101 protein-coding genes, 3 tRNA genes, 1 pseudogene and 1 riboswitch are annotated in these 103,019 nt (G+C 70.5%); of the genes and pseudogenes, 59 read left to right on the top strand and 46 right to left on the bottom strand.

The genetic code is table 11. The annotated features are described in order from the left end of the window. Positions 1–184 precede the first annotated feature (184 nt). The 5 genes from RL72_RS10070 to RL72_RS10055 all read left to right on the top strand — a co-directional run bounded on the left by RL72_RS10070 (position 185) and on the right by RL72_RS10055 (position 10,286). Positions 185–745 carry a hypothetical protein gene (locus tag RL72_RS10070; protein ID WP_045250692.1) on the top strand — a complete coding sequence of 187 codons (561 nt, stop codon included), beginning with the start codon at positions 185–187 and terminating at the stop codon, positions 743–745. Positions 746–941: 196 nt separating this feature from the next. After that, positions 942–1,466 carry a hypothetical protein gene (locus tag RL72_RS10065; RefSeq protein ID WP_045250691.1) on the top strand — a complete coding sequence of 175 codons (525 nt, stop codon included), beginning with the start codon at positions 942–944 and terminating at the stop codon, positions 1,464–1,466. A gap of 146 nt (positions 1,467–1,612) precedes the next feature. After that, a complete protein-coding gene (locus RL72_RS10060; RefSeq protein ID WP_248700441.1) occupies positions 1,613–6,478 on the top strand; it encodes a helicase-related protein in 4,866 nt (1,621 codons plus the stop codon). Positions 6,479–6,486: 8 nt separating this feature from the next. Then, positions 6,487–6,732 carry a hypothetical protein gene (locus RL72_RS19845; protein ID WP_156156767.1) on the top strand — a complete coding sequence of 82 codons (246 nt, stop codon included), beginning with the start codon at positions 6,487–6,489 and terminating at the stop codon, positions 6,730–6,732. Further along, positions 6,729–10,286: a choice-of-anchor M domain-containing protein gene (locus RL72_RS10055; protein WP_156156766.1), complete on the top strand. Its 3,558-nt coding sequence runs from the start codon at positions 6,729–6,731 to the stop codon at positions 10,284–10,286. Before RL72_RS19845 ends, RL72_RS10055 begins: the two co-directional genes overlap by 4 nt. Before the next feature lie 321 nt (positions 10,287–10,607). Here RL72_RS10055 and RL72_RS10050 read toward each other — a convergent pair whose 3' ends face one another. Together RL72_RS10050 and RL72_RS10045 are read right to left on the bottom strand one after the other, a co-directional pair. Continuing rightward, entirely contained in the window at positions 10,608–12,044 is a 1,437-nt protein-coding gene (locus tag RL72_RS10050) for a recombinase family protein (RefSeq protein WP_211256047.1), read from the bottom strand. Between the two features lie 43 nt (positions 12,045–12,087). Next, positions 12,088–12,348: a recombinase family protein gene (locus RL72_RS10045; RefSeq protein WP_045250688.1), complete on the bottom strand. Its 261-nt coding sequence runs from the start codon at positions 12,346–12,348 to the stop codon at positions 12,088–12,090. A gap of 46 nt (positions 12,349–12,394) precedes the next feature. Here RL72_RS10045 and RL72_RS10040 point away from each other — a divergent pair. The 12 genes and pseudogenes from RL72_RS10040 to RL72_RS09985 form a co-directional block, all read left to right on the top strand. Beyond that, positions 12,395–12,895: pseudogene (locus RL72_RS10040) on the top strand (ATPase, T2SS/T4P/T4SS family); the annotation flags it as partial. Then, positions 12,892–13,857 (top strand): type II secretion system F family protein, encoded by a 966-nt coding sequence (locus RL72_RS10035; RefSeq protein ID WP_052674313.1) that lies wholly within the window; start codon positions 12,892–12,894, stop codon positions 13,855–13,857. The pseudogene RL72_RS10040 and the gene RL72_RS10035, both read left to right, overlap by 4 nt. A gap of 52 nt (positions 13,858–13,909) precedes the next feature. Then, positions 13,910–14,149, top strand: a complete 240-nt coding sequence (locus RL72_RS10030; RefSeq protein ID WP_045250687.1) for a DUF4244 domain-containing protein — start codon at positions 13,910–13,912, stop codon at positions 14,147–14,149. Continuing rightward, positions 14,146–14,544 (top strand): TadE family protein, encoded by a 399-nt coding sequence (locus RL72_RS10025; RefSeq protein WP_248700440.1) that lies wholly within the window; start codon positions 14,146–14,148, stop codon positions 14,542–14,544. The genes RL72_RS10030 and RL72_RS10025 overlap by 4 nt, the downstream gene beginning before the upstream one ends. Next, positions 14,544–14,882 carry an Rv3654c family TadE-like protein gene (locus RL72_RS10020; protein WP_045250686.1) on the top strand — a complete coding sequence of 113 codons (339 nt, stop codon included), beginning with the start codon at positions 14,544–14,546 and terminating at the stop codon, positions 14,880–14,882. The genes RL72_RS10025 and RL72_RS10020 overlap by 1 nt, the downstream gene beginning before the upstream one ends. Before the next feature lie 227 nt (positions 14,883–15,109). Continuing rightward, a complete protein-coding gene (gene topA / locus RL72_RS10015) occupies positions 15,110–17,968 on the top strand; it encodes a type I DNA topoisomerase (protein WP_045250685.1) in 2,859 nt (952 codons plus the stop codon). After that, positions 17,965–18,588 (top strand): dTMP kinase, encoded by a 624-nt coding sequence (tmk, locus tag RL72_RS10010; protein WP_045250684.1) that lies wholly within the window; start codon positions 17,965–17,967, stop codon positions 18,586–18,588. The genes topA and tmk overlap by 4 nt, the downstream gene beginning before the upstream one ends. Before the next feature lie 110 nt (positions 18,589–18,698). Continuing rightward, entirely contained in the window at positions 18,699–19,856 is a 1,158-nt protein-coding gene (locus tag RL72_RS10005) for a DNA polymerase III subunit delta' (RefSeq protein WP_045250683.1), read from the top strand. After that, entirely contained in the window at positions 19,853–21,436 is a 1,584-nt protein-coding gene (locus tag RL72_RS10000; RefSeq protein WP_082072311.1) for an alpha/beta hydrolase, read from the top strand. The genes RL72_RS10005 and RL72_RS10000 overlap by 4 nt, the downstream gene beginning before the upstream one ends. A 123-nt stretch (positions 21,437–21,559) precedes the next feature. Further along, a tRNA-Thr gene (locus RL72_RS09995) sits at positions 21,560–21,635 on the top strand. A gap of 278 nt (positions 21,636–21,913) precedes the next feature. After that, a complete protein-coding gene (locus RL72_RS09990) occupies positions 21,914–22,672 on the top strand; it encodes a TerC family protein (RefSeq protein ID WP_045250682.1) in 759 nt (252 codons plus the stop codon). Then, a complete protein-coding gene (locus RL72_RS09985; RefSeq protein ID WP_045250681.1) occupies positions 22,669–23,361 on the top strand; it encodes a potassium channel family protein in 693 nt (230 codons plus the stop codon). The genes RL72_RS09990 and RL72_RS09985 overlap by 4 nt, the downstream gene beginning before the upstream one ends. 230 nt (positions 23,362–23,591) lie before the next feature. Here the strand turns inward: RL72_RS09985 and RL72_RS09980 are convergent, their stop codons facing one another. The 4 genes from RL72_RS09980 to RL72_RS09965 form a co-directional block, all read right to left on the bottom strand. Next, positions 23,592–23,921, bottom strand: coding sequence for a DUF7882 family protein (locus tag RL72_RS09980; RefSeq protein WP_045250680.1), 330 nt, complete (start codon positions 23,919–23,921; stop codon positions 23,592–23,594). A gap of 69 nt (positions 23,922–23,990) precedes the next feature. After that, positions 23,991–24,290 (bottom strand): DUF7882 family protein, encoded by a 300-nt coding sequence (locus tag RL72_RS09975; RefSeq protein WP_052674311.1) that lies wholly within the window; start codon positions 24,288–24,290, stop codon positions 23,991–23,993. Positions 24,291–24,706: 416 nt separating this feature from the next. After that, complete coding sequence (locus RL72_RS09970) at positions 24,707–25,798, bottom strand: fatty acid desaturase family protein (protein ID WP_045250705.1); 1,092 nt, start codon at positions 25,796–25,798, stop codon at positions 24,707–24,709. Positions 25,799–25,823: 25 nt separating this feature from the next. Then, positions 25,824–26,342, bottom strand: coding sequence for a hypothetical protein (locus RL72_RS09965; RefSeq protein WP_045250679.1), 519 nt, complete (start codon positions 26,340–26,342; stop codon positions 25,824–25,826). 123 nt (positions 26,343–26,465) lie between these two features. Here RL72_RS09965 and RL72_RS09960 point away from each other — a divergent pair, with 123 nt between their 5' ends. Both RL72_RS09960 and RL72_RS09955 read left to right on the top strand, forming a co-directional pair. Continuing rightward, positions 26,466–27,089 carry an isochorismatase family protein gene (locus tag RL72_RS09960; RefSeq protein ID WP_045250678.1) on the top strand — a complete coding sequence of 208 codons (624 nt, stop codon included), beginning with the start codon at positions 26,466–26,468 and terminating at the stop codon, positions 27,087–27,089. Continuing rightward, positions 27,086–27,631 carry a DUF1697 domain-containing protein gene (locus RL72_RS09955; protein WP_045250677.1) on the top strand — a complete coding sequence of 182 codons (546 nt, stop codon included), beginning with the start codon at positions 27,086–27,088 and terminating at the stop codon, positions 27,629–27,631. The genes RL72_RS09960 and RL72_RS09955 overlap by 4 nt, the downstream gene beginning before the upstream one ends. Before the next feature lie 31 nt (positions 27,632–27,662). Here RL72_RS09955 and RL72_RS09950 read toward each other — a convergent pair whose 3' ends face one another. Continuing rightward, complete coding sequence (locus tag RL72_RS09950; protein WP_045250676.1) at positions 27,663–27,884, bottom strand: hypothetical protein; 222 nt, start codon at positions 27,882–27,884, stop codon at positions 27,663–27,665. 25 nt (positions 27,885–27,909) lie between these two features. Here RL72_RS09950 and RL72_RS09945 point away from each other — a divergent pair, with 25 nt between their 5' ends. Further along, positions 27,910–28,428, top strand: coding sequence for a CGNR zinc finger domain-containing protein (locus RL72_RS09945; RefSeq protein WP_045250675.1), 519 nt, complete (start codon positions 27,910–27,912; stop codon positions 28,426–28,428). A gap of 19 nt (positions 28,429–28,447) precedes the next feature. On the opposite strand, the gene RL72_RS09940 is transcribed toward RL72_RS09945, so the two are convergent. Next, the gene (locus RL72_RS09940) at positions 28,448–29,860 is read right to left on the bottom strand and encodes an APC family permease (protein WP_045250674.1); all 1,413 of its coding nucleotides are present in this window, start codon (positions 29,858–29,860) and stop codon (positions 28,448–28,450) included. A 16-nt stretch (positions 29,861–29,876) separates the two neighbouring features. Then, positions 29,877–31,598 (bottom strand): amidohydrolase, encoded by a 1,722-nt coding sequence (locus RL72_RS09935; RefSeq protein WP_045250673.1) that lies wholly within the window; start codon positions 31,596–31,598, stop codon positions 29,877–29,879. 144 nt (positions 31,599–31,742) lie between these two features. Here RL72_RS09935 and RL72_RS09930 point away from each other — a divergent pair, with 144 nt between their 5' ends. The 5 genes from RL72_RS09930 (at position 31,743) to RL72_RS09910 (ending at position 35,744) form a co-directional block, all read left to right on the top strand. Next, entirely contained in the window at positions 31,743–32,363 is a 621-nt protein-coding gene (locus RL72_RS09930) for a TetR/AcrR family transcriptional regulator (RefSeq protein ID WP_045250672.1), read from the top strand. Then, positions 32,360–32,761, top strand: a complete 402-nt coding sequence (locus RL72_RS09925; RefSeq protein ID WP_045250671.1) for an arsenate reductase ArsC — start codon at positions 32,360–32,362, stop codon at positions 32,759–32,761. The genes RL72_RS09930 and RL72_RS09925 overlap by 4 nt, the downstream gene beginning before the upstream one ends. 405 nt (positions 32,762–33,166) lie before the next feature. Further along, positions 33,167–33,796, top strand: coding sequence for a hypothetical protein (locus RL72_RS09920; protein WP_045250704.1), 630 nt, complete (start codon positions 33,167–33,169; stop codon positions 33,794–33,796). Positions 33,797–34,071: 275 nt separating this feature from the next. Beyond that, the gene (locus RL72_RS09915) at positions 34,072–34,962 is read left to right on the top strand and encodes an aminodeoxychorismate lyase (RefSeq protein ID WP_045250670.1); all 891 of its coding nucleotides are present in this window, start codon (positions 34,072–34,074) and stop codon (positions 34,960–34,962) included. A gap of 50 nt (positions 34,963–35,012) precedes the next feature. Next, on the top strand, positions 35,013–35,744 hold the full coding sequence (locus tag RL72_RS09910) for a flavodoxin family protein (RefSeq protein ID WP_045250669.1): 732 nt from the start codon (positions 35,013–35,015) through the stop codon (positions 35,742–35,744). 24 nt (positions 35,745–35,768) lie between these two features. Here RL72_RS09910 and pstS read toward each other — a convergent pair whose 3' ends face one another. The 8 genes from pstS to RL72_RS09870 all read right to left on the bottom strand — a co-directional run bounded on the left by pstS (position 35,769) and on the right by RL72_RS09870 (position 45,215). Next, positions 35,769–36,878 carry a phosphate ABC transporter substrate-binding protein PstS gene (gene pstS, locus RL72_RS09905; protein ID WP_045250668.1) on the bottom strand — a complete coding sequence of 370 codons (1,110 nt, stop codon included), beginning with the start codon at positions 36,876–36,878 and terminating at the stop codon, positions 35,769–35,771. 94 nt (positions 36,879–36,972) lie between these two features. Beyond that, a complete protein-coding gene (gene pstB, locus RL72_RS09900; protein WP_045250667.1) occupies positions 36,973–37,752 on the bottom strand; it encodes a phosphate ABC transporter ATP-binding protein PstB in 780 nt (259 codons plus the stop codon). An 18-nt stretch (positions 37,753–37,770) separates the two neighbouring features. Then, a complete protein-coding gene (gene pstA, locus RL72_RS09895) occupies positions 37,771–38,868 on the bottom strand; it encodes a phosphate ABC transporter permease PstA (protein WP_045250666.1) in 1,098 nt (365 codons plus the stop codon). Then, complete coding sequence (gene pstC / locus RL72_RS09890) at positions 38,865–39,875, bottom strand: phosphate ABC transporter permease subunit PstC (protein WP_045250665.1); 1,011 nt, start codon at positions 39,873–39,875, stop codon at positions 38,865–38,867. Before pstC ends, pstA begins: the two co-directional genes overlap by 4 nt. Positions 39,876–40,042: 167 nt before the next feature. Continuing rightward, a complete protein-coding gene (locus tag RL72_RS09885) occupies positions 40,043–41,170 on the bottom strand; it encodes a phosphate ABC transporter substrate-binding protein PstS (RefSeq protein ID WP_045250664.1) in 1,128 nt (375 codons plus the stop codon). Between the two features lie 128 nt (positions 41,171–41,298). Beyond that, the gene (locus tag RL72_RS09880; RefSeq protein WP_082072310.1) at positions 41,299–42,306 is read right to left on the bottom strand and encodes an NUDIX hydrolase; all 1,008 of its coding nucleotides are present in this window, start codon (positions 42,304–42,306) and stop codon (positions 41,299–41,301) included. Then, complete coding sequence (locus RL72_RS09875) at positions 42,303–44,468, bottom strand: RNA degradosome polyphosphate kinase (RefSeq protein WP_045250663.1); 2,166 nt, start codon at positions 44,466–44,468, stop codon at positions 42,303–42,305. The genes RL72_RS09880 and RL72_RS09875 overlap by 4 nt, the downstream gene beginning before the upstream one ends. A 54-nt stretch (positions 44,469–44,522) precedes the next feature. Then, on the bottom strand, positions 44,523–45,215 hold the full coding sequence (locus RL72_RS09870; RefSeq protein ID WP_045250662.1) for a winged helix-turn-helix transcriptional regulator: 693 nt from the start codon (positions 45,213–45,215) through the stop codon (positions 44,523–44,525). A gap of 68 nt (positions 45,216–45,283) precedes the next feature. On the opposite strand from RL72_RS09870, the gene RL72_RS09865 reads away from it, so the two are divergent. The 4 genes from RL72_RS09865 (at position 45,284) to pabB (ending at position 49,665) form a co-directional block, all read left to right on the top strand. Then, positions 45,284–45,574: a hypothetical protein gene (locus tag RL72_RS09865; RefSeq protein ID WP_045250661.1), complete on the top strand. Its 291-nt coding sequence runs from the start codon at positions 45,284–45,286 to the stop codon at positions 45,572–45,574. A 206-nt stretch (positions 45,575–45,780) separates the two neighbouring features. Then, positions 45,781–46,401 (top strand): nitrobindin family protein, encoded by a 621-nt coding sequence (locus tag RL72_RS09855; protein ID WP_045250659.1) that lies wholly within the window; start codon positions 45,781–45,783, stop codon positions 46,399–46,401. 2 nt (positions 46,402–46,403) lie between these two features. Further along, the gene (gene ygfZ, locus RL72_RS09850) at positions 46,404–47,537 is read left to right on the top strand and encodes a CAF17-like 4Fe-4S cluster assembly/insertion protein YgfZ (protein WP_045250658.1); all 1,134 of its coding nucleotides are present in this window, start codon (positions 46,404–46,406) and stop codon (positions 47,535–47,537) included. Positions 47,538–47,541: 4 nt separating this feature from the next. Next, complete coding sequence (gene pabB, locus RL72_RS09845) at positions 47,542–49,665, top strand: aminodeoxychorismate synthase component I (RefSeq protein WP_082072309.1); 2,124 nt, start codon at positions 47,542–47,544, stop codon at positions 49,663–49,665. A gap of 5 nt (positions 49,666–49,670) precedes the next feature. On the opposite strand, the gene RL72_RS09840 is transcribed toward pabB, so the two are convergent. Next, the gene (locus RL72_RS09840; protein WP_045250657.1) at positions 49,671–50,492 is read right to left on the bottom strand and encodes a class I SAM-dependent methyltransferase; all 822 of its coding nucleotides are present in this window, start codon (positions 50,490–50,492) and stop codon (positions 49,671–49,673) included. A gap of 62 nt (positions 50,493–50,554) precedes the next feature. Beyond that, positions 50,555–51,514, bottom strand: coding sequence for an intradiol ring-cleavage dioxygenase (locus tag RL72_RS09835; protein ID WP_045250656.1), 960 nt, complete (start codon positions 51,512–51,514; stop codon positions 50,555–50,557). 148 nt (positions 51,515–51,662) lie between these two features. Here RL72_RS09835 and RL72_RS09830 point away from each other — a divergent pair, with 148 nt between their 5' ends. Continuing rightward, positions 51,663–52,406: a phosphoglyceromutase gene (locus RL72_RS09830; RefSeq protein WP_045250655.1), complete on the top strand. Its 744-nt coding sequence runs from the start codon at positions 51,663–51,665 to the stop codon at positions 52,404–52,406. Positions 52,407–52,537: 131 nt separating this feature from the next. Here RL72_RS09830 and phoU read toward each other — a convergent pair whose 3' ends face one another. Then, a complete protein-coding gene (gene phoU, locus RL72_RS09825) occupies positions 52,538–53,248 on the bottom strand; it encodes a phosphate signaling complex protein PhoU (protein ID WP_045250654.1) in 711 nt (236 codons plus the stop codon). A gap of 230 nt (positions 53,249–53,478) precedes the next feature. Between phoU and RL72_RS09820 the strand changes: the two genes are divergently transcribed. Together RL72_RS09820 and RL72_RS09815 are read left to right on the top strand one after the other, a co-directional pair. Further along, positions 53,479–54,747, top strand: a complete 1,269-nt coding sequence (locus RL72_RS09820) for a sensor histidine kinase (protein ID WP_082072308.1) — start codon at positions 53,479–53,481, stop codon at positions 54,745–54,747. Then, positions 54,744–55,427: a response regulator transcription factor gene (locus RL72_RS09815; RefSeq protein WP_045250653.1), complete on the top strand. Its 684-nt coding sequence runs from the start codon at positions 54,744–54,746 to the stop codon at positions 55,425–55,427. The genes RL72_RS09820 and RL72_RS09815 overlap by 4 nt, the downstream gene beginning before the upstream one ends. Before the next feature lie 57 nt (positions 55,428–55,484). Here RL72_RS09815 and RL72_RS09810 read toward each other — a convergent pair whose 3' ends face one another. Next, positions 55,485–56,033: a hypothetical protein gene (locus tag RL72_RS09810; protein WP_045250652.1), complete on the bottom strand. Its 549-nt coding sequence runs from the start codon at positions 56,031–56,033 to the stop codon at positions 55,485–55,487. Between the two features lie 167 nt (positions 56,034–56,200). Here RL72_RS09810 and RL72_RS09805 point away from each other — a divergent pair, with 167 nt between their 5' ends. Next, entirely contained in the window at positions 56,201–56,683 is a 483-nt protein-coding gene (locus RL72_RS09805; RefSeq protein ID WP_045250651.1) for a CarD family transcriptional regulator, read from the top strand. Between the two features lie 61 nt (positions 56,684–56,744). Here RL72_RS09805 and RL72_RS09800 read toward each other — a convergent pair whose 3' ends face one another. From RL72_RS09800 to RL72_RS09785, 4 genes are all read right to left on the bottom strand, one after another. Beyond that, entirely contained in the window at positions 56,745–57,563 is an 819-nt protein-coding gene (locus RL72_RS09800) for an ABC transporter permease (RefSeq protein WP_052674310.1), read from the bottom strand. After that, positions 57,560–58,576, bottom strand: a complete 1,017-nt coding sequence (locus RL72_RS09795; RefSeq protein WP_045250699.1) for an ABC transporter ATP-binding protein — start codon at positions 58,574–58,576, stop codon at positions 57,560–57,562. Before RL72_RS09795 ends, RL72_RS09800 begins: the two co-directional genes overlap by 4 nt. 88 nt (positions 58,577–58,664) lie before the next feature. Further along, entirely contained in the window at positions 58,665–59,546 is an 882-nt protein-coding gene (locus RL72_RS09790; protein ID WP_045250650.1) for a permease prefix domain 1-containing protein, read from the bottom strand. A gap of 4 nt (positions 59,547–59,550) precedes the next feature. Further along, positions 59,551–59,892, bottom strand: coding sequence for a PadR family transcriptional regulator (locus RL72_RS09785; protein WP_045250649.1), 342 nt, complete (start codon positions 59,890–59,892; stop codon positions 59,551–59,553). Positions 59,893–60,104: 212 nt separating this feature from the next. On the opposite strand from RL72_RS09785, the gene ispD reads away from it, so the two are divergent. The 5 genes from ispD (at position 60,105) to RL72_RS09760 (ending at position 65,757) form a co-directional block, all read left to right on the top strand. Beyond that, complete coding sequence (ispD, locus tag RL72_RS09780; protein ID WP_045250648.1) at positions 60,105–61,304, top strand: 2-C-methyl-D-erythritol 4-phosphate cytidylyltransferase; 1,200 nt, start codon at positions 60,105–60,107, stop codon at positions 61,302–61,304. 99 nt (positions 61,305–61,403) lie between these two features. After that, positions 61,404–62,381 carry a zinc-binding dehydrogenase gene (locus RL72_RS09775; protein ID WP_045250698.1) on the top strand — a complete coding sequence of 326 codons (978 nt, stop codon included), beginning with the start codon at positions 61,404–61,406 and terminating at the stop codon, positions 62,379–62,381. Between the two features lie 154 nt (positions 62,382–62,535). Beyond that, positions 62,536–63,948: a cysteine--tRNA ligase gene (cysS, locus tag RL72_RS09770; RefSeq protein WP_045250647.1), complete on the top strand. Its 1,413-nt coding sequence runs from the start codon at positions 62,536–62,538 to the stop codon at positions 63,946–63,948. Next, complete coding sequence (gene rlmB, locus RL72_RS09765) at positions 63,941–64,948, top strand: 23S rRNA (guanosine(2251)-2'-O)-methyltransferase RlmB (RefSeq protein ID WP_045250646.1); 1,008 nt, start codon at positions 63,941–63,943, stop codon at positions 64,946–64,948. The genes cysS and rlmB overlap by 8 nt, the downstream gene beginning before the upstream one ends. A 167-nt stretch (positions 64,949–65,115) precedes the next feature. After that, a complete protein-coding gene (locus RL72_RS09760) occupies positions 65,116–65,757 on the top strand; it encodes an NAD(P)-dependent oxidoreductase (protein WP_045250645.1) in 642 nt (213 codons plus the stop codon). Positions 65,758–65,773: 16 nt separating this feature from the next. Here RL72_RS09760 and RL72_RS09755 read toward each other — a convergent pair whose 3' ends face one another. Both RL72_RS09755 and RL72_RS09750 read right to left on the bottom strand, forming a co-directional pair. Then, complete coding sequence (locus RL72_RS09755; RefSeq protein ID WP_045250644.1) at positions 65,774–67,078, bottom strand: DUF4032 domain-containing protein; 1,305 nt, start codon at positions 67,076–67,078, stop codon at positions 65,774–65,776. Between the two features lie 97 nt (positions 67,079–67,175). Beyond that, entirely contained in the window at positions 67,176–68,279 is a 1,104-nt protein-coding gene (locus RL72_RS09750) for an ABC transporter ATP-binding protein (protein WP_045250643.1), read from the bottom strand. 281 nt (positions 68,280–68,560) lie between these two features. On the opposite strand from RL72_RS09750, the gene RL72_RS09745 reads away from it, so the two are divergent. After that, the gene (locus tag RL72_RS09745; protein ID WP_045250642.1) at positions 68,561–69,523 is read left to right on the top strand and encodes a DsbA family protein; all 963 of its coding nucleotides are present in this window, start codon (positions 68,561–68,563) and stop codon (positions 69,521–69,523) included. 82 nt (positions 69,524–69,605) lie between these two features. Further along, positions 69,606–69,678 (top strand) — tRNA-Thr (locus tag RL72_RS09740). A 22-nt stretch (positions 69,679–69,700) separates the two neighbouring features. Here the strand turns inward: RL72_RS09740 and RL72_RS09735 are convergent. After that, positions 69,701–70,333 carry an SOS response-associated peptidase family protein gene (locus RL72_RS09735; RefSeq protein WP_045250641.1) on the bottom strand — a complete coding sequence of 211 codons (633 nt, stop codon included), beginning with the start codon at positions 70,331–70,333 and terminating at the stop codon, positions 69,701–69,703. A gap of 114 nt (positions 70,334–70,447) precedes the next feature. Between RL72_RS09735 and RL72_RS09730 the strand changes: the two genes are divergently transcribed. Then, positions 70,448–71,407 (top strand): DMT family transporter, encoded by a 960-nt coding sequence (locus tag RL72_RS09730; RefSeq protein WP_045250697.1) that lies wholly within the window; start codon positions 70,448–70,450, stop codon positions 71,405–71,407. Here the strand turns inward: RL72_RS09730 and RL72_RS09725 are convergent. Continuing rightward, complete coding sequence (locus RL72_RS09725; protein ID WP_045250640.1) at positions 71,404–71,937, bottom strand: nitroreductase family protein; 534 nt, start codon at positions 71,935–71,937, stop codon at positions 71,404–71,406. The two genes, RL72_RS09730 and RL72_RS09725, sit on opposite strands and share 4 nt — an antisense overlap. After that, positions 71,934–72,350: a peptide-methionine (R)-S-oxide reductase MsrB gene (msrB, locus tag RL72_RS09720; protein WP_045250639.1), complete on the bottom strand. Its 417-nt coding sequence runs from the start codon at positions 72,348–72,350 to the stop codon at positions 71,934–71,936. The genes RL72_RS09725 and msrB overlap by 4 nt, the downstream gene beginning before the upstream one ends. Positions 72,351–72,457: 107 nt before the next feature. On the opposite strand from msrB, the gene RL72_RS09715 reads away from it, so the two are divergent. The 3 genes from RL72_RS09715 (at position 72,458) to groL (ending at position 75,121) form a co-directional block, all read left to right on the top strand. Continuing rightward, positions 72,458–72,715: a DUF3263 domain-containing protein gene (locus RL72_RS09715; RefSeq protein ID WP_045250638.1), complete on the top strand. Its 258-nt coding sequence runs from the start codon at positions 72,458–72,460 to the stop codon at positions 72,713–72,715. A gap of 62 nt (positions 72,716–72,777) precedes the next feature. After that, positions 72,778–73,383 carry a LytR C-terminal domain-containing protein gene (locus tag RL72_RS09710; RefSeq protein ID WP_045250637.1) on the top strand — a complete coding sequence of 202 codons (606 nt, stop codon included), beginning with the start codon at positions 72,778–72,780 and terminating at the stop codon, positions 73,381–73,383. A 118-nt stretch (positions 73,384–73,501) separates the two neighbouring features. Beyond that, positions 73,502–75,121 carry a chaperonin GroEL gene (groL, locus tag RL72_RS09705; RefSeq protein ID WP_045250636.1) on the top strand — a complete coding sequence of 540 codons (1,620 nt, stop codon included), beginning with the start codon at positions 73,502–73,504 and terminating at the stop codon, positions 75,119–75,121. A 91-nt stretch (positions 75,122–75,212) separates the two neighbouring features. Here groL and RL72_RS09700 read toward each other — a convergent pair whose 3' ends face one another. From RL72_RS09700 to RL72_RS09690, 3 genes are all read right to left on the bottom strand, one after another. Next, positions 75,213–75,500 carry a WXG100 family type VII secretion target gene (locus tag RL72_RS09700; RefSeq protein WP_045250635.1) on the bottom strand — a complete coding sequence of 96 codons (288 nt, stop codon included), beginning with the start codon at positions 75,498–75,500 and terminating at the stop codon, positions 75,213–75,215. Between the two features lie 136 nt (positions 75,501–75,636). Beyond that, entirely contained in the window at positions 75,637–77,343 is a 1,707-nt protein-coding gene (locus tag RL72_RS09695) for a sensor histidine kinase (protein WP_045250634.1), read from the bottom strand. Positions 77,344–77,346: 3 nt separating this feature from the next. Then, positions 77,347–78,039: a response regulator transcription factor gene (locus RL72_RS09690; RefSeq protein ID WP_045250633.1), complete on the bottom strand. Its 693-nt coding sequence runs from the start codon at positions 78,037–78,039 to the stop codon at positions 77,347–77,349. Positions 78,040–78,127: 88 nt separating this feature from the next. Here RL72_RS09690 and RL72_RS09685 point away from each other — a divergent pair, with 88 nt between their 5' ends. Then, positions 78,128–78,721, top strand: coding sequence for an NADPH-dependent FMN reductase (locus RL72_RS09685; protein WP_045250632.1), 594 nt, complete (start codon positions 78,128–78,130; stop codon positions 78,719–78,721). A gap of 15 nt (positions 78,722–78,736) precedes the next feature. Here the strand turns inward: RL72_RS09685 and RL72_RS09680 are convergent, their stop codons facing one another. Next, positions 78,737–79,273: a TetR/AcrR family transcriptional regulator gene (locus tag RL72_RS09680; protein WP_045250696.1), complete on the bottom strand. Its 537-nt coding sequence runs from the start codon at positions 79,271–79,273 to the stop codon at positions 78,737–78,739. Positions 79,274–79,383: 110 nt separating this feature from the next. Between RL72_RS09680 and RL72_RS09675 the strand changes: the two genes are divergently transcribed. Further along, positions 79,384–80,274 carry an alpha/beta fold hydrolase gene (locus RL72_RS09675; protein WP_045250631.1) on the top strand — a complete coding sequence of 297 codons (891 nt, stop codon included), beginning with the start codon at positions 79,384–79,386 and terminating at the stop codon, positions 80,272–80,274. A gap of 14 nt (positions 80,275–80,288) precedes the next feature. Here the strand turns inward: RL72_RS09675 and RL72_RS09670 are convergent, their stop codons facing one another. The 3 genes from RL72_RS09670 to RL72_RS09660 all read right to left on the bottom strand — a co-directional run bounded on the left by RL72_RS09670 (position 80,289) and on the right by RL72_RS09660 (position 84,065). Further along, positions 80,289–81,932, bottom strand: coding sequence for a DNA repair helicase XPB (locus RL72_RS09670; RefSeq protein ID WP_045250630.1), 1,644 nt, complete (start codon positions 81,930–81,932; stop codon positions 80,289–80,291). Positions 81,933–82,001: 69 nt separating this feature from the next. Continuing rightward, a complete protein-coding gene (locus tag RL72_RS09665) occupies positions 82,002–83,768 on the bottom strand; it encodes a helicase-associated domain-containing protein (RefSeq protein ID WP_045250629.1) in 1,767 nt (588 codons plus the stop codon). Positions 83,769–83,789: 21 nt separating this feature from the next. Then, positions 83,790–84,065, bottom strand: a complete 276-nt coding sequence (locus RL72_RS09660) for a hypothetical protein (RefSeq protein ID WP_045250628.1) — start codon at positions 84,063–84,065, stop codon at positions 83,790–83,792. Positions 84,066–84,182: 117 nt separating this feature from the next. On the opposite strand from RL72_RS09660, the gene RL72_RS09655 reads away from it, so the two are divergent. Continuing rightward, positions 84,183–84,563 (top strand): cold-shock protein, encoded by a 381-nt coding sequence (locus tag RL72_RS09655; RefSeq protein WP_045250627.1) that lies wholly within the window; start codon positions 84,183–84,185, stop codon positions 84,561–84,563. Further along, positions 84,556–85,299, top strand: a complete 744-nt coding sequence (locus RL72_RS09650; RefSeq protein WP_082072307.1) for a DUF3027 domain-containing protein — start codon at positions 84,556–84,558, stop codon at positions 85,297–85,299. Before RL72_RS09655 ends, RL72_RS09650 begins: the two co-directional genes overlap by 8 nt. A 72-nt stretch (positions 85,300–85,371) precedes the next feature. On the opposite strand, the gene serC is transcribed toward RL72_RS09650, so the two are convergent. Continuing rightward, positions 85,372–86,484, bottom strand: a complete 1,113-nt coding sequence (gene serC, locus RL72_RS09645) for a phosphoserine transaminase (RefSeq protein WP_045250626.1) — start codon at positions 86,482–86,484, stop codon at positions 85,372–85,374. Positions 86,485–86,659: 175 nt separating this feature from the next. Between serC and RL72_RS09640 the strand changes: the two genes are divergently transcribed. The 5 genes from RL72_RS09640 to RL72_RS09620 all read left to right on the top strand — a co-directional run bounded on the left by RL72_RS09640 (position 86,660) and on the right by RL72_RS09620 (position 90,455). Next, a complete protein-coding gene (locus tag RL72_RS09640; RefSeq protein WP_045250625.1) occupies positions 86,660–87,352 on the top strand; it encodes an iron-dependent transcriptional repressor DtxR in 693 nt (230 codons plus the stop codon). Positions 87,353–87,634: 282 nt separating this feature from the next. Beyond that, positions 87,635–88,450 carry a M23 family metallopeptidase gene (locus tag RL72_RS09635; protein ID WP_248700438.1) on the top strand — a complete coding sequence of 272 codons (816 nt, stop codon included), beginning with the start codon at positions 87,635–87,637 and terminating at the stop codon, positions 88,448–88,450. Between the two features lie 252 nt (positions 88,451–88,702). Beyond that, positions 88,703–89,545 (top strand): M23 family metallopeptidase, encoded by an 843-nt coding sequence (locus RL72_RS09630; RefSeq protein ID WP_052674309.1) that lies wholly within the window; start codon positions 88,703–88,705, stop codon positions 89,543–89,545. A gap of 306 nt (positions 89,546–89,851) precedes the next feature. Then, positions 89,852–90,349 (top strand): HNH endonuclease, encoded by a 498-nt coding sequence (locus RL72_RS09625; RefSeq protein WP_045250623.1) that lies wholly within the window; start codon positions 89,852–89,854, stop codon positions 90,347–90,349. Between the two features lie 32 nt (positions 90,350–90,381). Continuing rightward, positions 90,382–90,455 (top strand) — tRNA-Arg (locus RL72_RS09620). Between the two features lie 59 nt (positions 90,456–90,514). On the opposite strand, the gene RL72_RS09615 is transcribed toward RL72_RS09620, so the two are convergent. From RL72_RS09615 to RL72_RS09605, 3 genes are all read right to left on the bottom strand, one after another. After that, positions 90,515–90,859: a histone-like nucleoid-structuring protein Lsr2 gene (locus RL72_RS09615; protein ID WP_045250622.1), complete on the bottom strand. Its 345-nt coding sequence runs from the start codon at positions 90,857–90,859 to the stop codon at positions 90,515–90,517. A gap of 54 nt (positions 90,860–90,913) precedes the next feature. Further along, positions 90,914–91,240, bottom strand: a complete 327-nt coding sequence (locus RL72_RS09610) for a DMT family transporter (protein WP_045250621.1) — start codon at positions 91,238–91,240, stop codon at positions 90,914–90,916. An 11-nt stretch (positions 91,241–91,251) separates the two neighbouring features. Continuing rightward, a riboswitch (guanidine-III (ykkC-III) riboswitch) is annotated at positions 91,252–91,317 on the bottom strand. A 64-nt stretch (positions 91,318–91,381) separates the two neighbouring features. Then, a complete protein-coding gene (locus RL72_RS09605; protein WP_045250620.1) occupies positions 91,382–92,236 on the bottom strand; it encodes a LuxR C-terminal-related transcriptional regulator in 855 nt (284 codons plus the stop codon). A 98-nt stretch (positions 92,237–92,334) separates the two neighbouring features. Between RL72_RS09605 and RL72_RS09600 the strand changes: the two genes are divergently transcribed. Together RL72_RS09600 and RL72_RS09595 are read left to right on the top strand one after the other, a co-directional pair. After that, entirely contained in the window at positions 92,335–92,700 is a 366-nt protein-coding gene (locus tag RL72_RS09600) for a DUF485 domain-containing protein (protein ID WP_045250619.1), read from the top strand. Continuing rightward, a complete protein-coding gene (locus RL72_RS09595) occupies positions 92,697–94,328 on the top strand; it encodes a solute symporter family protein (protein ID WP_045250618.1) in 1,632 nt (543 codons plus the stop codon). Before RL72_RS09600 ends, RL72_RS09595 begins: the two co-directional genes overlap by 4 nt. 20 nt (positions 94,329–94,348) lie before the next feature. Here the strand turns inward: RL72_RS09595 and RL72_RS09590 are convergent, their stop codons facing one another. Continuing rightward, positions 94,349–94,906, bottom strand: a complete 558-nt coding sequence (locus RL72_RS09590; protein WP_045250617.1) for a methylated-DNA--[protein]-cysteine S-methyltransferase — start codon at positions 94,904–94,906, stop codon at positions 94,349–94,351. A 200-nt stretch (positions 94,907–95,106) separates the two neighbouring features. Here RL72_RS09590 and RL72_RS09585 point away from each other — a divergent pair, with 200 nt between their 5' ends. Continuing rightward, the gene (locus RL72_RS09585; protein WP_175491276.1) at positions 95,107–98,766 is read left to right on the top strand and encodes an ATP-binding protein; all 3,660 of its coding nucleotides are present in this window, start codon (positions 95,107–95,109) and stop codon (positions 98,764–98,766) included. Further along, a complete protein-coding gene (locus tag RL72_RS09580) occupies positions 98,759–98,974 on the top strand; it encodes a hypothetical protein (protein ID WP_045250615.1) in 216 nt (71 codons plus the stop codon). Before RL72_RS09585 ends, RL72_RS09580 begins: the two co-directional genes overlap by 8 nt. Positions 98,975–99,037: 63 nt before the next feature. On the opposite strand, the gene mscL is transcribed toward RL72_RS09580, so the two are convergent. The 3 genes from mscL to RL72_RS09565 are packed head-to-tail and all read right to left on the bottom strand — an operon-like array spanning position 99,038 to position 100,373. Further along, a complete protein-coding gene (gene mscL, locus RL72_RS09575; protein ID WP_045250614.1) occupies positions 99,038–99,448 on the bottom strand; it encodes a large conductance mechanosensitive channel protein MscL in 411 nt (136 codons plus the stop codon). Positions 99,449–99,476: 28 nt separating this feature from the next. Beyond that, on the bottom strand, positions 99,477–99,752 hold the full coding sequence (locus tag RL72_RS09570) for an FmdB family zinc ribbon protein (RefSeq protein ID WP_045250613.1): 276 nt from the start codon (positions 99,750–99,752) through the stop codon (positions 99,477–99,479). A 30-nt stretch (positions 99,753–99,782) separates the two neighbouring features. Beyond that, positions 99,783–100,373, bottom strand: a complete 591-nt coding sequence (locus RL72_RS09565) for a 5-formyltetrahydrofolate cyclo-ligase (protein WP_045250612.1) — start codon at positions 100,371–100,373, stop codon at positions 99,783–99,785. Between the two features lie 104 nt (positions 100,374–100,477). On the opposite strand from RL72_RS09565, the gene galU reads away from it, so the two are divergent. Continuing rightward, entirely contained in the window at positions 100,478–101,374 is an 897-nt protein-coding gene (gene galU / locus RL72_RS09560; RefSeq protein ID WP_045250611.1) for a UTP--glucose-1-phosphate uridylyltransferase GalU, read from the top strand. Positions 101,375–101,399: 25 nt separating this feature from the next. Further along, a complete protein-coding gene (locus tag RL72_RS09555; protein WP_045250693.1) occupies positions 101,400–102,023 on the top strand; it encodes a GNAT family N-acetyltransferase in 624 nt (207 codons plus the stop codon). A gap of 34 nt (positions 102,024–102,057) precedes the next feature. Here the strand turns inward: RL72_RS09555 and RL72_RS09550 are convergent. Beyond that, on the bottom strand, positions 102,058–103,019 hold a 962-nt coding region (locus RL72_RS09550), incomplete at its 5' end, for an MFS transporter (protein WP_045250610.1).

Below are 103,019 nucleotides of genomic sequence, written 5' to 3'. Positions count from 1 at the left end.
GCGCCGGCTTGCGACGCGGGCGCGGCGCGGGGCGCTCGGCGGCGTCCGCCTCCGCGGCCTGCTCGGCGCGGTGGCTGCGGTCGACGCTGTACCGGGTGCGCAAGCTGTCGTGGCCGATCGCGGACGCGCCGAGGCGGCAGGCCGCCGAGTCCGCTGCGGTCGCCCTCTGAGCGGCGGACCTGCCATGAGCAACCAGGACGAGACCCCGCGCGAGCCCGCGCCCGACGCCGGCCGCGAGCCGGAGTTGCTGCCGGAGCCGCCGCACCCGGTGAACTGGAACATCCTGACCGCCGACGAGGCCGAGACCGAGTGGCTGGAGCTCAATGCCTGGGTGAACTGGCTGCGCCGCACCTACGGTCTGCCGGCGGCGGTGATCCCGCCGCTGTGGCATCGGCATCCCGAGCTCGTGTGGGAACTGAGCGCGCTGCACCTGCATTGGCTGGGCGCCTACGACCCGGAGCAGAACGGGTCGGCACCGCTGGGCTGGCACCGCGACTTCGCCGATGCCCGGCACCGGCTGCGCGATTGGGTCGCCGCGTCCGGCACCCGACTGGACCGCGACCGCCCGACCCGGCAGACGGTGTGGCCGGGCGAGGAACCGGCCGAGCCGGTCGAGGAGACGCCGATCACCGATCGGGACGCGGACTTCGTGCAGCACGTCCTCGATGACGTCGCCCGCCGCCGGGCGGCGGAGGACGAGTTCTACCGCAACCTCGACCCGGACACGGGCGAGATCCGCCCCTGAGCCTCGGCGACCGATCACGGGAGAACCCATGCGTGACGCGGAGGTGGCGTGATGGCTGCGCGCCGGAATCATGACCCGCATCCCGGTCAGCTCGCGTTCGACCTGTGGGGGCTGGACGAGCAGACCGCCGACGAGTCGTTGGCCGCCGCGCTCGCATCCGACACGCCGGACGAAGCGACCGGGGAGGAGCACGTCGATGAACAAGTACGCGGCAGCAGCCAGAGCGCATTGGGAGAGGACGGCCCCGAGCCGGCTGAACGCGCTGGAGAACCCGGAGGAGTTCTTCACGAACCTGGGCCTGGAAGTGCAGGCGCAAGTGTCGGATCTGACGGCAATGCTGGCTGGGACGCGATCTTCGGAGCAGAATTACTTGCAGGAGGTCGCCCGACTAGTGACGGCCCGGCGGATAGCGGAGGAGGTCGTGATGGCACAGCTGGTGTGGATCGGCGACCCGGAGCTGCCGCTGGAGCAGGCCCGCGAGGAATGGGAGCAGACCCGGCCCTCGGACGAGAACCTCGTGATCTGGGCCGAACGGATGCAAGACTCCCCGGACTTGATGCCCTCGACGGTGGAGCTGGAGCAGATGGCGAGCGATTGGGCGGTGCCGGTGGCCTTCCTCGAGGGCCTGGTGGCGACCGAGCCGCCGCGGGACTACCTGCGGGAGAACCAGGCCGTCCTTCAGGAGGCGGCGACGATCCGCTTCCTGCGCGAACTGAGCTAGCCGCCCCACCTCGGTTCGTCCCGGCATCGCAGGACGACCTGGCCCCCTCGGGGCCGAAGGCCCGGTTCCAGGCGAACACCGCTGCGATTCGGCTGGCGCGCTCGCTAGCGGCTGAGAACCGGGGCGCGACTGCTGAGGAGCAGCAGGTGCTTGCCCGCTGGTCGAGCTGGGGGGCGCTGCCCGATGTGTTCGATGCGGCCAAGGACGGCTGGGATGTCGAACGCGCCGAGCTGCGCGGTCTGCTCGACGAGGCGGAGTGGGACGCCGCGGCGCGCACGACGATCAACGCCCACTACACCGACCCGTTGATCGTCAGACAGATGTGGCGAGCGATGAGCGCGCTCGGCTTCACCGGCGGGGCCGTGCTGGAACCCGGTTCAGGGGCGGGGACGTTCATCGGTCTCGCACCGGCGACGGCGCAGATGACCGGCGTCGAGCTGGACCCGGTGACCGCAGGGATCAGCCAGGGCATCTACCCGCACGCGACGATCCGCGCCGAGTCGTTCGCCGACACCCGCTTGCCCGAAGCGCACTTCGATGCGGCGATCGGCAACGTACCGTTCGCCGGCGTCGTCCTGCACGATCCGGTCCACAACGGCACCAAGCAGACGATGCACAACCACTTCATCCTGAAGTCGCTGCGGCTGACCCGGCCCGGTGGGCTCGTCGCGGTGTTGACCTCGCATTACACGATGGACGCGCAGAACCCCGGCGCACGCCGGGAGATGAACGCCCTGGCGGATCTCGTCGGGGCGATCCGCCTGCCCACCGGCGCACACCGCCGCGCGGCCGGCACTGAGGTGCTCACCGATCTACTCATCTTCCGCCGCCGCGAGGACGGCCGGCCCCCGGCCGACGACCTGTGGGAGACCGTCACGCCGGTCAGCATCGACGGGCGGCTGGTGAAGATCAACGCCTACTTCGACCATCGGCCCGAGCGGATGCTCGGCGCCGTCGGCGTGCAGCAGGGCATGTACGGGGCGGACACGCTCACCGTCACCGGCGACCTCGCCGAGCTGGAGAGCACCCTGGCGCTCGCCGTGGACGAGATCGTGTTCGCCGGGCGGCGGCTCGGGCTGACGATGAGCGAGCGGACTGCGGCGCAGCAGTCCCGCCGTGCCGCGTTCACCCCGTCGGCGCCGGCCGTGTGGGACGGCAGCATCGTGCCGGTCGACGCCGGCGAGTTCGCGACCGTCGCCTCCGGGGCGCTGGAACCGTTCGCCGTACCCAAGTCGGCGGCGACCGAGCTCCGCGCCCTGCTCGGGCTGCGCGACCGGGCCACGACCCTGCTAACCCTGGAGTCGGCGACGGTGGACGACACGGCCGAGGTCACCGAGGCGCGGGCCGCGCTGCGCCGCGACTACCAGAAGTACCTCGGCAAATACGGCCCCCTCAACCGCTACACGCTACGGCCGACCGGGCGGCAGAACCCCGCCGGTGAGAACACCTACGCGCGGATCGTGCCGACCCCGATCCGGCTGCTGCGCTCCGACCCGTTCGGGCCACTGGTGATCGCGTTGGAGCAGTTCGACGACACCGAGCAGACGGCCACGCCGGCGGCGATCATGACCCGCCGTGTCGTCGCTCCGCGCCCGGAGGTGCAGGGCGTGGAGACCCCCGCTGACGCGATCGCGGTGAGCCTGGACCGCACCGGCGGCATCGACCTGACCCTGATCGCCGACCTTCTGGGCATGCCCGAGCACGAGGCACGCCCGGCGCTGGCCGGGATGGTGTTCACCGATCCCGTCGGCGGCGAGCTCGTCCACGCCCCCGCCTACCTGTCCGGTGACGTGCGGGGGAAGTTGGAGGCCGCCAAGGCGCGCGCCGCCGACGAGCCCGCGTTCCAGGCGAACGCCGACGCGCTGGCCGCCGTGCTGCCGCCCGCGCTCGGCGTCGAGGACATCACCGCCCGCCTGGGCGCGGTGTGGATCAGCGAACGCATCCACGAGGACTTCCTCAACGCGATCCTGAAGACCTCCGACGTGCGGGTGGAGAACGCGCTGCCGGGCATGTGGGAGGTTCGCGGCGGGCGGGCGGGCGTGCTGTCCACGAGCGAATGGGGCACCGAGCGGCGCCCCGCACCCGACATCGCCCAAGCCGTCATGGAGCAGAAGACCTTGCTCGTCTACGACGAGGTGGAAGACGTCGGCGGGAAGATCCGCCGCGTCCTGAACCCGATCGAGACGACGGCCGCGCAGGAGAAGGCCGACCTAATCCAAGAGCGGTTCGGCGAGTGGGTGTGGGAAGACCCGGCCCGCGCCGCGGCGCTGGTCGAGGAGTACAACCGGCGCTTCAACTCGATCGTCCTGCGTGACTACAGCGATGCGGGCGACTACCTCTCGCTGCCCGGCATGGCAGCGAGCTTCGAGCCGCGCCCGCATCAGCGGGCCGCGGTCGCCCGCATGATCGCCGAGCCCTCGGCCGGGTTGTTCCATGAGGTCGGTGCCGGGAAGACGGCCGAGATGGTGATGGGTGCGATGGAGATGCGCCGCATGGGCCTGATCGCCAAGCCCGTCGTCGTCGTACCGAATCACATGCTCGAGCAGGTCGGTCGGGAGTGGTTGCAGATCTACCCGCAGGCCCGCATCCTCGCCGTCTCCAGCGGTGACCTGACTGCGGACAAGCGCCGCACCTTCGTCGCTCGCGCCGCGGCGAACGAGTGGGATGCCGTGATCTTGACGCAGGGCGCGTTCGCGAAGATCCCGCTGCGCACGGAGACCCAGCAGGCGTACATCCGCTCACAGCTCGATGACGTCAAGCAGGTGCTCGACCAGGCCGAGGGCGAGGACCGGATGAGCGTCAAGCGCATCCAGCGCAAACTCCTGGCCCTGGAGAACAAGCTCAAGGACCGCACAGACACCTCCCGCGACGTCGGGGTCTGCTTCGAGGACACCGGGATCGACTACGTGATCGTCGACGAGATGCACATGTACAAGAACCTCGCCACGGAGTCCAACATTCGCGACGCCTCGATCGAGGGCTCCGACCGGGCGACCGACCTGCACATGAAGCTCGAGTACCTCCGCTCGCAGGGTCGTGAGCGGGTCGTCACAGGGGCGACCGCGACCCCGATCTCCAACTCGGTCACCGAGGCATACGTGATGCAGCGCTACCTGCGTCCCGACCTGCTCGACGCGGCCGGCATCGGGGCGTTCGACGCCTGGGCGGCGACGTTCGGGCAGACCGTCACGCAGATGGAGATGGCACCGACCGGAAACAACACGTTCCGCATGAAGACCCGCTTCGCGAAGTTCTCCAACGTGCCGGAGATGCTCAAGATGTGGTCGATCTTCGCCGACGTGAAGACCGCCGAAGACCTGCAACTGCCCACACCTGACCTCGTTGCCCGCGACGACGGACAGCGCGTCCCGGCGACCGTGCCGGTGCAGCCGACTGTGGAGCTCGAACGGTTCATCGAGCACCTGGGCGCGCGGGCGGAGAAGATCGCCGCGAAGGCGGTTCCGCCCAATGAGGACAACATGCTCAACGTGTCCACCGACGGCCGCAAGGCCGCACTGGACATTCGCATGATCGTCCCGAACCGGCCCTCCGGCCCGACAAAGATCGACGCCGCCGCGGACGCGATCCACCGGGTCTGGGAACGCACGCGCGACAACGAGTACCTCGACGCCATCACCGGGCATCCCTCGCCGGTGCGCGGGGCGTTGCAGCTGGTGTTCTCCGATATCGGGACGCCGAACCCCGACCGCTGGAACGCCTATGACGAGTTGCACGCCCAGCTCGTGATGCGCGGGATGCCGGGCGAGGCGATCCGGTTCATGCACGAGGCCAAGACCGACACGGACAAGGCGCGTCTGTTCGCCGCCGCGCGTGCCGGGCACATCGCCGTGCTGCTCGGCTCGACGGAGAAGATGGGCGTCGGCACGAACGTCCAGGCCCGCGCCGTCGCGCTCTACCATCTGGACTGTCCGTGGCGCCCGTCGGACATCGCCCAACGCGAGGGCCGGATCATGCGGCAGGGCAATCAGAACGCGGAGGTCGCGATCGTCCGATTCGTGACGGAGCGCTCCTTCGACTCCTACATGTGGCAGGGCGTCGAGCGGAAGGCGACGTTCATCGCCCAACTCATGCGCGGCCGGCTCGACACCCGCGAGATCGAGGAGATCGACTCCTCGGCCCTGTCCGCCGCGGAAGCCAAGGCGATCAGCTCCGGCAACCCTCTGTTGCTGGAGCACTCCACGATCCAGAACGAGGTGACCAGGCTGCGTCGGCTGGAACGCGCCTATCACCGCAACGAGTCCATGCTGATCCACACCCGCGACCGCGCCCGCGGCGACGCCCGCCGTGCGGGGAACGATATCGAGCATCTGGAGGCGGCGCTGCCGCGCATCCGCGATACCTCCGGCGAGAACTTCCGTATCGAACTGCGCGGCACGCACTACGACTCGCGGGTCGACGCCGCGCATGCGCTCGCCCGGTGGGCGCACGACTCGGACCTGAAGTGGGCGCCGAAGTACGCGACCCGCGACTACGGCGTCATCGGACGCATCAGCGGATTCGACGTCCACCTGGGCACCCGCCCGATGCTCGGCGACCTGCTCATGGAGGTCACTCTCGACGACGTGCCCCGCAGCGGCTTCACGATCTCGCGCGAGCTGTTCCTCGAGGGAGGCGTCGGCGTGATCCAGCGCATTGAGAACCGCGTCTCGGGCATCCCCACCCTGCTCGGCCACGCCCGCGACGACCTCACCGTGGCCGAGCAAACAATCGCCGAGACGGAGGAACGCATCGGCCAACCGTTCCGGTACGCGGGCGCCCTGGCCGAGTCAGAGACCGACCTGGCCCGTGTCGAGGCGCAGCTCGCCGCGATGCAGGACGGCGGAGACCTGCCGCCCGCCGTCGAGGAGGCCCGGATCACCGTGGAGGCCGTCCGCGCGCGTCGGCCGACGCTCGGTGTGCGGGCCGACCCCGACCGCACTGTGGCCGACCTCGCCGTCGTCGAGCGTTCGACGGCTACGCCGCAGCGTGAAGGACCGCAGTTCGGCCTCTGAAATCGTACGTGAAAACAGGATCGAGGCGGCAGATCTGGCATCGCGTTGGAAGCTCGCGTTCGACGGGGGAGCAGCAAGGCGCGTTGGGTGGGCGTCAGCTCTTCTACGGTCTCCCCGAAGGCGTGATCCTGAATCTGGATTCGCTGTTCATCGCCGGAACCCATATCCTCGCTATTGAGAACGATTATCGCTCTCACATCTTTGTCGCGTCGGTAGATGCGACCGCGGACGACACGGGAAGGACTGACGCGTGACGAGACTGTTGGATGAACGGGGGACAGCGAGGCCACCGTGGAGGCGTCTGCTGAGCGCCGGGGTAGCGACCGCCGCTGTCGCGCTGGCCGCGGTGGTTGTACCGACGACCGCCGCGGAGGCTGCAGAGGGGCCGGCGCCGGAGCCGAAAGAGTACCGGGTTCTTGCTGGTGTGCATGCGGACGCGGTGTCGACATTCCTCGACGATGGTCAGCTTGCCTTGGCGTCAAAAGCGGATGTCGCGGAGGGTTCCGGTACGCGATTCGCGGCGGAGGATGTCTGGTTCCATCTCGAGGACACGGCGCAGCGCACGGTCCCCGCGGGGTACGAGTTCATTGCTCCGGTGGGCTCGACGATCTGGCTGGCACCGGAATCCAACCCCGGCACGGGGAAGCTGTGGCCCGGTTTCAACACCGAGTCCGTTTCTCTCGGCGCGATCGATGAGGACCGGTCGACGTTCACCTTGACCAGCGTGGAGGGACCAGGCGACGTGGAGGTCTACACCGGGGGAGGGTTCAGCGCTCCGAACCGGCTGTGGTCCTCTCGTGATGAGGGCGTGCGCACGTTTGACATCGGCCGCACGCACATGCATGCGAACTGGGCGTTCACCGCGGCGGGCACCTACCGGCTGGGGGTGCAAGGGGCGGTGACGGTCGACGGTGTCGTGCAGACGGCTTCTGCGACCTACACGTTCGTGGTTGGTGAGCTGCCGGAGCCGGCGTCGACGACCACACGCCTGTCCGCATCCGCGACCACGCTGGTCGGCGGTGACCCGCTGACTCTGACGGCGGCCGTGACCCCGACTGATGCCGGCGGGTTCGTCGAGTTCCGCAACGGAACCACGGTCCTCGGGCACGAGCCTGTGGAGGAGGGGACTGCGACGTTCACCACGACCGCACCCGCGGTGGGCACCCACGAGTTGACCGCCGTCTACGTGCCCGCTGTGGCGAACCTGGCCGCCGCCTCCACTTCGGACGCTGTTTCTGTCACCGTTGGCGACGGCTCCGGTGTTGAGTTCGGGGTCACGGGGGTTCAGGACTCTTACGCTCCGGGTGACACGCTGTCGGTAGCGCTTGCTGGTTACCAGCTGGCCGATGGCGAGCAGGTGCGGTGGCGGATTCGCCCGGTCGGGTCGGAGAGCGCGAACGGGTCTACGTTGACGACGGCACCGAGCCTGACCTATGCGACGGTGCTTCACATTGCTGATGACGGGTACGAGATCAGCGCGCAGGTCCGGCAGGGCTCCACGGTGGTCGCCACCACCGGCTGGATTCCCCTCACCGTGACTTCAGACGCTCCCGCGTTGTCGGCGCCGACGATCGGTGCCACCACACCGTCGCCGACCTACAACGGTGATCTGATGGTCTTGGACTACCCGCCGGTTCAGCTCGCCGACGGCGAGTCTGCGCAGCTGGTGTTTCGCACGTCCAGCTCCCGTTGGGCTCCCGTTGCCGGCAACACGCGGTTCGGGAACGTGACGGAAGGCGCAGAGCAGGCGAGCTTCCACGTGCGGAGCACAGGAACCTTCAGCTTCGCGGTCCGGGTGGTCAAAGACGGGATCGGTGTACGCCAGTCGAGCGCCGTGACCGCGAGCGTCGGATTCTACGAAGCCCACGTCGACAACGTGCAGAGCCTCTACCGTGCGGGTCAGACGCTCAACGCGACGGGCCGCTACTTCCCGGTGCGGGACGGCGTGGACGACGTGTCCTACGAATGGCGTTGGTACGCCCCGGACGGGTCGTCCACCGTGCTCAGTGCGGGGCTCGGCACTCCGCCGCCGGTGGTCCGCGAGCTGACGGCGGCCGACAACGGCAGCACGCTCTACCTCACGATCAACAGACCGAACTTCGGCGGCTACGCGAGCTCGAGCGCGAAGATCAACGTCACCGACGCCGCCGGGCAGATCTTCCAGTTCCCCCCGGCGTCGGAGCACTATCACCAGAACGACAACGTCGACCTGCGTGTCTCCATTGATCCCGCGCTCAGCGAGGAAGACACGGTCGAGTGGGAGTGGAAGTGGCCAGGCGGTGACTGGGAGCCGTTCCCGGGAATGCCCCGACTCGGACAGCAGATCAAGGCCGAGCAGGCGATGGACGGTGTCGAGGTCCGTGCCACATTGCACTTCGCCAGTGATGCCCTTGAATCGATGGTCGCGGGTCCACTGACGATCCACATTGACGATCACGGCGCGGCAGCGAACCAGAAGCCGACGATCGGCGGAGCAACCACCGCGCCGTCGGGTGATGCGGTCACGCTGACGCGGGAACTGCCCGATAACGGCCAGACGCTCCTTACCGACCATCGGTGGGAGCGGAAGGCCGCTGGCGCTGAGGACTGGTCTGTCGTTGCTGGCCAGGCAGGAGCGGAACTCACGTTCCTCGCCGGTGCCGCTGACGACGGCGCGCAGTACAGGGTATCGATCCTCAAGCCTGACGGCACGATCGCATACGGTCCCTCACCGGCAGTGACCATATCGGTGACGGCGCCCGCTGCGACGGTGCCGGTGGCTCCCGCAAAGCCGGGCGTGTCGGTGGACGGGTCCACGGTCGTTGCGTCGTGGGTGATGCCTGCTGATGGCGGGTCGCCGATCACCGGGTACACGGTGACGTTGGCCGGTGGTGCGGAGCCGATCGTGCACGCAGCCGCGGGTGACGCGACCTCGGTGGCGTTCACCAGCCTCGCCGCCGGGGTTTACACGGCCACTGTTGTTGCGACTAACGAGGTCGGGGACTCGGGCGCCTCCGCGCCGTCCGAACAGGTCACCGTGAGCGCACCCGGACCAGAGGAACCGAACCCCGGAGAGAGCACGGTACCGGTGGCTCCGGCGAAGCCGGGGGTGACCGTGAGTGGATCAACAGTGGTCGCGTCGTGGGTGATACCTGCTGATGGCGGGTCGCCGATCACCGGGTACACGGTCACGTTGGCCGGTGGTGCGGTGCCGATCGTGCGCGCAGCCGCGGGTGATGCGACCTCGGTGGCGTTCACCAGCCTCGCCGCCGGGGTTTACACGGCCACCGTTGTTGCGACTAACGAGGTCGGGGACTCGGACGCCTCCGCGCCGTCCGAACAGGTCACCGTGAGCGCACCCGGACCAGAGGAACCCAACCCCGGTGAATCGACCGGCCCGGTTCCCGACAGCGAACTGACCGGTGACACCCGCAACGGTGTTCACGCACCCGAGGCAGCAACCCCAGGTGGTCAGATCACTATCGCGGCGCCCGGGCATGCGGGCGAGCGGGTGAGAGTGTGGTTGCACTCCAATCCGACTCTGCTCGGCACGGTGACGCTCGACGCCTCAGCTACTGCCGTTGTCACGATCCCCGCTGACGCGCCACTGGGCGAACACCGTGTCGTGGTGCAAGCAATCGATGGATCGTTGATCGGGTGGACGCCGATCACGCTGACCAAGGCCGCCGACATCGGCCCAGACGGACAACTGCTGGCCAGCACCGGAGGCGAGATCACGCCGCTGCTCGGGACGGCCGCGCTGCTGCTGATTGTCGGGGCCGCCGTGCTCGTGGCGGCGCGCAGACGCCGCGCACCTGCAGCGGACTGATCCCCAGCTGGTGGGTTCCCTCGCGCCGCACAGACAGGACGAGGGAACCCACCAACTCATCAAGGCTGCAATGGCAGTTGTACAGGTCACCTGCCATTGGTTCTGTTGTCCGGGGACAATCGCGCACCTTTCGGCATGACCACCATGCACCCCGAACCCGCACATGTCGCGGGTTGCGACCTACCCCGTGATTTCGACGCTCGTGCCTGGACGGAGGAGGCGTGTGAAGCGTCGGGGGTGCCGTTCGCTGTCGAGGACCCGGTGGTGCTTGGCCGGCTCCGCGCGCTCATGGAGCATCCGGCATAGCCCAGCACCGCCCGTTCACGCCTTGAAGGTGAGTTGGACCCGCTCGGGCCGGAAACGGGAACCACCGTTCGCGTATGGCTGCACGACGAGGCTGTCGATCAGCGCGGTCAGGATTGCTCGCTTCTGCGGGACATTCCACTCGTGATCCCAGGCGCGCCGGAGAGCCGCCACGTCGCCGATTGGGAGCCCTTTGAGGGTCGAGCCGCGGTTCACCCTGCCAACAGCAAGTTCCGCGTCGTGTACGGCGCTCTGCGCCGCGACACGCCCCGCGTGATACTCGCCGCGAGTGAGCATTCCTGCTCCGTAGTCTCGGGCGAGATCCTCCATCCGCTCGCGCGCGGCCATGATCCGTCCCATCGCCTCCGCGACCGCACCGCCTGTCTCTGGAGTGTCGGCCGGGAGCGTGGTGACGGCGAGGCGGGAGATTACCGCTTCCCTGACAACAGCCTCCAGGCCAGAAGCGCTGACCGACAGACCGCCTCGTTCGGGGTGGCCCGGCACAGGCATGCAGCGGTAATAGTGGCGCTTGGCGTCCGAAGGGCCATGCGTGTTCTTGCCCGACACCAGTCCTGACCCGCACTTCCCGCAGGTCGCGATAGCCGAGAGCAGGTTGATCGATGATGCACCAACGCGCCGGTCGGGATTGGAGAGCATGGCCCGGATGCGAGTTGTTTCCTCCGGGGTGATGATCGCGCGCCAGTTTCCTGGCCCGAGGATCTCTCGTCCGTTGGGGGCGTCGCCGCGCTTACGGCCGGGCTCATATGCCCGCTGCCCGCTGATCCGCGCGGAGACGAGGATCGACTTCACGGTGGTCGCGTGCCACACCCCGAGCGTCTTCCCCGTCCCCGCTTGCGGTGCAGGGAACCCGGACTCCTCGTTCAGCCACGCGGTGATCGACCGCAGCGACTGACCAGCCAGGAACCTGTCGGCCATCTCTCGGACCACCGCGGCCTGTTCTGGGATCAGCGCGCCGCCGGTGCCGTATCCGAACTTCGCTGCGCCGTGCCAGTCGCCGCGTTCGGCCTTCTGTCGGTTCGCGCGGCGGATGCGGTCGGCCTTGTGCCCGGACTCGTAGGCGGCCATCGCAACGAGCTGGCGGGCCATCAGCCGGCCCTCGTGGGTGTTGAGGTCGAATGCGCCGCCCATGACGGCCTCGATGCGGATCGGGTGCGTCTCCACGAGGTCGATCAAGTCCTCGAGCTCGCGGGGTCGCCGGTAGAGGCGGTCGACGTGCCACACCACGACCCGCGAGGGGCCGAGCTTGATCCGGGCGAGCATCCTTGCGAAGTCCGGCCGCTTCTTGTCCAGGTAGGCCGAGGTGTCGTTGTCCATGAACACGTCGCCCTTGGCGACGTCCAAGCCCAGCCGGGCGCACAACGCGAGGCAGTCGTCTCGCTGCCGTTCGACGCCGGCTTCTTCCCCGGTGCGGTCCTCGCTGATCCGCAGATACACCAGCACCTGCTCCGTGATCGTCCCGGTGCTGCTCGTCGTTGCCCTAGAGAGCATCACGACCGCCTCGATCGGAGCCCTGCCCCATCGACGCATCGAACGCGAGCTGCGCCAGCGCCCGGAGCATCTCCCTAGAGGAGCGATCGACAGCCTGGCGGGTTGTCCGCAGCGTCGCCGCCACGACTAGGTTGTTCTCGCGGCAGTACCGCTCAATGTCTCGTCGCTGCGCCTCCGTGTCTCTGCGAATGTCTCGCGCGCGGGCCACCCGCACGTACACCGCGACGTTCCTCTTGCGTTCGACATCCATGCCGATCACCTCCACTGACTAGGTGCGTCAGATGCACCAAGTGGAGAAGACGACGCTGCTCGCCGCGCTCCTCGCCCACGTCCCGCCGCGCGAGCGGATCGTCACGATCGAGGACGTCGCCGAGCTGCATCCGAGGCATCCCCACCACGTCTCGCTCGAGGCGCGGCAGCCGAATCTGGAGGGCGTCGGGGCCATCACGGTGGCGAGGCTCGTGCGCGAGTCCCTGCGCATGCGGCCCGACCGCCTGATCGTCGGCGAATGCCGCGGCGAGGAGATCCGCGAACTGCTCACGGCGCTGAACACGGGACACGACGGAGGCGCCGGCACGCTGCACGCGAGCGGGCTCGCCGACGTGCCCGCTCGGCTGGAGGCGCTGGGCGCGCTGGCGGGCATGGATCCGCCGGCCCTCGCGCGGCAGGCGGTGAGCGCGTTCGCCTACGTGCTGCACCTGGTGCGCGCCCCGGGTGGCGCACGCCGGCTCGCCCAGGTGGGGGTGCTGCGCCTCGACGGGGAGCACCTGGCCATCGAGGAGGTGCAGCCGTGGTGAGCACGGCGACGGCGAAGCGGCGTCGGACGCGGCAGCCGTCACTCGCCGCGCGGCACCGGCGGAGACGGGGCGCGGCCGATACGGGCGAGACCAGGGCTGTCGAGGTCGTCCGCACTCTGGCGGTGCTGCTGCAGGCGGGGGCGGCGCCGCTCGCCGCCTGGCGGCATCTCGCGGAGAGCGGCTCGGTCGTCGCGGTCGGGGTGGTGGCGGAGGTGACGGAGCAGGGAAGGCCCCTGGTCGAGGCGATCCGCGACGGGGGCGGGGCCTGGCGCATGGTGGCGGCCGCGTGGGGGGTCGCCGGCACGGTCGGCGCGCCGCTCGGGGAGGTGCTGCGCGCCATCGCCGACGCGCTGCAGGGCGCCGACGACATCCGCGCCGAGGTTTCGGTCGCTCTCGCCGAGCCCGCCGGCACCGCGCGGCTCATGCTGTGGCTCCCCCTGGTCGGACTGCTTCTCGGCAGCGCCCTCGGCTTCGACACGCTGACGGTGCTGTTCACCCAGCCGGCGGGAGGAGGATGCCTGGCCGCGGGTCTCGGCCTGCTGCTCATCGCGCGCGGATGGACCCGTGCGATGGTCCGCCGCGCCGCCCCTCCGCCCGGGGTGCCGGGGATCCGTGCCGAACTGCTCGCGGTGGCGCTCGCCGGCGGGACCGCGATCCCGCGGGCGCGTGCGCTCGTGGCGCAGGAGACGGCGGACGAGGACGACCCGTCGGCCGACGAGGAGACGATCGAGCGGATCCTGCGGCTCTCCGCTGCGGCAGGCGTGCCCGCCGTGGAGCTGCTTCGTGCGGAGGCGGACCGTGCGCGCCGGGACGCCCGCACCGCGGGCAGGCAGGGAGCCGCTCTGCTGAGCTCCCGCCTGCTGCTCCCGCTCGGCGCATGCACGCTACCCGCGTTCATGCTGCTCGGCGTGGCGCCCCTGATCCTCAGCGTGCTGTCCACGACGCCGCTTCCGCTCGCTTGACCCCGACGATGCCGACCGGCGCCGTCGTCCACAGAAGAAAGAAGGAACACCCATGAACAAGGTGCCGCAGACGGACAGGGTGTCGCAGATCCCCGAGCTCCCGCTCCCCGCCCTGACCCGGCGACGGGCCGCCCGGCTGTTCGGCGACGACACCGGGGCCGCGACCGCGGAGTACGCGATCGCGACGATGGCCGCCGTCGCGTTCGCCGGGCTCCTCGTGGTCATCATGCGCAGCGACGAGGTGCGCGGGATCCTCACCGACCTCGTGCGCCGCGCGCTGACGGTCGCATGACGCCCCGAGATCCGCTCCACCGTCCACCCGCACGCGCCGGCGACGTGCCGCCGCCCGAGGGACAGGGGCGGGAGCGCGGCTCGGCGACCGCCGAGCTGGCCATCGCGCTTCCGGTCGTCGTGCTGACCCTGATGCTCGGAGTGGGCGCGGTCGGCGCAGGCATGCGCTCGGTCGCGCTGCAGGACGCGGTGGCCGACGCCTCGCGCATCCTCGGACGCGGCGACGACGCCGGGGGCGCGGAGGCGGCCGTGGCGCGGGCGGACCCGACCGCGGAGTTCGCTGCGGGGCGATCCAGCGGCCTGGTGTGCGTGACGGCGTCGACCGACGCTCGCGTGCTGGGGTCGATCGGGATCCCCGTCCGCGTCACGGGGTGCGCCCTGGACGGAGGACGCTGATGGCCGGCTCCGTGCTCGCGATCGGGGGGATCGCCGTGACCGCCGTGCTCGGGCTCGGCGCTGCGATGGTGGGCGGAGCCGGCGCGACGTCGCAGCGGGCGGCGGCCGCCGCCGATGCGGCGGCGCTCGCCGCGGCCGACGCCGTCTCGGGTGCCGTGGCCGTCGATGCGGACCCCTGCGCTCTGGCCGCCCGGGTGGCCGCCGCACACGGCGCGCACCTGCAGGACTGCCGCATCGAGGGCCTCGTCGCCGTGGTCCACGTCACCGCCGGATACGCGGGATTCCCCGGCTCGGCAGGATCCCGTGCCGGACCGCCCGCCGCCGTCGCCGGGAGGTGACGGACGGCGGACCCGTGCCGGATCGGGCGGGCTCCCGGCGGGCGTCTTGTGGTCGGTGAGGCCCCGGAGGCGGCGTACGCTGGGTTCCCGGCCGTCGCCGGATCCTTTGCGGGAGAACCCGAAACTCCTGCGGACGACGGCTCATCGTGCTGAGTACCCTCCTCCGGCGCGGTGTGTATGGTGTGCTTCGACCCCCGTCGAAGCTCAGGACCGAAAGGACGCACCCCGTGGCGCAAGGCAAGAAGCTTGTCATCGTCGAGTCCCCGACGAAGATGAGGTCCATCCAGGGCTATCTCGGCGACGGCTTCGAAGTGCTCAGCTCGGTGGGGCACATCCGCGACCTCGCCGACAAGAAGGACATCCCCGCCGCCGACAAGCAGGCGTACGGGAAGTATTCCATCGACGTCGACCACGACTTCGACCCCTACTACGTCGTCTCGGACCGCAAGACCAAGACGGTGGCCGAGCTCAAGCGGGCTCTGAAGAACGCCGACGAGCTCCTGCTCGCCACCGATGAGGACCGCGAAGGCGAGGCCATCGCGTGGCACCTCCTGGAGACGCTGAAGCCCAAGGTTCCCTACCGCCGCATGGTGTTCCACGAGATCACCAAGGACGCGATCCAGGCCGCCGTCGAGAACACCCGTGAGCTCGACCTCGCCCTCGTCGACGCACAGGAGACCCGCCGGATCCTGGACCGCCTGTACGGCTGGGACGTGTCGCCCGTGCTCTGGTACAAGGTGAAGTCCGGACTCTCCGCGGGCCGGGTGCAGTCGGCGGCCACCCGGATGATCGTGGACCGTGAGCGCGAGCGCATGGCGTTCGTGTCCGCCGAGTACTGGGACGTCGACGCGCAGGCGTCGGCCTCGGGCACTCCCTTCACCGTGCGTCTGGTGCGGCTCGACGGCGGCGCGATCGCCCGCGGCACCGACTTCGACGACAACGGCGCGCTGAAGAAGGCCGTCGTCGTTCTCGACGAGACGGCGGCCGCCGCGCTCGCCGCCGCGGTCGACGCGGTCGGATCCGGCACCGTGACCAAGGTCGAGGCGAAACCCGGAACCCGCAGCCCGTATGCGCCGTTCACCACCTCGACGCTGCAGCAGGAGGCAGGACGCAAGCTCTCGATGAGCGCCAAGCAGGCGATGAGCGTCGCCCAGCGGCTCTACGAGAAGGGCTACATCACCTATATGCGCACGGACTCGACCGCGCTCAGCACCCAGGCGGTGCAGGCGGCCCGGTCGCAGGCGGTCGCTCTCTACGGCGACGCGGCCGTGCCGCTCAAGCCCCGCGTCTACAAGTCCAAGAGCAAGAACGCGCAGGAGGCGCACGAGGCGATCCGCCCCTCGGGCGAGCAGTTCCGCACGCCGGCCTCGGTGTCCTCGCAGCTCGACCGCGAGGAGCAGCGGCTCTACGACCTCATCTGGAAGCGCACCGTCGCAAGCCAGATGTCCGACGCGAAGTACGAGACCACCACCGTCACGATCGCCGTGGACACGTCGACGGCGCCCGGTGCAAGCGCGGGCAAGGTCGCGGAGTTCACCGCCTCGGGCACCGTCTACACCTTCAAGGGCTTCCTCGAGGCGTACGAAGAGGGCAGGGACGAGCGGCGCAACGCCGCCGACGCCGCCGAGAACCAGTCGCTCCCCGCCGTCGCCGTGGGCGATGTGCTCGGCGTGTCCGAGGCCGACGCGAAGCCGCACCGCACGACGCCCAAGCCGCGATACACCGAGGCCTCCCTGGTCAAGGCGCTCGAGGAGCACGGCATCGGCCGCCCCTCGACGTTCGCGAGCATCATCGGCACCGTGATCGACCGCGGATACGCGACCAAGCGCGGGCAGGCCCTCGTTCCGACGTGGATGGCGTTCAGCGTGGTGCGGCTGCTCGAGCAGCACTTCGCCGACCTCATCGACTACGACTTCACGGCCGCGCTCGAGGACGACCTCGACGCGATCGCCCGGGGAGAGCAGAAGCGCATCGAGTGGCTGCACTCCTTCTACTTCGGATCCGACTCGCAGGTGGGTCTGCGCCAGGTCGTCGACAACCTCGGCGAGATCGACGCGCGGGCGCTGAACGCGACCCGGATCACCGATAACGCCACGCTGCGGTTCGGCAAGTACGGCCCCTACCTCGAGGTGGCGGATCCGGCGAACCCCGACGCGAAGCCCCGCATCGTCAACGTGCCGGAGGATCTGGCTCCCGACGAGCTGACCGCGGAGAAGGCGCAGGAGCTCATCGACGCCCCCGTCGCCGGCGACCGCGTGCTCGGCGAGAACCCGGCCAACGGCAAGATCCTCGTCGTCAAGGACGGCCGCTTCGGCCCGTACATCCAGGAGAACGACCCGGTCTCCGAAGACGATCAGGTCGACGAGAGCACCGGCGAGGTCGTCGAGGCGCCCAAGCCCAAGCGCGGCGCGAAGAAGGAGGCGGCGCCCAAGCCGCGCACCGCCTCGCTGTTCCGCTCCATGTCCGTCGACACGATCGATCTCGACACGGCGCTCAAGCTGCTCGAGCTCCCGCGCGTGGTCGGTGTGGATCCGGCGACCGACGAGGAGATCACAGCTCAGAACGGACGCTTCGGGCCCTACCTGAAGAAGGGCGCGGACTCGCGCTCGCTGGAGAGCGAGCAGCAGATCTTCGACATCACCCTCGAGCAGGCCCTCGAGATCTACGCGCAGCCGAAATACGGCGCCCGCCGTGCGTCCAGCGCGCTCGCCGAGTTCGACGCCGACCCCACCAGCGGCAAGCCGATCCGGATCCGTGACGGCCGCTTCGGCGCGTACGTCACCGACGGCGAGACGAACGTGACCATCCCGCGCGGCCAGCAGGTGCAGGACATCACGTTCGAGATCGCGGTGCAGATGCTCGCGGACAAGCGCGCCAAGGGCCCCGCACCGAAGCGCGGCGCGCGCACCGCTGCGAAGAAGTCGGCTCCGGCGAAGAAGGCACCGGCCAAGGCGGCGGCCAAGAAGGCCCCCGCCAAGACGGCGGCGAAGAGCGACGCGGACAAGGCGGCGGCCCGCTCCGCCGCGGCGAAGAAGGCGGCTGCGACGCGCGCCGCCAACGCCGCGAAGAAGCAGGCAGGCGCGTGAGCGCCCGCGGCCTCTGGATCACCCTCGAAGGCGGCGACGGCTCGGGCAAGACCACCCAGGCGGCGCTTCTGGAGAAATGGCTGCGCGCGCAGGGCCGCGAGGTGCTGCGCACGCGCGAACCCGGCGGATCCGAGGTCGGCGTGCTCATCCGCGACATCGTGCTGCACCACCGCGGCGACATCGCACCGCGGGCGGAGGCGCTGCTGTACGCCGCCGACCGCGCCCACCATGTCGCCACCGTCGTGCGCCCTGCGCTGGAGCGCGGCGCGGTCGTCGTCCAGGACCGCTATCTCGACTCGTCCGTCGCCTATCAGGGGGCGGGTCGCGTCCTGGACGCGGACCAGGTGCGCGAGCTGTCGCTGTGGGCGGCCGAGGGCGCACTGCCGGATCTGACGGTGCTGCTCGACCTGGATCCTGCGGACGCGCGCCGCCGGCTGGACTCCGCGGACAAGCCGTTCGACCGGCTCGAAGCGGAGCGCGAGGAGTTCCACCAGCGGGTGCGGGAGGCCTACCTCGGCCTCGCAGCCGCGGAGCCCGGGCGCTTCCTCGTCGTCGACGCCGCGCAGGATCCGGAGCGGATCGCCGAAGCGGTGCGCGCACGCATCGCCGCGATGCTCTGACCTCGATCCGTCGGTGCGGCCCGCGGTGCGGGGTGATCGCCGAGGAGGTGAGAGCCCGGATCGACGTGGACGCGCTGTCCTTGTCGCTGCTCCCGGTTAGGCTTGAGCGCATGCCCGCCACCGCTCTCGCGCCGTTCCCGTGGACCGACGTGTGGGGGCAGGACGCCGCCGTCGAGACGCTGCGCACCGCGGTCGAGAATCCCGCGGCGATGTCGCACGCCTGGCTGATCACCGGTCCTCCCGGATCCGGCAGGTCGACGCTGGCGACGGCGTTCGCGGCGTCGCTGATCGCCTCCGGCCCCGACGACGAGCAGACCATGCATCAGGTGCTCGCCGGCACTCATCCCGACGTGACGGTGCTGCGCACCGAGAAGGTGATCATCTCGATCGCCGAGGCCAGGGCCCTCGTCGAGCGCTCCTACTTCGGCCCCTCCAGCGGTCGCTACCGCGTGATCGTCGTCGAGGACGCCGATCGGATGACCGAGCGCACCTCGAACGTGCTGCTGAAGGCACTCGAGGAGCCGCCGGAGCAGACGGTCTGGATCCTGTGCGCCCCGAGCGAGGCCGATCTGCTGCCGACGATCCGCTCCCGGGTGCGATCGCTGCGGCTGCGCGAACCCGATGTCGCGTCGGTCGCGGAGCTCATCGTGCGCCGCACCGGTGCCGATCCCGCGGTCGCCGAGCAGGCGGCGCGGCACGCGCAGCGCCACATCGGCATGGCGCAGCGGCTCGCGACCGACGAGGCCGCGCGTTCGCGCCGGGAGCAGACCCTGCGCGCCGTGCTCGCCGCTCGCGGGGTCAGCGATGCCGTCGAGGTGGCGGGACAGATCGTGCTGGCCGCCACCGACGATGCGAAGGCCCTCACGGCCGAGCGCGACGAGGCCGAGCGGCGCTCCCTGCTGCACACCGTGGGCATCGCGGAAGGGCAGGCTGTGCCCCCGGCCGTGCGCTCGCAGATCAACGCGCTCGAGGAGGAGCAGAAGCAGCGGGCCAAGCGCAGCGTGCGCGACGGCCTCGACCGCGTGCTCACCGATCTGCAGTCGCTGTTCCGCGATGTGGTCATGCTGCAGTTCGGTCGTGACGACGGCCTCATCAACCGTGAGCTCGCCGCGGAGCTCGCGGCGATCGCGGCCGCCTGGGAGCCTGCGCGCACCCTCGTCGTGCTCGACCACCTCGCCGAGACCCGGGAGTCGCTGGAGCGCAACGTCGCCCCCGCGCTCGCCCTCGAGAGCTTGCTCGTGACCGTCACGAGCGGGAGGAGACCATGAACACGCCTGCCCCCTCGCCGCTGCGTCGCCACCATGCCGGGGCGCGTCTGCGTCGCCTGGGTGCCGTGACGGCGGGCCTCGTGGTCGCCGCGCTGGCGCTCAGCGGCTGTCTGTACTCGATGATCCCCGCCGGATCCTCGTCGGCGGGTCCGACGGCGACGCCCGACACCTCCGGGATCGCCGCCGACCTGCAGCCGTTCTACGGACAGAAGCTCACCTGGTCGGGCTGCGGCGGCGGCATGGACTGCACGACCGTGAAGGCGCCGCTCGACTGGGAGAACCCGGGCGCCGGCTCGCTCGATCTCGCGGTCGTGCGCCACCGCGCCACCGGCACGTCCAAGGGCTCGCTGCTGACCAACCCCGGCGGACCGGGGGCGAGCGGCCTCCAGCTGATCAAGTCGAGCCTGAGCTTCGCGGTGAGCCCCACCCTCGTCAAGAACTACGACGTCATCGGCTTCGACCCGCGCGGCGTCGGATCCTCGACGGCCGTGAAGTGCCTCGACGCGACCCAGATGGACGACTACCTGTACTCGATCCGTCCGGGTGCGCGCGGCAGCGACGAGTGGACCGCGGCCCAGAAGTCGGCCAACAAGGACTTCGCCGACGCCTGCGCGAAGAACAGCAAGGGGATCCTGCCGTACATCACGACCGTGAACTCGGCGCGCGACATGGATCTGCTGCGCGGGGTTCTGGGCGACAAGAAGCTGAACTACCTCGGCTACTCGTACGGCACCTTCCTCGGCGCCACCTACGCGCAGCTCTATCCCGATCGTGTGGGCCACCTCGTGCTCGACGGCGCGCTCGACCCCGCCGTCTCGAACCTCGACGTCAGCACGACGCAGGCGATCGGGTTCGAGTCCGCGCTGCGGGCCTACATGGCCTCCTGCCTCAAAGACAAGAAGTGCCCCTTCCAGGGCACCGTGGACGAGGCGATGGGCGACCTCGGCGCGCTGCTCGCGAGCGTCGATCGATCGCCGCAGAAGAACGCCGACGGGCGCATGCTGGGCGCGGACACGCTGATGACGTCGATCGTCTCCGCCCTGTACTCGCAGGACAGCTGGTCGTACCTGACCCAGTCGCTCACCGCCGTGCTCAAGGGCGATCCCTCCGTCGCCTTCCAGCTCGCGGACTTCTACAACAGCCGCGAGAACGGCAAGTACACCGACAACTCCACGGAGGCGTTCCGCGCCTACAACTGCATGGACTACCCGCTCGAGAACGATCCCGCGGCCAAGGCGGCGTCCGACGCGAAGATCAAGGCGGAGGCCCCCACGATCGCGCCCTACTGGGACGGTCCCGATCCCTGCGAGCAGTGGCCGTTCCCGCCGACCGGCACCCGGGGCGAGATCACCGCGGCGGGATCCGGCCCGATCCTCGTGATCGGCACCACCAACGATCCCGCCACGCCGTACGCATGGGCCGAGTCGCTCGCGAAGCAGCTCGAGGGCGGGGTGCTGATCACGCGCGTCGGCGAGGGCCACACCGGCTACAACAAGGGCAACAGCTGCGTGGACGACGCCGTGGACGCCTACTTCGTCGACGGGACCGTGCCGGCCAAGGCGGGCATCCGCTGCGAATAGGGCACGCTGCGGCACGGACGACGGGCCGTGCCGCGCCCGGGGTGCGCGTGGTTCGCAGCACCCTCGCGGACAGGGTAAGATCGTTGATCGTGCGGTTCACCGCATGCGCACCTCCGGGTGTGCGCCGCCCTAGCTCAGTCGGCAGAGCATTTCACTCGTAATGAAAAGGTCAAGGGTTCGATTCCCTTGGGCGGCTCCATCGGAACCCTCGGTTTCCCGCGAATCAAGCGGAAAACCGAGGGTTTCACCGTTAGAGGAAGGCAGCAACGGCAAACACGCTCCTGCAGTCACATGTGTGCAACTATGCGTGCACCCTGAGTGGAGGGAGCGGTTGCGATGCCAAAGAAGCGGAATCACGGCGACGGAGGGCTGTACGAGCTCATTCGCGGGGCCTCTGGCGTAGCGTGGTCGTTCGCCCCCGGTCTCTTTGGATGGCGGGGGCGAGTTTGCTTTGTTGAGCTCGTCTAGCATGAACGCGTGGAATTCGCTCTCCCGTTCACCCCCGATATCGTCGCGGTGTTCCTGTCACTCTTCGTGCTCGAGGTCGTTCTCGGCGTCGACAACGTGATCTTCATCTCGATCCTGGCCTCCAAGCTCCCCCAGGAGCAGCAGGCGAGGGCGCGCAGCCTTGGCCTCACGCTGGCGATGGTCATCCGCGTCGTGCTCGTGTTCTTCGCGGGATGGATCATCACGCTGAAGGAAGACGTCGTCGTGCTGTTCGGGATGGGATTCTCCGTCAAGGACTTCATCCTGATCGCCGGTGGCCTCTTCCTCGTCTACAAGGCCGTCACTGAGATCCACCACAAGCTCGAAGGAGCGGATGAGGAGCACGATGTGTCGATGAAGCGGATCACGTTCCGCTCCGTGCTCGTGCAGATCCTCGCTCTCGACATCGTCTTCTCCCTCGACTCGGTCATCACCGCGGTCGGCATGACCGAGAACGTCATCGTCATCGTCACGGTGGTGGTGCTCTCGTTCCTGGTCATGCTGTTCGCATCCCGGTTCGTCTTCACGTTCGTCAACCGGCATCCGACCGTGAAGATGCTCGCGCTGTCCTTCCTCCTGCTCATCGGTGTCTTCCTCATCGCCGAAGGATTCGGCGCCCACATCGACAAGGCCCTGATCTACGCGCCCATGGCCTTCGCGATCCTCGTGGAAGCGCTGAACCTGATCGCCTCCTCCCGCAAGGCGAAGCGCGAAAACCTACGCACGCGGGAGGAGGCGTCCGTGCGATGAAGCGCTTGACGACGGCTCTTCGGCACGCCGGATATTGGCTGGTCTTCGCCCTGATCGCCCTCTCCTATGTACTCTGCGCCGCGCAGGAGGGGGCGGACCCCAGCGCCATCGCCTTCCTCGCGCAGCTCGTAACGCTCGTCGTGGTGCTCTGGGTCGCCGATGCGGAGCTTGGGCTGCAGCGCGCAAGCTGGGTACTCCTCGCTGTGGCCGTCCTCGCCGTCGTCGCCGTCGAGATCGCCGGAACGCGCGGGCGCGTGGTCGACCTCGTGCTGGCGATCGCGTCGGCGTTCGCTTGCGTGCTCGCCGCCTCCGCGATCATTGCTCACCGCATGCGGCTGAGGCGCCCCGGCGTGCAGAACCTGATCGCCGCCGTCTCGGCCTACGTCCTCGTGGGGATGCTCTTCACCTTCGTCTACAACCTGGCGGCCCAGCTCTCACCGGCCGCTGTCCTCGACGGCCCTCACGGCGACTCCTTCCGCGGGCAACTGTTCTTCTCCTTCACCACCCTCACCACCGTGGGGTACGGGAACGTGGTCCCCGTCGGCCCCGTCCTCGAGAGCGTCGCGATCACTGAGGCGATCACCGGCCAACTGTTCCTGATCGTCACGATCGCCAGCATGATCTCCGCACGAGGAAACGCGTCCATCCCAGAACACGCCTCCAGCGTCGCCTCTGGCACCGATCTTTGACGGGCCGCAACGCGATTTACGTTTTTTAGCGGTGCATGAGCGCGGCCATGCGAGTAGCGTCCACCCCTGGCGAGCGGTAGCCCTCGGAGGCTGCCGCAGGAGGTACCAGAGAGGTCGTCGCCCAGCCATGGGGACCAAGCGGCGACATCTCATCTCCGGAGACCAGCACGATGGAGTGGGGTATGTTTCGCGGCGGGTGACGTTTGGTGACGGCCCAGGACGACGGCAGCCTACGGCGCGGTCGAGGTGCCGCGGGATCCGCGGATATGGTCTTCGGGGATGAGGATGCCTCCGGAGGTGTTCGCGGATTCCGCATACGCCTGGATCCGTGCCGGGTCAAGCTCAGGCGGGTCGGGCTCGTTGAACTCGAAGCGCAGCGGAATCGAGGGGTGCAGCCAGATCGTGGATCGGCCGACGGGTTCGCCGTCGTCGTGTTTCCAGGAGAGGGTGAAGCTCTCGTTGCGGCGGAGCTTCGTTGCGATGACGACCTTGAGGTGGGCGAGGGCGGTGTCGTCGATCTCGACGGGGTGCTCGGCGCTCCCGTAGTAGAGGATTCCCATACGCCCGACAGTAGACCGCCGTGCCGTGCCTGCGAGCGGGCTTGTGGTGGCCGCCCTCGTGTGCACTGGTCAGCGTGGCGTGGAATGCTCGGGGATCGTAAACCCTGCGGGGTCGGCGAGCCGGACGGCCAGTTTCGCGACGGTGCGGGGATCCAGGGAATGCGGTTCGGGCCCATCGAAGCTGAATCGCATCGGCGTGGAAGGCAGCAGCTGGACGCGGTCGGCGCCGTCCAGTCGGTCCGGGTGCACCCAGAGCAGAACGCTGTCGTCGCTCGTAAGCGTGGCGACGATGGCGACCATGAGGTGAGCGAGCGTCACATCCTCGATCTCGACGCGGCGATCCTCGAGCCCGTACGTGAGAGTACCCATTGCGTGAGGCTAGGCGTCGCCGCCGATCAGCGATAGGGGGTTGCGGTCGGAAGGCGGCAGTGGCCGCCTTCCGACCGTAACCGCCAGGACCCGGGTATTCACGGCCCGACCGGCGCGGACACCTCGCGCTGGTCCGGTAGGGTCTATCGGCGCAGGACTGGGGAGAGCTGCGTGCTGGAGGTACAGCAGGGAGGTCATCGTTCCGGACAGGGAACCGAACGATGGCCTCTCGTCCTTCGGGGCGGCCCCTCGGGGTGGGGACAGGAACCCCGCCCAGGCCGGCTTTCGCAGCAGCGGGGCGAGAGTTCCCGTCAACCAGAGCCGCTCAACCGAACATAACCCCCGGTTTCCCAGTGCGGCCCTTAGTCGCACAGTACACGCGCACAGACGCAAGCGCAGGCGTATCGGCAGATTGGTCACACGTCCGCCGCTCCGAGGTGGTTGCGTTGTTCGATGAGAGGGCAGGTGAAGACGTCTCGTTCGCCGAGGCCGACGCGGTTGATGTAGCGGATCACGATCGCGTACGAGGTGAGCAGGTGGACCTGGGTGTAGGTCACGCCGTGTTCTCGGCAGTACTCGGCGACGATCGGGGCGGCTCGACGCAGGTGCGGGCGCGGCATCGAGGGGAACAGGTGATGCTCGATCTGGTAATTGAGCCCGCCCATCGCTATGTCGAGGAGTCGACTGCCCCGGATGTTCCGGCTCATCAACACCTGACGGCGCAGAAAGTCCAGGGTCATGTCCCGGGGCACGATCGGCATCCCCTTGTGGTTCGGTGCGAACGCGATGCCCATGTAGAAACCGAACAGGCCGAGTTGGACACCGAGGAAGACGAAGGCGATGCCCGGTGAGAGCACGATGAACACCAGCGTCACGTAGCCGATCATCCTGATGGCGAGGAAGGCGATCTCGACCCAGCGCCGCTCGAGTCGCCCGCGCGCGAAGACCCGGCGCACGCTCGACGCATGCAGAGAGAGCCCCTCGAGGAGCAGCAGCGGGAAGAACAACACGCCCTGGTGTGCGCGGAGCCAGTTGATCGGTGGGCTGTGGGGCTTTTCTGCCGTTTCCGCGGAGACGGCGATGACGGGAAGCTCGATGTCGGGGTCGGATCCCAGCTTGTTCGGGTTCGCGTGATGGCGTGTGTGCTTGTGCTGCCACCATCCGTAACTCATGCCGACGAGCAGATCGCCGAGAACGATGCTGATCCAGTCGTTCCACCGCCCCGAGACGAAGATCTGCCGGTGCGCCGCGTCGTGCCCGAGGAAGGCGATCTGCGTGAACACGATCGCCAGCACCGCCGCGGTGAAAAGCTGCCACCAACTGTCACCGATCCAGACGAAGGCGACGAGGCAGCCGGCGACCGAGACGGGTGCGACGGCCAGTTTCGTCCAGTAGTACCCGTAACGGCGACGCAGCAGACCGCGCGTCCTGATCTCCTGCGCCAGTCCGGTGAACGCGCTCGTCGCGCGTTCTGCATTGCCCCGGGGGCGGGTGCGGACGTCATCCATGATGACCTCTTCGTAGGTGTCGTCCCTACGCGCGGACGGCACCGCCTTCTTCGACCCAGTCTTCGATGCGCGACTCGTCGTCCACGACGTCGGCAGCCGGACGACGGGTGAAGGTCACCGACTCGGCCAGCGCCGCGACGTCGGCCGCACGCGCCTGCTCCCGATCGGAGGCGTCCTGGAATCGATCGGCGGCGACTTCGCGCTCGGCCTGCAGGGAGGCGCTGATCTCGGCCAGGAGCTCGGCGATGACGCTCCCGAGCCCATCACGGAGCTCTTCCAGGTTGGTGTTCGCGATCTCCAGGCGACGGTCGGCGACGTGCAGCTCGACGGTCGAGTATCCCTTCGCGGACAGGCGGGCACGTGTCTCATTGCCCTGGATCGCGGCGACCTCGTCGCGATCCGTCTTGCGCGTGAACACCGCTTCCACGGTGTAGCGGTCCGGAGCGTCGTTCGTCATCAGCGTCGCAGGGAGCGACCCGATCAGAACCGATCTCAGACCCAGCAGTTCGGAGCTCAGCCCCGCGTTCTTCACTTGTGCGTTCATAACCGGACGTTACGCCCCGCGCCTGTGCGCGCTCACAGGTTGGTGCTTCCTCGTCGGGCGGGCGGCTCCATCAGAAGCCCCCTCCTCGGAGGGGGCTTCGTCGTTGCGGCGTACGCTCGGAGCATGTCCAGAGCTCTTCTCATCGTCGATGTGCAGAACGACTTCACCGAGGGTGGCGCTCTCGCCGTCTCGGGAGGGGATGCCGTCGCTCGCGGCGTCAGCGCCTTCCTGCGCGATCATGCCGCCGACTACGACGTCATCGTGGCGTCGCGTGACTGGCATGACGGCACGGGGGACAACGGCGGGCATTTCGCGGCCGAGCCCGACTTCGTGGACACCTGGCCGGTGCACTGCGTGAGCGGCACCGAGGGTGCCGCCTACGATCCGCTGCTCGAGACCGCCGCCGTCACGCACCACGTGTTCAAGGGACAGGGGCGTCCCGCCTACTCGATGTTCGAGGGCGTGACCGAGGACGGGCAGACCGCTGCCGCGATCCTCTCCGCCCACGGCGTCGTGGCCGCCGACGTGGTCGGCATCGCCACGGATCACTGCGTCCGCGCGTCGGCGCTGGATGCGATCGCGCACGGCGTGCACGTGCGGATCCTCACCGATCTCGTCGCCGGCGTGGGGGCCGACTCCAGCGCGGCGGCGCTCGCCGAGCTCGCGCACGCGGGTGCCGAGCTCGTCGGCGAGGGCGCGGCGCCCGGTGCAGGCGGTACCGCGCCGGACGGGGACGGTGCCGCATGAGCGCAGAGCGCTGCGTGCTGCTGCTGCGCGCCGTCAACGTCGGCGGCAACAACCGGGTGCCGATGGCGGAGCTGCGGACGGCCCTGACCGGGCGCGAGGGATTCGGCGAGGTCTCCACCTACATCGCGAGCGGCAACGTGATCTGCGACGCCCCGGCGGATCCGAAGGTCGCCTGCGCGCAGGTGCGCGCCCTGATCCACGACACTTTCGGGGTGGACACTCCGGTGATCCTGCGCACGCATGCGGACCTCGCGCGGGCGCTCGCCGACAACCCCTTCCCCGACGCGGCGCAGGAAAAGATGCTGCACGCGATGTTCCTCGAGGGGGAGCCGTTGCCGACCGCGATCGAGGCGCTCACTCCGCGCCTGCAGCCGGAGGAGCGGATCGCGCTGCGCGGGGTGGATCTCTGGATCGATTACGGCGCAGGTGGGGTGCAATCGACGAAGCTGACCCGGCCGGTGCTGGACCGTGCGCTCGGCGTCGCCGGCACGGCGCGCAACCTGCTCACCGTGCGGAAGCTCGCCGACCTCACGGCGGGCTGAGGATCCAGGCGCGAAGGCCCGCGACTGGGCCTCAGTGGCGCTCCACAGTGCGGCTCACGGCCTCCGGCGCCGCGCTGCCCGGAGCGCGCACATCGACGCGATGGGCGTCGCAGGACACGCACCGCACGTACCGCAGCACCCCCTCGGAGGTGGCGTGGCGGGAGACGGTGATCCACGCGTGCTCGTGCCGGACTCCGGCGGGGCGCGGCTGATCGGCGCGGGCGGTGAGGGGTACGGGGGCTGTGGTGGTCATGGCTCCACGATGATGTAATGTTCTTATGCATCTCAACCCTTACGGAGAGTACGCGGTGCTGATGGCGGCGTCGCTCGCCAACGATTGGCCGGCGGACCGCGCGGGCATCGAGCAGCGGACCCGCGACTTCGGCATGACGATGACGTTCCCCGTGGATCCGCGCGATCACGCACGCACCAGGGAGGTCCTGGACGACTGGCTGCGCATCGTGGACGCGCGGACGGCGACGGAGCGCGCGGCGCTGCTGAACGTGCAGATGGCATCTGCGGCCGCCTATCCCCGTCTGACCGACCACGACGGCGAGGGATGGCATCTGCACTACCGGGACGAGGACGACACGCTCCCGCACGTGCTGCGCGCGGTGATCGCGGTCGGGACCTCGTTGCACCTCGTCACCCGGGGGATGGGCCGGCTGGGACGCTGCGCGGCCGCGCCGTGCACGAACGTGGTCGCCGACGTGACGCGCAACGGACGCCAGCGCTACTGCTCCGTGCGGTGCGCGAACCGCGACGCGGTGCGCCGACACCGGGCGCGGCGGTCGTAGCCGCGCCCGGGGTGCGCTCCTAATCGTGCATCCCGACGTTGATCGGTCCGGTCAGGTCGGGCGGAGCGGTACGGAACCCGCGGGTCTTGACGATCAGGTAGACCACCCCGATCGCGGTCCACGCGCCGCCGATGATCATCGAGATCCCGTCGAGGCTGAGCCAGAGGCCCACGTTGATCGCGACGCCGATCGCGGGCACGACGACGAACCCGATCCAGGATCCGATCGTGCGCGTGGTGATGAAGCGGAAGAACACGAAGATCACGGACAGGTTCACGAACGTGAACGCGATGAACGCGCCGAAGTTGATCATCGACGACGCCTGCGCGAGGTCCACGAACAGGGCTGTCAGGGCGATCGCGGCGACGATGAGCACGTTCGCGACGGGCACGCCGGTGCGCGGGTTCACTCGTCCGAACAGCCGCTTCGGCAGAGCCCCGTCCCGGCCCATCGCGTAGAGCAGCCGTGCGGCGCTCATCTGCTGGGTGATGCCGCAGCCGAGGACGGCCATCATGTAGCCGCCGACGAAGATCGCCTGGAAGGCGGCGCCGCCGATGTACCTGGCGATCTCGGGCGAGGCGCCCACGATGTTCTCCAGCTTCGTGACATCGGGGAACAGCGTCTGCATCACATAGGTCACGGTCAGGAAGAACGCCCCGGCCGCGGCGACGATGACGAAGATCGCCCGCGGGATGTCGCGCGTCGGTCGCTCGGCCTCCTCCGCCAGGGTGGAGACCGCGTCGAACCCGAGGAACGACAGCGCGAGGATCGCGGCGCCGCCGGCGAGGGCCGTCACCGGCAGGTCGCCCGCGGAGAACGGGCGGACGCTGAACGCCGCATCGTTCGCGCCGTGGGCGATGTTCGCCACGGCCAGCACGACGAAGAGCACCGCGACGACGAGCTGGATCCCGACGAGGATGATGTTCATGCTCGCCGCAAGCCGCACCCCGACCAGATTGAGCGCGGTGCAGATCCCGACCGTGAGCAGCACCCACACCCAGAACGGGACGCCGGGGAAGATCGCGCCCATGTAGATCCCGGAGAGGATCGCGTTGATCATCGGCAGCAGCAGGTAGTCGAGCGTCGCCGCCCAGCCGACGAGGAACCCGACGGAGGGATGGATGCTCTCCTTGGCGTAGGTGTACGCGGATCCGGCGATCGGGAAGAACCGCACCATGCGCGAGTAGCTGAACGCGGTGAACAGCACGGCGACGAGCACGACCAGGTAGGCGAGCGGCACGTGCCCGTCGGTCTGATCGGCGACGATCCCGAACATGTCGAACACGGCGAGCGGCGCCATGTACGCGAGTCCGATGAACACGAGGTGGCGCAGCTTCAGTGTGCGCTTGAGGGATCCGGACTCGTGAGCCACGGCATGGGCGATGCGGTCGTCGCCGGCGGCGACCGCAGAGTGGGATGGCAGCGTCGACATCGTGGGGGTTCCGTCCTCAGTCGCCGTGGGAGTGGCAGTGGTGGTCGTCGGACGGCTCGCTGCACTGCTGGCCGGACCCGCCGGGATCCTGGAAGCGCGTCGCAGCCGCCGTGCCGCCGAGCTCGCCCCGATGGTCGTGCACGGCGGTGCCGCCCACGACGGTGAGGTCGGCATGCTGCGCGAGGATCTCCGCCGGCTCCATGGTGTACAGGTCTCCGGACCAGACGACGAGGTCGGCGAGGTAGCCGGGACGCAGCAAGCCCAGGGTGTTCTCGTTGTGGAACGCGCCGGCGCCGCCCTTGGTGTAGGCCTCGAGGGCGCGGTCGAGGTCGAGGCGCTCATCGAGCGTCCAGGCGTCGCCGCCGTCGAGGCGGGCGCGCGTCATGGCGCTGTAGATCCCGACGAGCGGATCCATCTCGCCGACCTGCCAGTCGCTGGAGAAGGTGACCCTGGCGCCCGATTCGATCATCGAGCGGAAGCGCCAGGCGCGGTCCCAGCGGGCCTCGCCGACGTTCTCCATCCAGGTGCCGGCGACGAGGTCGGGCGAGGCGTGCCGGGGCTGCATCGCGGCGACCACGCCGAGCTCGCGGAAGCGAGGGAGGTCCTGCGGCGCGAGGCATTCGACGTGCACGATGCCGTGGCGGGCGTCGCGCGCACCGTTCGTGCGCCGGGCGGCCTCGATCGCGTCGAGCGTGAGGCGGATGCCCCCGTCGCCGGTCGCGTGCGTGTGCACCTGATAGCCCAGGCGGTCCAGCTCGACGAACAGCTTCGTGAACTCGGTCGGCGCGAGGCTCGTGTGCCCCCGGTGGCCGGGGCGGTTCGCGTAGTCCTCGAGCATCGCGGCGGTGTGCGGCTCGATCACGTCGTCGGCGTAGAGCTTGACGGGGCCCAGTCGGAAGCGCTCATGCTGCGGCGTCTCACGGATGGCCTCGGTGATGCGGGCGCGGAAGTCGCCGTCGGCGCCGACCGGATGATAGATCGCCGCGATCGTGCGCGCGGTCAGCCGGCCCTCACGCTCGGCGCGCGCGAACAGAGGCAGCTCCGCCAGGGGCACCTGCGGCTCCACGACCGTCGTGATGCCGAAGCGGCGCGCCATCTCGAGGCTGTTCACGATCTTGCGATAGCGGCGGTCGGGGGAGTACATCGGGATATCGCGCTGGAGTTCGGCGAGCCCGTCGACCGTCATCGCGCTGGTGTAGAAGTCGAAGACCCAGCCGGTCGGCTCGCCGGTGGTGCGGTCGATCTCGGGATTCCCCCAGGCGATGTCGCCGCCGTTCAGGATCCCGAGCCGCGCGAGCGCGGGCCGGTTCAGCCAGACCGAGTGCTGGTCGTAGGTGGTGATGAACACGGGGCGGTCGGTCACGCCGGCCAGGTCGTCGGCGTTCGGGCGGCGGTTCTCGACCACCGAGTAGAGCGCGTTCTCGGCGCAGATCCATTCGAGCTCGGGGTGGGCCTCGGCGAAGGCGGCGATGCGGGAGCGGACCACGTCGAGGCTCTGCACCTGGTCGAGGCTGACGGCGAGGTCGTCGTAGCCGAGCAGCAGATGGTTGTGTGTGTCGGCGACCCCGGGTGTGACCAGGCGGCCTTCGAGCTGCACGGTCTGACGAGCGGCCGGCGCCTCCGCGGCCGGGCCGACGTAGGTGATGCGGTCTCCGATGACGCCGACGGCCTCGGCCCAGGGCTGCTCGGGATCGAAGGTGCGGACGCGTCCGCCGGTGTAGAGGGTGTCGACTGCCATGTCGGTGCTCCAGCGTCTCGGGGCGAGCACGTCTCGGGGACTGCGCTCACAGTTCTTTGACTCTAGAGTAAATTAATTGACTCAAATGTCAAGAAACTCGTCTGAGCGGATCCGGTCCTCGGACGAGCCTGAGATACTGGCTTCATGGCACGCCCCAGCACGCAGGAGCAGCGACGCCGCGAAGTGGTCGATGCGGCGCTCGAGGCTGCGGCCGAGCACGGGCTGCGCAATCTCTCGCTCACGGACGTCGCGAATCAGGCGGGAGTGACGCGCGGAGCGCTGCTGTACTACTACGAGGATCTCGACGCGATCCTCGTCGAGGCGCACGCCGCGGGCATGCGTCGGGTCGGCGAGGAGCGCGAAGCCCTGGTGGCCCAGGCGGAGCGGCCCGCGGAGCAGCTGGCGATCGCGATCCGGGCGGGGCTTCCCTCCGGACCGGACGACGCGCTCATGCGACTGCTCTACGAGTTCGACGTTCTCGCGGGCAAGTCGCCGCTGCACGATGAGCTCGTGCAGCGGCTCTACGGCGAGCAGCTCGCGCTCTACCGGCGGATCCTGGAGGCCGGGGCGGCGACCGGCGACTTCTCCCTGGCTGGACCCGTCGACGACATCGCCATGAACTTCGTCGCACTGGAGGACGCCTACGGGCTGCACATCGTCGCCGGTGGCAGCATCTCGGTCGCCGACGCCGAGCGCGCGATCGCCCTCTTCGCCCGGCAGGCGGGCGCACCGCTTCCCACCCCGACCACAGGAGTCCCCGCATGAACGATCGACCGCTCATCCTCTTCGTGTGCGTGCACAACGCGGGCCGCTCGCAGATGGCCGCAGGATTCGCCCGCGCGCTCGGCGGCGACAGGGTCGAGGTGCGCTCCGGCGGCTCGGAGCCCGGCGAGAGCATCAATCCGGCGGCGGTCGCGGTGATGACGGAGAAGGGGATCGACATCTCCGAGGCCGTGCCGCAGCTGCTGCGCACCGAGGACGTGCGCGAGGCCGACGCCGTGATCACGATGGGCTGCGGCGACGCCTGCCCGATCTTCCCCGGCAAGCGCTACGAGGACTGGGAGCTGGCGGATCCGGCCGGCCGGGATCCGGAGTTCGTCCGCGGCGTGCGCGACGACATCGAGTCCCGTGTGCGGGAGCTGCTGCGCAGCCTGGGTGTCTGAGGCCATCCCGCGTACGCGAGAAGGCCCGGTCGCGATGACCGGGCCTTCTCTGCGGTGGGCCCCGTGGGGCTCGAACCCACGACCCGCGGATTAACCTGCCACTTCGGCTTTCGCCGCCGCACGAAGCGTTCGTGGTCTGGACTGTCCCTTCACCATGGCTTGCGCTTTAGGTGCCACCCGTCCAGTCTCTACACCTTCCGGACACGTCCGGCTTGGCTCGGGATTGCCAACTGGTCTCCCAGGAAGGGTTCCCCGACTTTGAGTGGTGTCATCCCCGAGGTTTCCCCCGAGGCGCTCCTATTGTGTTGAAGTCCGATGCTCTGCCAACTGAGCTAGAGGCCCGCGGAACCAGTCTAGGGCCCGCAGCTGTGGGTGTTGCGCGGGCACCGCGCGTACCCTGGGTCGGTGCCCGCTCCCTTCCACCGCCCCGTCCGCCTCTCGCCGGAGACGTTCGACAATCTGCTCGGATCCCACGATCCGGCCGAGCAGACACGGATGGCGCACGCCACGGCCTCGGCGCTCCTGGCCCGCGTGCGCGCGGACGGCAGCGGCGTGAGCGCGGAGCGGCTGGTGGCCTACGCCACCGAGCACGGCATCGACGAGGTCGCGGAGCTGTGGGCGAAGAGTCCTGCGGTGTCGCTCCCGGGCGCGCTGTGGCGGCTCTATCTGCTGCAGGTGTCGATCCACGCGGATCCCTCGCTCGCGGCGCTGCTGCACGAGCGCGGACGCGTCGAGCTGCCGTCCGTCGACGCCCTCGTCGCCGGCGCGCCGGTGCCGGCCGGGCCGGAGGAGCTCGTCGCCCTCATCGACACGATCCTCCGCGGCGCCTTCTCCGGCGACTTCGCGATCGCGCTCGAGCGCGCCGCGGCGTTCTGCCGCGTGCAGGCGTCGGGATCGACTCACATCGCCGACGACTACGACCCGACCGAGCCCGATCGGGCGAGCGATCTCACCACCCGGGCGTCGCGCCTGAGCGCCTTCGCCCACGACCTGACCGCCTCGGCGGCGGCCTGGCGCGACGGCTCCTTGACCTGAGCGCATTCGGCGGACGCTTCCGGAACGGACCGACACCGGATCCGGATACGAAGAAGCCGGGCCGCAAGAACGCCTCTCGGCGGAAGGCCGCTCGCAGCGGCGAAAAATGGAGCCCGGGGTTATGCGGCCCGGCCGATACAGTGTAACGCGTCGGCCGCGGGGGTATTCCCGGAGCCCGGATCCGCGAGGGCGACCCGGCTGAGCTCGGGCGCGTCGGCGGGCGCACCGTCCCGGGGCGAGAACGAAGGGGACGACGCACGTCCTAAGCTCGTCCTATGGCCGCCGCCCGCTTCGCTCTGCTGATCACGCCCGCCGAGTCCACCGACGAGGAGCGCGCCGACTTCAGCGACAGCTTCCGCCGCATCGACCCGGGCGCTCCCGCGCTCAGCGTGGGCGAGCTGAGCACGCAGCGCGGCGACGGCATCTTCGAGTCGATCGGCGTCGTCGACGGGCACGCCCAGGAGGTCGAGGCGCACGTGCAGCGCCTCGCGCACTCCGCCGCCCTCTGCGAACTGCCCGAGCCGCACCGCGAGCAGTGGCGCCAGGCGGTCGCGATCGCGGCCGCGGAGTGCGGTCCGGGGGAGTGGGTCATCAAGCTCATCCTGAGCCGGGGCGTCGACCACGGACCGGCTCCGACGGCATGGGTCACCGCCGCCCCCGCAGGCGACTTCGCCGCCGCGCGCGCCGACGGCATCCGGGTCGTCACCCTCGACCGCGGCTACGACAGCGGCGCTGCGGAGCGCTCGCCGTGGCTGCTCCTGGGGGCGAAGACGCTCTCCTACGCGGTCAACATGGCGGCGCTGCGTGAGGCGCACCGCCGCGGAGCCGACGATGCCATCTTCGTCACGACCGACGGCGTCGTGCTGGAGGCGCCCACGGCCTCGCTCATCCTGCGCTTCGGCGACCGGTTCGTCACCCCGGCGCCGCACGGCGGCATCCTGCAGGGCACCACGCAGATCAGCCTCTTCGCGCACCTCGAGGAGCAGGGCTTCACGACGGAGTACGCCACGGTCCCGACCGCCGACCTCGCGACCGCGGATCAGGCCTGGCTGGTGTCCAGCGTGCGCCTCGCGGCCCCGATCGCCGCGATCGACGACGCTCCGCTGGCGATCGACCACGCGTTCACCGACGGCCTGAACGCCTACCTGCTGTCCGCGCGGGACTGAAGATCCGCCACCCCCTGGCCGGCGGGGAAGGATGGTCGTAGTCTGCCCCCATGGCAGAGCAACCGACCGCTCCGGCGGTCTATGACGACCTCCGCGCGGTGTTCGTGAACTGCACCCTGAAACGGAGCCCGGAGCTCAGCCACACCCAGGGGCTGATGGACCGCAGCATCGCCTTGATGCGGTCGCAGGGGGTGACCGTCGACGACGTCCGCTTCATCGACCACGACGTCGCGACGGGCGTCTACCCCGACATGCGTGAGCACGGCTGGGCGACCGACGCGTGGCCCGAGGAGATCTGGCCGCTCATCGACGCGGCCGACATCCTCGTGGTGGGCGGACCGCTGTGGCTCGGCGACAACGCCTCGATCACGCGCAAGCTCATCGAACGGCTCTACGCGATGAGCGGCCTGTTCAACGACAGGGGCCAGTACGTGTACTACGGGAAGACCGGCGGGGCGATCATCACCGGCAACGAGGACGGTGTCAAGCACGCCGCGATGTCGATCCTCTACAGCCTCCAGCACATCGGGTTCACGATCCCTCCGGCCGCCGACGCGGGCTGGATCGGGGCGATCGGTCCGGGGCCGAGCTACCTGGATCCCGGATCCGGCGGCCCCGAGAACGACTTCACCAATCGCAACACCACGTTCATGACGTGGAACCTCCTGCACACCGCCCGTCGCCTCAAGGACGCCGGCGGGATCCCCGCTTACGGCAACCTTCGCCAGGCGTGGAACGACGGCGAGCGCTGGGGCTACGACGCCAACCCCGAATACCGCTGACGCGTCGAGCGCCTGCCGATGGCGTCAGCCGATCAGATCGATCGCGTTCTGGGCCTTGGTGCGCAGCTCGTCGGAGATCGGTGCGTTGCCGGCGACGGCAGCGGCGGCCTTCTGACCCTCCGCAGAGACGGCGAGGCTGAAGAGCGCCTTCACGAGGGCAGCGGTCTCCGGCTTCGCGTACCGGGTGCACCCGATGAGGTAGCCGATCAGCAACACCGGATAGGCGCCGCGGGCGACGGTGCCCCGGTCGACGGTGGTCGCAAGATCGCCCGGACCGCGGCCCTGCTCGATCCTGGCCGCGTCCAGCGCCGCTCGCGCGCCGGACGCCGAGGGGCCCACCCAGTCCTTGCCGACGCTGATGTCGGCCGTCGAGAGCCCCTGTGCCGCCGAGGCGTCGAGGTACCCGATGCCGCCCTCGGTGCCCTGCACGGCGGCGGCGACACCGGCGGAGCCCTCCGCCGCGGTGCCGCTCGAGCCCGCAGGCCACGTCGACACGGAGCCCGGGGCCCAGAGGTCGGGCGCCGTCTGCGTCAGATAGTCCGTGAAGTTCGCGGTCGTGCCCGAAGCGTCGGAGCGGTGCACCGGCACGATCGCGCGGGACGGCAGCGCGGCCTTCGGATTGGTCGCGGCGATCGCGGGGTCGTCCCACCGGGTGATCGTGCCGGAGAAGATCCCGGCGAGGGTCTTCGGAGCGAGCCTCAGCGATGCGACGCCCTTGAGCGAGAAGACGATGGCGATGGGGGAGACGTAGGCGGGGACCTCGACCAGCTCCGCCCCCTCGGCGCACGCGGCGAAGCCTCCCGCGGCGATCTCCGCGGTCGTGAACGGCACGTCCGAGCCGGCGAAGGACGCGGCGCCGGCCCGGAACTGCTGACGGCCGAGGTCGGATCCCCGGGCGTCGAAGGTCACCCGCGCCTGCGGGGCCGCAGCGGCCAGGCGCTTCGTCCATGCGTCGACGGCCGCGCGCTGCGCCGTGGATCCGGCGCCGAGCAGCTCACCCGAGACGGGCGTCGGCGTCGGAGTGGGCGTGGCGGTCGCTCGCGGTGCTCCGTCGCCGGGCGCCGTGCAGCCGGTGAGCGCGGACGCGGCGACACCGATGATCGCGGCAATCGTCGCGATGCGGCTCTTCGTCACGATGGGTCTCCTCGGTCGTCGGCCAGGATAACGCAGCGCCCGACCGGCGAGAGCACGCGCCGTTCTCCCCACGCCGTGCGCGGGGAGAACGAGCTCACCCGAAGCGGCCGGAGACGTAGTCCTCGGTGGCCTGCTCCTTAGGCGAGGTGAAGATGGTCGCCGTGTCGGAGAACTCGATGAGCTTGCCCGGCTTGCCGGTGCCCGCGATGTTGAAGAACGCGGTCTTGTCGCTCACGCGCGACGCCTGCTGCATGTTGTGCGTGACGATCACGATCGTGAACTCGTTCTTGAGCTCGGTGATGAGCTCCTCGATCGCGAACGTCGAGATGGGGTCGAGGGCCGAGCAGGGCTCGTCCATCAGCACGACCTGCGGGGACACGGCGATGGTACGCGCGATGCACAGGCGCTGCTGCTGGCCGCCGGAGAGGCCCGCGCCCGGCTTGTCGAGGCGGTCCTTCACCTCGTTCCACAGGTTGGCGCCGCGCAGCGACTTCTCCACGAGGTCGTTCGCGTCGGAGGCCGAGATGCGCCTGTTGTTGAGGCGCACGCCCGCGAGCACGTTCTCCTTGATCGACATCGTCGGGAACGGGTTCGGCCGCTGGAACACCATGCCGACCTGGCGCCGCACGAGCACGGGGTCGACTCCGGGCGCGTACAGGTTCTCGCCGTCGATGTAGACGCTTCCCTTGACCGTCGCGCCGGGGATCACCTCGTGCATGCGGTTGAGGGTGCGCAGGAACGTCGACTTGCCGCATCCCGAGGGGCCGATGAAGGCGGTCACGGTGCGGGGCTCGATGTTCATGGACACGTCTTCGACGGCGAGGAAGTCGCCGTAGTAGACGTTCAGATCGTTGACTTCGATGCTCTTGGACACGCTGCGTGCCTTCCTGAGTTAGCGGCTCTTCGGCGCGAATGCCTTCGCGACGACCCGAGCGATGAGGTTGAAGATGACGACGACGATGACCAGCAGCAGGGCGGCGCCCCATGCCTGCGCCTGCGAGGCCTCGATGTCCTTGCCGGGGAACGCCCACGCCGTGTAGGCCATGACCGGCAGGGTCTGCATGGGGCCGCTGAACGGATCGGCGTTGAAGTTGTCGGTGAAGCTCGCGGCGATGAAGATGGGGGCGGTCTCGCCGACCACACGGGCGACGGCGAGCACGACGCCCGTCACGATGCCGCTGGCCGCCGTGCGGAGCACCACCTTGATGATCGTGGTCGCGCGCGGCACTCCGAGGGCGAGGGACGCCTCGCGGAGCTCGTTCGGGACCAGCCGGATCATCTCCTCCGTGGAACGGATGACGATGGGGATCATCAGCACGCACAGCGCGATCGAGGCGGAGAAGCCGCTGAACGCCTTCGGGCCGACGATGAGCGCGAACAGCGAGAAGGCGAACAGACCGGCGACGATCGAAGGGATGCCGGTCATCACGTCCACCAGGAACGTGACCACCCGGCGCATCGGGTTGCTCGGCTGCGCGTACTCGGTGAGGTAGACGGCGGCCAGGATCCCGATCGGCACCGAGATCACGGCGGCGATCCCGGTGATGATCAGCGTTCCGACCACCGCCTGCAGCGCGCCGGGCGTGTTGGTGACCGCGAGGGTGTTCGGGTCGAACACGCTGCCGCCGACCTTGGTCACGAAGTCCCAGGTCAGCACCTTCAGACCCTGGGCCACCACGGTCCAGAGCGTGGAGATCAGGGGGGCGACCGCGAGGATGAACGCGCACACGACGAGGCCGCGCACCACACGGTCCACGGCCTTGCGCCGGCCTTCCACGATCCCGGAGCCGATGCTGACGGCGATGAGGTAGAACACCGCGGTGAGCACGAGCCAGACGGCGGGATTGAACAGCTGGAGCACCAGCAGCACGGCCGCGACGACGACGGCGGTGCCGACGGCGAGCACCGGCTCGATCCACCGGGGCAGCTGACCGCTGGTCAGGGTCAGCGAGGACGAGGAGGTCGCCGGAGGCGAGGTGACGGCGGTCATGCGCGCTTTCCGATCTTCGGTGCCTTGCGTGAGCGGGTCGCGGACCGGCCGATGATACCGCGGGCGAGCATGTTGACCGCCAGAGAGACCACGAACAGCATGAGGCCGGTGCCGATCAGGGCGGAGCGCTGCAGGTCGGTGGCGATCGGGAAGTTGTTGGCGATGTTGCCCGCGATCGTCTGCGAGTTGTAGCCGTCGGTCAGCACGGCGAAGGAGAACAGGATCGAGGGCGAGATGATCAGCGCGATCGCCATCGTCTCACCGAGCGCCCGGCCGAGGCCGAGGAGGATCGCGGAGATCATGCCGCTGCGGGCGTACGGGAACACGGCCAGCCGGATCATCTCCCAGCGCGTGGCGCCCAGGGCGAGGGCGGCCTCCTCGTTCAGCCGCGGCGTCTGCAGGAAGATCTCGCGCGTCAGCGCGGTGACGATCGGGAGGATCATCACCGCGAGCACCACGCCGCCGGCGAGCATGGTCGATCCCGTGCTCGACACAGGGCCGCGGAACAGCGGGATCCATCCCAGGTACTGGTTGAGGAACTCTGCCAGCGGGGTGAGGAACGGACGCATCACGATGACGCCCCAGAGGCCGAACACGATCGAGGGCACGGCGGCGAGCAGATCGACGACGTAGGCGAGGGGCCCTGCGAGCCGGCGCGGCGCGTAGTGCGAGATGAACAGGGCGATGCCGATGGCGACGGGGGCGCCGAGCACGAGCGCGATGAGCGACGACCACAGGCTGCCCCAGAGCAGCGGGCCGACGTAGTTCCAGAAGCTGCCCCAGTTCTTGTTCTGGTAGCCCGCGAGGTCGTGGTTCGTGTCCCAGTTCGCGGTGATCGCGGGCAGGCCCTTGAGGATCAGGAAGATCGCGACGCCGGCGAGGATCACCATGATCGACGCGGCGGCCGTCGTGGACAGTCCCAGGAAGAAGGAGTCTCCGGCGCGGCGCTTTCCGACGAGGTTCTCGGAGGCGGTGGTCACGTCGCCCTTCTGCGCGACGTCAGCCACGGTCCCACTCTTGATCTCGCATGTGCAACGTCTTTCTTTGTGCCCCTGCCTGTGGGCAGGAGAGGTATCGGGCCAGCACGGGGAACTCGGCAGAGCCTCCGACGGAGTCGGCTGCCCTGCCCAGTCCGGATCGGCTCGGGGAGCCGATCCGGACTGGCCGAAGGATGTTACTTGATGGTCGCGAGCGACTCCTGGGCCGCCTTCAGGACGGACTCCGGGAGCGGCGCCGCACCGGCGTTCTTCACGGCGACCTGCTGGCCGAGCGTGCTGTCGATGAAGCCGATGTACGACTTCACGAGCTTGGCCTGCTCGGGGGTCTTGAAGGTGGTGCAGGCGATCGCGTAGGAGACCAGCGGGATCGGGTAGGTCTCGGCGGTCAGCTTCGAGTAGTCGAACTTCTTCGACAGGTCGCCCTTGATGCCGTTGGAGGCGTCGACCGCGGCGACCTCGAACGTCTTCGAGACGGCGTCGGCGCTGAACGGAACGGCCTTGCCGTCCTGCAGGATCGCGACGCTGGGGAGCTTGCCGATCGCGGAGTGGTCCGCGTAGCCGATCGTGCCGGAGCCGGCCTCGATGGCCTGGACGACGCCCGAGCCGCCCTTCTGCTTGGACACGTCGCCCTCGACCGGCCAGTCCTTGCCCGCGGGGAAGGTCCAGACGCTCTTCTGGGTGGCGGCGAGGTAGTTGGTGAAGTTCGCCGTGGTGCCGGAGCCGTCCGAGCGCGCGACCGTGGTGATCTTGCCGGCGGGGAGCGCCTTGCCGTTGTCCTTGGTGATGGCCGGGTCGGACCAGTCGGTGATCTGCAGCGCGAAGATCTTCGCGATCGTCTCACCGCTGAGCTTGAGGTCGGTCACGCCGGGGATGTTGAACGCGATCGCGACGCCGTCGAGGTAGACGGGGATGTTGATGCCGCCCTCGGTGCACAGCGCCTTCGACGCCGTGGTCTGGTCCGCGTTCAGCGGCGAGTCGGATCCGGCGAAGTCGTACGCGCCGCTGAGGAAGTTGGTGACGCCACCGCCCGAGCCCTGCGACTTGTCGTAGTTGATGGTGACGCCCTTGGCCTGGGCGTTGTATGCGGCGGTCCACGCGGCCTGGGCGTTCGCCTGCGCGCTGGAGCCGCCCGAGGTGATCGTGCCGGTCAGCGAGGCGTCGACCTTGGAGGTGACGCCGGTCGAGGTCGGAGCGGCCGAGGAGGATTCGGTGCTCGTGCTGCTGGGCGTGGAGGAGCAGCCCGCGAGCGCGATGGCGGCGAGCACGCCGGCTGCGCCGATCGTGGTGATGCGGTTGAGCTTCACTGTGTAAGTCCTTCGCTGTGTCGAGTACGCCCCGGTGCAGGGCCACGCCAGACGATATGCGGCGTCTGTTACGCGATCAAAGATCGAAGGTAAACGGAGGGTGAACGGCGATCTGCGCCCCGGTCCGCTCAGATCTTGGGCAGGTGCGTCTCGATGGAGATGATCCCCGACCCCGGATTCGTCGCGCTGAGGTGCACGACGCTGAACGCGCCGACCTCGAGCGCGGAGGCGCTGCCGAGGTAGGAGCCGTGCATGGTGCCCGTGGCGAGGGCGATCTCGCGCAGGATGTCGGGCAGCACGGGCCCGTGACTGCACAGCACGGCGGGCCTGCCGGAGCGCACCCGCTTGCCGATCACCGTGCGCGGATCCGAGCGCCCTTCCTCCCAGGCGTCCTGGCTGAGGAGCTCCGTCCTGCGGATCTTCTGGCTGAGCGCCTTCGACAGCGGCATCACCGTCTCGATGCAGCGCCGGGCGTCGCTGGAGACGATGCGCTGCACGCCGAAGGCTCGCAGCGGCCCCACGATCGCCTTCGACTGGGCGTGCCCGCGCGGGGTGAGCGGCCGCGACGCGTCGGTGCCGAGCCATACGCCGCGGCTCGCCGCCTTCGCGTGCCGCAGCACGACGATCGGGAAGGTGCGCAGGGCCCCGTCATCGACCAGTTTGGCGAACGCGTCCAGGATCTCGACGTCGACCGGGTAGCTGAGGCGGGCCCGGGCCTTCTTCAGGCTCACCCACTCGAGGGCCGCGATCTCGCGGTTCGGCACGAACACGGATGCGCGCACGGCCTCGTCGGTGGCCTCCGCGGCCCAGTAGTGCACGACCTTCTGCTTGCGGTTCGCCATCGTGTAGCGGGAGACGCCGACCGGAGCGCCCAGCGAGACGCGGATGCCGGTCTCCTCGAAGATCTCGCGCACGGCCGTCTCCGCGAGCATCTCGCCCGGATCCACCTTGCCCTTGGGCAGCGTCACATCGCGGTACTTGGTGCGGTGGATCAGCAGGATCCGCAGCTTGTCCTCGACGACGCGCCAGACCAGCCCGCCGGCGGCGTACACGGCACGGTCGGGGCGGTCGGCGACGACCGTGATCCCCGTGGTGTCCGCGGTGGCGGTGGAAGGTCCGGAGGGGCTGGGGGTCATCGCACCGCCCGTGCCCTGCGACGCTTCTGGATCTGCGACATGGTCCTATCCTGCAGGTCCACGAGCGGAGCGCCAACCTCGGAGAACGCGTGCCTGGTCCATTCGCCGTCGTTGCCGAGGTGCCACGACGCGGTCTCGGGGGAGAGCGCGAGGTCGAAGAAGCCGACGAGCTCCTCGACGTGGGCGGGCTCGGTGACGCGGACGAGCGCCTCGACGCGGCGGTCGAGGTTGCGGTGCATCATGTCGGCGCTGCCGATGTACACCTGCGGGTCGCCCTCGTTGTGGAACGCGAAGATCCGCGAGTGCTCGAGGTAGCGCCCGAGGATCGAGCGCACGGTGATGTTGTCGGTGACGCCGGGCAGGTCGGTGCGCAGGCTGCAGATGCCGCGCACCCAGACGTCGACCGGCACGCCGGCGGCGCTCGCCCGGTACAGGGCGTCGATGATCTGCTCGTCGACCATCGAGTTGACCTTGATGCGGATGTGGGCCGGCTTGCCGTCGAGCGCGTTCTGGCGCTCCTTCTCGATGAGCCGGAGCAGCCCCTTGCGCAGGTGCAGCGGGGCGACGAGGAGGCGCTTGAACTTCTTCTCGATCGCGTAGCCGCTGAGCTCGTTGAAGAGACGGGTGAGGTCCTTGCCGACCTGCGGGTCGGCCGTGAACAGGCCGAAGTCCTCGTAGATCCGGCTGGTCTTCGGGTTGTAGTTGCCCGTGCCGATGTGGCTGTAGCTGCGCAGCACCCCGTCCTCCTCGCGGATGACGTTGACCAGCTTGCAGTGCGTCTTGAGGCCGACGAGGCCGTACACGACGTGCACGCCGGCCTTCTCGAGCTTGCGTGCCCAGACGATGTTGTTCGCCTCGTCGAAGCGGGCCTTGACCTCCACGAGGGCGAGCACCTGCTTGCCGGCCTCGGCGGCGTCGATCAGAGCCTGCACGATCGGGCTGTCGCCCGAGGTGCGGTACAGCGTCTGCTTGATCGCCAGCACGTGCGGATCCCGCGCGGCCTGCTCGAGGAACGCGACGACGCTCGTCGTGAACGACTCGTACGGGTGGTGCACGAGCACGTCGGCCTTGCGGATCGCCTTGAAGATGTCGATGCGCTCGTTCGCGCCCGGCTTGAACGCGAGCGCCGTCGTGGGCACGTGCGGGGTGTAGCGCAGGTCGGGGCGGTCGATCCGGCCCAGCCCGAACAGGCCCCGCAGATCCAGCGGCCCGGGGAGCCGGTAGACCTCCTGATCCGTGATGTCGAGCTCGCTGATCAGCAGGTCGAGCGTCACGTCGTCCATGTCGTCGGTGATCTCGAGGCGGATCGGCGGACCGAAGCGCCGACGCAGCAGCTCGGCCTCGAGCGCCTGGATGAGGTTCTCCGACTCGTCCTCCTCGATCTCGACGTCCTCGTTCCGGGTGAGCCGGAAGGCGTGGTGGTCGAGCACCTCCATTCCCGGGAAGAGGTCGTCGAGATGGTTGGCGATGAGCTCCTCGAGCCGGATGAAGCGCAGCTGCCCGTCCTCGGAGGGCACCTCGACGAAGCGCGGGAGCATCGGCGGCACCTTGAGGCGGGCGAACTCCTGGCGGCCGGTGCGCGCGTTGCGGATCCGGATCGCGAGGTTCAGCGACAGGCCCGAGATGTAGGGGAACGGGTGGGCCGGGTCGACCGCGAGCGGCATCAGCACCGGGAAGACGTTGGCCTGGAAGTAGTCGGTCAGCTCGGCCTTGGCCTCGCCGTCCAGGTCGTCCCAGTCCACGATCGTGATGCCCTCGGCGGCCAGCGCGGGGCGGACCAGCCCCGTCCAGGCGGCGGCGTGGCGCAGCTGCAGCTTGTGCGCCTCGGCGGAGATGTCGGCGAGCACCTCGACCGGCGCGCGGCCCACGTTGGTCGGCACGGCCAGCCCGGTGACGATGCGGCGCTTGAGACCGGCGACGCGCACCATGAAGAACTCGTCGAGGTTGCTGGCGAAGATCGCGAGGAAGTTCGCGCGCTCGAGGACGGGCAGGGTCTCGTCCTCGGCGAGCTCGAGCACGCGCTGGTTGAACGCCAGCCAGCTCAGCTCGCGGTCCAGGTAGCGGTTCTCCGGGAGCAGGGAGTCGTCCGGCGCGACGAGCTCGTCGAAGTCGTCGTCCTCGGCGTCGCCGAGACCGGAATCTGCCAGTGCGGGATCGATCATGGGCCCATCATTGCAGGAGGATGTTGCCTGCAGGTGAACGGGTCCGGGTCCGCTTCAGCGCGTGCCGGGGGAGACGGGCCGGGTGTCGTCCTCGTCGACCGCGAAGCGGTAGCCGACGTTGCGCACGGTGCCGATGATGTGCTCCTGATCGCCGAGCTTCGCGCGCAGCCGTCGCACGTGCACGTCGACCGTGCGGGTGCCGCCGAAGTAGTCGTAGCCCCACACCTCGCTGAGCAGCTGCTCGCGCGTGAAGACCCGGGACGGATGCGTCGCCAGGAAGTGCAGCAGCTGGAACTCCTTGTAGGTCAGATCCAGGGGAGTGCCGCGCAGCTTGGCGGAGTAGGACTGCTCGTCGATCGTCAGCCCGGAGGTCTGCACCCGCACCGGCTCGGCCGCCGGCGCCTCGCGCGACAGGGCGAGCCGGATCCGCGCGTCGATCTCGGCGGGACCGGCGCCGGTCAGCAGCACATCGTCGATGCGCCATTCGCCGTTCACGGCGGTCATGCCGCCCTCGGTGACGACCAGCAACAGGGGGCCGCGCAGCCCGGTGGTGCGGATCAGGGTGCACAGTGACTTCGCCGCCACCAGATCGGTGCGCGCATCCACGATCACGGCGTCCGCGTCGGGCGCGGTGACCAGTTCGGCGGGCTGCGCCGGGATCACCCGGACGCGATGGCCGAGCAGCTCCAGGGCGGGCAGAACCGGCCCCTCGCCTCCCGGCGACGTCAGCACGAGCAGTTGCGCCACGCGGATCCTTTCCGCTTGACACTCTACCCAGCAGCGCATGCACAGCGCCGATGAGTGACAATGGGCGCATGGCCGATCCCGTCCTCGCCCCGCGCAGCCCGTTCGTGGGGCTCGTCGTCACCTGGGCCGCCGCCGCCGTCGTCGCCATCCTGATCGGGATCTTCGCGCCGGCCGCGCTGATGATGACCTGGTACGCGATCGGGTTCGGTCTCTGCGTGCTGCTGTCGTTCACCGTGCAGCTCTCCCGCGGCGAGACCCGCGGGTTCATCCTCCGCGTGTCGGCGGGATCCCTCGGCGCGCTCCTGGTCATGGGGATCGTGTCGGCCGGATTCGGCATCGCGGCGCTGTTCGGCGCCTGAGCCCGCCCCGCGCCGGACACCGCGCGGACCGCAGTAGAGTAGGTGACATGGACATCGTCGCGCTCGAACTCTTCTTCGTCGGCCTGCTGGCTCTGGCGGGGCTCGCGATCGCCTTCTGCGCGGGGGCCGTGCTGGTCAACCTGTTCCGCGGCCAGCGCTGACCGGTCTCCGGCCGAGCCCACATCCGCTGATCCGGAAGGCTGCGCATGCTCGATCTTCCCTCTGACCTGCCCGCCGACATCGTGCCGCTCTCGTGGCTGCTCGGCGTCTGGGAGGGTACCGGCGTCATCGACTACGCGGTGCCCGGCCCCGACGGCGGCGAGGGCCACCGGTTCCAGGGCGAGTTCGCGCATCGCGTGAGCTTCAGCCATGACGGCGGGCCGTTCCTGAACTACGCCGCCACCGGGACGTTCACTCCGGAGGGCGGCGAGCCCGTCGCACTCGTCGCCGAGTCCGGCTTCTGGCGGCTCTCGCGTCCTGCCGATGCGCAGGACGCCGGGCCGGCGCTGCTGCCGCCGCGTGAGGGGCGCGACGCCGCCCGCACCGTGGACGACGTCGAGACCTTGCGGCTGCCCGAGGGCGGCTTCCCGATCGAGGTGTCGATCGCCCATTCCGACGGCACGCTCGAGCTCTACCTCGGACGCATCGACGGTCCGCGCATCGACATCGCGACCGACGCGATCGTCCGTGCGGCCGGAGCCAAGGAGTACGGAGCCGCGAGCCGCATGTACGGCCTCGTCGACGGCCACCTGCTGTGGGCCTGGGACATCGCGGCCCTCGGCGCGGACCTGGGCTCGCACGCCTCCGCGCGACTGGCCAAGGTCTGATCGTGACCGGCTTCCCGCCTCTCCCCGGGGCGATCCTCGACGGCGACGTGGTCGCGCACTTCGGTGACCCGGTGCGGGAGCAGCGCGGTCTCGAAGGCGGCGACGCTCTCGCCCCCCTCGCCGACCGCACCGTGATCGAGCTGACTGGATCCGATCGCCTCACGTGGCTCGACTCGATCACCTCGCAGTCCGTCGCGCGGCTCCGCGCCGGTGACAGCACCGAGCTGCTCGTCCTGGATCCGCAGGGGCGCGTCGAGCACGTCGCCGCGGTCTTCGACGACGGCGCCTCGACCTGGCTCATCGCCGACGCTGCAGACGCCGAACCTCTGGCGGCCTGGCTGAAGCGCATGGTCTTCCGCGCCGACGTGACCGTCGCGGTGCGCCCGGAGCTCGCCGTCGCCGGCTTCTTCGCCGGCGGTGCCGCGGAGCAGCGGGCGGAGCGCGCGGCGCACGCCCCGCAGGGCGTACCGGTCGTCTGGACCGACCCCTGGCCGGCCGTCCAGCCGGGCGGACATCAGTACCACGAGGGCGAGCACCCCGGCACGGATTATCACTGGCGCACCGTCGTGCTCGATGCCGACGCGGCCGCCGCGCTCGCCGCGGACGCCTCGGTCGTCTGGGCCGGTGCGCTCGCCGCGGAAGCGCTGCGCATCGCCGCCTGGCGCCCGCGCTGGGCCGCCGAGGTCGACGAGCGCTCGCTGCCGCACGAGACCGACTGGATCCGCACCGCGGTGCACCTGAACAAGGGCTGCTACCGCGGCCAGGAGACCGTCGCGAAGGTGCACAACCTCGGGCACCCGCCCCGCCGCATCGTGGCGCTGCACTTGGACGGCAGCGAGAGCGTGCTGCCCGCATCGGGCGCGGCGGTCGTCGCGCGCAGCGCGGACGGGACCGCCGAGGACGAGGTCGGGCACATCACGTCCGCGGCGCGCCATCATGAGCTCGGGCCCATCGCGCTCGCCATCCTGTCCCGGCGCGCCCCCGTGGGGGACCTCGTCGTGCGCACCCCGGACGGCGACGTCGCGGCTGCGCAGGAGATCATCGTCCCCGCCGACGCCGGAGCGACCGCCGACGTGCCGCGACTGACGCGACTGTCGCGCCGGCCGTCCGCGCCGGACCCGCGCGACGCGCTCTGAGCCGATGCCTGCGGTGGGCTCGGACAGCCGGGAGGCGGGGGCCGTCGGCGCGCGGATCCCGGACGCGCTCGCACCCTCGCCGCGCATCCTGCTGATCGACAACTACGACTCGTTCACGTACAACCTGGTGCACCAGATCGCCGCCACGGCGGGACGGGCGCCCGTGGTCGTGCACAACGACTGGGCGGGCTGGAGCCCGTCCGTGCTGGACGGCTTCGACGCCGTCGTGCTGTCGCCGGGACCCGGCGACCCGCGTGTGCCCGCGGACTTCGGGATCTGCGCCGACGCCATCCGGATCGCGGCGGAGCGGCGCATCCCCCTGCTGGGCGTGTGCCTCGGTCACCAGGGGCTGGGCCATGCGTACGGCGCTGCGGTGCGCCGCGCCCCGGAGCCCCGGCACGGCCGGCCGTCGCCGGTCTTCCACGACGGCACGGGACCGTTCGAGGGGCTGCCCTCGCCGGTGGAGGTCATCCGCTATCACTCCCTGCTCATCGACGACGTGCCGGACGAGCTGGTCGTCACGGCGCGCGCGGACGACGGCGTCATCATGGGGATCCGTCATCGCGAGCTTCCGCTGTGGGGAGTGCAGTTCCACCCCGAGTCGATCGGCACCCACGACGGCACGCGCATGATGGCGAACTTCGTCGCGCTCGTGCGCGACGGACTCGTCGAGCGCGGGCGTGCAGCCGGGACGGTCGACGTGCAGACTCCGGAGACGCGCCCCTGCGGACCGTCCCCGCGCGCGATCCTGCGACGCACGCTGACCTCCGCGGTCGACACGGAGACGCTGTTCACGGAGCTGTTCGGCGACGCGGCGCAGGCGGTGTGGCTCGACGGCAACCGCCGCGGCGACGACCGTGCGCGCTACTCGATCCTGGGCGGCGGCGACGATCTGCCCACGGCCGTCGCGGACGTGCGGGAGGGCACGGTGACGCTCACCGAGGGCGGGCGCGTGCGCGAGGTGCGGTCGGGCTTCTTCGACTGGCTGGACGCGGAGCTCTCGGCATCCGTGGTCGAGGCGGGCGACGTGCCCTTCGCGCTGGGCTGGGTCGGCGCGCTCGGCTATGAGCTGCGGGCCGAGTGCGGCTCCCCGCACGACCGCCGCGCCGCGACTCCCGACGCCCTGCTCGTGCGGCTCGACCGGGCGCTGGTGGTGGACCATCAGGAGGACCGGATCCATCTCCTCGCGCGGGACGACGCCGGATGGATCGATCGCGTCGCCGCCCGGATCGAGGCGCTGGACGACCGCCCCGCCCCGGAGCACCGTGCGCACGATCGCGCCGCGGTGCCGGTGCTCACCGCGCGGCACTCGCGCGAGCGCTATCTCGCGCTCATCGCCGCCGCGCAGGAGGAGATCGCGGCGGGCGAGACGTACGAGGCCTGCCTCACGAACCTGCTGCACGGCGTCGGCGGCGATGGCGTCGGCGATCCACTCGCCGCCTACCTCGCGCTGCGCCGGCAGAACCCGGCCCCGTTCGCCGCGTTCCTGCGCATCGCCGGCGTGAGCGTGCTGAGCACCTCGCCCGAGCGGTTCGTGCGCATCACGGCGGACGGCGCGGTCGAGTCCAGCCCGATCAAGGGCACGCGCCCGCGCGGTGCCGACGAGGAGGAGGACGAGCGGATCCGTGCGGAGCTCGCCGCCGCGGAGAAAGACCGCGCCGAGAACCTCATGATCGTCGACCTGGTGCGGCACGATCTCGGCCACACCGCCGAGCTCGGATCCGTGCACGTCGACGGCCTGTTCCGGGTGGAGAGCTATGCGACCGTGCATCAGCTGGTCAGCACGGTGCGATCGACGCTCGCCGCCACGCCGGTCGCGTGCGTGCGCGCCGCGTTCCCGCCCGGATCGATGACCGGTGCGCCGAAGCTGCGGACGATGGCCATCCTGGACCGCCTCGAGGGCGGGGCGCGCGGGTTCTACAGCGGCGCGCTCGGGTACTTCTCGTTCGACGGATCGGTCGACCTCAGCGTCGTGATCCGCACCATGATCCAGCAGGGCGAGGACGTCGACTACGGCGTGGGGGGCGCGATCGTCTCGCTCTCCGACCCGGACGACGAGTACGCCGAGACCGCCGTCAAGGCCCGCCCGCTGCTGCGACTCACCGGAGCGGAGTTCCCCGAGGGCTGACCGGCTCAGTCCGGTGCGACGTCGCTCCACGGCACGGTGAGCTCGCCCAGTCGCCAGCGGGCGCGGCCGCCGAGCACGGGATGCCCCGACGCGCGCAGTGCGGCGATCGCGGCGAGGAAGCGCTGGGTCGCCCCGAACGCGGACAGCCCGGCGGCGCGCTCCCACTCACGATCGAGGTCGGTGAGCAGCGAGTGGATGCGCTCGCCGGGCACGTTGTGGTGGATCAGCGCCTTCGGCAGCCGTTCGGCGACGATCGACGGGCGCTCCAGGCCCGCCAGGCGCAGCGAGATCGTGAGGCGCTGCGGCGCCCCGGTCGGATCGACGTCGACGAAGCTCGCGATGCGGCCGATCTCGTCGCAGGTGCCCTCGACGAGCAGGCCGCCCGGCGCGAGGCGCGAGGCCATCCGCGTCCAGGCGTCCGGCACATCCGCCTCGTCGTACTGGCGCAGCACGTTCATCGCGCGGATCACGGCGGGACGGCGGCCGTCGGGCAGCGGGACCTCGAACCCGCCGCGCGCGAACGACACCGGCAGATCCGCGGGGAAGTGCCCGCCTCCCCGGCGGAGCTCGGCGAGCTGCTCCCGCGCGGACGACACACGCGCCGGGTCGAGTTCGAGTCCGAGCACCTCTGCGTCGGGGCGCACGTGCACGAGCCGGGCCGCGAGCTCGAACGCGGTCACGCCGCTCGCGCCGAAGCCCAGGTCGACCACGAGCGGATCCGCGGCACGGCGGAACGCCTCGGATGCGGCGATCCAGCGGTCGTTGCGCCGCAGCCGGTTCGTGCCGGTCGTGCCACGGGTGGGCCGGCCGAGCGGAGAGGACGCCATGGATCCATCCTGCCCGGTCCCAGAGCCCTGTCGGGACGGGCCTTCCCGATCGAGACCGCCCGTCAGCGCGGCCCGCCGCCCATCGACCCGCCGGTCGGCGCGGTCCTCGTGTCCACGCGCACGGTGAGGGTCGCGGAGTAGCCCCTCGCGGTGTCGCCCGTCACGGCCGCCAGCTGCAGTGCTCCGCCGTCGTCGCCGAAGACGTTGTCCGAGGTCAGGGACGTCTGGGCGAGGTTCTGCGCCGAGCCGTCGTAGCCGGCCGTCGCGTACACGGCGTCGCAGGCGGACTGCGGCAGCGCGATCTGCGAGGTGGCGATCGCGTTCGCGGAGTCGGTGACGTCGGCCGCGCTCGGGTACACCTCGAAGTGGATGTGCGGCCATCGGCCGGAGTAGCACCCCGGGAAGATCGAGGTGAACGAAGCCCTGCCATCGGCGTCTGCCACCTGCACACCGCGCAGGTAGGTCTCTTTCTCGATGCCCGACGAGTACATCGAGTATCCGCCGGCGGCATTGCAGTGCCAGGCATAGACGGCGACCCCGGCGAAGGGCGCGTCGCCGGATGCCATGTCCAGGATGCTCAGCGAGAACGTCAGCGGCACGCCGGCGGCGGTGGTGCCTGCGCCGATCGACGAGCGGATGTCCTGTCGCACGATCCCCGAATCGGCCAGCGCGTCCGGGCCGTTCGAGCCGTCGCCCGGATAGGGGCCGGCCGTCTCGTCCGGGATCTCCGCGGCCGGGAGCGCGACGGCCGCGGCCGTGGTGGCGGGCGCTGTGCTGGTCACGGTGGGCGCCGGGGTCGAGGTCGCCGTCGACGCGGCGCTGGAGGTGCTCGGCGTGCACGCGGCCAGCACGGCACCGCCCGCGCCGAGCCCCACCAGGCTCAGCACCGTGCGCCGCGAGAACAGGGTGCGGAGGTCGAACGGAGCGCCCTGATCGACCACCTCCTCGTCGGGCCGGTCGAGGAGGCGGCCTTCGTAGGCGGGGCCCTGCGGGGTGCGGGTCGGGTCGGGGAAGGTGCTCATGTCCTGGTCCTCTCGTGCGGTGACAGAAGGATCCTCTCGGCTCCGGCGGGACTGACCCTGTGCGCCTGCTATGCGTCCCCTAAGTCACCGCCGTCACGCGGTGACCCGGGCTTCGGGGCGGCGCGGCGCACGCCGTAGGCTGGGTCTCATGACGCGCACCCTCATCCTGCTCCGCCACGGCCAGAGCGAATGGAACGAACTCAACCTGTTCACCGGCTGGGTGGACGTCCGGCTGACCGAGCAGGGCAAGAGCGAGGCCCGCCGCGGAGGCGAGCTGCTCGCCGAGTCGGGGATCCTGCCCGACGTGCTGCACACGTCGCTGCTCAGCCGCGCGATCCAGACCGCGAACATCGCGCTCGACGCGGCCGACCGGCTGTGGATCCCGGTGACCCGTTCGTGGCGTCTCAACGAGCGCCACTACGGCGCTCTGCAGGGCAAGGACAAGGCCCAGACCCTCGAGGAGTTCGGCCCCGAGCAGTTCCAGCTGTGGCGCCGCTCCTTCGACGTGCCGCCGCCCCCGCTCGACGACGCGAGCGAGTTCAGCCAGGTGAACGACCCCCGCTACGCCGGCATCGACGGCGAGGTGCCGCGCACTGAGTCGCTCAAGCTCGTGATCGACCGCCTGCTGCCGTACTGGGAGTCGGCGATCGTGCCCGACCTCGAGGCCGGCAAGACGGTGCTCGTCACCGCACACGGCAACTCCCTGCGCGGCCTCGTGAAGCACCTCGAGGGCATCAGCGACGACGACATCGCCGAACTGAACATCCCGACCGGGATCCCACTGGTCTACGAGCTCGACGAGGACAACGTGCCCACCGGCCCCGGCCGCTACCTCGACCCCGAGGCCGCCGCCGCGGGCGCCGCCGCCGTGGCCAACCAGGGCAAGAAGTAACGCCCGGCCGACGGCGCCGAGACCCCCTCGGAGCAACGAAACCCCCCTCTCGCCGCGCTGGCGGAGGGGGGTTTCGGCGCTGTACGGGGGTCTCGGCGAGGGAGGCGGGAGGCCTCCGCGCGGGACGGGGCTCAGGCCAGGCCGGATCCCGACTCGGCCTCGACCTGCGCCTCGACGGCGAGGGCGATGTCCTCCTCGTCGATGGCCCAGTCTCCGGTCGCGAGGTACACGACCTTCTTCGCGACGGCCACGGCGTGGTCGGCGAAGCGCTCGTGGTAGCGGCTGGCCAGGGTGGCGTCGACGGTCGCGGTCGCCTCGCCCTTCCAGTTGTCGCTGAGCACCTTCTCGAAGACGCTGGCGTGCAGCTCGTCCACGTCGTCGTCGGCGTTGCGGATCGTGTCGGCCAGCCGCAGATCCTGCGTGCGCAGCAGCTGGGCCAGGGTGCGGGCGATCTCGACGTCCAGCTCGCCCATGCGGGTGAATGTGCCCTTGAGGCCCTTCGGGATCGCGCGCTCGGGGAAGCGCAGGCGCGCGAGCTGCGCGATGTGCTCGGACATGTCGCCCATCCGCTCGAGCGACGCGCTCACGCGCAGCGCCGTCACGACGATGCGCAGATCGCGGGCGACCGGCTGCTGGCGAGCGAGGATCTCGATGGCCTGCTCGTCGAGCGCGACCGCGAGCCCGTCGATGAGGGCGTCGTCGGCGATGACCTCCTCGGCCAGCGCCACGTCGCTGGTCGCGAACGAGCGGGTGGCCTTCTCGATCGACACGGCCACGAGGTCGGCGATCTCGACGAGCTGCGCCTGCAGGTGCTCCAGAGACTGGTGGAAGACTTCGCGCATGGCTGCGCACCTTTCGTTCGGTGACCCCTGACGTCGGCCGGGAAGGGTCGCACGGCGGCCCGCGAGGCGGGCACGGGGCGGTGCCCGCCACAGGTCGTGGCGCGCACGTGCCGATTGTGTTCGGCGAAGGTTAACGGTTGGTGCCGTGCTCGTGAACAGTACCGCGCCAGGGGGTGCGACGGCCCGGAACCCGCCGATCCAGAGGGTGAACGACCTCTACGCTGGGGGACATGGACAGCACTCTGCTCGCCCTGCTGGCCCTCGGGCTGGGGGTCGTGATCGGCGCAGGCGTCGTCGCGATGATCGTGGCCGCGATGCGGGCGCGCACCGTGGCGGAGCAGCAGGCGTCGAGCGAGCTGCCGGACGGCCTGACCGACGTCCTGGCTGCCATGGACGACGCTGCATGCGCGGTCGACCCCTCCGGTCTGGTGACCGCGGCGAGCACCGCGGCCGCCCGCTTCGGCATCGGGGTCGGCGCGACGCTGGACAACCCCGAGCTGCGCCAGCTCGTGCGCGCGGTGCGCGAGGGCGGCAGCGAGAGGGCGACCCTGCGCCTCGCGCGCGGCGGCCGGAGCCTGGATCCGCGGCTCGTCGCGGCCAGGGCGAGCCGCATCGGGCCCCGTCTGAGCCTGCTCATCATCCGCGACGTGACAGAGCAGGAGCGCCTCGAGCAGATGCGCACCGACTTCGTCGCCAACACCAGCCACGAGCTGAAGACGCCGGTGGGAGCCGTGAGCCTGCTGGCCGAGGCGATCGAGTCGGCCGCCGACGATCCCGCGCAGGTGCGCGCGTTCGCGACGCGCATCCAGGCGGAGGCGGCGCGTCTGGGGCAGCTCACCGGCCGCATCATGAGCCTGTCCCGATTGCAGTCCTCCGATGGACTCGGCGCGTTCGGCCCGGTCGCGATCGATGAGGTCATCGCCACGAGCATCGAGGCGCACGCCGTGCAGGCGGCCTCTGCGGGCGTCGAGCTCACCCGCGGCGGCGACCGTGGGGCCTGGGTGCAGGGCGACGCGCAGATCCTCATCGAGGCGGTCGGCAACCTCGTCGCCAACGCGATCGTCTACTCGCCCCGCGGGTCCCGCGTGGGCGTCGGCGTGCGCGTCGACGACGGGGTCGTCGAGATCTCCGTCTCCGACCAGGGCATCGGGATCGACGAGGCCGATCGCGACCGCATCTTCGAGCGGTTCTACCGGGCCGACGAGGCGCGGTCGCGTCGCACCGGCGGCACGGGGCTCGGACTGTCGATCGTCAAGCACGCGACGCAGCGCCACGGCGGGGAGGTGCGGCTGTGGTCGCGCCCGGGCCGCGGTTCCACCTTCACCATGCGCCTTCCGCAGATCGCCGCGCCCGAGGTCGACGAGGATCCGGGCCGGCACAAGAAGCCGAAGAAGGACAAGAGCAAGAAGAAGCGGAAGGCCCGTAAGCCGCCCCGCACGTCCTCCACGCCCGTGATCAGCACGGACCACCCCCGCACCGATACCGGAGAACTCGTATGACCCGCATCCTCCTCGTCGAAGACGAGCCCGACCTCGCCGACCCGCTCGCCTATCTGCTGCGCCGGGAGGGCTACGAGGTCGAGATCGCCGAGGACGGACCCACCGCGCTCGCCCTGTTCCGCGAGAGCGGGGCGGACATCGTCCTGCTCGACTTGATGCTGCCGGGGATGCCGGGCACCGAGGTGTGCCGGCAGATCCGCACCACGTCGGCCGTTCCGATCATCATGCTCACCGCGAAGGACTCCGAGGTCGACATCGTCGTGGGGCTCGAGCTCGGCGCCGACGACTACATCACCAAGCCGTACTCGTCGCGCGAGCTGCTGGCGCGGATGCGTGCGGTGCTGCGCCGCGTCGTGCAGGCAGAGGACGACGTGGACGAGCGCATCCTCGAGGGCGGCAGGGTGACGGTCGACATCGACCGGCACACGGTCGCCGTCGACGGCGAGGTGATCAACATGCCGTTGAAGGAATTCGAGCTGCTCGAGGTGCTCATGCGCAACTCGGGACGCGTGCTCACGCGCGGCCAGCTGATCGACCGGGTGTGGGGCAGCGACTACTTCGGGGACACGAAGACCCTCGACGTGCACATCAAGCGGATCCGCTCGCGCATCGAGGAGAACCCCTCCGAGCCGGTCATGCTCGTCACCGTGCGCGGCCTCGGCTACCGCTTCGAAGGCTGAGGAGCCCACGCAGAAGGCCCCCCGATCCGAGGATCGAGGGGCCTTCTGTGTGGCAGGTCAGCCGACCGGCGTCTCGCTGGGCGTCGGGGTGGGCTCGACCGCCGGCGCGACGGTGGTGGTGGGAGCGGGGCTCGGCTTCGCGCTCGGCACCAGCTTCGAGTAGTAGGGGAGGGTGCCGTCGAGCACGGGGATCGCGTACTTGACGCCCTCCGCGCTGCCGGACTGGAAGTAGACGTCGACGGTCTTCCCGGCCTTGGTGTCCAGGCCCTCGAACGTCAGCGGCTCGGCGTCGTCGCCGCCCAGGCTCACCGACTTCTGGCCCGCGACGCGCACGCTCTGACCGGGGCCGTCGCCGACGGTGATGTGGATCGTCGCCGAGTCCGCCGTGGTGTTCACCAGACCCGCGACGAGGTTGCCGGTGGTGCCCGCCTCGTCGACGACGAAGAAGGCGTTGCGCACCTCGATCGGGCCCTTCCGGGGCACGTTGGCGCCGTCGGAGGCCGAGTAGTCGATCGTGGTCGCCTGCGGAGTGATCCCGGCGCACCCGGTGGCGCCGACGATGACGAGGGCGCTGAGGGCGATGGACGCAGCAAGGCGCGATTTCACGGGTCCTCCAGAAAATTCACGTGATGATCCAGCACCATTCTAGGGGCACGCGCCGTCCGCACACGGCTCGGCTCATGCGCGTGAGAGGGGAGGGAGCGGGCAGGGGGCGCGAACCTTAGCGCATTCCGGCTGTGGTATCCTGGAGGTTGCCGAAAGGACACGACTTTATGCTTTTTGAGGTTGGTGAGACCGTGGTCTATCCGCACCACGGCGCCGCGACGATCATCGAGGTCAAGGACCGGGTGATCAAGGGTGAGACCAAGAAGTACCTGAAGCTGAACGTCACGCAGGGAGACCTCATCATCGAGGTGCCTGCCGAGAACGTCGACCTGGTCGGCGTGCGCGACGTGATCGGCCAGGAAGGCCTGGACCGGGTCTTCGAGGTGCTGCGCGCCCCGTTCACAGAGGAGCCGACCAACTGGTCGCGCCGCTACAAGGCGAACCTCGAGAAGCTCGCCTCGGGCGATGTGATCAAGGTCAGCGAGGTCGTCCGCGACCTGTGGCGCCGCGATCAGGACCGCGGCCTCTCCGCGGGCGAGAAGCGCATGCTGGCCAAGGCCCGTCAGATCCTCACCTCCGAGCTCGCGCTCGCGGAGAAGATCGACGAGGAGAAGGCCGGATCGCTGCTCGACGAGGTCCTCGCCTCCTGAGATCCTTCAAGAAGGGGTGGATGCCGAACGGCATCCACCCCTTCTTCGCGCCCGCACGGTCTCAGATCGAGCGCTGGTAGCGGTGGATCGCCCGCAGGGCCCAGGCGAAGGCGAGGCACGCGAGCAGGGCGAGGCCGCCGGCCTGCCACCAGCCGTCCGCCGGGAAGACGCCGGCGAGGCCGCCCCTCCCGAGCTCGACCGCCCAGGTCATCGGGTTCCCTCGGGACACGTTCTGCACCCAGTCCGGCATCGCGGCCGCGGGCATCATCGTGGTCGACAGGAAGGTGGCCGGCAGCACGATCAGCTGCGACAGGCTGATGAGCGCGATCTGGCTGCGCGCCGTGAGCGCGACCGCCGTCGAGGCGCAGCAGAACGTCGCCGCGAGCAGGGTCGCGACCGCGAGGGCGGCGAGCATTCCGCCGGCGCCGCCGGGATAGCGCGCACCGCCGAGCCAGCCGATGCCCAGCACGACGACCGACTGCAGCACGTTGATCACGAGCTGCTGCAGCAGCTGGCCGGCGATGATCGCCGAGCGCCGCAGGGGAGACGTGAGGTACTGGTCCATCACCCCCGAGTCGATGTCCTCGATGTAGCCGGTGCCGGCCCAGGCGCCCGAGTAGAGCACCGTCATCATGAGGATCCCCGGCACGAGGTAGTCGATGTAGCCGTGGCCGCCGAAGGCCGGCAGCGCACCGAGAGTGCGGAACACCTGGCCGAACAGCAGGATCCAGATCACCGGCTGGATCAGGCTCATGACCGGGCCCCAGGCCTGGCGCACGGACACGATGGACCAGCGCCGGAACACCTGCCCGGTCTGCGTGAGCCAGCCCGCCTGGGCGGCGGCGGCCTGGTGAGCGGGGGAGAGGGCGATCGCGCTCATGCGGCGACTCCTTCCGTGAGGGCGGACGTGGGGGCGTCGCCGAAGGTGTGGCCGACGAAGTGCAGGTACACGTCGTCGAGGGTGGGGTGGGAAGCCGCGACCTGTCCGTAGCGGACTCCTGCGGCGTCGAGCGCGGCGATCACGGCGCCGACCGCCGAGGCGGCGTCGTCGGTGCGCGCCACGAGCAGGCCGTCGACGCCGGACGTCTCGACCAGCACGTCGCGCAGGCCCGGCACGACCGCGACCGCGGTGCGTACGGCGACCGGGTCGGGCTCGATGAGCGTCACCCGTACGGCGTCGCCGTGCAATGCGGCCTTGAGCTCGTCCGGTGATCCATGGGCGACGGCCCGCCCGCGGTTCACCAGGAGCAGCTCGTCGGCGAGTCGATCGGCCTCCTCCATGTAGTGGGTGGTGAGCACGACCGTGAGCGCCTCCTCGCCGGCGAGACGGCGGATCTCCGCCCACATCGTCGCGCGGGCCTCGGGGTCCAGGCCCGTGGTCGGCTCGTCCAGGAAGAGCACCTGCGGACGATGAACGAGCGCTGCAGCAACGTCGAGGCGGCGGCGCATGCCGCCGGAGAACGTGCGCACGGGGCGCCGGGTGGCGTCGTCGAGGTCGAACTCCGTGAGCAGTCGGGCCGAGCGGGCGCGGGCCTCGGATCCGCTGAGACCGCGCATGCGACCGGCGATCTCGAGGTTCTCCGTCGCCGTGAGGTTCGGATCCGTGCCCGTCCCCTGGGAGACGTAGCCGATCGCGGTGCGCACGTCGCCGGGTGCCGATGCGACGTCGCGCCCCGCCACGACCGCGCGTCCGGAGGTCGGCCGCGACAGGGTGGTGAGGATCTTGGTGGTGGTCGACTTGCCGGCGCCGTTGGGGCCGAGGAGGCCGAAGACGCGTCCGGCCGGGACGGTGAAGCTCAGGCCGTCGAGGGCTCGGACGGCGGGCCGGCGGCCGCGGCCGCGGTACTCCTTCACGAGGTGGTCGGCGACGATGGCGGTGTGTTCTGCAGGCATGACGAGCATCCCTTCCGTTCTGAGGGTTCTTCTTCGTGTGGGGGAGGGCGGATCCGTCCCGGTTCTGTGCCGGGATCCGCCCGACCGGTCAGCGGCGGTCGCCGCTGCGCGGTGCGTAGAGCATGCGGGCGAGGAGCAGCATCATGGCTGCCAGGCCCGCCACGAATGCGACGGGAGCCCACCACCAGCCGGCGGTGAAGACGAGGACGACGATCGCGGCGAGAGTGACGAACCAGATCACGGCGGTGTAGATGCCGAAGCGGGCGGCGGCCTCCGGATCCGTCTCGAAGCGGTTCGGCGGCATCGGCGTCATGGCGCCGTGGATCCAGGCCTTGTGGCGGTTGGTCTGGGTCGCACCGAGATAGGAGAACAGCGCGATCGAGGCGACGAGCAGCACGGCGGCGAGGATCACGAGCCACAGCTGGTCGAGGGCGAGCGCGAACGCCCCGCCGAGCGCCAGCGCGAGCAGCGTCCCGCCCGTGGCCAGCCCGAACCCGACCGCGCGCCGCGCGGGCAGCGGATGGTTCGTCGTGGTCTCCTGCAGCAGCGCGTCGGCGGTCACGACGCCGAGCGACACCGCGGCCACGGCGCCGAGGCCGGCCACGAGCGCCGGGCCCGCGGGATGCAGGAGCAGCAGCGCGAGCAGGATACCGATCAGGGCCCCGGCGGCGAGCACGCTCAGCAGCACGGTGCGCACGACGAACCCGGGCTTCGGCCGCACCCGGTTGCGGGCGCTGAGCGCCTCCCAGCCGAGGGGAGCGGCGGGCTCGTCGTCCAGCAGCGAACGCACATCGCCCAGCTCGGCGATCGCGCGTTGCGCGGCCTCGGCGGGGGAGACGCCTGCGGCCACGAGGTCGTCGACCTGGGCGGCGACGTTCGCGCGGATCTCCTCCTTCAGATCCTGTGCGGCGGGAGTCATCTCGATCCCGGCGAAGGCCTCGTCCAGGAGGCGGTGGATGTCGGTGTTCATGGGGTCAGCCCTTCACGTCCAGGAGAGTGTCGATCACGCGGCGGGTGGCGACCCATGCCGCGACGTTGCTTCGGTACACCGCGCGCCCGGCGTCGGTGATCCGGTAGTACTTGCGCCGACCGCCCTGCGTCTCGTCGCCCCAGTAAGACTCGACCAGGCCGTCCTTCTCGAGGCGGCGATAGGTCGCGTAGAGGGTGGCCTCCTTGATCTCGTGGTCCCCTCCGGTCGCATCCCGGATGGTCTTGTAGATCTCGAAGCCGTAGCGGTCGCCGCCTCGGAGCGTGGAGAGCACGATCGTGTCGGTGTGCCCGCGCAGGAGGTCGGCGGAGAAGGCGTCCTCGTTCATGTCAAGTACTGTATCAGATCAAGTACTCATTCACGCAAGTAACTTTGACATTCTGCAGGGACGCCCGGCGGTTATGCAGGGAGACGAGGATCCGCGCAGCGCGCGTTAGGCATCGATCCGCGACGTGATGCGCCCGCGAGGAGGGCGGAACCTGCAGAACGGCAGCGCCTCCCCGCACAACGTCGCGAGTCGGCGAGCGCTAACGTGAGAGCGTGAACGACCAGCCCTCGTCCTCGCCCCTCACCCGCAGTGCCGTGATCGTCGTGGCGGCGGGGTCCGGCACCCGGCTTGCCGCCGGGGCGCCGAAGGCTTTCGTGCCGCTGGCCGGACGCACGATCCTGCAGCACGCGCTCGACGGCGTGTTCGCCGCGGAGCCCGCGCAGGTGGTCCTGGTCGTCCCGGCCGGGCGGGAGGCCGAGGCGACGGAGGCGGCGGACGGCCGCCCTGTCCAGGTCGTCGCGGGCGGCGACACCCGTCAGCGCTCCGTCGCGGCGGGTCTCGCCGTGCTCGCCGACGGCATCGACACCGTTCTCGTGCATGACGCCGCCCGGGCGCTGGCCCCCGCGGCCCAGTTCGGCGCGGTCGCCGACGCCGTCGCCCCGGGAGTCGGCGCGATCCCCGCGCTCCCGGTCGTCGACACCCTGAAGCGAGTGCACGCGGGCGTCGTCATCGCGCCCGTCGACCGCGCGGAGCTCGCCGCAGCGCAGACGCCGCAGGGATTCCCGCGCGCCGAGCTCGAAGCGGCGTATGCGCAGGCCGTGCAGCGGGGGGCGGAGCACACCGACGATGCGGCCCTGTTCGCCGCGGCCGGGGGAGCCGTCCATCACGTGCCCGGATCCGAAGAGGCCTTCAAGATCACCACCCCGCACGACCTGGAGCGCGCCCGCATGATCCTCGCAGCGACCGAGCCCGCCCTCCCGCGCATCGGCATCGGCACCGATGTGCACGCCTTCGCCGCCGGCGGCACCCTGCGCCTCGCAGGCCTGGACTGGCCCGGCGAGCCGGCGCTGGAAGGGCACTCCGACGGCGACGCCGTGGCGCACGCGATCGTCGACGCCTTGCTCGGCGCGGCAGGCCTCGGCGATATCGGGCAGCACTTCGGCACCGCCCACCCGGAGTACGCGGGGGCGCACGGCGACGTGTTCCTCGCACGCACCGCGGAGATCCTGGCGGAGGCGGGGTTCGCCGTGGGCAACGTCTCGGTGCAGTTCCAGGGCAACCGGCCGCGGTTCAGCGCGCGCCGCGCCGAGGCGGAGCAGGCGCTGTCCGCGGCACTCGGCGGGGCCGCCGTCGCGGTGTCGGCGACGACCACCGACGGGCTCGGCTTCCCGGGGCGCGGGGAGGGGATCTCCGTCACCGCGGTGGCGCTCGTGCAGCCGATCGCCCGCGTGCGCCCGATCGCCCGCAGCTGAATCCGGGACGGCAGGATCCTGTTCCGCCCGTTCTCCGCTCCTGCCTACGCTGGGAGCATGCGGCGGTCCGCCGCGTCCATGCCGGAGAAGAGGCTCACCATGCGCGCACTCGTCCACTCCTCGTTCGGGGACCCCGCCGAAGTCCTGTCGGTGCAGGAGGTGCCGCTGCCCGAGCCCGGCCCCGGCCAGGTGCGGCTGCGCGTGCTGCTCGCGACCGTGCACAACCACGACCTGCTCACGGTGCGCGGTCTCTACGGGTACAAGCCCGAGCTGCCGGCGCGCTCCGGCACGGAGGCCGTGGGCGTGGTCGACGCCGTGGGCGAGGGCGTGGATGCCGCCCTGGTGGGTCGCCGGGTGACCGCCGCCGGCGCGTTCGGCGCCTGGGCGGAGTATGTGCTGGCATCCGCGGCGGGCCTGATCCCGGTGCCGGACGACGTGCCGGACGAGCAGGCCGCGCAGCTCGGGTCCATGCCGTTCAGCGCGATCAGCGTGCTGGACTCGCTCGGGTTGGGCTCGGGGGACTGGATGATCCAGAACGCCGCGAACGGTGCAGTCGGCCGCATGGTCGCCCAGCTGGGCGCGGCGCGCGGTCTGCACGTCGTGAGTCTGGTGCGCCGTGCGGAGGGGATCGCCGAGCTGGCCGCGCAGGGCGTGCGGAACGTGGTCGCGACCGATGCGGACGACTGGCAGGAGCAGGTCAGGGCGCTGGCCGGCGATGCCCCGATCCGTGCGGGGATCGACTCTGTCGGTGGCGACGGCAGCGGTCAGATCGCCGCGATGCTGGGCGACGGAGGGCTGCTGGTCGTGTTCGGGGCGATGGCGTCGCCGACGATGCGGATCTCCTCCGGCGACGTCATCTTCAAGCAGCTCACGGTGCGCGGCTTCTGGGGATCGAAGGTCGCCGCGGCCATGCCTGCGGAGCAGCGCGGCGCGCTGTTCGGCGAGCTCCTGCAGCGTCTGCGGGACGGAGCGCTCACCCTTCCGGTCGAGGCGGTGCTGCCGTTCGAACGCGTCGGCGAGGCGTCCGAGGGCACCCTGCGCGCCGGCCGCGAGGGCAAGATCCTCTTGCGTCCCTGACCCGCCCCCGCCGCCGCTCCGTCCCCGTATCCGTCTATTTGCGCCGATCTGCGGCCTGCGGGCCTCAGATCCCACGGTTCGGCGCAAATAGACGGAGGTGGAGGAGGCGTCCCGCGCTCCGAAACTGTCAGGGGCGCCCCGGTAGGCTTGAGCGGTGACGATCCGCCTCCATGACACGCGCGCGCAGGAACTGCGCGACTTCGTCCCGCTCGACCCCTCGAACGTGACGATGTACGTGTGCGGACCCACGGTGCAGTCGGGGCCCCACATCGGGCACGTGCGCGCCGCGCTGAGCTTCGACCTGCTGCGCCGATGGCTGCAGCGGCGGTACGAGCGCGTGACCTTCGTCCGCAACGTCACCGACATCGACGACAAGGTGCTCGCGAACGCGACGGACGCCGAGAAGTGGTGGGGGCTCGCCTACCGCATGGAGCAGGAGTTCACCGCGGCGTACGCCGCGGTCGGGATCCTCTCGCCGACGTACGAGCCGCGGGCGACGGCGTCGGTCCCGCAGATGCAGGAGCTGATCGAGCGCCTGATCGACCGCGGTCACGCCTACCCGGCGGCCGACGGATCCGGTGATGTGTACTTCGACGTCCGCTCGTGGCCGGCGTACGGCGAGCTGACGCGTCAGTCCGTCGACGCCATGGAGCCGGCGGCCGATGCGGACCCGCGCGGCAAGCGCAACCCCCAGGACTTCGCGCTCTGGAAGGGCGCCAAGCCCGAGGAGCCCGCCGACGCGACCTGGGCCTCGCCCTGGGGCGCCGGGCGGCCGGGCTGGCACATCGAGTGCTCGGCGATGGCGCGCCGCTATCTGGGCGAGGAGTTCGACATCCACGGAGGCGGACTCGACCTGCGGTTCCCGCACCACGAGAACGAGCTCGCGCAGTCGACCGCGGCCGGCGACGGCTTCGCCCGGTACTGGGTGCACAACGGCCTCGTCACGGTCGACGGGCAGAAGATGTCCAAGTCGCTGGGCAACTTCACCCTTGCGGCCGACGTGCTGGCGGCGCACGACCCGCTCGTGATCCGCTACGCGCTCGCCGCGGCCCACTACCGGTCGAGCCTCGACCTCACCGACTCCTCGTGGAGCGAGGCGGAGGCCGCCCTCGGCCGGATCCGCACGTTCCAGGAGCGGGTGATCCGCGCATACGGCCCGCACCTCGCGGACGCCGGCCGCGACCTGCCGGCGCCGTTCGCCGCGGCGATGGACGACGATCTGGGCGTGCCGCAGGCGCTCGCGGTGCTGCACGAGACCGTGCGCGCGGGCAATGCGGCGCTGGACCGCTCCGACCGCGAGGCGGCGGTCGAGGCGTTCGCTGACGTGCAGGCGATGACCCGGATCCTGGGCATCGACCCCCTCGGACCGGAGTGGGCCGACGACGGATCCGACACGAAGACCACCACCGCGCTGGACGCCCTCGTCCAGGCGATGATCACCCAGCGCGCCCAGGCGCGCGCCGACAAGGACTGGCCCGCCGCCGATCGCATCCGCGATGCGATCGCCGCCGCGGGCATCACCCTGGAGGACACTCCAGACGGAACTCATTGGAGCATCGATGGCTAAGCCGAGCAGGCCCGGAGCGGGCAACAGCAAGAAGAAGGGCGCGACCAAGGGCAGTGGCGGCAACGGCCGCAAGGCGCTCGAGGGTCGCGGCAACACCCCGAAGGCCGAGGACCGCGCCTGGCACGTGGCCGGCAAGCGCAAGGCCGCCCAGGAGCGTTACGCCGCCGCGGGCGGCAAGGGGCGGGTCGGGCAGAAGCCGCAGGGTGGATCCAATCCGAACCGGCGCGTGTCGTCGTCTGCCGCGTCGAACGACACCGAGACCGTCACCGGACGCAACTCGGTGCTCGAGGCGCTGCGCACGAAGATCCCGGCGACCACGATGTACATCGCGCAGCGCGTCGAGATGGACGACCGCGTCAAGGAGATGCTCGCGATCGCCCGGCACAGGGAGATCCCGGTGCTCGAGGTCACGCGGCAGGAGCTGGACCGCATGGCGGGCTTCGACGGCGTGCACCAGGGCGTCGCGCTCAAGGTGCCGCCGTACGAGTACGCGCACCCGCAGGATCTGCTCGAGCAGGTGATCGATCGCGGTCAGACGCCGCTGTTCGTCGCGCTCGACGGCATCACCGATCCGCGCAACCTCGGCGCGATCATCCGCTCGACCGCGGCGTTCGGCGGCCACGGCGTGATCCTGCCCCAGCGGCGTTCGGCGAGCGTCAACTCGGCCGCCTGGAAGACCAGCGCTGGGGCCGCGGCCCGTGTGCCCGTCGCCCTCGCGGCGAACCTCACCACGATGCTCAAGGAGTTCAAGAAGCAGGGCGTGTTCGTGCTCGGTCTCGACGGCGGCGGCGACGTCTCGCTGCCCGAGGTCCAGCTCGCGGACCGTCCTGTGGTGATCGTCGTCGGCTCCGAGGGCAAGGGGCTCTCGCGCCTGGTCACGGAGACCTGCGACCAGATCGTGTCGATCCCGATCTCGGCGGCGACCGAGTCGCTCAACGCCGGGATCGCGGCCTCCGTGGCGCTGTACCAGGTGTCCACGGTCCGCGCCGCGAAGGGCTGAGCGGCCGCGCCGTCCGCGGGACGGGTCTGCGCGCTGCGCGCATGACCTCCCGCGCACGGCGTTGACCGGCAGCGCACATCCGTGGACGGATGCGCGCTGCGTGGAATAGGTCGGGAGAGTGGCGGCTTTCACCTTCCGTACCCTGTGCAGGAATGGAAGGAAAGCGCATGGCCCGCATCATCGTCATCGGAGGAACCGGCTACGCCGGCGGTCACATCGCCGCGGAGGCGGCGTCGCGAGGACACGAGGTCGTCTCGGTCTCCCGCAAGGAGCCGACGGACCGGATCGAGGGCGTCGAGTACGTCCAGGGGAACGTCCTGGACCCGGCATCGCTCGCCGACACCTTCGCCGGTGCGGACGTGGTCGTGTCGGCCATCTCGCCGCGCGGGGACATGACCGACTCCGGCCTCGACGCCGTGCGCGCCCTCGTGGCGGCGCTGACCGGCACGTCCACGCGCCTGGGCGTCGTGGGCGGGGCGATGGGCAGCCTGAGCGCTCCCGGCGGTCCGCGTCTGTGGGATCTGGGCGTCCCCGAGGAGTACCGCCACGAGGCGAAGTTCGGCATCGACTCGCTCGAGATCCTGCAGGAGACCCCCGAGGACCTCGACTGGTTCTACGTGCACCCGCCGAAGGAGTTCGGCGCCTGGGTGCCCGGAGAGCGCACCGGCACCTACCGCGACGGCGGGGAGGTGTTCGTCGAGGACGCCGACGGCAAGTCCTACATCTCGGGCGCGGACTACGCGGTCGCCGTCGTCGACGAGATCGAGAAGGGCACGCACCGCCGCCAGCGCTTCACCGTCGGCTACTGACCCGGAAGGACGCCGGTCAGACCAGGTCGCGCCAGTCGACGTCCGCGTCCTCGCCGTCGACGGGGACGCTCCCGGTGATCACGGGCAGCGACATGGTCTCCGTCGGCGGGCCCATGATGGTGGCCTCGTCGCGGCGATGCCGCAGCACCTCGTTGATGTACGACGTCAGCACCTCCGCCAGCGGCACCGAGCGTCCCTGCGCCTGCGACATGTACCAGCGGTGCTCCAGCACCTGGTGGAAGACCTCGGCCGGCTCGAGCTTCGCGCGCAGGTCGTACGGGATCGCGCGCACGACGGGCTCGAAGACGCGCGTGAGCCACTCATGGGCGTACATCTCCTCGTCCGCCCAGTGCTTGGTGGAGCGGGCCCGGAACTCGTCGAGGTCGTTCAGCAGGCGCCGCGCCTGGTTCTCCTCGACGTCCAGCCCGGTCAGGCGGATGAGGCGCCGCTGGTGATGCCCCGCGTCGACGACCTTGGGCTCGATCTCCACCCGGGTGCCGTCGGCGGTCGTCTGGATCGACATCTCGCCGATGTCGAAGCCGAGTGCGTTGAGCCGCTCCACCCGCTCGGTGATGCGCCACGCCTCTCCGGCGGCGAAGGACTCGTGCTCCGTGAGCGCCGCCCACAGCGACCGGTAGGAGGACACGATCCCGTCGGCGATCGCGACCGCGTCCACGCCCCGCTCCAGCCGCCCGCCGGCGGCGAGGTCGAGGATCTCGCCGGCGATGTTCGTGCGGGCCAGATCCAGGTCGTAGGCACGTTGGCCGTCGGTGAGCCCCTCCTCGTGCAGCTCGCCGGTCTCGGCGTCGACGAGATAGGCGGCGAAGGCCCCGGCATCGCGGCGGAACAGCGCGTTCGACAGCGACACGTCGCCCCAGTAGAAGCCGACGTTGTGCAGCCGCACGAGCAGCAGCGCGAGCGCATCGACGAGCCGCGTGGCGGTGTCCGGACGCAGCACTCGCGTGAACAGCGCGCGATAGGGCATCGAGAACTTCAGGTGCGAGGTCACGAGCGCTGCCGGAAGCGGGTTGCCGCGGCTGTCGGTGCGGCCGGCGATGACCGCCACGCGCGAGACGCAGGGCACGTCGAGCCGTGCGAGGTTGCCGAGCATCTCATACTCGCGCCGGGCCATCTCCTCCGTCGTCTCCTTGACGGCGACGACGGATCCGCTCAGGTCTGCGAAGCGCACCAGGTGCCGGGAGAGTCCCTTCGGCAGGGACACGATCACCTCCGACGGCCACTTGGAAAGCGGCTGCGACCACGGCAGCGACAGCAGCCCGGGATCCACCGCGCTCGCGGTGATGCTCAGTGCGTCCTTCATGCCTGCTCCTCGGGCTCGAGCCAGGGGCGGGACCGCCCCGGAGACGACGACGCGGCGCGAGGGACGAACCCCCGCGCCGCGTCGCGCTATCGGATGCTCAGGAAGCCGCGATGGGCTTCTTGTTCAGGCGCTCGCCCGACTCGAGGTCGAACGCGTGCACGTGGCCCGGGTTCGCGGCCAGCGTGACGGTCTCGCCCGCGTTCGGGTGGTTGCGGCCGTCGACGCGCGCGACCAGGTCGGTGCGCTTGCCGTTGATCTCGGTGTGCCCGTAGAGGTAGCCGTCGGCGCCGAGCTCCTCCACCAGGTCGACGACGACCGACAGGCCCTTGCCGTCGGCGGGGCCGACCGTGATGTCCTCGGGGCGCACGCCGACCGTGATCTGCGAGCCCGTGGCGCCGCTGACCGTCTCGCGGTCGAGCGGGACGACCTCGGAGCCGAACTGCACGCCGCCGTCGGCGAGGTCGGCCGCGAAGAGGTTCATCGCGGGGGAGCCGATGAAGCCGGCGACGAACACGTTGCTCGGGTTCTCGTACAGGTCGCGCGGCGAGCCGACCTGCTGCAGCAGGCCGTCCTTGAGCACGGCGATGCGGTCGCCCATCGTGAGCGCCTCGGTCTGGTCGTGCGTCACGTAGACGGTGGTGACGCCGAGGCGGCGCTGCAGGGACGCGATCTGGGTGCGGGTCTGCACGCGGAGCTTCGCGTCGAGGTTCGACAGCGGCTCGTCCATGAGGAACACCTGCGGCTGACGCACGATCGCGCGACCCATGGCGACGCGCTGACGCTGACCGCCGGAGAGCGCCTTCGGCTTGCGGGTGAGGTACTGCTCCAGGTCGAGGAGCTTGGCGGCCTCGAGCACGCGGGCGGCACGCTCCTCCTTGCCGACGCCGGCGATCTTGAGCGCGAAGCCCATGTTCTCGGCGACGGTCATGTGCGGGTACAGGGCGTAGTTCTGGAACACCATCGCGATGTCGCGGTCCTTGGGCGGGACGTCGGTGACGTCGCGGTCGCCGATGAGGATGCGGCCCGCGTTGACCTCTTCGAGGCCGGCGAGCATGCGCAGCGAGGTGGACTTTCCGCAGCCGGAGGGGCCGACCAGAACCAGGAACTCGCCGTCGGCGATCTCGATGTTCAGCTTGTCGACCGCGGGGCGGGTGCCGCCGGGGTAGAGCCGGGTGGCCTCGTCGAAGGTCACGGTTGCCATTGTCTTCTCCTTCACCGGCAGGTACGTGCCGGACGATCCGTAGTGAAAAAGCGACGAGGGTGAGCCCGCCGTGGCCCGCCGTCGGGCCGCGTTCAGTATGACATGCGCCGTCCGGGGAGGTCTATCCCCGTGAAGCGCTTTCCGCTTCCGGGCTCGCAGGGAGCGGCCAGTCCTCGTCTGGGCATTTCTCAGCCTGCCTGGCTAGCATCGAACCCGTGCCGTGCCGCGCCCGTTGGCGGTCGGACGCCGGGATGGCCCATCCCCAGGAACCAAGAGGAACGATGTCGAGCGACGAAACGCCGAACGTCCCCACGCCCTCGCACTCGCGTGCGGCCGTGCGGGAGAAGGCCCAGCAGGTGAACGCCCAGCAGTCCCGCGCCCGGATCATGCGACGCGTGATCATCGCCGTGGTCGCGATCGTCGTCGTCGGCGCCGCCGGCGGCGCCGTGGCGTGGGCCGTGGGGTCGGCGGTGTCGAAGCCCTCGCTCAGCCCGTCGAACCTGAAGGACGACGGCGTCGAGGTCACGAAGGGCGACCTCGCGTCGGCCCGCGCCGCCTCCACTCCGACGCCCAGCCCGAGCAGCGCCGCCGCGCCGTCCGCGACCGCGTCGTCGACGCCGACCCCGGATCCGACGTCTTCGTCCGGCCCGGTGGACATCCATGTGTACGTCGACTACCTCTCGCCGGGGGCCGGCGACTTCGAGCGCGCGAACGCCAAGCAGCTCGCGACGTGGGTCGACCAGGAAGCGGCCACCGTGACCTACCACCCGGTCGCGCTGCTCACGGCCAACTCCAACGGCACCAAGTACTCGCTGCGCGCGGCGTCCGCCGCGGCCTGCGTCGCAGCGCGGCAGCCCGACGTCTTCTACGCCTACAACCACGCCCTGCTGATCGATCAGCCCAAGCAGGACACGGACGGCAAGAGCGACAAGGAGCTCGTGAAGCTCGCGGTCGACAGCGGCGTCAAGGACGCGGAGGGCATGCGCGGGTGCGTCGAGGACGGCACCTACGACTCCTGGGTCAAGGATGTGACGCAGCGAGCCGTCGACGGGCCGCTGCCCGGCTCGAAGAAGGCCGCGCTGAGCGGCGCGCCGACGATCGTCGTGAACGGCCAGGTCTACGCCGGCTCCCTCACGGACGCCGCCGAGTTCAGCCAGTTCGTGCTGTCCGTGGCGAGCGACTCGTACTACGGGACGCCCGGTCCGACCATCACCCCCACGCCGAGCCCGACCGTCACGCCCTGATCCCAGGGCCGCACGGCGACCGGCCCTGCCGGGCGCTTGCTACGCTGTGGAGCGGTCGCGCCGTGGAGCGCGACCGCTGTACGCCTCCTTAGCTCATCTGGTAGAGCAGCGGCCTTGTAAACCGCAGGTGGCCGGTTCGAGTCCGGCAGGAGGCTCCGATCCCGTCCGGCGGGGCGCTCAGGGCGCCGACGTCATCGTGGCGGCCTGCACCCACCGGGTCGCGTCGGACGAGGCGAGCAGCGCCTCGTCCATCAGCTCACGCGTCGGCTCTCCGGTCAGCCAGTCGTTCGCGAACCCCGCGGGGATCAGCACCGGCATCCGGTCGTGGATCCCGGTCAGCCGCTCGGGCGCGGGCTGCATCACGATCGAATAGCAGGTGAACCAGGACCCGTCTTCGGCGCGGCCGCGCTGCGTCACCGCCGCCATGCCGAACAGCGCGCCGTCCAGTCCGAACTCGTGCCAGGTCTTCGATGGCTTCTGCATCTCGAACCAGCGCGTCGCGGGGACGATCGCCCGGCCGCGCAGCCCGCCGGGGCGCTCCTGCAGCCGTTCGGAGCGGGTGTTGATCGAGGGGAACCGCGAGGGTCTGCCGTCGATCAGGAAGCCCCACCACGCCTCCTCGAGCAGCGGAGCCGGATCGGAGGGCAGCAGGATCGGATTGAGGTTGCGCAGCAGCCGTCCGGTCGGTCGCACCGCCTCGTCGGCGTTGCGCCGCGCCCACGCGCGGATGCCCTCCATCAGTTCGTCGTCGGCCTCCTCGATCAGCTGCTGATCGCTGAACCGGGGATCCAGTCCGTAGCTCGCGCACATGGCTGGAGCGTACCGCGCGGCACCGACATCGGCGCGGCCGGCGGCGCATCCGCGCCGAGTAGGCTCGGGACGGTGATCGATCGCCCGCCGCGCCCGCCCCGTGCCGGCACCGCGCTGGCGCTCGGCGGAGCGGTGGCGATCGGCGCGATGACCGCGATCCAGGCGCGTGTGAACGGCCAGCTCGGCGTGCGGCTCGACAACGGCGTCCTCGCCGGCTGGGTGTCCTTCGCCGTGGGGCTGGTGCTGCTGAGCGTGCCGGTGCTGCTGCGCGGGTCCGGCCGGGCGGCCCTGGGCCGGGTGTGGCGCGGAGTGCGCAGCGGCGGCGTCCCCTGGTGGATGCTGCTCGGCGGCGCGTGCGGTGCGCTGACGGTGTCGACGCAGGGGCTGGTCGCCGGGGTCCTCGGCGTCGCACTGTTCACGGTCGGCGTCGTGGCGGGTCAGACCCTGCACGGCTTGCTGCTCGACCGGGTCGGCTTCGGTCCGGCCGGCGTGGTCGCCATCACTCCGGGGCGGCTGATCGGCGGACTGTGCGCCCTGGTCGCGGTCGGGTTCTCGCTGGGCGGCGACGTGCTCTCGCGCGCACCGCTGTGGATGCTCGTGCTGCCCTTCCTCACCGGCGCGGGCATCGCCTTCCAGTCGGCGGTGAACGGGCGCCTGGGGCAGCGCCTCGCCTCGCCGCTCGGCGCCACGTACATCAGCTTCCTCGGCGGGGTGGTCGTGCTGTCCGCGTCCGTGGCCGTGAGCCTGCTGGTCAGGGGTGCACCGCACCCGCTCCCGACCGCGTTCCCCGGCGACCTCTGGCTGTACCTGGGCGGGCTGCTCGGCGCGGCCTACATCCTGCTGGGCGTCGTCATCGTGGCGCGCACCGGGGTGCTGCTGATGGGGCTGGGCGCCGTGCTCGGGCAGCTCGTCGTCTCGGTGCTGATCGACCTCTTCTGGCCTCCCGCGGCGGGTCCCGCGCCGTGGCAGGTCATCGGGATGGTGCTCGCCGCGGGCCTCTCCGTGCTGGTGGCGCTGCCCTGGCCGCGTCGGCGGCGCGAGAGCGGATCCGTCGAGCGCGGAGGGGCTGTCTAGCGCGGCAGCGCGGTCAGCAGCGGCTCCGGATCCACCGTGCGGCGGGAGCCGGGGGAGCGGTCGGGCTTGCCGCCCACGTAGAGCCAGCCGAGCAGCGCCTCGTCCTCGCCGAGCCCGTGCAGCGCGGCCACCTCGGGGCTGCGGGTGTAGTCGCCGGTGCGCCAGATGACGCCCCACCCGGCCTCGTCCAGCAGCAGGCTGAGCAGGTGCGCGACGCCCGAGGCGACGGCCTCCTGCTCCCACCGCGGGACCTTCTCGCTCGGCCGGTAGCTCGCGACCACGGCGATGAGCAGGGAGGCGCGCAGCGGCTTGGTCGAGGGCTCGTCGTCGCCGCGCACCCGGGAGATCGCCTCACCGAGGCGGATCCGGTCCTCTCCGCGCAGCTCGATCAGCCGCCAGGGCTGCAGCGAGGAGTGGTCCGCCACGCGGCCGGCCGCGGCGACGAGCGGGAGCAGCTGCTCGCGCGTCGGCGCCTCGGGGGTCACCTTCGACCAGGACTGCCGGCGACGGGCGGCTTCGAGAGCGCTCATGCCTCGGCGGCGCCCTCGTCCGGCTGGAAGGACAGCGCGATCGAGTTCATGCAGTAGCGGTCGCCCGTGGGGGTGCCGAAGCCGTCGGGGAACACGTGGCCGAGGTGCGAGCCGCACGCGGCGCAGCGCACCTCGGTGCGCACCATACCCAGGCTGGTGTCCTCGATGAGCTCCACGGCCTCGGGGCGGACCGACTCGTAGAAGCTCGGCCAGCCGCAGCCGGAGTCGAACTTGGTCCCGCTGCGGAAGAGCTCGGCACCGCACGCGCCGCACGTGTACAGGCCTGCGCGGTGCTCGTCGAGCAGCTCGCCCGTCCACGGCCGCTCCGTCGCGGCCTCGCGCAGCACGGCGTACTGCTGCGGGGCGAGCTCGGCACGCCATTCGGCATCGGTCTTGGTCACGCGGTGCGACATGGATCCTCCCGGGGTCCTTTCCATTCTCCCGCTTCCGCCGGCTCTGCGGGCCGCGCATCGGGCGCGTCGTCCCCGCCCTGCGGGCGTCGCAGACGTAGCCTGGGCAGGTGACCGACCTCCTCAGCGACCGCGAGCGCGAGATCCTGGAGTTCGAGGCCCGGCGTCCCGGGCACTCGAGCGCCAAGGAGGAGGCGATCCGCGGCGAGCTGCAGCTGACCCCGGCACGCTACTACCAGCTGCTGGACCGCGTCATCGACACGAAGCAGGCCCTGGCGGCGGATCCCATGCTCGTGCGCCGGCTGCGCCGGATCCGCGACGACGCCGCTGCGCGCCGGGCGGGCCGCACGGCTCTGTCCGCGGGCTGACCCGCGGCGGGTCGGCCTGTCGTTCAGGGAATCCGACGGGACCCGCCGGATAACATCATGGGATGCCACAATCCGCCCGCGACCGATTCGACGTGATCCCGCACGCGCAGGGACGCGTCGGCGCCCACCGTGCCGAGAACCCGGGCATGCGCGGCTGGTTCGTGCTGCTGTGGGCGGCGATCGCCACGGTGGTGCTGATCGCCGTCGGGATCTTCGCCGCGATGCTCACGATGGGCAAGATCGGCTTCGACCAGAGCGAGCCTCTGCCCTCGATCTCCCGCACCGCGACCTCGGCGCCGCCGGCGCTCGACACGACCTACGCGGTGTTCGTGCTCAACGCGACGGGCGTGAACGGGTTGGCGGCGGCGACGCGGGACACGATCGTCAACGCGGGCTTCGCCGCGGGCTCTGTGGCGCCGGGCGATGCCGACACGCAGGACTTCCCGACCACCACCGTCTACTACAAGACCGAGGCCGACAAGGCCCCTGCTCAGGCTCTGGCCACCCTCCTCGGCGCGACGAAGATCGCGCAGAGCGACCGCTACGGGGACGACGTGGTGCCCGGCCAGAAGCAGCTCACCGTGGTGATCGGCAGGGATCTCGCGAAGAACGCGCCCACGAGCGAGCCGACTCCCGCGGACACGGGCGGGGACGGCGCCACGGGCTGACAGCGGTGGTGCTCGCCGTGGCTTGCACTCTCAGGGGTCGAGTGCCAGACTGGATTTAGCACTCGACTGATCTGAGTGCTAAACCCAATGTCTACGTCCAGGAGGGACGACAGAACTCATGGCAAAGATCATCGCTTTCGATGAGGAGGCCCGCCGCGGCCTCGAGCGCGGCCTGAACATCCTGGCCGACGCGGTCAAGGTGACCCTCGGCCCGCGCGGCCGCAACGTCGTGCTCGAGAAGAAGTGGGGCGCCCCCACCATCACGAACGACGGCGTGTCCATCGCCAAGGAGATCGAGCTCGACGACCCGTACGAGAAGATCGGCGCGGAGCTCGTCAAGGAGGTCGCCAAGAAGACCGACGACGTCGCCGGAGACGGCACCACGACCGCCACCGTCCTGGCTCAGGCGCTCGTCCGCGAGGGCCTGCGCAACGTCGCCGCCGGCGCCGACCCGATCAGCCTGAAGAAGGGCATCGAGAAGGCCGTCGCGGCCATCACCGCGGAGCTGCTCGCCAGCGCGAAGGAGATCGAGTCCAAGGAGGAGATCGCCGCCACCGCGTCCATCTCCGCCGCCGACCCGGCCATCGGCGAGCTCATCGCCGAGGCGATCGACAAGGTCGGCAAGGAGGGCGTCGTCACCGTCGAGGAGTCGCAGACCTTCGGCACCGAGCTCGAGCTCACCGAGGGCATGCGCTTCGACAAGGGCTACCTGAACCCCTACTTCGTCACGGACCCGGAGCGCCAGGAGGCCGTCTTCGAGGACCCGTACATCCTCATCGCGAACCAGAAGATCTCCAACATCAAGGACCTTCTGCCCGTCGTCGACAAGGTGATCCAGGACGGCAAGGAGCTCGTCATCATCGCCGAGGACGTCGAGGGCGAGGCTCTCGCGACGCTCGTGCTGAACAAGCTCAAGGGCATCTTCAAGTCCGTGGCCGTCAAGGCTCCGGGCTTCGGGGACCGCCGCAAGGCGCAGCTGCAGGACATCGCGATCCTCACCGGTGGCACCGTGATCACCGAGGAGGTCGGCCTCAAGCTCGAGAACACCACGCTCGCCGAGCTGGGCCGTGCGCGCAAGGTCATCGTCACCAAGGACGAGACCACGATCGTCGAGGGCGCCGGCGAGGCTTCCCAGATCGAGGGTCGCGTCACGCAGATCCGTCGCGAGATCGAGAACACCGACAGCGACTACGACCGCGAGAAGCTGCAGGAGCGCCTCGCCAAGCTCGCCGGCGGCGTGGCCGTCATCAAGGCGGGCGCGGCCACCGAGGTCGAGCTCAAGGAGCGCAAGCACCGCATCGAGGACGCCGTGCGCAACGCGAAGGCGGCCGTCGAGGAGGGCATCGTCGCCGGTGGTGGCGTCGCCCTGATCCAGTCCGGCACGAAGGCCCTCAACGGCCTCGAGCTCGTCGGCGACGAGGCGACCGGCGCGAACATCGTGCGCGTCGCGATCGAGGCGCCGCTCAAGCAGATCGCCCTCAACGCCGGTCTTGAGCCGGGCGTCGTGGCGCACAAGGTCTCCGAGCTCCCCACGGGTCACGGCCTCAACGCCGCGACCGGCGAGTACGGTGACATGTTCGCGCAGGGCATCATCGACCCGGCCAAGGTTACCCGTTCGGCGCTGCAGAACGCCGCGTCGATCGCCGGCCTGTTCCTCACCACCGAGGCGGTCGTGGCCGACAAGCCGGAGAAGGCCCCCGCTCCGATGGGCGACCCGTCCGGCGGCATGGACTTCTGAGTCCAGACCTCCATCGAGAAGGCCCCCGGGATCCGTCCCGGGGGCCTTCTCCGTCCCTGCAGGGCGATCCGCACCGCAGGGACGTGCTCGCTCAGCGGAACAGCGCCGTCGAGTCGCTCTCGGCCTGGGCGTAGAACTGCGCGGCCGAGCCGAGCGCCTGCGCGATCGCCGCCAGCGCCTGCTCGACGTGCGCCTGTGCGCCGCGCCACTGCTCCGCGGCGTCCTGGCAGGCGGCGGATGCGGCGCCGGTCCAGGACGACTGCAGCTGGGTGAGCTGCGCCATCATGGCCGCGGCGTCGTTCTGGAGTCGTTCGGCGGTGGCGCCCACCGAGAGCCGCGTGGTGGCGACGGCGTCGGTGTCGACGGTGAAGACGGACATGGGAGAACCTTTCGTCGGGACAGCGGATGCGTCCGACGCTAGGTCCCCGCACCGCCCCCGTACGGCCGGTCGCGCATCGCGTGCACAGACGGTGAGCGGCGACGCCTGTGCGGGCCGGTCGGCCGGCTCCCGAGGCTCAGCGCGGCAGGTCGAGCGGCTCGATGGGCTGCGTGTCCTGCAGCAGATGCTCGGGGGTGGCGCGCGAGGGCGCGAGTGGCAGCGAGACGGTGAACGTGGCGCCGCCGCCGACGGTCTCCGTGACCTGCACGGAGCCGTTCAGGGCACGGACGATCGACGCCACGATCGCGAGACCCAGTCCCGCGCCGCCGGTGTCGCGCGTGCGCGACGAGTCGGCGCGCCAGAAGCGCTGGAAGATCTGATCGCGGATCTGCTCCGGCACACCCTCGCCGTGGTCGACGATCGAGAACCAGCCGACCCCGCGATGCCGGTCCGCCCCCACGACGACCTCGATGGGGGAGTCGCCCGGCGAGAACCGGCGGGCGTTGCCGAGCAGGTTTGCGATCACCTGGCGCACCTTGTTCTCCTCGCCGAGCACGATCGGCGGAGTGGAGACCGGCGCGACCACCGCCTCCGAGAAGTCGATCTCCGGCACCGGGCTGTCCTCGCGCGGACGCCGGCGCAGGATCGCGGGGATGCGGCCGCGGGCGTTCGCGGCGCGTGCCGTGGGTGCGGGTCGGGTGATGGGGGATACCGAGGGCTCCGCGGCCGCGGCCTGCGGCGCCTCCGCGGTCATGTCCACCACGGTCACGGTGCGCTCGGGCGCCGCGGCGCGCAGGTCGAGCGCCGCGTCCTGCGCGAGCGGTCGCAGGTCGAGCGGCTCGATGGTGAGCTCGCGCTGCTCGTCCAGCCGGGCGAGGGCCAGCAGATCCTCGACGAGCACGCCCATCCGCAGCGCCTCCTTCTCGATCCGGTCCATCGCGCGGGCGGTGTCCTCGTCGCCCTTGATCGCGCCCATTCGGTACAGCTCGGCATAGCCGCGCACGCTGACCAGTGGCGTGCGCAGCTCGTGGCTGGCGTCGCCGACGAATCGGCGCATCTGCTGCACGGACCGGTCCCGTTGCGCGATCGAGGCGTCGAGCCGGTCGAGCATCGTGTTGATCGCGCCGTTCAGGCGGCCGACCTCCGTGGTCGGCTCGAGATCGGCGAGGCGCTGGCTGAAGTCGCCGGCCGCGATCGCCATCGCCGTCGACTCCACGCGGCCGAGCCGGCGGAAGGTCAGCGTGACCAGTCCGCGCGTCGCGAGCGCCGCGACGATGATGGTGACCAGGGCCACGGTCGTGAAGACGCCGAAGAAGGTCGCGATGATGCGGTCCGGCTCATTCAGCGAGAGCGCGACGAACTGGATGAAGGTGATGTTCGAGGTCGGATCCTCGCGCACGGCGACCGCCGCGCGGAACTCGGACCCGTCCGCACCGCGCAGCACGATCGGATCGGTGCGTCCTGCGTCCAGGGTCGCGCGCGCCAGCGTGTACGTGGTGGGGAACTCGGGCTTCGTGGCCTTGGCCTCGCCACCGCCGGAGAACACCAGGGCGCCCTGGGCGTCGTAGACGGCGACGAAGTACTCCGACAGCCCGGGCCGCTCGTCCTTCAGGGCGGCGCTGAACCCGCCGGCAGCGTTCGGGGTGATCGTCGCGAGGTCACTGGTGACGAGCGCGGGCAGCTGCGACTCGACGTTGCCGATCAGCAGGTTGCGCAGGATCGGCATGGTGCCGATGCCGGTGACGATCAGGCCGAGCGCGAGCACGCCGACGGTGACGCCGGTGACCTTCGCGCGAAGGCTGATCCGGCGCCACCATCGCGTGATCGCGTCGGGCTCGCCCATCCGCTACGCGGTCTTCCCCACCTTGAGCATGTAGCCGAAGCCGCGCTTGGTCTGGATCACCGGCTCCTCGGTGTGCGGGTCGATCTTGCGGCGCAGGTACGAGATGTAGCTCTCCACGATGCCGGCGTCGCCGTTGAAGTCGTACTCCCAGACGTGGTCGAGGATCTGCGCCTTCGACAGCACCCGGTTGGGGTTCAGCATGAGATACCGCAGCAGCTTGAACTCGGTCGGGCTGAGCTCGATCGGGCTGGATCCGACGAACACGTCGTGCGTGTCCTGATCCATGGACAGCTCGCCGGCGCGGATCACCGACTCCTCGTCGGCCTGCATGGTGCGGCGCAGGATCGCCTGAGCGCGGGCGACGATCTCGTCCAGGGCGAAGGGCTTGGTGACGTAGTCGTCGCCGCCGGCGTTCAACCCCTCGATCTTGTCCTCGGTGTCGTCCTTCGCGGTGAGGAAGAGGATCGGCGCGGTGAACCCGGCGCCGCGCAGGCGCTTGGTCACGCTGAAGCCGTTCATGTCGGGCAGCATCACGTCGAGGATGATGAGGTCTGGCTCCTCCTCGAGCACGGCCGAGATCGTGGCCGCGCCGTTGGCCACCGTCTTCACCGAGAAACCGGCGAAGCTCAGGCCCGTGGAGAGGACATCGCGGATGTTGGGTTCGTCGTCGACGACCAGGATGCGCGCTTCAGTCATGCCCCCATTATGGTGACCGGATCCGTGTTCGGGCTGATTGCGGGCCATTCCTCTGGTGAAGCAGGGGTGCCGGGTGCAGAGTGATGCCATGAAGATCGACATCATCGAACACGAGGGCCCGTACCGGGTGGGCGTCATCGTCGGCAGCCTCTCGAAGGAGTCCATCAACCGTCGTCTCGCGAACGCGCTGACCCATCTCGCTCCCGAGGGGTTCGAGTTCTTCGAGATCTCCTACGCCGACCTGCCGCTGTACAACCGCGACTTCGACGCCGACTATCCGCAGGTCGCGCTCGATTTCAAAGCTCAGGTCGCGAGCGCCGATGCGCTGCTGTTCGTCACCCCCGAATACAACCGCTCACTCCCGGGGCCGCTCAAGAACGCGATCGACTGGGGCAGCAGGCCGTGGGGGCAGAACGTGTGGGCGCACAAGCCGACCGGGGTGGTCGGCGCCTCCATGGGTGCCATCGGCACCGCGGTCGGTCAGCAGTCGCTGCGGGCGACGCTCGGCTTCCTCAACGCACGGCAGATGACCGCGCCCGAGGCCTACATCCACTACTCCCCGGGACTCATCGACGACGACGGACGCGTCACCACGCCGGGCACCGAGGAGTTCCTGCGTCAGTTCATGGCGGCGTTCGCGGAGTACACGGCGCGGGTGCTGACGGTCATCCCGCAGGCCTGAGCCGGCACCGGCCGCTCAGTCGTCCAGGGCGGCATGCACGGCACGCGCGATCACCTCGCGGATCGGGGCGTGGGGATCGACGGTGACCCGGTGCAGCAGCAGACCGTCGCCGGCGGCCATCACCAACGCGGTGCGGGGCGCCGCTGCATCTCCGCCGAGCTGCGTCAGGATCCCGCGCACCCAGGCCTCCATGCCGAGCCGTTGCTCCCGCAGCGGTCGCGCGGCGTCCTCGTCCGCCTCCAGGAACAGCGCGTAGCGCGCCCTGGTCCGCGCCGCGAGGGGGCCGGACTGGAGCTCGATCATTCGGGAGAGCGTGTCGATGAAGTCGTCGGCGGAGCCGATGTCCGGGAGGCCGGCGTCCGCGCGCTCCTGGGTCGCCAGCCACTCGACGACACCGGAGACGAGCGCTGCCCGGGTGCGGAAGTGATTCGACGTGGATCCTGGAGGGAGTGCGGCGGCAGCGTCGACGCGGCCATGGGTGAGCGCGCGGATCCCCTCTGTGCCGATCAGTGCCACAGCGGCATCGAGCGCCCGACGTCGCGTAGTGCTCATGGGACGAGCGTAGATCACTATTTTCATAGTAGAGACGACACTATGATCGTAGTACCCTGAGAGGGCGAACCGCAGCGGTCCGCGCAGTGCGACGACAGGGAGGTCGCGCCATGAACGCATCCGCATCCGTCTCTGCGGAATGGTCGCCACCGCTCCCCGAGGCAGCCGGTTTCACCCACACGATGGTGATGACACGGGGTCTGCGCACCCATGTGGCGTCGATCGGCACGGGCGATCCGGTCGTTCTTCTACACGGGTTCCCGATGCACTGGTGGCAGTGGCGCACCATCGCGCCGGCGATCGCCGCAGAGGGATACCACGTGGTCTGTCCGGATCTGCGCGGCTCAGGCTGGCCCGAGGCCGACGATGCACGGTTCGGGGCGGAGTCCCAGCTGGATGACGTGACCGCGGTGCTGGACGCTCTCGGCATCGGCGCTGCGCGATTCCTCTGCCACGACATGGGAGCCATCTCCGGGATGCAGCTGGCGTACCGGAACCCGGAGCGCGTGCGGGCGATCGTGCAGGTGGCGGTGCCGCCGGGGTTCATGGAGTTCTCGCCCCGGCTGATGCCGGCGTTCTCGCACATGCCCGCGCTGGTCCTGCACCGCGCGGGGAGCTCGTTGCGATATCTGTTCGGACCGAGGTACGCGGCGCACCGGATGGCCGACGAAACGATCGAGGGCTACCTGCGGGCGCACGAGCGCCCTGAGATCGAACGTGCCGTGGCAGCGCTGTACCGCGGCATGGTGATCCCGGTCTCGAGGCGGCTGATGGGCGGCGTTTACAAGCGGATGCGCCTGCGCCCGCCCATGCTTTGCGTGTTCGGCAGCGAGGACGGCCCGTTCGCAGAGGCGACGGTGCGCCGCATCTGTCGGAACAGTGCGCAGCACGCCGACCGGTTCGAGCTCGCTTTCGTCGACGGCGGCGCGCATTTCCTCACCGATGACCGTCCCGACGAGGTCGTCCGGCTGGCGTTGGAATGGTTCGCCGGCGCGGCCTGACGCCGCGTCGTGCGTCAGGCCGCCTCGAGCTCGTGCGCGTCCATGATCGTGTAGCTGTAGCCCTGCTCGGCGAGGAAGCGCTGCCGGTTCTGCGCGTAGTCCTGGTCCACCGTGTCGCGCGCGATGAGCGTGTAGAAGCTCGCCGTGTGCCCCGACTGCTTCGGCCGCAGAAGCCGTCCCAGGCGCTGCGCCTCCTCCTGGCGGGAGCCGAAGGATCCGGAGACCTGGATCGCGACCGAGGCCTCGGGCAGGTCGATCGAGAAGTTCGCGACCTTCGAGACCACGAGCAGCTCGATCTCGCCCTCGCGGAACTGCCGGTAGAGCTCCTCGCGCTCGTCGACCGGGGTCGCGCCCGTGATCGACGGCGCGTTCAGAGCCTGGGACAGCTCTTCGAGCTGGTCGAGGTACTGCCCGATCACGAGGATCCGCTCGCCGGGGTGCTTGGCGATGAGCTCGCGCACGGCGGTGATCTTCGCCGGTGCCGACGCCGCCAGCCGGTAGCGCTCGTCGTCGGTCGCGGCGGCGTATTCGAGCCGGTCGTCCGGCGGCAGGTCGACGCGCACCTCGTAGCAGGCGGCGGGGGAGATGAAGCCCTGCGCCTCGATCTGCTTCCACGGGGCGTCGAAGCGCTTGGGGCCGATGAGGCTGAACACGTCGCCTTCGCGGCCGTCCTCGCGCACGAGCGTCGCGGTGAGGCCGATCCTGCGCCGCGCCTGAAGATCGGCGGTCAGCTTGAACACCGGCGCCGGGAGCAGGTGCACCTCGTCGTAGACCACGAGGCCCCAGTCCATCTCGTCGAGCAGGCTGAGGTGCGCGTACTGGCCCTTCCGCTTCGCGGTGAGGATCTGGTAGGTCGCGATCGTGACCGGCTTGACCTCCTTCACCTGCCCCGAGTACTCGCCGATCTCCTCGGGAGTGAGGCTGGTGCGCTTGATCAGCTCATCGCGCCACTGCCGCGCCGACACCGCGTTCGTGACGAGGATGAGCGTGGTGGTCTTCGTGGCGGCCATCGCGCCGGCGCCGACGATCGTCTTCCCTGCGCCGCAGGGGAGCACCACCACGCCCGAGCCGTCCTTCGCGAACGCGTCGACCGCCTGCTGCTGGTAGGGGCGCATCGTCCAGCCGTCCTCGGCCAGACCGATCTCGTGCGGGGTGCCCGGGGTGTAGCCGGCGAGGTCCTCCGCGGGCCAGCCGATCTTCAGGAGCTCCTGCTTGATCTGCCCGCGCGCCCAGGCGTCCACGACGTAGACGTCGGGGGCCGGGTGGCCGATGAGGAGCGGCTGGATGCGCTTGTTGCCGGCGACCTGGGTCAGCACCGCCGGATCCGAGGAGCGCAGGATGAGCACGCCCTCGTCGTCGCGCTCGATCACGAGGCGGCCGTAACGGTTCACGGTCTCGCGGATGTCGACCGACACGGAGGGCGGCACCGGGAAGCGCGACCAGCGATCGAGCGTGTCGAGCATGTCGTCGGCGGTGTGCCCCGCGGCGCGGGCGTTCCACAGGCCCAGCCGGGTGATCCGGTAGGTGTGGATGTGCTCGGGTGCGCGCTCCAGCTCGGCGAAGATCGCGAGCTCGTGCCGCGCGCTCTCGGCGTCGGCGTGCGCGACCTCGAGCAGCACGGTGCGGTCGCTCTGGACGATCAGCGGGCCATCAGACATAGCGGATCAGTCTACCGGTCGCGTCGAGGTCGGGGCGCGCGCCGGTGGTGTCGGCGACGCGTGCTGCGCTCAGGATCCCGCGTCCTCGAGAGGGCGGGTCGACAGGATCGAGCGGATCGGGAGCGTGCGCTCCACGTCGCTCGCCCGATCCCGGCCCCGCAGGCGGCCGCCGCCGAAGCCGGTCACCTCGAGGACGAGCTCGCGCGCGGTGCCGTCGGGCATGGCGACCTCCACGGCGAGCACGGCGCGCTGCCGGGCCGCGTGTTCGAGCTCGCGCTCCAGCCACGCCGCGTCGGCGTCCTCCTCCCGCGCCTCGCGCAGGCGGGCGAGGAGTGCGGCGTAGCGCGCGGCGTCGTCGGGCGATGGCGGCGCGCTCGCCGCGGTGGCGCGCACGGGCCGCTCCACCGCCCCGTCGGCGTCGACGAGGGCCGCCGGGTAGTGCTCGTCGCTGAGCGCCCAGAACACCGTGTCGCGGTTCACGCGGGTCGTGAGCACCGCGGTTCCGTCGGCGGTCGTCTCTGGCACGAGCCCGAGCGGGCGCAGAGCCTGGTCCACCCCGATCGCCTGCAGCAGGTGCTCGTCGGCGCTGCGCACCCGCGTGCGTCCGCTCCCGGGATCCGTCCCGACCTGCACCTGCCCGTGCCGGCTGGCGCTCTGCGCGAGCAGGTAGCGCAGCGGCTGGGGAACGCCGGTCAGCGAGATGTCCTCGAGGAAGGCGAGCACGCTCTCCTCCGTCTCGCCGGAGGACAGGCCGGCGGTCAGCGAGTCGGCCGTGAAGCGGTAGGACGACGCCTGGCTCGCGGACTCCCGCGTCGCCATCGCGCGCAGGCGGAGATCCAGCGCGGGCAGGAGGGGCCCGGGGGCGATCGCGGTGAGGTCGTTCTGCAGGAAGATCCGATCGACCTCCGCCGGCACGTAGGCGCTCAGGCCCTGCGGATCCGGCTCCGCGCCCTCCCGCGCGGCGCGGGCCCACGGGGTCTCCGCGCCCACGCCGCCCGCTGCGTGCTCCGGGCCGTCGGCGACGAGGCCCAGCAGACGGGCCTGGCGGACGAGCGCGGCCGCGCGGTCGGACCACGACGGATCCCACGGGTGCTCGTCGGGCCAGGCCGCGAGCGGGATCCAGCCGCCCTCCTGCGTGCGCAGCGCTGCGGGCAGCGAGGCTCGGAACCCGCCGACCAGCCGGGCCCAGCGCTCCGGGCCCGCGAGGCGGAGCCACACGGCGCCGGCGTCGGACAGCCGCAGCGTGCGCTCGACGGGCAGCAGCAGGCCTGCTCCGGCGGCGAGGCCCAGGACGTCGTCGAGGAGCGCCGCGTCGTCGGGCAGTCCGCGGTCGATGAGCCGCCGCTTCTCGGAGAGCCCGACCGTGCCTCCGGCGAGCAGGGCGAGAGGGCCCTCCTCCGCGAGCAGGAGGGCGTCGGCGAGGGTGGCGACCGTCGTGAAGGCGCGCTCCGCCGCGCGCGCGACGGCGGCCTCATCGAGTCCCTGCGGGGTCTCCGGCCGGTGCGGTTGCGGGATCTCCCGCCCGGCGACCGCCGCGGCGACCGACGGTGCGACCGGGCCGTCGGCCGGGGGGAGGAGGGCCAGCGCGCGCAAGGCCTCGGCCGCGGCGCCGGCATCGCCGCCGGATGCCGCTGCGCGCAGTCCCGCGGCCTCCTGGCGGGTCAGGCGGGGGAGGGCCTTCGCCACGGACGACGGATCCAGCAGCGCCTCAGCCGCGTCGAAGAAATCGTTCCACGACGCGTCGGGGCGCACCTCGCGGCGGCGGAACAGCGCGGCGAGCTGGTCGTCCGTGCGCGCGGACAGCGCCTCGGCGAGAAGGCGCGCGTGGGTGCTCATGGGAGAACAGCTCGCAGGGCGTCAGGAACGCCGGGCTGCGCGGCCTCTCCGCACGAAGCTCATGATGAGCAGCACGACGATCATGAGGAACGCGATCGGCAGGCCCCAGAACGGGAAGACGCCGACGATCGGCCAGGCGCCGTGCGTGAAATCGGCCTGTTTCATGCCGAGCGCTGTGCCGAGGATGATCGTGAAGAAGCAGATCACCGAGAGGGCAGCCAGCGTCAGCGAGCCGAACGTGAGGAACCGGTCGATCCCGCGGATCTCCGGTTCGGGGGCTGGCGGCCGAGTGCTCATCCCGCCCAGCCTACCCGCTCGCCGACCGGTAGGCTGGTGGGGTGCGGAGCTTCCGCACGCGTCCCGATCGGATCCCGTCGGATCCATCTCCACGAACGATGCAGCGAGGTTTCTCCCATGCCCACCGGCAAGGTCAGGTTCTACGACGACGAGAAGGGGTTCGGCTTCATCACCACCGATGACGGCCAGGACGTCTTCCTGCACGCCACGTCCCTCCCCGCCGGGTCCACGGTCAAGGCCGGCACCCGTGTCGAATTCGGCGTCGCCGACGGCAAGCGCGGGCTGCAGGCGCTCTCGGTGCGTGTGCTCGAGGCTCCGGTGAGCCTGGCGAAGACGAAGCGCAAGCCCGCCGACGACATGGCGGTGATCGTCGAGGACCTGGTCAAGCTCCTCGACGGCATCGGCGGCGACCTGCGTCGCGGCCGATACCCGTCTTCCAGCCACGGCCGCAAGATCGCCGCCGTGCTGCGCAACGTCGCCGAGGATTTCGATGCCTGACACCGACGCCGCCGGCCTCGAGGAGCTCGAGCCGTCCGGTTCGCTCGCCGAGCAACCGGCCGACGTCGCGCCGGCGGTCGAGGAGCGCTTCGCGGTCGACACGCCGCTTCCGGTCTCCCTGCCGAACGAGCGCCTGCTCGGCGCGCGGGACCTGGCTCTCGCCGCACTGCACGAGATCACCCCGGCCTCGACGGTGGGACCGCCCGCGGGTTATCTGCCGGAGGCCGACGGCGTGATCTCCCTGCGGTTCCAGAACCGCCTCGGCGGGTATCCCGGGTGGTACTGGACCGTGTCCGTCGCCCAGGTCGACGACGAAGAGCCCACCGTGCTCGAGGCCGAGCTGCTCCCCGGCGACGGCGCGCTGCTCGCTCCTGAGTGGGTGCCGTGGGCCGAGCGCCTCGCGGAGTACCGCGCGCACCAGGCCGAGCTCGCCGCGTCCGCAGAGCATGACGGCGCGGACGACGCGTCGGCGGGGTCGGACGAAGAGCTCGACGCGGACGCCGACGATCTCGACGCCGACGATCTCGATGACGAGCTCGACGACGAGGAAGGCGACCGGCCTCGGCTGCACGCCGGCGATCTGGACGGCGTGGACATCGACGAGCTCGACGTGTCCGCCGCTGCGGAAGGCGACGACGCGGACGATGACGACGAAGAGTCTGATGGCGAGGAGTCGGACGATGACGACTCGGATGAGGACGACGACTCGGATGAGGACGACGCCGAGGAGGAGTGATCCTCCGGCTGAGCGGACATGAGAAAGGGCGCCCCTCCGGGGACGCCCTTTCTCATGTCCGGTCTGCAGCCGTCAGGCGTCGCGGTGCTCCAGGGCGTAGTCGATCGAGCGGATCAGCTGGCGCACGTCGTCGGGCTCGATCGAGACGAACGTCGCGATGCGCAGCTGGTTGCGGCCGAGCTTGCGGTATGGCTCCGTGTCGACGATGCCGTTGGCGCGCAGCGTCTTGGCCACGGCCGCGGCGTCGACCGAGTCGTCGAAGTCGATCGTGGCGACCACGGGGGAGCGGTCGGCCGGGTCCGCGACGAACGGGGTCGCGACGGGGCTCGCCTCGGCCCAGCGGTACAGCTCCTGCGACGACTCGGCCGTGCGGGCCGCGGCCCAGGCGAGGCCGCCGTTGCCGTTGATCCACTGCAGCTGCGAGTCGAGCAGGTGCAGGGTCGTGAGCGCGGGGGTGTTGAGCGTCTGCTCGAGGCGTGAGTTGTCGACCGCGTTCTTCAGGCTGAGGAACTCGGGGATGTACCGGCCGGAGGCTGCGATGCGCTCGATGCGCTCGATCGCGGCCGGCGAGACCGCGGCGAACCAGAGGCCGCCGTCGGAGCCGAGGTTCTTCTGCGGAGCGAAGTAGTAGACGTCCGTCTCGGTCACGTCGAAGTCGATGCCGCCCGCGGCGCTCGTCGCGTCGATGACGGTGAGCGCACCGTCGGCCGCGACCCGCCGGATCGGCGAGGCCACCCCGGTGGACGTCTCGTTGTGCGGCCACGCGTACACGTCCACGCCGTCGACGATCTCGGCCTCCGCGCGCGCGCCGGGCTCGGCGTTGCGCACATCCGGCGCCTGCAGCCACGGGGCGGCGGCGGCCTTGGCGAACTTCCCGCCGAACTCTCCCGACACCAGGTTCTGCGCGCGGTTCTCGATGAGGCCGAACGCGGCGGCGTCCCAGAACGCGGTGGATCCGCCGTTGCCGAGGATGATCTCGTACCCCTCGGGCAGGCGGAACAGGGAGGATAGTCCTTCTCGCACGCTGCGCACCAGGTTCTTCACCGGCGCCTGGCGGTGCGAGGTGCCCAGCAGGCTCGATCCGACGGCGGCGAGGGTGCTCACCTGCTCCGGGCGGATCTTGGACGGGCCGCATCCGAAGCGGCCGTCGACGGGCAGAAGTTCGCGGGGAATCTCGATCGCCATGCACAGATTCTAGGCGGGGGCGCGGGGCCTCTCCCGACCGTGTGACGCCCCGCGACGGGCGTGCGCTGAGGGTCATGACGGTGCACGGCACGACAGCGCCGGGGCACATCCGCAGAAGGTAGGCTTGCCTAACAGCTTGCAGCCGCGCGTACGGCACGACCACACAGGGGGATCCATGGCCGATCTGATCGACACCACGGAGATGTACCTCCGCACCATCCTCGAGCTCGAGGAGGAGAACATCGTCCCGCTGCGCGCTCGCATCTCCGAGCGCCTCGGCCACTCCGGCCCGACGGTGTCGCAGACGGTCGGCCGCATGGAGCGCGACGGTCTCGTGGTGGTCTCCGAGGACCGCCGCCTCGAGCTGACCGAGGCCGGACGCCGCAAGGCCGTGGACGTCATGCGCAAGCACCGCCTCGCCGAGCGCCTGCTGTCCGACGTCATCGGGCTGGACTGGGCCTATGTGCACGACGAGGCCTGCCGCTGGGAGCACGTGATGAGCGAGCAGGTGGAGCGCCGGCTCGTCGAACTGCTGGGCCACCCCACCGAGTCGCCCTACGGCAACCCGATCCCCGGCCTCGACCAGCTCGGCGGCACTCCCGCGCGCACCTTCGACGAGGGCGTGATCGGCCTCGTCGAGCACATGAACACGGCGGGCACGCCGACCGAGGGCACGGTGCGCCGCCTCGCGGAGCCCGCGCAGGTCGACCCGGAGCTGCTGGAGCAGCTGCGGGACGCCGGCGTCGTCCCCGGGGCGCGCGGGCGGTTCCGCTTCAACGAGGGCTACGTCCTCATCGAGGTGGACGGACAGGACGAGGGCCTCGAACTGCCCGTCGAGCTCGCCTCGCACATCTTCCTCGTCGCCTGAGCGGATCGCGGGGCCCCGCCGCGTCGGAGCCTGGGCGTCACCTGTGCGCTGGGCGCCGGATCCGCGGGAAATCAACGTTCAGCGGATCCCTAGGTCGGTGTGACTCGCCCGTGACTTTCGGGTAGCGTCGAAGGGCCGTCGTCCTCTACCCGTCGACGGAGTCCACGGCGCTCGCCTCATCGGCCCGTCGCCGCCGTGGGCAGACGTGCGTCCGCGCCCTGTGCGGACCGACCGTATGACGACGGACCGGTGCGGCGACGTGCAGAGGCCGGAGGACAGACTTTGCCTGAGACTACGATCGAGACGACGACCACCGCGAGCCCGGCAGTCGAGGACCGCACGATGGCGCGCTCCCGCTCCGCCGCACTGGTGCGTCCGGTGCGCACCGTCGCCATCCTCGGCGCCGTCGGCGCACTGGTGGCCGCGATCGCGCTTCCCGCGTTCGCCTCGGCCAGCGGGCCCGCCGACGCCGGCCCCGTGACGGCCGAGCGGCTCGCGGCGGACAACGCGCAGTCGATCGTGGTCGCCTCCGAGGCGACCCAGGCGCCGACGACGCGGGAGCAGTTCATCGCGACCACCCCCGACGAGATCGAGAAGCGCAAGGCGGAGGAGGCCGCGGCAGCGCGCGCCGCCGCCGCGGCGGCCACGGTCTCGTCCAGCTCCCGTCCGTCGATCGCCGGTCTCGCCCTCGTGGCGCCGGGCTCCGGCGCGGTGCGCTACCCCGTGACGAGCTTCACGCCGGGCGAGGGACCCGGATCCGGTCGCGGCCATGAGGGGTGGGACATGATCGCCCCCGAGGGCACGCCGATCTACGCGGCGGCCGCCGGCACCGTGACGGCCTCCGCCGAGAGCATCGGCGGCTACGGCGTCTCGATCATGATCATGAGCAACCTCAACGGCACCATGGTGGAGACCCGCTACGGGCACATGGTGTACGGGAGCCGGATGGTCGAGGTCGGCGATCAGGTCGCGGCCGGTCAGCTGATCGGTCTGGTCGGCAACACCGGGAACTCCTACGGGTCCCACCTGCACTTCGAGGTGCGCATCGGTGGTTCCGTGCTCGATCCCGAACCCTGGCTCGCCGCGAACGCGGGCTGATCCCGTCGTTCCGCTCCCGCATCGGAGTGCGATCCGCGACCGGTGCGAGACCTTTCTGCGAATCCAGGGGTGACACGATCATCACGATCGGGTAACGTCGGGGAGGTCGTCGGCGAGAAGCCCGCCGACGATCACCGTGACGGAGCCTCCCGGTTCGTCACCGCCACGGTTACCCCGAGCACGATGCAGGACGTCGTGCATGCGACTGCGGACGAACCGGCGCACCGCGCCGAGGCCTGGAGGAAAAGCCCTGTGGCTGGAGAACTCGAAAAGACCACGCGCTCCGAGGTGACCCGCTCGACCCGGAGCACGGCCGCCCCCAAGGCCGGACGGTCCGTGGTCCGATCCATCCGATCCGTGTCGATCCTGGCCGCGGTCGGCGCCCTGGTCGCCGCGATCGCCCTCCCGGCGCTCGCCACCGGCACGACCGCGTCCGCCGGCGCATCGCCCGTGACGGCGCAGCAGGTCGCCGCGCACAACGCGCAGTCGATCGTGGTCGCCTCCGAGGCGACCCAGGCGCCGAGCACGCGGGAGCAGTTCACCGCGACGACGCCCGACGAGATCGCGCAGAAGAAGGCGGCGGAGGAGCAGGCGAAGGCGCTCGAAGCGGCGAAGGCCGCCGCTCTCGCCTCGGCCTCGGCGACGACCGCCTCCGTGCGCACGAGCATGCCGTCCATCGCGCAGCCCGGTCAGGTCATCTACCCGATGGTGGCCGGCAGCTACACCCTGAGCGACGGCTTCGGCGCCGCTCGCAGCGGGCGCAGCCACATGGGGCAGGACTTCGCGGCCCCGATCGGCACGCCCATCTACGCGATCGCGGACGGCTGCGTCACCATCTCCCAGGGCGGCTACGGCGGTTACGGCGAGACGGTCGAGATCTCCCACCCGGCGCTCAGCGGCTCGGGCGCCCTCTCCACGCTGTACGGGCACATGAACACCCGCGCGGTCTCGGTGGGCCAGTGCGTCACCGCCGGACAGTACCTCGGCGAGGTCGGCAACACCGGGTGGGTTTCCGGCTCCTGCCTGCACTTCGAGGTGCTGATCAACAACACCGAGATCGACCCGCTCGCCTGGCTCGAGGCCAACGTGCTCTGAGCGGCCTCAGAGCCGACACGGACGCCGTTCACCGGAAGTTCTCCGTGCTGTCGTAGCGGCATGGGTTAGCCTGATTCCGTCGTCGCAAGGGCGGAGGAACACGATGGGACGAATACCGGCCATCCGAACCACGGATGCACTCGGTCGCCTCGTCCTTCGGCATTGCCCGCAGGATCTGCACGGAATCCCCGTGCGCTCACGGCGCTGTCTCTCGTAGACAGCGCCGTTTTCGTATCCAGCGGACCCTCTGCCTGCGCGCGGTCGAGAACCCGGGAAGCCGTCCCGGGCGAATCGAAGGGATGCAGGATGCGCACACTGGTGCTCAACGCAGGGTACGAACCGCTCGCGATCGTGTCGTTCCGACGCGCTCTCGTGCTGGTGATGAACCAGAAGGCCTCTGTCGTCGAATGCGTCGACGACGATCCGGTCTGGGCCGCGAACGGACGCTTCGACCGCCCGGCCGTGATCGTGCTCAGCCGCTACGTGCGGATGCCCAGGACGCGGTATGCGCCGGTGACGCGACGCGGGGTGCTGCGCCGGGACGGCAACCGCTGCGGATACTGCGGGAAATCGGCGTCCACGATCGATCACGTCCTCCCGCGCTCGCGCGGAGGCAAGAACTCCTGGGAGAACCTCGTCGCGTGCTGCCTCCGCTGCAACAACGTGAAGAGCGACCGCACGCCGCAGGAGATGGGCTGGGAGCTGCGCCTGAACCCGGGCCCGCCGCGCGGCACCGGATGGACCGTGCGCGGATCCGAGCGCAGTGACCCGAGCTGGGAGCCGTACCTGGCGATGGCGGCGTAGAGCAGCGCGGCCGATCGTTAGACTGGGAGTGCGCCTTCGTAGCTCAGCCGGATAGAGCGGCCCTCTCCTAAAGGGCAGGTCGCAGGTTCGAATCCTGTCGGGGGCACTCCGCGCAGACATGACGAAAGGGACCGCTCCGAGGAGCGGTCCCTTTCGTGTCGGGGATCAGTGCGCGGCGCGATAAGCCTCGATCACGTCGGCCGGGATGCGGCCGCGCTCGGAGAGCTTGTATCCGTTCTCGCCGGCCCAGGCGCGGATCGACGCGGTCTCCGGGTTCCGGTTCGGACGCTTGGATGCCGAGACCGCGCGCCCGGTCGCCGCGCGCTGGGTGCGTCGTCCGGAGGAGATGTACGGTGCGAGCGCGGCGCGCAGGTCTGCCGCGTGTGCGCTGGTCAGGTCGATCTCATAAGCGGATCCGTCCAGCGAGAAATGCACGGTCTCGCCTTCCCCGACCTCGAGAACGGAACCGTCGATATCGTCGACGAGCTGATGAACGATTTTGCGTGCCATGCTGAAGAATCTACGGGCAGGAAATGCGCAGGGCAATCATTGGAATGCGGAATGTCACGCATGGCCTTCGTCGATGAGTTTCAATCCGACAATGCAGCCGACCAATCCGAGGATCAGAACGATCCGGATCCAGGAAACCGCGGAATCGCCGGTGATCATCGCCCAGATCACCGTGAGCGACGCGCCGATTCCGACCCAGACGGCATAGGCGGTGGCAGTCGGGATCTCCCGCATCGCCCAGCCGAGTCCGAACATGGACGCAGCAAGGCCGATGACGAACACTACGCTCGGCCAGAGTCTGGTGAATCCCTCGGACTTGCCGAGCGCTGTCGCCCATACGGCTTCGCACAGTCCGGAGATGATGAGCACGATCCACGCCATGGCGGGCCTCCTGAGAGCCAGTCTTTTCGCTGTCCGGGTACTGGCCCGCCTCGTCCGGGTGCGCAAACGCGCTGCCTCCAGGGTAGCGAGTGCACCTGAGCAGGAGCAGGGCAGCGCGGGCCCGGGCACTGGCGGCGGCGATCAGGGCATCAGGCCTTCGCGGCGCGCCGCGGCCACGGCGGCGTGCCGCGTCGGGGCGTCCAGCTTCGCCATCGCGGTCCCCAGATACGCCTTGACCGTCGACTCGCGCAGCCCCAGCTCCTCCGCGATCTGCGCATTGGTGCGCCCGAGGGCGGCGCAGGCCAGCACATCCCTCTCCCGCGGGGAGAGGTGCACGTCCGGCGCATTCGGCGGCGAGGCCGGCGCCGAGAGCGCGAGCAGCCGGCGCTCGAGGTCGCCGAGGCGCGTGCGCACCGCCGGATCCTGCACGAGCGCGGCGACGGAGCGCAGCTCGGCGAAGCCCTCCCGCAGGCTCTCGCGCTGAGCGGGGCTCAGTTCCGGCGGGGGAGTGGGGGCGTTCGCCGCGCGCAGGCGGCGCTCCACCTCCTCGCGGATGCGCAGCTCGCCCGCGAGCTCCTCGGCGATCTGCATCGCGGGCGCGGCGGCGACGCCTCCCGCGGGTGATTCGTCCCAGGCACCGGCGTACAGGACGCCGCGCGGTCGGCCCGAGACGACCACGGGGATCGCGAGCAGGGTGCGCAGCCCCTCGCCGAGCACGAAACCGTCGTAGTCGTGGGTGATCTGCCGTGACGAGCCGTAGTCGTGCGTCATGCGCGGGCGCAGCTCGGTCATCGCCCGCCCGCCGAGTCCGCGCTGAGGCTGCACGCGCAGGCCCTCCAGGCTGCGGGTGCGCGAGCCGACGATCGATGTCACCGGCACCTCGCCGCCGGACAGCAGACCGCCGAACGCGACCGGGAACCGGGTGCGGCGGATGAGCTCGCGCACGGCCTGCGCGATGAGATCCGCATCGGATCCGATGGTCTCGAAGGTGCTCACCGACTACCAACTTCCGGGGGTGACGTCCGCGTCCCCGCCTTTCGTAGCGTCGACGCTATCACCTCGGCGCGCATCGGGGCGCGTCGCAGGACACCGATATGAGGCAAGGAGGCCCCAGGTCCGAATCCACTGATGCGCGGCGTTCGCACGCGATCGACTATCTGCAGGTGCAGCAGTCCCCACCGTTCCAGAGATTGCGCAAGGATCACCGGTCCTTCGTGTTCCCGCTCGCCGCACTGTTCCTGGTGTGGTACTTCGTGTACGTGCTGCTCGCGGCATTCGCGCCGGAGTTCATGGCGCAGCGGGTCTGGGGCGACATCACCATCGGGCTGCTGTTCGGGCTGGGCCAGTTCGTGACCACGTTCGCCATCACCATGGGCTATGTCGCATTCGCGAATCGCCGCCTGGATCCGCAGTCCGCGCGCATTCGCGAGACGCTGGAGAACGCGGAGGGCGACGCATGAGCGTCCGCGCCGTCGCCGATGCGACGCTCGAGCAGAGCAATCCGATCCTGAACATCTCGGTGTTCCTCGCGTTCGTCGCGGTGACCCTGTTCATCGTGATCAGGGCGAGCCGCAACAACAGGACCGCCGCCGACTACTACGCCGCAGGGCGCAGCTTCTCCGGGCCGCAGAACGGGTTCGCGATCGCGGGCGACTATCTCTCCGCGGCATCGTTCCTCGGCATCTGCGGCGCGATCGCCGTCAACGGATACGACGGATTCCTCTACTCGATCGGATTCCTCGTCGCCTGGCTGGTGGCGCTGCTGCTGGTCGCCGAGCTCATGCGCAACACCGGCAAGTTCACGATGGCCGACGTGCTGTCCTTCCGACTGCAGCAGCGCCCGGTGCGGATGGCGGCGGCCCTGACGACCCTCGCCGTGTGCTTCTTCTATCTGCTCGCGCAGATGGCGGGCGCCGGAGGCCTGGTCTCGCTCCTGCTCGGAATCAGCGACCGGCTGGGCCAGTCGCTCATCATCGCCGTGGTCGGCGTGCTCATGATCGTCTACGTGCTCATCGGCGGCATGAAGGGCACGACCTGGGTGCAGATCGTCAAGGCCGGCCTGCTGATCGCCGGGGCGGTCGCGATGACGATCTGGGTGCTGGCGTTGAACGGCTTCAGCCTGAACATCCTGCTGGAGAGCGCCGTCGCCGCATCGACGTCCGACCCCAAGGACGCGATCCTCGGCCCGGGGCTGAAGTACGGCGCCAATCCGTGGGACTTCCTCTCGCTCGCCCTGGCCCTGGTGCTCGGCACAGCGGGTCTGCCGCACGTGCTGATGCGGTTCTACACCGTGCCCACGGCCAAAGAGGCCCGTCGCTCGGTGGTGTGGGCGATCTGGCTGATCGGCGTCTTCTACCTGCTCACGCTGGTGCTGGGCTACGGCGCCGGAGCCCTGGTCGGGCCGGAGACGATCACGAAGGCGCCCGGAGGGGTGAACTCCGCCGCGCCCCTTCTCGCGCTCCACCTGGGCGGACCGGTGCTGATGGGCTTCATCTCGGCTGTCGCGTTCGCCACGATCCTCGCCGTCGTCGCCGGGCTCACGATCACGGCGGCGGCGTCGTTCGCGCACAACATCTACGCGAACGTGGTCAAGCGCGGCAGGGGCGGCGACGACGGGGAAGCAGACCCGAACGGGGAGGTGCGCGTGGCACGCCGCACGGTGATCGTCATCGGTGTGCTGGCGATCCTCGGCGGCATCGGGGCGCAGGGGCAGAACATCGCCTTCCTCGTGGCCCTCGCCTTCGCGGTCGCCGCCTCGGCGAACCTTCCGACGATCCTCTACTCGCTGTTCTGGAAGCGCTTCACGACCCGTGGTGCCGTCTGGAGCATGTACGGCGGGCTCGCGGCGGCGGTCATCCTGATCGTGCTTTCGCCGGTGTTCTCGGGGAAGCCGACGTCGTTCCTGCCGGGTGTCGACTTCGCGATCTGGCCGCTCGAGAATCCCGGGATCCTCTCCATCCCGCTCGGCTTCCTCCTGGGATGGCTCGGATCCGTCCTCGACCGCGGCACCGAGGACCGTCGTCTCGCGGCCGAGATGGAGGTGCGCTCGCTCACCGGCTACGGCGCGGAGAAGGCGGTCGAGCACTGAGGCGCGTCCGCCCCGGCGGCCTACACGCCGGGGCGGACGCCGTCCGCGGGCGGGCGATGCGCGGCGGCGTCGGACTCGAGCTCCAGCAGGTACTGCTTGCGCTCGGGGTGGGCGCCGTACTGCCCGGGCGAGCCGTCGGCGCGCACCACACGGTGCACGGGCACGACGATCGAGAACGGTGTGGTGCGGCACGCCGTGCCGACGGCCCTGGCCGCCCCGGGGCTCCCGGCGAGCGCCGCCACCTCGCCGTAGCTCGCGGTCTCGCCCCAGGGGATCTCGCACACCGCCTGCAGGGCCGTCCGGGTGAAGCCGTTCGCGAGCCGCCAGTCCAGGCGCAGCTCCTGGTCGAAGCGGATCGGCTCCCCGTCGAAGTAGGCGCGCAGCAGCTCGTCGATCTCCGCTCCCGCTCCCGGATCCGGCTCCGGCAGCGTGTGCAGCATCCGGGTGATCGCCTCGAGCGCCCACGGGGAGTCGCGGTGCATGCCCTCCGGCAGATCGAAGGCGACCAGTCCGTCATCGGAGAAGACGAGGAGCGCATCCCCGAACGGGGTGTCGGCGAAGTCGTAGCGGAAGCTCATGCCCCCATCCTCGATCACGCCGCCGACGCCGCCGGCGGGGAGCGCGCAAACGGGGGGAAGAAGTCGGAAAAGGCCCGCTGTGGAGGGAGAACGGAGCTGAATCCGGCAAAACCCAGCGGATCTGACGGTTCCACCCGTCCGACACGCCTAGTCTTTGTCGTGTGTGGCGACGTGACGGGAAGAATGCGGAGGACAGGTCCGTGACGCCCAGCGACGTCGATGTGGCAGAACCGGGAGTGCGCGTCGCGCATGCGGCGACGACCGAGCGCGCGCGTCTGAGGGCGGAGGCGGCCGAGCTCGGCGGACCCTCGCCGCTCACCGCGTATCGCGACGTCGCGGCAGCAGGCATCGACATCTCGCGGGCGCATCCGGGGAGCCTGCCGCAGTTCATCACCGGTCGATCGACCCTGCTGTCCAACCTTTTCCGCGACGAGGTGGGTCTGCGCAACGCACGCCTGGCCGCCGACCGCATCACGGCGAAGAACACCGAACTGCGCACGGTGCGCGGCCTCGACGCGGTGCACCTCGCGGTCGGCTTGTGCACCTGGCGCATCGGCGGCGTCGACTACGCCGCGCCGATGCTGCTGCGCCCGCTGGCGATCCGCCGTCACTACGCCGACTACGAGCTCAAGCTGCACGGCCAGTTCTCCCTCAACCCCGAGCTGGTGCGCATCGCGCGCGACCACTTCGGCATCACGATCGACGACGCGCGGCTGGCGGCCCTCGCCTACCAGAACGGCGTGTTCGCCCCGCAGCCCGCGATCGACATGCTGCGCGCGGCGACGAAGTCGGTCGACACGTTCTCGGTGCAGCCGCGCATGGTCGTGTCCACCTTCGCCGACGTGGGCACGGCGATGGCCCGCGACGCGCACGACCTCGACCACCCGATGCTGAACGCGCTCGCCGGTCACGCCGCCGATCGCGAACGCATCAGCGCCCCCGGCCCGACACCCTCGGCGGCGGGGCCCGACGACCGCGCCCCGGCGTCGGACAACCTGCTTCTCGACGCGGACCAGGAGCAGGAGCAGGTGCTCGCCCGCATCGCCGCGGGGCACTCGCTCACCGTCTCCACGCTTCCCGGAACCGGCGGCACGCAGACGGTGATCAACGCGATCGGCGAACTGGTGCGCGCAGGACGGCGCGTGCTCGTGGTCTCGCCGCGGCGCTCCACGCTCGACGGCGTGCGGCACCGGCTGAGCGGCATCGGCCTGGACGGCTTCGCGGTGTCTCCCGCGTCGGTGCGCCGGGATCTGGTGCGCGCGATCGGCCGCAACGAGAAGGCCGCGGCCCCCAAGCTGGCCGAGATCGACGACGCCCTGGTGCGGCTGCGCACCGTTCTGCGCGACTACCGTCGCGCCCTGACCGAGAAGGATCCGGCGCTGGGCGCGAGCGTGCTCGACGCCACCCGCATGCTGACCCGGCTCGCGCTGCTCCCGACGCCGCCGACCACGACGGCCCGGCTCGGACGCACCGCGCTGCAGAACCTCGCCGAGGACCGCACCCGCGCCGGCGAGGCGCTCGCGCAGGCCGCGCGGCTGGGCGAGTTCCGGTTCGGGCCGGACGACTCCCCGTGGTACGGCGTGGTGTTCTCCTCCACGGAGGAGGCGCACCGCGTGCACGCGCTCGCGGAGAGCCTGCACGCCCGCACGGTCCCCGACCTGCTCGAGCAAGGCTACGAGCTCATCGCGCAGACGCGGATGCGCCCGTTCGCGACCATCGCGGAGCTGGGCGAGTACCTGCGCCTGCTCCGGGGCATCCGGGACTCCCTGGACCGCTTCACGCCGGCCGTGTTCGAGCGTCCTCTCGGCGAGCTCATCAAGGCGCACGGCAGCCGGCGCGACGCTCCGGCGATGACCGGGGCCAATCGCCGCCGGCTCCGCCAGCTGGCCAAGGAGTACGTGCGGCCCGGCGCGCACGTCGGCGACATGCACGAGGCGCTCTCGCGCATCCAGGCGCAGCGCACCGAGTGGCAGCGCTACGTCGACGCCGGGGTCGCGCCCGAGATCCCGCTCGGCCTCGCGGACGCCTCGGTCGCCTGGCGGGACGTCGACGCCCAGCTCGCCGAGCTCGACGCGGCCCTGGGGCGGCGCGAGCCGCTCGCCGCGCTTCCGGTGGCGAGGCTCGTGCGCACGCTGGCGGGCCTGGCCGCGAAGTCGGACGTCTTCGAGAACCTCATCGAGCGCGCCCGGATCCGCGACGAGCTGGCCTCGCTCGGCCTGGAGCCGCTGCTGGTCGACCTGTCGACCCGGCACCTCTCGGAGGACCGCGTCGGCGTCGAGCTCGAATACGCCTGGTGGCAGTCGCTGCTCGAGCAGGCGCTGCGGCAGAACCGCTCGCTGCTGGGGGCGAACACGTCCGTCGTCGACCAGCTGGAGCGCGACTTCCGCCTCGTGGACGAGGCGCACGCCGGAGCCGCCGGGCCGCTGCTGGCCTGGCAGCTGAGCGGGCAGTGGAAGATCGCGATCGTCGACGAGGCGACGGAGGCGCAGAACCTCCGCCACGCGCTCACGCAGCACCGCACCACGGTCGCCGAGCTGGTGGCCGCGGCCCCGACCCTCATGCGGGTGCTCGCGCCCGTCTGGATCGCGTCGCCGTACCAGGTGCCCGAACTGCCCGACTCCGTCGAGTTCGACACCGTGATCCTGGTCGACGCCGCCGCGATCAACCTGGCCGAGGCGACGCCCGCGATCCGGCGGGCGCGCCAGATCGTCGCGTTCGGCGATCCCGTGCTGCAGAAGCCGACGCCCTTCCAGGTCGCGACGGTGCCCGCCGACGACCGGGACGAGGAGGAGCCCTTCGACGAGGTGTCGGTGTTCGAGCGCCTCTCTGAGCTCCTCCCCGTCGTCACGCTCACCCGCAGCTACCGCGCGGGGGGAGAGGACCTCGCCTCGCTCATCAACGACGCGTTCTACGGCGGCGAGATCGTGTCGCTGCCGTGGGCCGGCTCGTACCTCGGCCGCGGGTCGCTCACGGTCGACTACGTCGAGGGCGGCGTGGGGATCCCGAACCCCGACACCGGCGCGATGGAGAGCCCCGAGGCCGAGGTCGCGCGCGTGGTCACGCTCGTCGTGGAGCACGCGGTGCACCGCCCCACCGAGTCCCTCATGGTGGTGACGGCGAGCCGCACGCACGCGGAGCGCGTGTTCGCCGCCGTGTCGGTCGCCTTCGCCGGGCGTAGCGACGTCGCCGAGTTCGTGGGCAGGGACACCCAGGAGCCGTTCATCGTGCTGACGCTGGAGGAGGCGGCCGCGGAGAGTCGCGACCGCGTGATCTTCTCCCTCGGCTTCGGCGTCACCAAGCACGGCCGGGTTCTCAGCGACTTCGGCGACCTTTCCTCGCCCGACGGCGACCGCCTGCTCACGATCGGGATGACCCGGGCTCGCCGGTCGATGGTGATCGTCTCCTCGATCCGCCCCTCGTCGTTCGACGAGGGCCGTCTCGATCACGGCGCCGCCACGCTCATGTCGATCCTCGGCGGTCTCGCGGGCCACGCGCGCGAGGAGCGCGCGGAGGACCAGGCGGATCCGCTCACGCTGGCCCTCGCCCGTGAGCTGCGCCGCCTGGGCATCGCCGTCGACGTCGACTATCGCGGCCTGCTGCCCCTGGTCGCCCAGCACGCGGGCAAGGCCGTGGTGATCGAGCCGGATCCGGAGTCGCGACCCGAGTCGCTGCGCGAGACGCTGCGCCTGCGCCCGCAGGTGCTGCGGCGCCTGGGCTGGCACTACATCCGCGTGCACGCGTTCGACCTGTACAGCGACCCGGCCGGGGTGGCCCGCCGCATCGGCGCCGTGCTCGGAGTCCCGCTGGACGCGCCGCGCGTCGATGGAGACACGCAACCCCTCGACGTCGACGATGCCTGACGATCCTGACCCGCAGCCGCGGGCCGACGCCACCGATTCCCGTCAGCGGGTCGTGCGGGTGCGCGGGTCGCGGCGCGCGAGACTGACCCCCGCACCGGGGACGCACGCCGAACCCGACGAGCGCGATCGCGACGGCTCCGCGCCCGCGACGGGGACCGGCGGCCCCAACGACGACCGCATGCGCCGCGAGGTGCCGCCGCACTACTGACCGTGCGTCCCGAGACGACGACGCCCCGGTCGCCACGAGGGCGCCGGGCGTCGAGGATGCAGGTCAGGCCGACTTCTGCTTCTCGAGCAGATCGCGGATCTGGATCAGCAGCTCCTGCTCGCTGGGCAGGGCTTCGGGCTCCTCCGTCACGCCGGCCTTCGCGGCCCGGCGCTGGTTGAAGTGGTTCATCGGCATCACGAACGCGAAGTAGATGACGACGGCGACGGCGAGGAAGTTGATGACGGCCCCGATGATCGAGCCGTAGGCGAAGGTGGTGGTGGTGCCCTGCAGGTTGGGGACCTCCCAGACCAGGTGGTTGAGATCCTGTGCGCTGAAGAACAGGGCGATGAGCGGGTTGATGAGTCCCTTGACGATCGCGTCGACGATGGCCGAGAACGCCGCCCCGATGACGACCGCGACGGCCAGGTCGATGACATTGCCGCGGAGGATGAACTCCTTGAAGCCCTTGATCATTGTTCTTTCTCTCCCCTGAAAGGTCGGCCTAGGATCCCGAGGCCGGTGCGGAGGCGGGCGCCGGCTTGGCGCTCGCCGTCGATTCCGCCTTCGATGATGCACCCGAGGAGGACGACGAGCCGGATCCGGACCGCGAGTCGGTGCGATAGAAGCCGGAGCCGTTGAACGTCACGCCGATCGATCCGTACTCCTTGCGGAGCCGCCCGTGGCACTCGGGGCACTCGGTGAGCGCGCTGTCGGAGAACGACTGCACGGCGTCGAAGCGGTGGCCGCAGGCGGTGCAGGCGTAGGAGTAAGTGGGCATGGGGCCTCGCAGGGTCTCGGTGAGGAAGGGTCAGGTCAGGGGGAAGACGACGGTGCGCTCGGGCGTGACCGCGCCGGTGACCGGCTGGTCGTGCACATCCCGGGGGACCTCGTCGAGGATCTCGGAGTCGAACACGACGGCGTACGCGGGCGGGCACTTCTGCATCGAGCCGAGCGTGCGGTCGAAGTACCCGCGGCCCCAGCCCATGCGCATCCCGGTGCGGTCAACGGCGGCCGCGGGGACCAGGAGCAGGTCGACCTCGTCGAGCGCCATGGGGTTCAGGATCTCGCCGGTCGGCTCGGGCAGACCGTGCAGCCCGGTCGTGATCTCGTCCTCGTCGCCGGCGACGGCCCAGTCCAGCAGGCCGTCCTCGCGGGTGATGGGCAGCAGCACCCGGATCCCGCGCGCGACGGCCTCCCGGATGAAGGTGCGGGTGCCGGGCTCGGTCGTGGTGGACAGGAAGCACGAGACCGAGCGGGCGCCGGTCGTCGCGACCAGATCGTTCAGACGTGCCGTGAGGGCCGCCTCCGCCGCAGCCCGCTGCGCGTCGGACAGCAGCGCGCGACGCTCGCGCAGGTCGGCGCGCAGCGCGCGTTTCGCATGGTCGATGGCGCCCGGCATGGCCCCGATTCTACCGGCGGGGCGCACGTGCGGACGCGAGGCGATCCGCGCCGTCCGCGCTGTACGCAGGGTTCGACGCGCGCGACGCGCCCTAAGCTGAGCAGATGACGAAGGCACGCATCAAGGCCGTGATCCCTGCGGCGGGTCTGGGCACGCGGTTCCTCCCGGCCACGAAGGCGATGCCCAAGGAGATGCTGCCCGTCGTCGACAAGCCGGCGATCCAGTACGTCGTCGAGGAGGCGGTGGCCGCGGGCATCGAGGACATCCTCGTGATCATCGGCCGGAACAAGAACGCGATCTCGAACCACTTCGACTCCGTCCCCGAGCTCGAGGGCAAGCTGAGCCAGAAGGGCGACCACAGCCGACTGGCTCGCGTCGTCGCATCCAGCGACCTGGCGGACATCCACTATCTGCGTCAGGGCGAGCCCAAGGGACTGGGGCACGCCGTGCTCCGCGCCCGCACCCACGTCGGCGACAGCTCGTTCGCGGTGCTCCTCGGCGACGACCTCATGGACGAGCGCGATCCCCTGCTCACCGAGATGATCGCCGAGCACGAGCGCTCCGGCGCGGCCGTGATCGCGCTCATGGAGGTGGAGCCGGAGCAGATCCACCTCTACGGCACGGCGGCCGTCGACGGGATCCCCGAGGGCGCACCGGACCACGTCCGCCACGTGACGGGGCTGGTCGAGAAGCCGGCACGCGAGGAGGCGCCGTCGAACCTGGCCGTGATCGGCCGGTACGTGCTGCCCGCGGCCGTCTTCGACATCCTGGAGCGCACCCCGCCGGGCAAGGGAGGGGAGATCCAGCTCACGGACGCGCTGCAGGAGCTGGCCGCCGACCCGGACGGCCCGGGCGTGCACGGCCTGATCTTCCGCGGCCGCCGTTACGACACCGGCGATCGCCTCGAGTACATCAAGGCGATCGTGCAGCTGGCCGCCGACCGCGACGACCTCGGGCCGGACCTGCGCGTCTGGCTCAAGGAGTTCGCCGAGGGGATCTGAGCGGCTCGTGGACATCTCGGCCCCGATGCGGCACGGACCGGTGGAGCTGCGGCTGATCCGGCCGAAGGACGCGCGCCCGCTGCAGCATGAGCTGGTCACGAACCGGCGCTGGCTGCAGCCGTGGGAGGCGACGCTGCCCGGCCTGCAGACCGGCATCGACATGCGGGTCAGCATCCGCCGTCTGCTGCAGCAGTACCGCGACGGCACCGGCTACCCGTTCGTGATGGAGTATGACGGGGTCATCGCCGGCCAGCTCAACATCTGGGGCGTGATGCGGGGCTCGCTGTGCTCCGCGACCATCGGCTACTGGGTGAGCGAGCGTTTCGCGGGGCACGGGATCACCCCGGCGGCGGTCGCGATGGCGACCGATCTCGCCTTCACGGACCTCGGGCTGCACCGCATCGAGATCTGTCTGCGCCCGGAGAACCGGCCGAGTCTGCGCGTCGTGCAGAAGCTCGGCTTCCGCTACGAGGGGCTGCGACGCCGGTTCATCCACATCGACGGCGACTGGCGCGACCACCTCGCGTTCTCGCTCGTGCGCGAGGACGTGCCGGGCGGTGTGCTCAACCGGTGGACCGAGGGGCGCGTCCCGGCCGACTGGGCGGCGGTGCCGCCGACCGACCTGCCGCACACGGATCTGCCGCTCTGACCCGCTCCCGCTCGGCCGCTCCGGGCCGCGGGGCTCAGGCGGACGGATCCGACACGGCAGGATCCGGCATCGCCGGCTCGGCCGCGGGACGTCGGATCCCGATCCAGGACACGATCCCGCCGATCGCGAAGAGCGCAGCCGTGACGAGCGTGGCCGTGTGGAAGCCCGCGAGGTTCAGCGTGCCGCCCACGATCGTGGACAGCATCGCGACGACGAGGAGCCCGGCCACACGCGACACGGCGTTGTTGACCGCCGAGGCGATGCCGGATCGGCTCTCGTCGATCGAGCCGAGGATCGCCGAGGTGAGGGGCGCGACCGTGACGGAGAGCCCCACGCCGAGCACGATCATCGCCGGGAGCACCTGCCACCAGTAGTCGAACTGCTCGGCGACGAGCAGGAGCAGGAGCACCCCCGCGGCCATGATCAGCGGACCGGCGGCCATGAACAGCCGGGGTCCGAGACGCCCGGCCAGCCGGCCGGCGCGGGAGCTGAGCAGGATCATCAGGATCGTGATGGGCAGGCTGGCCAGCCCCGCCTCGGTGGCCTTGAGCCCCGCGCCCTGCTGCAGGTAGACGCCGAGCACGAAGCCGTTCAGCGACAGCGCCGCATACACGAACAGGGTGGCCAGATTGCCCCAGGCGAAATTGCGCACCCGGAACAGCGACAGCGGCATGAGCGGCTGCGGACGCCGCTGCCGCAGCAGGAACAGGGCCAGCAGGGCGGCGCCGCCGATCCCGGTGAGGAGGATGGCGGGGGACGACCAGCCCTGGTGCGGCTGCTCGATGAGCGCGTAGACCACACCGCCGAGGCCGATCGCGCATAGCGCGCCGCTGAGCCAGTCGACCCGCACCGTGCGCGGGGGGTCGGGCAGATGCAGGCGGGACAGCAGCACCAGCGTCACCGCGATCGGCAGCACGTTGATGAGGAACACGAAGCGCCAGGAGAGCAGGTCGACGAACAGGCCGCCGAGGAGCGGGCCCACGAGCTGCGCGGCGG

Source organism: Microbacterium azadirachtae (genome assembly GCF_000956545.1).
GTDB lineage: Bacteria > Actinomycetota > Actinomycetes > Actinomycetales > Microbacteriaceae > Microbacterium > Microbacterium azadirachtae.
The sequence above is the reverse complement of the archived record's forward strand: the minus strand, read 5'-3'. Positions and strand labels throughout refer to the sequence as shown.

Excerpts from the sequence above, each read along its gene's own strand:
- RL72_RS09880 (WP_082072310.1), bottom strand. The coding sequence starts at position 42,306 with ATGACCCCCAGCCCCTCCGGACCTTCCACCGCCACCGCGGACACCACG.
- RL72_RS09820 (WP_082072308.1), top strand. The coding sequence starts at position 53,479 with ATGGACAGCACTCTGCTCGCCCTGCTGGCCCTCGGGCTGGGGGTCGTG.
- RL72_RS10000 (WP_082072311.1), top strand. The coding sequence starts at position 19,853 with ATGAACACGCCTGCCCCCTCGCCGCTGCGTCGCCACCATGCCGGGGCG.
- RL72_RS09965 (WP_045250679.1), bottom strand. The coding sequence starts at position 26,342 with ATGAACGCACAAGTGAAGAACGCGGGGCTGAGCTCCGAACTGCTGGGT.
- RL72_RS09650 (WP_082072307.1), top strand. The coding sequence starts at position 84,556 with ATGCCTGACACCGACGCCGCCGGCCTCGAGGAGCTCGAGCCGTCCGGT.
- RL72_RS09855 (WP_045250659.1), top strand. The coding sequence starts at position 45,781 with ATGCTCGATCTTCCCTCTGACCTGCCCGCCGACATCGTGCCGCTCTCG.
- RL72_RS09745 (WP_045250642.1), top strand. The coding sequence starts at position 68,561 with ATGTCGAGCGACGAAACGCCGAACGTCCCCACGCCCTCGCACTCGCGT.
- RL72_RS10030 (WP_045250687.1), top strand. The coding sequence starts at position 13,910 with ATGAACAAGGTGCCGCAGACGGACAGGGTGTCGCAGATCCCCGAGCTC.
- RL72_RS09925 (WP_045250671.1), top strand. The coding sequence starts at position 32,360 with ATGAACGATCGACCGCTCATCCTCTTCGTGTGCGTGCACAACGCGGGC.
- RL72_RS09835 (WP_045250656.1), bottom strand. The coding sequence starts at position 51,514 with ATGAGCACCTTCCCCGACCCGACCCGCACCCCGCAGGGCCCCGCCTAC.
- RL72_RS09690 (WP_045250633.1), bottom strand. The coding sequence starts at position 78,039 with ATGACTGAAGCGCGCATCCTGGTCGTCGACGACGAACCCAACATCCGC.
- RL72_RS09670 (WP_045250630.1), bottom strand. The coding sequence starts at position 81,932 with ATGTCTGATGGCCCGCTGATCGTCCAGAGCGACCGCACCGTGCTGCTC.
- RL72_RS09840 (WP_045250657.1), bottom strand. The coding sequence starts at position 50,492 with ATGGCGTCCTCTCCGCTCGGCCGGCCCACCCGTGGCACGACCGGCACG.
- pabB (WP_082072309.1), top strand. The coding sequence starts at position 47,542 with ATGCCTGCGGTGGGCTCGGACAGCCGGGAGGCGGGGGCCGTCGGCGCG.
- RL72_RS09805 (WP_045250651.1), top strand. The coding sequence starts at position 56,201 with ATGCTTTTTGAGGTTGGTGAGACCGTGGTCTATCCGCACCACGGCGCC.
- RL72_RS09985 (WP_045250681.1), top strand. The coding sequence starts at position 22,669 with ATGAAGCGCTTGACGACGGCTCTTCGGCACGCCGGATATTGGCTGGTC.
- RL72_RS09660 (WP_045250628.1), bottom strand. The coding sequence starts at position 84,065 with ATGAGCACTCGGCCGCCAGCCCCCGAACCGGAGATCCGCGGGATCGAC.
- RL72_RS09710 (WP_045250637.1), top strand. The coding sequence starts at position 72,778 with ATGCCACAATCCGCCCGCGACCGATTCGACGTGATCCCGCACGCGCAG.
- RL72_RS09980 (WP_045250680.1), bottom strand. The coding sequence starts at position 23,921 with ATGGGAATCCTCTACTACGGGAGCGCCGAGCACCCCGTCGAGATCGAC.
- RL72_RS09570 (WP_045250613.1), bottom strand. The coding sequence starts at position 99,752 with ATGCCCACTTACTCCTACGCCTGCACCGCCTGCGGCCACCGCTTCGAC.
- RL72_RS09785 (WP_045250649.1), bottom strand. The coding sequence starts at position 59,892 with ATGAACGAGGACGCCTTCTCCGCCGACCTCCTGCGCGGGCACACCGAC.
- RL72_RS09795 (WP_045250699.1), bottom strand. The coding sequence starts at position 58,576 with ATGCCTGCAGAACACACCGCCATCGTCGCCGACCACCTCGTGAAGGAG.
- RL72_RS09865 (WP_045250661.1), top strand. The coding sequence starts at position 45,284 with ATGGCCGATCCCGTCCTCGCCCCGCGCAGCCCGTTCGTGGGGCTCGTC.
- RL72_RS09975 (WP_052674311.1), bottom strand. The coding sequence starts at position 24,290 with ATGGGTACTCTCACGTACGGGCTCGAGGATCGCCGCGTCGAGATCGAG.
- RL72_RS09940 (WP_045250674.1), bottom strand. The coding sequence starts at position 29,860 with ATGTCGACGCTGCCATCCCACTCTGCGGTCGCCGCCGGCGACGACCGC.
- RL72_RS10045 (WP_045250688.1), bottom strand. The coding sequence starts at position 12,348 with ATGGATGTCGAACGCAAGAGGAACGTCGCGGTGTACGTGCGGGTGGCC.
- RL72_RS09675 (WP_045250631.1), top strand. The coding sequence starts at position 79,384 with ATGAACGCATCCGCATCCGTCTCTGCGGAATGGTCGCCACCGCTCCCC.
- RL72_RS09910 (WP_045250669.1), top strand. The coding sequence starts at position 35,013 with ATGGCAGAGCAACCGACCGCTCCGGCGGTCTATGACGACCTCCGCGCG.
- RL72_RS10025 (WP_248700440.1), top strand. The coding sequence starts at position 14,146 with ATGACGCCCCGAGATCCGCTCCACCGTCCACCCGCACGCGCCGGCGAC.
- RL72_RS09955 (WP_045250677.1), top strand. The coding sequence starts at position 27,086 with ATGAGCGCAGAGCGCTGCGTGCTGCTGCTGCGCGCCGTCAACGTCGGC.
- RL72_RS09945 (WP_045250675.1), top strand. The coding sequence starts at position 27,910 with ATGCATCTCAACCCTTACGGAGAGTACGCGGTGCTGATGGCGGCGTCG.
- RL72_RS09665 (WP_045250629.1), bottom strand. The coding sequence starts at position 83,768 with ATGAGCACCCACGCGCGCCTTCTCGCCGAGGCGCTGTCCGCGCGCACG.
- RL72_RS09875 (WP_045250663.1), bottom strand. The coding sequence starts at position 44,468 with ATGATCGATCCCGCACTGGCAGATTCCGGTCTCGGCGACGCCGAGGAC.
- RL72_RS09580 (WP_045250615.1), top strand. The coding sequence starts at position 98,759 with ATGCCTGACGATCCTGACCCGCAGCCGCGGGCCGACGCCACCGATTCC.
- RL72_RS09815 (WP_045250653.1), top strand. The coding sequence starts at position 54,744 with ATGACCCGCATCCTCCTCGTCGAAGACGAGCCCGACCTCGCCGACCCG.
- RL72_RS09725 (WP_045250640.1), bottom strand. The coding sequence starts at position 71,937 with ATGAGCGCTCTCGAAGCCGCCCGTCGCCGGCAGTCCTGGTCGAAGGTG.
- RL72_RS09930 (WP_045250672.1), top strand. The coding sequence starts at position 31,743 with ATGGCACGCCCCAGCACGCAGGAGCAGCGACGCCGCGAAGTGGTCGAT.
- RL72_RS09625 (WP_045250623.1), top strand. The coding sequence starts at position 89,852 with ATGCGCACACTGGTGCTCAACGCAGGGTACGAACCGCTCGCGATCGTG.
- RL72_RS09640 (WP_045250625.1), top strand. The coding sequence starts at position 86,660 with ATGGCCGATCTGATCGACACCACGGAGATGTACCTCCGCACCATCCTC.
- RL72_RS09680 (WP_045250696.1), bottom strand. The coding sequence starts at position 79,273 with ATGAGCACTACGCGACGTCGGGCGCTCGATGCCGCTGTGGCACTGATC.
- RL72_RS09700 (WP_045250635.1), bottom strand. The coding sequence starts at position 75,500 with ATGTCCGTCTTCACCGTCGACACCGACGCCGTCGCCACCACGCGGCTC.
- RL72_RS09695 (WP_045250634.1), bottom strand. The coding sequence starts at position 77,343 with ATGGGCGAGCCCGACGCGATCACGCGATGGTGGCGCCGGATCAGCCTT.
- RL72_RS09935 (WP_045250673.1), bottom strand. The coding sequence starts at position 31,598 with ATGGCAGTCGACACCCTCTACACCGGCGGACGCGTCCGCACCTTCGAT.
- RL72_RS10005 (WP_045250683.1), top strand. The coding sequence starts at position 18,699 with ATGCCCGCCACCGCTCTCGCGCCGTTCCCGTGGACCGACGTGTGGGGG.
- RL72_RS09755 (WP_045250644.1), bottom strand. The coding sequence starts at position 67,078 with ATGAAGGACGCACTGAGCATCACCGCGAGCGCGGTGGATCCCGGGCTG.
- RL72_RS09685 (WP_045250632.1), top strand. The coding sequence starts at position 78,128 with ATGAAGATCGACATCATCGAACACGAGGGCCCGTACCGGGTGGGCGTC.
- RL72_RS09960 (WP_045250678.1), top strand. The coding sequence starts at position 26,466 with ATGTCCAGAGCTCTTCTCATCGTCGATGTGCAGAACGACTTCACCGAG.
- RL72_RS09565 (WP_045250612.1), bottom strand. The coding sequence starts at position 100,373 with ATGCCGGGCGCCATCGACCATGCGAAACGCGCGCTGCGCGCCGACCTG.
- serC (WP_045250626.1), bottom strand. The coding sequence starts at position 86,484 with ATGGCGATCGAGATTCCCCGCGAACTTCTGCCCGTCGACGGCCGCTTC.
- msrB (WP_045250639.1), bottom strand. The coding sequence starts at position 72,350 with ATGTCGCACCGCGTGACCAAGACCGATGCCGAATGGCGTGCCGAGCTC.
- RL72_RS09610 (WP_045250621.1), bottom strand. The coding sequence starts at position 91,240 with ATGGCGTGGATCGTGCTCATCATCTCCGGACTGTGCGAAGCCGTATGG.
- RL72_RS10070 (WP_045250692.1), top strand. The coding sequence starts at position 185 with ATGAGCAACCAGGACGAGACCCCGCGCGAGCCCGCGCCCGACGCCGGC.
- RL72_RS09735 (WP_045250641.1), bottom strand. The coding sequence starts at position 70,333 with ATGTGCGCGAGCTACGGACTGGATCCCCGGTTCAGCGATCAGCAGCTG.
- galU (WP_045250611.1), top strand. The coding sequence starts at position 100,478 with ATGACGAAGGCACGCATCAAGGCCGTGATCCCTGCGGCGGGTCTGGGC.
- RL72_RS09615 (WP_045250622.1), bottom strand. The coding sequence starts at position 90,859 with ATGGCACGCAAAATCGTTCATCAGCTCGTCGACGATATCGACGGTTCC.
- RL72_RS09555 (WP_045250693.1), top strand. The coding sequence starts at position 101,400 with ATGCGGCACGGACCGGTGGAGCTGCGGCTGATCCGGCCGAAGGACGCG.
- RL72_RS09790 (WP_045250650.1), bottom strand. The coding sequence starts at position 59,546 with ATGAACACCGACATCCACCGCCTCCTGGACGAGGCCTTCGCCGGGATC.
- RL72_RS09595 (WP_045250618.1), top strand. The coding sequence starts at position 92,697 with ATGAGCGTCCGCGCCGTCGCCGATGCGACGCTCGAGCAGAGCAATCCG.
- groL (WP_045250636.1), top strand. The coding sequence starts at position 73,502 with ATGGCAAAGATCATCGCTTTCGATGAGGAGGCCCGCCGCGGCCTCGAG.
- RL72_RS09760 (WP_045250645.1), top strand. The coding sequence starts at position 65,116 with ATGGCCCGCATCATCGTCATCGGAGGAACCGGCTACGCCGGCGGTCAC.
- rlmB (WP_045250646.1), top strand. The coding sequence starts at position 63,941 with ATGGCTAAGCCGAGCAGGCCCGGAGCGGGCAACAGCAAGAAGAAGGGC.
- RL72_RS09750 (WP_045250643.1), bottom strand. The coding sequence starts at position 68,279 with ATGGCAACCGTGACCTTCGACGAGGCCACCCGGCTCTACCCCGGCGGC.
- RL72_RS09950 (WP_045250676.1), bottom strand. The coding sequence starts at position 27,884 with ATGACCACCACAGCCCCCGTACCCCTCACCGCCCGCGCCGATCAGCCG.
- RL72_RS09775 (WP_045250698.1), top strand. The coding sequence starts at position 61,404 with ATGCGCGCACTCGTCCACTCCTCGTTCGGGGACCCCGCCGAAGTCCTG.
- RL72_RS09800 (WP_052674310.1), bottom strand. The coding sequence starts at position 57,563 with ATGAGCGCGATCGCCCTCTCCCCCGCTCACCAGGCCGCCGCCGCCCAG.
- RL72_RS10020 (WP_045250686.1), top strand. The coding sequence starts at position 14,544 with ATGGCCGGCTCCGTGCTCGCGATCGGGGGGATCGCCGTGACCGCCGTG.
- RL72_RS09970 (WP_045250705.1), bottom strand. The coding sequence starts at position 25,798 with ATGGATGACGTCCGCACCCGCCCCCGGGGCAATGCAGAACGCGCGACG.
- RL72_RS09915 (WP_045250670.1), top strand. The coding sequence starts at position 34,072 with ATGGCCGCCGCCCGCTTCGCTCTGCTGATCACGCCCGCCGAGTCCACC.
- pstA (WP_045250666.1), bottom strand. The coding sequence starts at position 38,868 with ATGACCGCCGTCACCTCGCCTCCGGCGACCTCCTCGTCCTCGCTGACC.
- RL72_RS09600 (WP_045250619.1), top strand. The coding sequence starts at position 92,335 with ATGAGGCAAGGAGGCCCCAGGTCCGAATCCACTGATGCGCGGCGTTCG.
- RL72_RS09590 (WP_045250617.1), bottom strand. The coding sequence starts at position 94,906 with ATGAGCTTCCGCTACGACTTCGCCGACACCCCGTTCGGGGATGCGCTC.
- phoU (WP_045250654.1), bottom strand. The coding sequence starts at position 53,248 with ATGCGCGAAGTCTTCCACCAGTCTCTGGAGCACCTGCAGGCGCAGCTC.
- RL72_RS10065 (WP_045250691.1), top strand. The coding sequence starts at position 942 with ATGAACAAGTACGCGGCAGCAGCCAGAGCGCATTGGGAGAGGACGGCC.
- mscL (WP_045250614.1), bottom strand. The coding sequence starts at position 99,448 with ATGATCAAGGGCTTCAAGGAGTTCATCCTCCGCGGCAATGTCATCGAC.
- RL72_RS09655 (WP_045250627.1), top strand. The coding sequence starts at position 84,183 with ATGCCCACCGGCAAGGTCAGGTTCTACGACGACGAGAAGGGGTTCGGC.
- RL72_RS09830 (WP_045250655.1), top strand. The coding sequence starts at position 51,663 with ATGACGCGCACCCTCATCCTGCTCCGCCACGGCCAGAGCGAATGGAAC.